This is a genomic window from Psychrobacter sp. AT9 (genome assembly GCF_047272965.1).
Taxonomy (GTDB): domain Bacteria; phylum Pseudomonadota; class Gammaproteobacteria; order Pseudomonadales; family Moraxellaceae; genus Psychrobacter; species Psychrobacter glaciei.
The window spans coordinates 2,710,018-2,825,360 of sequence record NZ_JBKOTW010000001.1; the positions used below are offsets into that span (position 1 = coordinate 2,710,018).

101 protein-coding genes and 1 pseudogene (2 of these 102 only partly in view) are annotated in these 115,343 nt (G+C 43.5%); 37 read left to right on the plus strand and 65 right to left on the minus strand.

The features are described 5' to 3' along the window. The 3 genes in view from ACMFL8_RS11330 to ACMFL8_RS11340 are tightly spaced (at most 2 nt apart) and all read right to left on the minus strand, a layout consistent with a single transcriptional unit that may run on beyond the window. A protein-coding gene (locus ACMFL8_RS11330) for a molybdopterin cofactor-binding domain-containing protein (protein ID WP_413191032.1) crosses the window boundary here: on the minus strand, window positions 1-2,356 show its 5' portion. It extends 83 nt beyond the left edge of the window; 2,356 of the gene's 2,439 nt are visible here — the first part of the coding sequence; the start codon lies at window positions 2,354-2,356; the stop codon falls past the left edge of the window. A 2-nt stretch (window positions 2,357-2,358) separates the two neighbouring features. Continuing rightward, complete coding sequence (locus ACMFL8_RS11335; RefSeq protein WP_413191033.1) at window positions 2,359-3,351, minus strand: FAD binding domain-containing protein; 993 nt, start codon at window positions 3,349-3,351, stop codon at window positions 2,359-2,361. After that, window positions 3,348-4,019 carry a 2Fe-2S iron-sulfur cluster-binding protein gene (locus ACMFL8_RS11340; RefSeq protein ID WP_413191034.1) on the minus strand — a complete coding sequence of 224 codons (672 nt, stop codon included), beginning with the start codon at window positions 4,017-4,019 and terminating at the stop codon, window positions 3,348-3,350. The genes ACMFL8_RS11335 and ACMFL8_RS11340 overlap by 4 nt, the downstream gene beginning before the upstream one ends. Window positions 4,020-4,580: 561 nt before the next feature. Here ACMFL8_RS11340 and ACMFL8_RS11345 point away from each other — a divergent pair. The 3 genes from ACMFL8_RS11345 (at window position 4,581) to ACMFL8_RS11355 (ending at window position 6,866) form a co-directional block, all read left to right on the plus strand. After that, window positions 4,581-5,135, plus strand: coding sequence for a carboxymuconolactone decarboxylase family protein (locus tag ACMFL8_RS11345; protein ID WP_413191035.1), 555 nt, complete (start codon window positions 4,581-4,583; stop codon window positions 5,133-5,135). 323 nt (window positions 5,136-5,458) lie between these two features. Then, complete coding sequence (locus ACMFL8_RS11350; RefSeq protein ID WP_010201018.1) at window positions 5,459-6,112, plus strand: DsbA family oxidoreductase; 654 nt, start codon at window positions 5,459-5,461, stop codon at window positions 6,110-6,112. A gap of 55 nt (window positions 6,113-6,167) precedes the next feature. After that, window positions 6,168-6,866: a haloacid dehalogenase type II gene (locus tag ACMFL8_RS11355; protein WP_413191036.1), complete on the plus strand. Its 699-nt coding sequence runs from the start codon at window positions 6,168-6,170 to the stop codon at window positions 6,864-6,866. A gap of 131 nt (window positions 6,867-6,997) precedes the next feature. Here ACMFL8_RS11355 and ACMFL8_RS11360 read toward each other — a convergent pair whose 3' ends face one another. Then, on the minus strand, window positions 6,998-8,122 hold the full coding sequence (locus ACMFL8_RS11360) for an S-(hydroxymethyl)glutathione dehydrogenase/class III alcohol dehydrogenase (RefSeq protein ID WP_227669865.1): 1,125 nt from the start codon (window positions 8,120-8,122) through the stop codon (window positions 6,998-7,000). 196 nt (window positions 8,123-8,318) lie between these two features. On the opposite strand from ACMFL8_RS11360, the gene ACMFL8_RS11365 reads away from it, so the two are divergent. Continuing rightward, entirely contained in the window at window positions 8,319-9,212 is an 894-nt protein-coding gene (locus ACMFL8_RS11365; RefSeq protein WP_413191037.1) for a LysR family transcriptional regulator, read from the plus strand. Between the two features lie 158 nt (window positions 9,213-9,370). After that, the gene (locus ACMFL8_RS11370) at window positions 9,371-9,889 is read left to right on the plus strand and encodes a DUF302 domain-containing protein (RefSeq protein WP_413191038.1); all 519 of its coding nucleotides are present in this window, start codon (window positions 9,371-9,373) and stop codon (window positions 9,887-9,889) included. An 83-nt stretch (window positions 9,890-9,972) separates the two neighbouring features. Here ACMFL8_RS11370 and ACMFL8_RS11375 read toward each other — a convergent pair whose 3' ends face one another. The 8 genes from ACMFL8_RS11375 to epmB form a co-directional block, all read right to left on the minus strand. Beyond that, window positions 9,973-10,260, minus strand: coding sequence for a DUF4031 domain-containing protein (locus ACMFL8_RS11375; protein WP_413191039.1), 288 nt, complete (start codon window positions 10,258-10,260; stop codon window positions 9,973-9,975). Window positions 10,261-10,326: 66 nt separating this feature from the next. Further along, a complete protein-coding gene (locus tag ACMFL8_RS11380) occupies window positions 10,327-12,588 on the minus strand; it encodes a transglutaminaseTgpA domain-containing protein (RefSeq protein WP_413191040.1) in 2,262 nt (753 codons plus the stop codon). Next, window positions 12,585-13,622, minus strand: coding sequence for a hypothetical protein (locus tag ACMFL8_RS11385; protein WP_413191041.1), 1,038 nt, complete (start codon window positions 13,620-13,622; stop codon window positions 12,585-12,587). Before ACMFL8_RS11385 ends, ACMFL8_RS11380 begins: the two co-directional genes overlap by 4 nt. Before the next feature lie 91 nt (window positions 13,623-13,713). Beyond that, window positions 13,714-14,721 carry an AAA family ATPase gene (locus ACMFL8_RS11390; protein ID WP_413191398.1) on the minus strand — a complete coding sequence of 336 codons (1,008 nt, stop codon included), beginning with the start codon at window positions 14,719-14,721 and terminating at the stop codon, window positions 13,714-13,716. Between the two features lie 66 nt (window positions 14,722-14,787). After that, the gene (locus ACMFL8_RS11395; protein WP_413191042.1) at window positions 14,788-15,249 is read right to left on the minus strand and encodes a c-type cytochrome; all 462 of its coding nucleotides are present in this window, start codon (window positions 15,247-15,249) and stop codon (window positions 14,788-14,790) included. Window positions 15,250-15,451: 202 nt separating this feature from the next. Further along, window positions 15,452-17,545, minus strand: a complete 2,094-nt coding sequence (locus tag ACMFL8_RS11400) for an EAL domain-containing protein (RefSeq protein ID WP_413191043.1) — start codon at window positions 17,543-17,545, stop codon at window positions 15,452-15,454. A gap of 360 nt (window positions 17,546-17,905) precedes the next feature. After that, window positions 17,906-19,648 (minus strand): hypothetical protein, encoded by a 1,743-nt coding sequence (locus tag ACMFL8_RS11405; protein WP_413191044.1) that lies wholly within the window; start codon window positions 19,646-19,648, stop codon window positions 17,906-17,908. 153 nt (window positions 19,649-19,801) lie between these two features. Continuing rightward, a complete protein-coding gene (epmB, locus tag ACMFL8_RS11410) occupies window positions 19,802-20,809 on the minus strand; it encodes an EF-P beta-lysylation protein EpmB (RefSeq protein ID WP_413191045.1) in 1,008 nt (335 codons plus the stop codon). 165 nt (window positions 20,810-20,974) lie between these two features. Here epmB and efp point away from each other — a divergent pair, with 165 nt between their 5' ends. Beyond that, entirely contained in the window at window positions 20,975-21,547 is a 573-nt protein-coding gene (gene efp, locus ACMFL8_RS11415; protein ID WP_189579898.1) for an elongation factor P, read from the plus strand. 475 nt (window positions 21,548-22,022) lie between these two features. Here the strand turns inward: efp and ACMFL8_RS11420 are convergent, their stop codons facing one another. From ACMFL8_RS11420 to ACMFL8_RS11480, 13 genes are all read right to left on the minus strand, one after another. Continuing rightward, a complete protein-coding gene (locus ACMFL8_RS11420) occupies window positions 22,023-23,825 on the minus strand; it encodes an ATP-binding protein (RefSeq protein ID WP_413191046.1) in 1,803 nt (600 codons plus the stop codon). Between the two features lie 21 nt (window positions 23,826-23,846). Continuing rightward, window positions 23,847-24,716, minus strand: coding sequence for a ThiF family adenylyltransferase (locus tag ACMFL8_RS11425; RefSeq protein WP_413191047.1), 870 nt, complete (start codon window positions 24,714-24,716; stop codon window positions 23,847-23,849). Between the two features lie 87 nt (window positions 24,717-24,803). Continuing rightward, on the minus strand, window positions 24,804-25,829 hold the full coding sequence (locus ACMFL8_RS11430; RefSeq protein ID WP_413191048.1) for a TatD family hydrolase: 1,026 nt from the start codon (window positions 25,827-25,829) through the stop codon (window positions 24,804-24,806). A 446-nt stretch (window positions 25,830-26,275) separates the two neighbouring features. Further along, entirely contained in the window at window positions 26,276-28,522 is a 2,247-nt protein-coding gene (gspD, locus tag ACMFL8_RS11435; RefSeq protein WP_413191049.1) for a type II secretion system secretin GspD, read from the minus strand. A gap of 140 nt (window positions 28,523-28,662) precedes the next feature. Continuing rightward, window positions 28,663-29,553 carry a type II secretion system protein N gene (locus tag ACMFL8_RS11440; protein ID WP_189579882.1) on the minus strand — a complete coding sequence of 297 codons (891 nt, stop codon included), beginning with the start codon at window positions 29,551-29,553 and terminating at the stop codon, window positions 28,663-28,665. Beyond that, complete coding sequence (gspN, locus tag ACMFL8_RS11445; protein ID WP_194619253.1) at window positions 29,554-30,369, minus strand: type II secretion system protein N; 816 nt, start codon at window positions 30,367-30,369, stop codon at window positions 29,554-29,556. It lies immediately after the preceding gene. A gap of 206 nt (window positions 30,370-30,575) precedes the next feature. Further along, entirely contained in the window at window positions 30,576-30,899 is a 324-nt protein-coding gene (locus ACMFL8_RS11450) for an H-NS family nucleoid-associated regulatory protein (RefSeq protein ID WP_189579877.1), read from the minus strand. A 696-nt stretch (window positions 30,900-31,595) separates the two neighbouring features. Continuing rightward, window positions 31,596-32,033 (minus strand): BLUF domain-containing protein, encoded by a 438-nt coding sequence (locus ACMFL8_RS11455; protein ID WP_189579874.1) that lies wholly within the window; start codon window positions 32,031-32,033, stop codon window positions 31,596-31,598. A 52-nt stretch (window positions 32,034-32,085) separates the two neighbouring features. After that, the gene (locus tag ACMFL8_RS11460) at window positions 32,086-32,604 is read right to left on the minus strand and encodes a BLUF domain-containing protein (protein WP_010201341.1); all 519 of its coding nucleotides are present in this window, start codon (window positions 32,602-32,604) and stop codon (window positions 32,086-32,088) included. 75 nt (window positions 32,605-32,679) lie between these two features. Continuing rightward, complete coding sequence (locus ACMFL8_RS11465) at window positions 32,680-33,363, minus strand: hypothetical protein (RefSeq protein WP_413191050.1); 684 nt, start codon at window positions 33,361-33,363, stop codon at window positions 32,680-32,682. Window positions 33,364-33,937: 574 nt separating this feature from the next. Continuing rightward, window positions 33,938-34,561 (minus strand): single-stranded DNA-binding protein, encoded by a 624-nt coding sequence (ssb, locus tag ACMFL8_RS11470; protein WP_010201344.1) that lies wholly within the window; start codon window positions 34,559-34,561, stop codon window positions 33,938-33,940. Window positions 34,562-34,873: 312 nt separating this feature from the next. Beyond that, window positions 34,874-35,476, minus strand: coding sequence for a DUF3833 domain-containing protein (locus ACMFL8_RS11475; protein WP_413191051.1), 603 nt, complete (start codon window positions 35,474-35,476; stop codon window positions 34,874-34,876). Between the two features lie 132 nt (window positions 35,477-35,608). Beyond that, on the minus strand, window positions 35,609-36,973 hold the full coding sequence (locus ACMFL8_RS11480) for an MFS transporter (protein WP_201592260.1): 1,365 nt from the start codon (window positions 36,971-36,973) through the stop codon (window positions 35,609-35,611). 645 nt (window positions 36,974-37,618) lie between these two features. Between ACMFL8_RS11480 and uvrA the strand changes: the two genes are divergently transcribed. Beyond that, a complete protein-coding gene (gene uvrA, locus ACMFL8_RS11485) occupies window positions 37,619-40,525 on the plus strand; it encodes an excinuclease ABC subunit UvrA (protein WP_194619261.1) in 2,907 nt (968 codons plus the stop codon). 187 nt (window positions 40,526-40,712) lie between these two features. Further along, a pseudogene (locus ACMFL8_RS11490) lies at window positions 40,713-40,904 on the plus strand (transposase); the annotation flags it as partial. Between the two features lie 114 nt (window positions 40,905-41,018). Here the strand turns inward: ACMFL8_RS11490 and ACMFL8_RS11495 are convergent. Continuing rightward, complete coding sequence (locus ACMFL8_RS11495; RefSeq protein ID WP_413191052.1) at window positions 41,019-41,345, minus strand: hypothetical protein; 327 nt, start codon at window positions 41,343-41,345, stop codon at window positions 41,019-41,021. 418 nt (window positions 41,346-41,763) lie between these two features. Between ACMFL8_RS11495 and ACMFL8_RS11500 the strand changes: the two genes are divergently transcribed. Then, on the plus strand, window positions 41,764-42,258 hold the full coding sequence (locus tag ACMFL8_RS11500; protein ID WP_413191053.1) for an REP-associated tyrosine transposase: 495 nt from the start codon (window positions 41,764-41,766) through the stop codon (window positions 42,256-42,258). 94 nt (window positions 42,259-42,352) lie between these two features. On the opposite strand, the gene ACMFL8_RS11505 is transcribed toward ACMFL8_RS11500, so the two are convergent. Beyond that, entirely contained in the window at window positions 42,353-42,634 is a 282-nt protein-coding gene (locus ACMFL8_RS11505; RefSeq protein WP_413191054.1) for a DUF503 domain-containing protein, read from the minus strand. Between the two features lie 139 nt (window positions 42,635-42,773). Between ACMFL8_RS11505 and ACMFL8_RS11510 the strand changes: the two genes are divergently transcribed. The 3 genes from ACMFL8_RS11510 to gorA all read left to right on the plus strand — a co-directional run bounded on the left by ACMFL8_RS11510 (window position 42,774) and on the right by gorA (window position 45,592). After that, window positions 42,774-43,589, plus strand: a complete 816-nt coding sequence (locus ACMFL8_RS11510) for a threonine/serine ThrE exporter family protein (RefSeq protein ID WP_189585326.1) — start codon at window positions 42,774-42,776, stop codon at window positions 43,587-43,589. A gap of 1 nt (window position 43,590) precedes the next feature. Beyond that, a complete protein-coding gene (locus tag ACMFL8_RS11515) occupies window positions 43,591-44,043 on the plus strand; it encodes a threonine/serine exporter family protein (RefSeq protein ID WP_413191055.1) in 453 nt (150 codons plus the stop codon). 193 nt (window positions 44,044-44,236) lie between these two features. Then, window positions 44,237-45,592, plus strand: coding sequence for a glutathione-disulfide reductase (gene gorA, locus ACMFL8_RS11520; RefSeq protein ID WP_413191056.1), 1,356 nt, complete (start codon window positions 44,237-44,239; stop codon window positions 45,590-45,592). Between the two features lie 73 nt (window positions 45,593-45,665). Here the strand turns inward: gorA and ACMFL8_RS11525 are convergent, their stop codons facing one another. Next, window positions 45,666-46,127: a DUF2846 domain-containing protein gene (locus ACMFL8_RS11525; protein WP_189585335.1), complete on the minus strand. Its 462-nt coding sequence runs from the start codon at window positions 46,125-46,127 to the stop codon at window positions 45,666-45,668. 501 nt (window positions 46,128-46,628) lie between these two features. Between ACMFL8_RS11525 and ACMFL8_RS11530 the strand changes: the two genes are divergently transcribed. After that, a complete protein-coding gene (locus tag ACMFL8_RS11530) occupies window positions 46,629-46,790 on the plus strand; it encodes a hypothetical protein (RefSeq protein WP_227676031.1) in 162 nt (53 codons plus the stop codon). 30 nt (window positions 46,791-46,820) lie between these two features. Here the strand turns inward: ACMFL8_RS11530 and ACMFL8_RS11535 are convergent, their stop codons facing one another. Further along, window positions 46,821-47,459 (minus strand): GNAT family N-acetyltransferase, encoded by a 639-nt coding sequence (locus tag ACMFL8_RS11535; RefSeq protein ID WP_413191057.1) that lies wholly within the window; start codon window positions 47,457-47,459, stop codon window positions 46,821-46,823. Window positions 47,460-47,548: 89 nt separating this feature from the next. Further along, complete coding sequence (locus tag ACMFL8_RS11540; protein WP_413191058.1) at window positions 47,549-49,186, minus strand: FAD-dependent oxidoreductase; 1,638 nt, start codon at window positions 49,184-49,186, stop codon at window positions 47,549-47,551. A 266-nt stretch (window positions 49,187-49,452) separates the two neighbouring features. On the opposite strand from ACMFL8_RS11540, the gene truD reads away from it, so the two are divergent. Further along, window positions 49,453-50,706, plus strand: a complete 1,254-nt coding sequence (gene truD, locus ACMFL8_RS11545) for a tRNA pseudouridine(13) synthase TruD (protein WP_413191059.1) — start codon at window positions 49,453-49,455, stop codon at window positions 50,704-50,706. Between the two features lie 32 nt (window positions 50,707-50,738). On the opposite strand, the gene ACMFL8_RS11550 is transcribed toward truD, so the two are convergent. Continuing rightward, window positions 50,739-52,193, minus strand: coding sequence for a diguanylate cyclase (locus ACMFL8_RS11550; protein ID WP_413191060.1), 1,455 nt, complete (start codon window positions 52,191-52,193; stop codon window positions 50,739-50,741). Between the two features lie 346 nt (window positions 52,194-52,539). Next, entirely contained in the window at window positions 52,540-53,421 is an 882-nt protein-coding gene (locus tag ACMFL8_RS11555; protein WP_413191061.1) for a PHP domain-containing protein, read from the minus strand. A 172-nt stretch (window positions 53,422-53,593) separates the two neighbouring features. On the opposite strand from ACMFL8_RS11555, the gene ispZ reads away from it, so the two are divergent. The 5 genes from ispZ (at window position 53,594) to ACMFL8_RS11580 (ending at window position 58,296) form a co-directional block, all read left to right on the plus strand. After that, on the plus strand, window positions 53,594-54,145 hold the full coding sequence (gene ispZ / locus ACMFL8_RS11560) for a septation protein IspZ (RefSeq protein WP_413191062.1): 552 nt from the start codon (window positions 53,594-53,596) through the stop codon (window positions 54,143-54,145). A gap of 165 nt (window positions 54,146-54,310) precedes the next feature. Then, window positions 54,311-54,640 (plus strand): YciI family protein, encoded by a 330-nt coding sequence (locus ACMFL8_RS11565; protein ID WP_194619284.1) that lies wholly within the window; start codon window positions 54,311-54,313, stop codon window positions 54,638-54,640. 14 nt (window positions 54,641-54,654) lie between these two features. After that, complete coding sequence (locus ACMFL8_RS11570; RefSeq protein ID WP_413191063.1) at window positions 54,655-55,074, plus strand: hypothetical protein; 420 nt, start codon at window positions 54,655-54,657, stop codon at window positions 55,072-55,074. A 252-nt stretch (window positions 55,075-55,326) separates the two neighbouring features. Then, window positions 55,327-57,423 carry a tRNA (5-methylaminomethyl-2-thiouridine)(34)-methyltransferase MnmD gene (gene mnmD / locus ACMFL8_RS11575; RefSeq protein ID WP_413191064.1) on the plus strand — a complete coding sequence of 699 codons (2,097 nt, stop codon included), beginning with the start codon at window positions 55,327-55,329 and terminating at the stop codon, window positions 57,421-57,423. 249 nt (window positions 57,424-57,672) lie between these two features. After that, window positions 57,673-58,296 (plus strand): hypothetical protein, encoded by a 624-nt coding sequence (locus tag ACMFL8_RS11580; RefSeq protein ID WP_413191065.1) that lies wholly within the window; start codon window positions 57,673-57,675, stop codon window positions 58,294-58,296. Between the two features lie 103 nt (window positions 58,297-58,399). Here ACMFL8_RS11580 and ACMFL8_RS11585 read toward each other — a convergent pair whose 3' ends face one another. The 6 genes from ACMFL8_RS11585 to ffh form a co-directional block, all read right to left on the minus strand. After that, on the minus strand, window positions 58,400-59,083 hold the full coding sequence (locus ACMFL8_RS11585) for a DUF4112 domain-containing protein (protein ID WP_413191066.1): 684 nt from the start codon (window positions 59,081-59,083) through the stop codon (window positions 58,400-58,402). Beyond that, window positions 59,076-60,014, minus strand: a complete 939-nt coding sequence (gene ubiA, locus ACMFL8_RS11590; protein WP_413191067.1) for a 4-hydroxybenzoate octaprenyltransferase — start codon at window positions 60,012-60,014, stop codon at window positions 59,076-59,078. Before ubiA ends, ACMFL8_RS11585 begins: the two co-directional genes overlap by 8 nt. A gap of 99 nt (window positions 60,015-60,113) precedes the next feature. Beyond that, on the minus strand, window positions 60,114-61,025 hold the full coding sequence (locus tag ACMFL8_RS11595) for a class I SAM-dependent methyltransferase (RefSeq protein ID WP_189585362.1): 912 nt from the start codon (window positions 61,023-61,025) through the stop codon (window positions 60,114-60,116). Window positions 61,026-61,076: 51 nt separating this feature from the next. Continuing rightward, a complete protein-coding gene (locus ACMFL8_RS11600; protein ID WP_189585365.1) occupies window positions 61,077-61,919 on the minus strand; it encodes an undecaprenyl-diphosphate phosphatase in 843 nt (280 codons plus the stop codon). Window positions 61,920-62,008: 89 nt separating this feature from the next. Continuing rightward, window positions 62,009-62,692 carry a tRNA (adenosine(37)-N6)-threonylcarbamoyltransferase complex dimerization subunit type 1 TsaB gene (gene tsaB / locus ACMFL8_RS11605; RefSeq protein ID WP_413191068.1) on the minus strand — a complete coding sequence of 228 codons (684 nt, stop codon included), beginning with the start codon at window positions 62,690-62,692 and terminating at the stop codon, window positions 62,009-62,011. A 189-nt stretch (window positions 62,693-62,881) separates the two neighbouring features. After that, window positions 62,882-64,432: a signal recognition particle protein gene (gene ffh, locus ACMFL8_RS11610; protein ID WP_189585371.1), complete on the minus strand. Its 1,551-nt coding sequence runs from the start codon at window positions 64,430-64,432 to the stop codon at window positions 62,882-62,884. A gap of 389 nt (window positions 64,433-64,821) precedes the next feature. Between ffh and ACMFL8_RS11615 the strand changes: the two genes are divergently transcribed. Continuing rightward, window positions 64,822-65,613 carry an inner membrane protein YpjD gene (locus tag ACMFL8_RS11615; RefSeq protein WP_010201396.1) on the plus strand — a complete coding sequence of 264 codons (792 nt, stop codon included), beginning with the start codon at window positions 64,822-64,824 and terminating at the stop codon, window positions 65,611-65,613. Between the two features lie 84 nt (window positions 65,614-65,697). Here the strand turns inward: ACMFL8_RS11615 and purU are convergent, their stop codons facing one another. Both purU and ACMFL8_RS11625 read right to left on the minus strand, forming a co-directional pair. Further along, window positions 65,698-66,621 (minus strand): formyltetrahydrofolate deformylase, encoded by a 924-nt coding sequence (gene purU, locus ACMFL8_RS11620; protein WP_413191069.1) that lies wholly within the window; start codon window positions 66,619-66,621, stop codon window positions 65,698-65,700. A gap of 191 nt (window positions 66,622-66,812) precedes the next feature. Continuing rightward, complete coding sequence (locus ACMFL8_RS11625) at window positions 66,813-69,125, minus strand: Ig-like domain-containing protein (protein WP_413191070.1); 2,313 nt, start codon at window positions 69,123-69,125, stop codon at window positions 66,813-66,815. Between the two features lie 485 nt (window positions 69,126-69,610). On the opposite strand from ACMFL8_RS11625, the gene rpmB reads away from it, so the two are divergent. Continuing rightward, a complete protein-coding gene (rpmB, locus tag ACMFL8_RS11630) occupies window positions 69,611-69,847 on the plus strand; it encodes a 50S ribosomal protein L28 (RefSeq protein ID WP_010201401.1) in 237 nt (78 codons plus the stop codon). Between the two features lie 134 nt (window positions 69,848-69,981). After that, window positions 69,982-70,137, plus strand: coding sequence for a 50S ribosomal protein L33 (gene rpmG / locus ACMFL8_RS11635; protein ID WP_010201403.1), 156 nt, complete (start codon window positions 69,982-69,984; stop codon window positions 70,135-70,137). A gap of 143 nt (window positions 70,138-70,280) precedes the next feature. Here rpmG and ACMFL8_RS11640 read toward each other — a convergent pair whose 3' ends face one another. The 11 genes from ACMFL8_RS11640 to ispH all read right to left on the minus strand — a co-directional run bounded on the left by ACMFL8_RS11640 (window position 70,281) and on the right by ispH (window position 80,594). Beyond that, entirely contained in the window at window positions 70,281-70,592 is a 312-nt protein-coding gene (locus ACMFL8_RS11640) for a hypothetical protein (protein ID WP_010201404.1), read from the minus strand. 193 nt (window positions 70,593-70,785) lie between these two features. Next, window positions 70,786-71,097, minus strand: coding sequence for a hypothetical protein (locus ACMFL8_RS11645; protein ID WP_413191071.1), 312 nt, complete (start codon window positions 71,095-71,097; stop codon window positions 70,786-70,788). 134 nt (window positions 71,098-71,231) lie between these two features. Beyond that, window positions 71,232-71,588: a hypothetical protein gene (locus ACMFL8_RS11650; protein ID WP_413191072.1), complete on the minus strand. Its 357-nt coding sequence runs from the start codon at window positions 71,586-71,588 to the stop codon at window positions 71,232-71,234. A 150-nt stretch (window positions 71,589-71,738) separates the two neighbouring features. Continuing rightward, window positions 71,739-72,428, minus strand: a complete 690-nt coding sequence (gene rpe / locus ACMFL8_RS11655) for a ribulose-phosphate 3-epimerase (RefSeq protein WP_413191073.1) — start codon at window positions 72,426-72,428, stop codon at window positions 71,739-71,741. A 95-nt stretch (window positions 72,429-72,523) separates the two neighbouring features. After that, window positions 72,524-73,006: a TIGR03643 family protein gene (locus ACMFL8_RS11660; RefSeq protein WP_413191074.1), complete on the minus strand. Its 483-nt coding sequence runs from the start codon at window positions 73,004-73,006 to the stop codon at window positions 72,524-72,526. 64 nt (window positions 73,007-73,070) lie between these two features. After that, on the minus strand, window positions 73,071-73,961 hold the full coding sequence (gene fghA / locus ACMFL8_RS11665) for an S-formylglutathione hydrolase (protein WP_413191075.1): 891 nt from the start codon (window positions 73,959-73,961) through the stop codon (window positions 73,071-73,073). A 102-nt stretch (window positions 73,962-74,063) separates the two neighbouring features. Next, on the minus strand, window positions 74,064-75,566 hold the full coding sequence (locus ACMFL8_RS11670) for a C13 family peptidase (RefSeq protein WP_413191076.1): 1,503 nt from the start codon (window positions 75,564-75,566) through the stop codon (window positions 74,064-74,066). Between the two features lie 319 nt (window positions 75,567-75,885). Further along, window positions 75,886-77,871: a molecular chaperone HtpG gene (gene htpG, locus ACMFL8_RS11675; RefSeq protein WP_413191077.1), complete on the minus strand. Its 1,986-nt coding sequence runs from the start codon at window positions 77,869-77,871 to the stop codon at window positions 75,886-75,888. Window positions 77,872-78,421: 550 nt separating this feature from the next. After that, a complete protein-coding gene (locus ACMFL8_RS11680; protein ID WP_352309547.1) occupies window positions 78,422-79,237 on the minus strand; it encodes a thioesterase family protein in 816 nt (271 codons plus the stop codon). A 153-nt stretch (window positions 79,238-79,390) separates the two neighbouring features. After that, window positions 79,391-79,636, minus strand: coding sequence for a hypothetical protein (locus tag ACMFL8_RS11685; RefSeq protein WP_413191078.1), 246 nt, complete (start codon window positions 79,634-79,636; stop codon window positions 79,391-79,393). 1 nt (window position 79,637) lies between these two features. Next, window positions 79,638-80,594 carry a 4-hydroxy-3-methylbut-2-enyl diphosphate reductase gene (gene ispH, locus ACMFL8_RS11690; protein WP_010201433.1) on the minus strand — a complete coding sequence of 319 codons (957 nt, stop codon included), beginning with the start codon at window positions 80,592-80,594 and terminating at the stop codon, window positions 79,638-79,640. Between the two features lie 336 nt (window positions 80,595-80,930). Between ispH and gmk the strand changes: the two genes are divergently transcribed. The 8 genes from gmk to ACMFL8_RS11730 all read left to right on the plus strand — a co-directional run bounded on the left by gmk (window position 80,931) and on the right by ACMFL8_RS11730 (window position 92,383). Continuing rightward, window positions 80,931-81,557, plus strand: coding sequence for a guanylate kinase (gene gmk, locus ACMFL8_RS11695; protein ID WP_189585402.1), 627 nt, complete (start codon window positions 80,931-80,933; stop codon window positions 81,555-81,557). 175 nt (window positions 81,558-81,732) lie between these two features. Continuing rightward, window positions 81,733-81,993 carry a DNA-directed RNA polymerase subunit omega gene (gene rpoZ / locus ACMFL8_RS11700; protein ID WP_010201435.1) on the plus strand — a complete coding sequence of 87 codons (261 nt, stop codon included), beginning with the start codon at window positions 81,733-81,735 and terminating at the stop codon, window positions 81,991-81,993. 477 nt (window positions 81,994-82,470) lie between these two features. Beyond that, complete coding sequence (locus ACMFL8_RS11705) at window positions 82,471-84,657, plus strand: RelA/SpoT family protein (protein WP_010201436.1); 2,187 nt, start codon at window positions 82,471-82,473, stop codon at window positions 84,655-84,657. A 133-nt stretch (window positions 84,658-84,790) separates the two neighbouring features. Continuing rightward, complete coding sequence (locus ACMFL8_RS11710; protein WP_010201437.1) at window positions 84,791-85,171, plus strand: RidA family protein; 381 nt, start codon at window positions 84,791-84,793, stop codon at window positions 85,169-85,171. Window positions 85,172-85,304: 133 nt separating this feature from the next. Further along, complete coding sequence (locus ACMFL8_RS11715) at window positions 85,305-87,602, plus strand: primosomal protein N' (RefSeq protein WP_413191079.1); 2,298 nt, start codon at window positions 85,305-85,307, stop codon at window positions 87,600-87,602. A gap of 389 nt (window positions 87,603-87,991) precedes the next feature. After that, window positions 87,992-89,152, plus strand: a complete 1,161-nt coding sequence (locus ACMFL8_RS11720) for a cation diffusion facilitator family transporter (protein WP_413191080.1) — start codon at window positions 87,992-87,994, stop codon at window positions 89,150-89,152. Between the two features lie 550 nt (window positions 89,153-89,702). Beyond that, window positions 89,703-90,407 (plus strand): hypothetical protein, encoded by a 705-nt coding sequence (locus ACMFL8_RS11725; protein WP_413191081.1) that lies wholly within the window; start codon window positions 89,703-89,705, stop codon window positions 90,405-90,407. An 89-nt stretch (window positions 90,408-90,496) separates the two neighbouring features. Continuing rightward, entirely contained in the window at window positions 90,497-92,383 is a 1,887-nt protein-coding gene (locus ACMFL8_RS11730) for a monovalent cation:proton antiporter-2 (CPA2) family protein (RefSeq protein ID WP_010201442.1), read from the plus strand. A gap of 9 nt (window positions 92,384-92,392) precedes the next feature. Here ACMFL8_RS11730 and ACMFL8_RS11735 read toward each other — a convergent pair whose 3' ends face one another. Continuing rightward, the gene (locus ACMFL8_RS11735) at window positions 92,393-93,322 is read right to left on the minus strand and encodes a DUF2628 domain-containing protein (RefSeq protein WP_413191082.1); all 930 of its coding nucleotides are present in this window, start codon (window positions 93,320-93,322) and stop codon (window positions 92,393-92,395) included. Between the two features lie 134 nt (window positions 93,323-93,456). Between ACMFL8_RS11735 and ACMFL8_RS11740 the strand changes: the two genes are divergently transcribed. The 4 genes from ACMFL8_RS11740 (at window position 93,457) to ACMFL8_RS11755 (ending at window position 98,339) form a co-directional block, all read left to right on the plus strand. Beyond that, window positions 93,457-93,951: a hypothetical protein gene (locus ACMFL8_RS11740; RefSeq protein WP_413191083.1), complete on the plus strand. Its 495-nt coding sequence runs from the start codon at window positions 93,457-93,459 to the stop codon at window positions 93,949-93,951. A 130-nt stretch (window positions 93,952-94,081) separates the two neighbouring features. After that, window positions 94,082-94,879, plus strand: coding sequence for a tRNA (guanosine(46)-N7)-methyltransferase TrmB (gene trmB / locus ACMFL8_RS11745; RefSeq protein WP_413191084.1), 798 nt, complete (start codon window positions 94,082-94,084; stop codon window positions 94,877-94,879). Between the two features lie 1,030 nt (window positions 94,880-95,909). Beyond that, complete coding sequence (recA, locus tag ACMFL8_RS11750) at window positions 95,910-96,986, plus strand: recombinase RecA (protein ID WP_413191085.1); 1,077 nt, start codon at window positions 95,910-95,912, stop codon at window positions 96,984-96,986. Between the two features lie 213 nt (window positions 96,987-97,199). After that, on the plus strand, window positions 97,200-98,339 hold the full coding sequence (locus ACMFL8_RS11755) for a regulatory protein RecX (RefSeq protein ID WP_413191086.1): 1,140 nt from the start codon (window positions 97,200-97,202) through the stop codon (window positions 98,337-98,339). A gap of 116 nt (window positions 98,340-98,455) precedes the next feature. Here ACMFL8_RS11755 and ACMFL8_RS11760 read toward each other — a convergent pair whose 3' ends face one another. The 6 genes from ACMFL8_RS11760 to ACMFL8_RS11785 form a co-directional block, all read right to left on the minus strand. Further along, window positions 98,456-99,166, minus strand: a complete 711-nt coding sequence (locus ACMFL8_RS11760) for a YidB family protein (protein WP_413191087.1) — start codon at window positions 99,164-99,166, stop codon at window positions 98,456-98,458. A 230-nt stretch (window positions 99,167-99,396) separates the two neighbouring features. Beyond that, window positions 99,397-99,855: a hypothetical protein gene (locus ACMFL8_RS11765; protein ID WP_413191088.1), complete on the minus strand. Its 459-nt coding sequence runs from the start codon at window positions 99,853-99,855 to the stop codon at window positions 99,397-99,399. A gap of 264 nt (window positions 99,856-100,119) precedes the next feature. Continuing rightward, window positions 100,120-100,398, minus strand: a complete 279-nt coding sequence (locus ACMFL8_RS11770; RefSeq protein WP_010201454.1) for a succinate dehydrogenase assembly factor 2 — start codon at window positions 100,396-100,398, stop codon at window positions 100,120-100,122. Window positions 100,399-100,530: 132 nt separating this feature from the next. After that, the gene (folP, locus tag ACMFL8_RS11775; RefSeq protein ID WP_413191089.1) at window positions 100,531-101,427 is read right to left on the minus strand and encodes a dihydropteroate synthase; all 897 of its coding nucleotides are present in this window, start codon (window positions 101,425-101,427) and stop codon (window positions 100,531-100,533) included. 166 nt (window positions 101,428-101,593) lie between these two features. Next, window positions 101,594-103,489, minus strand: coding sequence for an ATP-dependent zinc metalloprotease FtsH (gene ftsH, locus ACMFL8_RS11780; protein WP_308430273.1), 1,896 nt, complete (start codon window positions 103,487-103,489; stop codon window positions 101,594-101,596). Between the two features lie 381 nt (window positions 103,490-103,870). Further along, the gene (locus tag ACMFL8_RS11785) at window positions 103,871-104,503 is read right to left on the minus strand and encodes an RlmE family RNA methyltransferase (RefSeq protein ID WP_025652421.1); all 633 of its coding nucleotides are present in this window, start codon (window positions 104,501-104,503) and stop codon (window positions 103,871-103,873) included. 342 nt (window positions 104,504-104,845) lie between these two features. On the opposite strand from ACMFL8_RS11785, the gene ACMFL8_RS11790 reads away from it, so the two are divergent. Both ACMFL8_RS11790 and ACMFL8_RS11795 read left to right on the plus strand, forming a co-directional pair. After that, window positions 104,846-105,157, plus strand: a complete 312-nt coding sequence (locus ACMFL8_RS11790) for a YhbY family RNA-binding protein (RefSeq protein ID WP_010201459.1) — start codon at window positions 104,846-104,848, stop codon at window positions 105,155-105,157. Between the two features lie 117 nt (window positions 105,158-105,274). After that, entirely contained in the window at window positions 105,275-106,051 is a 777-nt protein-coding gene (locus tag ACMFL8_RS11795; RefSeq protein ID WP_413191090.1) for a hypothetical protein, read from the plus strand. A gap of 276 nt (window positions 106,052-106,327) precedes the next feature. On the opposite strand, the gene ACMFL8_RS11800 is transcribed toward ACMFL8_RS11795, so the two are convergent. Further along, complete coding sequence (locus ACMFL8_RS11800; RefSeq protein ID WP_010201465.1) at window positions 106,328-107,053, minus strand: CHAP domain-containing protein; 726 nt, start codon at window positions 107,051-107,053, stop codon at window positions 106,328-106,330. Between the two features lie 257 nt (window positions 107,054-107,310). Here ACMFL8_RS11800 and ACMFL8_RS11805 point away from each other — a divergent pair, with 257 nt between their 5' ends. After that, complete coding sequence (locus ACMFL8_RS11805) at window positions 107,311-107,826, plus strand: hypothetical protein (RefSeq protein ID WP_189585447.1); 516 nt, start codon at window positions 107,311-107,313, stop codon at window positions 107,824-107,826. Window positions 107,827-108,124: 298 nt separating this feature from the next. Here ACMFL8_RS11805 and lpxC read toward each other — a convergent pair whose 3' ends face one another. From lpxC to murC, 6 genes are all read right to left on the minus strand, one after another. Further along, the gene (lpxC, locus tag ACMFL8_RS11810) at window positions 108,125-109,042 is read right to left on the minus strand and encodes a UDP-3-O-acyl-N-acetylglucosamine deacetylase (protein WP_189585450.1); all 918 of its coding nucleotides are present in this window, start codon (window positions 109,040-109,042) and stop codon (window positions 108,125-108,127) included. 403 nt (window positions 109,043-109,445) lie between these two features. Beyond that, entirely contained in the window at window positions 109,446-110,645 is a 1,200-nt protein-coding gene (ftsZ, locus tag ACMFL8_RS11815) for a cell division protein FtsZ (RefSeq protein WP_010201472.1), read from the minus strand. A 314-nt stretch (window positions 110,646-110,959) separates the two neighbouring features. Beyond that, window positions 110,960-112,252 (minus strand): cell division protein FtsA, encoded by a 1,293-nt coding sequence (gene ftsA, locus ACMFL8_RS11820; RefSeq protein ID WP_201574509.1) that lies wholly within the window; start codon window positions 112,250-112,252, stop codon window positions 110,960-110,962. A 196-nt stretch (window positions 112,253-112,448) separates the two neighbouring features. Continuing rightward, entirely contained in the window at window positions 112,449-113,246 is a 798-nt protein-coding gene (locus ACMFL8_RS11825; RefSeq protein WP_189585455.1) for a cell division protein FtsQ/DivIB, read from the minus strand. A gap of 511 nt (window positions 113,247-113,757) precedes the next feature. Further along, window positions 113,758-114,726, minus strand: a complete 969-nt coding sequence (locus tag ACMFL8_RS11830) for a D-alanine--D-alanine ligase (RefSeq protein ID WP_413191399.1) — start codon at window positions 114,724-114,726, stop codon at window positions 113,758-113,760. A gap of 154 nt (window positions 114,727-114,880) precedes the next feature. Beyond that, window positions 114,881-115,343, minus strand: the final stretch of a protein-coding gene (murC, locus tag ACMFL8_RS11835) for a UDP-N-acetylmuramate--L-alanine ligase (RefSeq protein ID WP_210540425.1). It continues 974 nt past the right edge of the window; the window shows 463 of its 1,437 coding nt (coding positions 975-1,437); its start codon lies beyond the right edge, outside the window — the gene reads right to left on this strand; it ends in the stop codon at window positions 114,881-114,883.

Below are 115,343 nucleotides of genomic sequence, written 5' to 3' on the forward strand. Positions count from 1 at the left end.
TAGCAATCGCTGCGGCAGCACCTGCAATCGCAGTCTCACCAATACCTTTGATGTGCATTGGGTTGGTATAAGGATCATCTTCTTCTACCAATATCACATCCAACTGCGGGACATCTGCATTGACGGGAACGTGGTACTCAGCGAGGTCATGGTTACACAGGCGACCGTCACGTTTATCGTGAATAACCTCTTCCATCAACGCTGAACCAATACCAAATACCATGCCACCATAGCATTGCGAAGTCGCTGTTTTGTGATTAAGGATACGACCTGCGGCAAATGCGCCCGTCATACGTTTCACTCGAATTTCACCAGTGACTTTATGCACGGCTACTTCAGCGAAGTTCGCGCCAAAAGAGGACTGACGATACTTCTTACCATTTTTACCCGGCTTTATCTGTCCTTTGGCACTGATTCTTTGATCCTCATAGCTAGCGACTACATCTGCAAGCGTATAAGACTCTGTATTGTCAAAATTATATTTTTCTGATTCTGACTGTTCTTCTAATACATTCTCTGAAAATGAAACTCCGGTCGTTTCAGATATTTTATCAATAGTGCTATCAGCGAACGCTTGACTGTTCTCTTTGGCTGCCTCTATAGCTGTTAAATCGTGCTTGCCTACTTGCTTAATTTGACCATTATCTAGCTGAATCGTATCAGGGTATAGACCTACTTTTTCTGCTAACATCTCACGCAGTTGTTCACAAGCGAGGTAGACGCCACTACCTGCACTCGCCGCTCCCCAACTACCACCTGAACCTGCTGCGGGCGGAAATGCACTATCGCCCAGTTTCATCTCAATATGGTCAATGGGTAGTCCTAGTAAATCTGCGGCTACTTGAGAGAACACAGTATAAGACCCAGTACCGATATCCGTCATGTCTGTCTCGATAACTGCTTTGACACCGAGCGCTTTTGACTTGTCTACTTGTAGAGTTGCGCGTGCTTCAGAAGGCTGTAATTGATTCCCACGTGCTGCAGCTGCCATGCCCGTTCCTATCCACCAATCGCCTTCTAATTGACTGGCAGGTTTGGCATTTCGCTGATTCCAACCGAACTGTTCAGCACCTTGCTCCATACAAGCAATCAGCTGCCGTGACGAAAACGGAATGTCTTTACTAGGGTCTTTTTCGGGTTCATTGCGGCGACGCAGCTCGATAGGATCAATATCTAATTGTGAAGCCAACTCATCCATCGCACATTCAACGGCAATCATGCCAACCGCCTCACCAGGCGCACGCATCGAGCCTGATAGCACTTGGTTCATGTCTACCATTTCATAGTTTACACGGCGGTTTTTACCACTGTATAGATAGTGCGTAGACAAAGCAGTCGGCTCAAAGAATGCCTCTCCAGGCAAATTGCTAGAAATAGTATCATGAATCAACGTATCGATAACGCCGTCCTTGTCACAGCCAATCGCAATGCGCTGACGAGTGTTTGAGCGTCTGACTGTCGCTTCCATCACTTGTGGACGCGTCATGGTGATCAGTACTGGTCGACCCAAATCTTTTGCAGCGATCGCAGCGGCAATAGACTCAGGGGCGATACCCAGCTTGCTACCAAACCCACCGCCGACATAGTGCGCGATTAACTGAACTTGGTCTTTGTTTAAGTTTAAGGCGTCCATGACTTGCTGCTTACAAGACGCAAGCATTTGGTTGGCAGTATAAAGAATAAGTTTGTCGTCTTCCCAATGTGCCAATGTCACATGTGGCTCCATGGCAGAGCTGTTTTGACTCGGCGTATGGTAAAAGCGATCGAGCGTCACCTCGGAGTCAATCAGTCCTTGTTCTGGATCGCCTTGGACATAGTTTTTGTCAGAGCCTTTTTTTTCATCGACTGCATGGGCGTTAGACAGCTCTTTAGTAAAATTCAATGCTGCCTGATCAGTCTCATCTTTATAAGTGACTTTAAGCGCATTTGCTCCTTCTGTTGCTGCCTCAAAGGTTTCAGCGATTACCACAGCAATAGGCTGACCATGATAAAAAATCTCAGTCGCTCCCTGCTTTGGCGCTTTTTTTAATCCACCTTGCTGAGAGTTGCGCAAAAAATGCTTAGGATCTGTGACAACCTTAATAATATTAGGAATGCCGTCTAAAGAACTGCTATCAATGTTCTCGACTTGACCTTTGGCAATGGTCGCACCGACCAAAACACCGTAGGCTTTATTATCTAAGTGGATTTCCGCACTATAATGCGCTTGACCGCTAACCTTTAACGAGCCATCGATACGGTTGATTGGCTTACCGACCAGTTTGCTCGCCGTTTTGCTAAACAGAGACTCGACAGGCTCATCCATGGTCATTTTTTTGGTCGGTTCTGACTGAGTGATTGATTCAAATAATGACATGATTATGCTCCCTCGCCCGCTAGTGCGCGCTGAATGACTTGTTTTAGTAGGCGACGCGTCAACGGTATCTTAAAGTCGTTTTGACCATTACCTTTGGCATCATTCAATAACAGATCGGCGGCTTGCGTGATCACATCAGTATTGCCATTGGTATCCGTTAACAGTGCCTCAACCTCTTCATTACGCCATGGCTCAGTACCGATACCACCAAATGCCAATCGTACTGTTTTTAGATTACCGCTCTCATCAGCGTCTATCACTGCCGCACAAGATACTAGCGCAAACGCATATGAGGCGCGATCACGTACCTTGTCATAAGTGTGCATACCTTGAACAGGTGCAGGTAAGACAACATGAGTGATAAGCTCGCCTGCCTCTAATACGTTTTCGATATGCGGCGTATCTTTTGGCAAGCAATAAAAATCTTTTACATCGATAGCACGAGTCGAGCCATCCGCTTTGACTGTCTCTATTGTGGCATCCAGTAAGCGCATGGCCACTGCCATATCAGAGGGATGCTGAGCAATACAGGCGTCACTGGTTCCTACAATAGCCAACGTACGGTTCTCGCCGTTGATGGCAGGACAACCTGACCCCGGTTCACGCTTGTTGCAGGCACTATCCGTTTGATAAAAATAGTAACAACGAGTGCGCTGCAAGAAGTTGCCACCAGTGGTCGCTTTATTACGCAACTGACCCGTTGCTCCTGCCAAAATCGCTCGGGACAATACTGGGTAATTTGCAATAACGTCAGGATGCGCTGCCAAATCGCTATTGGTCACAAGCGTGCCAATACGTAGACCACCATCGGCAGTAGTCTCAATCTGTTCTAATTCTAGACGAGTAATATCGACCAATTTAACTGGCGTCTCGATCTCTAGCTTCATCAAGTCTAATAAATTGGTACCACCTGCGATGAAGAAAGCGTCTTTGCTACTAGCAGATAACGCGGCTTGCTCTGGTGCATCAGCACGGCTGTATTCAAAACGTCTCATGCGCGGCCTCCTGTCGTAGCAGTTGCTGTTTTATTATTTGCCATTTTATTATTTGCTGAAGCTTTACCAAGTTGCGCCTCGCTAGGCGGTGGTGACCAGATACCTGTTACGCTTGGATTTTGCGCAGTATTGTCCGTTGTTTGAATATTAGACTCTGACAATTGACTCTCAAGCACTTGCGAGATGGCTTTAATAATATTGGGATAAGCGGAACAGCGACATATATTACCGCTCATGCGCTCAGCGATTTCTTGTACAAGGAGACCGTCAGGATGTTGCAAGTCTGTGCTCACATGGCTTGGCCAATTTTGTTTGATCTCTTCTATTAGTGCCGTCGCTGAGCAAATCTGACCTGGGGTGCAATATCCGCACTGAAATGCGTCGTTGTCTTTAAAGGCTTGTTGCAATTCTGATAACGAATCCGGCATCCCGATGCCTTCAATCGTTGTGATGTCATCACCATCATGCATGACGGCAAGTGTCAGACAAGAATTAACCCGTCGTCCATTGATGAGCATAGTACAAGCCCCGCATTGACCGTGGTCACAGCCTTTTTTAGGTCCAGTAATTCGTAAGTGCTGACGACAGACGTCGAGCAGTGTCGTACGGGCGTCAAGATTATCGAGCTGATAATCTTGTTTATTGATTGTTAAGGTCAAAGTAGACATGCTGGCTTCTCGCTGGCAGATGAATATAATGGAATGGTAAAATACGCCTCAAAAGACGGCATCGATAAATTTATTATGACGTATGAAAAAAGTTGTTTTGTTTTTACTTTGTAGTTATTACAGTGTAGTTTTTAATCATAGGTAGTTTTTAATCATAGAGAGTGTCGAGACGTGAGTGATGCTGCTAACGGGTATCTTATTTATAATAATGACTCTTTTTTCCATTGGCCAGTCTTCTACATTCGTCAGTAGGCAATCAAACAAGTTTTAAATGTGTTCGGTAAAACCTTCAATATAGTCATTATCCTTTTATGAGTCATATTTTTGGTGGCCGTTACAAATTGGCTATATATCTTCACAATTCATTGTTGAGCAATCACTCAAATTTGTTTATAGTGGTTGCAGTTGATTCACTTAGAGAAGATCGACATGTTTAAATTGAGTATTCACTCAAATTGACTTGTCCTTTTTAAGAGATCTGATTTAAGGTATCTAATCTAAGAAATCTAAGCTACAACACTTTAAAAACAACCTAACAACTATTTATTTTAAGGATTTTGTATGACCGAATTTACATTACACGACAAAGAAAGCGCACCAGCAGAGAGCAAAGACTTGCTAGACGTTTCTATCAAAGCATTTGGCATGGTTCCAAACTTGCATGCTGTGATGGCTGAAGCGCCTGGGTTGCTTGAAGGCTATCAACGTCTACATCAGTTATTTTTGGACAGCAGTTTCGATGACGAAGAAGTCACCGTTGTCTGGCAAACCATCAACGTCGAACATGCTTGTCATTATTGCGTACCTGCACATACTGGTATCGCCAAAAGCATGAAAGTGGATGATGCTATTACCGAAGCATTGCGCAATGAAACTACACTACCGACTGAGAAATTAGAAGCGCTACGTGACTTTACACTCTCTGTAATCCGTGGTCGCGGTAACGTAGATGATGCTGCTGTACAAGCATTCTTGGATGCTGGCTTTACCAAACGCCAAATCCTAGAAGTGATCCTTGCTGCGGCGCAAAAGGTGATGAGTAATTACACCAACCATCTTGCCAACACGCCAATCGATAAGCCATTCCAAAAATTTGAATGGCACAAAGCAGACTAATTAAACCGCCAATTTGGGGTTGTAATGACCCCTCTGGTGTTTTTATACTGCTGTAAGAGAGACTGCTGTTCGAAAACAATCGAGCAGCAGTTTTTTCAGTTAAAGTCTTATTGAATAAGATGGTAGTTATAGTCAAAGTATCCTAAAAACGCTACGGTATTGCTGATATCAATTTTTTGTCGCCTCCGTTTGCACAGGCACAGTAAGCAAGAAAAATTGATGTCAGCAGTATGTAATGTATCGATATTACTTTTCACTGACTATAATTACCATCATAAATACCAAAATCATGAATAACAAACTTGTAAATAACGAGAGGTCATATGAAAAATATCGAGAAGCCCCTACGCATAGATATCGTATCAGATGTCGTTTGTCCTTGGTGCGTCGTTGGTTATAGACAGTTGGCTGAAGCACTCAAGCAAACCAATACCGAGTACGAAATTCATTGGCATCCGTTCGAGCTAAACCCTAATATGCCAAGCGAAGGTCAAAATTTTCGGGAGCATATTGCCGAAAAGTATGGCTCAACCAAGCAAGAGTCTGACGCTAGCCGAGCAAGAATGACGGAAGCTGGTAGTGAAGTTGGTTTTGAGTTCAACTTTAGTGATGACATGCGTATGCACAACACCTTTAACTTGCACCAGCTTTTACATTGGGCGCATCAGCAAGGTCGCATGCATGAGTTAAAGCAAGCATTGTTCACCGCCCACTTTACCAATGGCAGAAACATCTCTGATCATTCCGTGCTCGCGGATATTGCGTCGGAGACTGGACTTGATCGTAGCGAGGCGCTAGCAGTACTGGAAGACCAACGTTTTGCTAAAGAAGTACGTGCCGCTGAGCAACATTGGCAGCAGCAAGGTATCCAAAGCGTACCTGCGGTGATATTCAATGAGCGTCATTTGGTTAGCGGTGCTCAAGGAGTGGAGAACTTCACGAGTATCTTGCAGCAGTTGGCTGACATGCCAGACTAGGTTTTATTAGCTCTTACATTGACTCTTACATTGACTCTTAATAAAGGAATCTCTTATGTCTTCTGAGCATTCACCTTCGATTATCGTATTTGACGTCAATGAGACGCTACTCGATATTGATACCCTCGCGCCTTTATTTTCTCGCTTATTTGATAATGAAAAAATACTGAGAGAATGGTTTGCCCAATTGGTACTTTATTCTCAAACCATGACCTTATCCGGTCTTTATACACCCTTTGGTGAACTTGGCGTCGCTGCCTTACAGATGACGGCTGATATTCATAATGTCACGCTGACAAAAAGCGATATCGATGAGTTAAAAGAGCGTATGGGCAACATGCCAGCCCACCCTGATGCAGTGCCAGCATTAACCCAGCTAACTGAAGCAGGGTTTCGACTGGTGACGTTGACCAACTCAGCGAGCAGTCCATCTCCAACACCATTAGAAAAAGCAGGGCTAAGTCAGTTTTTTGAGCAGCACTTCAGCGTTGAGACTGTCGGCAAGTTTAAGCCTGCACCTGAAACCTATCAGATGGTAGCCAAAGAGTTGTCTGTTGAAGTGTCAGAGTTGTGTTTGGTCGCCTGTCACCTTTGGGATACTATCGGCGCGCAAGCGGCTGGTTGCCACGCTGCATTTCTCACGCGACCTTATAATGCGTTGCTATCAGCGTCGAATGTTCCCACACCTGATTTTATAGCATCAGATTTAGGTACGCTTACCGATCAGATTATTCTTAATAATCAGAGCAAATAACCCTTCTAATTTTTAGCAATCAAACTTTTTAGCAATAAAACAAAAAATGCCGCTTCTACTAATAGAAGCGGCATTTTTATCAATGCTATGACACGATATTCATTTTAAAACTACTACCTTAAGATTGACTCTTAAAAATGAATAACCGTACGAATACTTTCGCCTTTATGCATCAAGTCAAACGCTTCGTTGATGTCTTCTAATGGCATGGTATGGGTAATGAAGTCTTGTAGTGGGATTTCGCCCGCTAGGTAACGCTCAACATAGCCTGGTAATTCTGAACGGCCTTTTACGCCGCCAAATGCTGAACCTTTCCAGACTCGACCAGTCACTAACTGGAATGGACGGGTTGAGATTTCTTGCCCAGCACCAGCGACACCGATGATAACTGACTCGCCCCAGCCTTTATGGCAGCACTCAAGCGCGGAACGCATCACATCGACGTTACCGATACACTCAAATGAGTAATCAACCCCGCCATCAGTTAGCTCAACGATGACTTCTTGAATTGGTTTGTCATAATCTTTTGGATTGATGCAGTCAGTCGCGCCCAGTTTTTTGGCCAGCTCAAATTTGCTCTCGTTGATATCAACCGCAATGATACGACTGGCTTTTGCCATGGCAGCACCGATGACCGCTGACAGACCAATACCGCCCATGCCAAAGATAGCGACCGTAGCACCCTCTTCGACTTTTGCAGTGTTCATGACCGCGCCCATACCCGTAGTGACGCCACAACCTAGCAAGCAAACTTCTTCTAATGGTGCTTCTTTATTGACTTTAGCCAATGAAATCTCTGGCAAAACAGTATATTCAGAAAAAGTTGAGCAGCCCATGTAATGATAAATTGGCTCACCATCTTTATAAAAACGCGTGGTACCGTCTGGCATCAGACCTTTACCTTGGGTCTCGCGCACGGCTGAACACAAATTGGTTTTGCCTGAGGTACACATTTTACAGACGCCACATTCTGCGGTGTATAAAGGAATAACATGATCGCCAACTTGGACACTGGTCACGCCTTCGCCGATTTGCTCAACGATACCGCCACCCTCATGACCCAAAATCGCTGGGAATACGCCTTCTGGGTCTTCACCAGATAAGGTAAAGGCATCGGTATGACAAACGCCACTGGCGATGATCTTTACCAATACTTCGCCTTTACGTGGCAGCATGACATCCACTTCTTCGATAGATAGCGGCTGGTTTGGACCCCAAGCAATGGCGGCTTTCGATTTGATAAATTTATCTGACATAGTTGTCTCTCTTTTTAATTAATTTTATCGCTTATTCAGCGCAGACCTATTCAGCTTATAGTGCTTACCTAATAGAGGCAAGCTACAGTTGTAGCAGTCTGTAAAACATTTCATTCTATGTCGATAATTATAGTTGTTTCTGAGATGATAACAATATGCTATATTTGCAAATATCTTTTACACAGTGGTAACAATCATGCGCTGGGATGGTATTAGCGAATTCGTTTGTGTGGCAGAATATGAGAGCTTCACGCGCGCCGCAAAAGAATTGAGCCTCTCGACTGCGCAAGTCAGTCGGCAGATCAGCGCGTTAGAAAAGCGCTTGAATATAAAATTGCTATATCGAACCACGCGCAAGGTCTCACTCACCGAAGAAGGCCGCGTGTTTTATCAGCATTGCCGCGGTGTGCTTGATGGCTTGGATGCCGCTGAACAAGCAGTGAGCCACCTACAGTCAAAGCCACAAGGCAGGATTAAACTGACCGCTCCTGTCACTTATGGCGAGCAGCAATTATTACCACTGGTCAATGATTTTATGGTGCGATACAGCGATATCGAAGTAACGGCTTTTTTGAGCAATCAAAAAATGGACTTAATCGACGGTGGCTATGATTTGGCGATTCGTATTGGCAAGTTAAGCGATTCAACGATGATGGCAAAAAAACTCAGCCGTCGTACGAATTTTGTCTGTGCCGCACCAGCTTATCTTAAGAGACACGGTACACCGCACTCTTTGACTGAGCTAAGTCAACATAATTGTCTGCTAGGCACACGTGACTATTGGCACTTTATAGAAGATGGCAAAATAGATTCTGGAAAAAATACGGATAAAGAAAAAAATCTACGCGTTTCTGGCAGCGTTCAATATAACAGTGGTCATAGCCTAGTTGATGCTGCGCTAAAAGGTTTGGGTATCGTGCAGCTACCGGATTATTATGTGCAGCAGTATTTAGCATCAGGTGATCTGGTCAGCTTGTTGGATGACTATAGAGAGCCTGAAGAAAGTATCTGGGCTATCTATCCGCACAACCGTCATTTATCGCCAAAGATTCGATTACTGGTAGATTATCTATCGGAGCATTTAGCATGAACATACAAAGCCACTATTCGGTTTTACTTAAAATTCGGTTTTACTTAAAATGAATATTATCCACTATCATTAAGAAATATCTGTAATATTAGAAGAAGATCGCTTAACACAACCAAGCATCACTCACTAAATAAAAAACCATAATAAAAGGAATTTTTATGATTAAGATTGTCTCTATCGCTGCCTTAGCTTTGGCCATGTCCTCGTGTGCCAGCGTTGAAAATATTTTAAACGCGCCGGATAAAATGCCGTCAACACCAGAAACGATGACTGCTATCAATGCTGAAAAGGGTTTGGTTACGATGCAAAGTAATCATTCTGTCCAAGATACTGCTGATAAGCTGGCGGCGATTATCGAAAGCAAAGGTATGAAAGTATTTGCACGCGTCGATCATCAAAAAAATGCGCAAGGTGCCAATTTAACATTGAGACCGACGCAGGTAATTATGTTTGGTAACCCAAAAGCGGGTACGCCATTGATGAATTGCGAGCAAAGCGTCGCCATCGACTTACCACAAAAGATTCTCATCAGTGAAGATGCCGATAAAAAAGTCTGGCTGTCCTACAACAATCCTGAATATCTGAAAGACCGTCATAATATCAAAGGTTGTGATACTGAGATAGCTAACATCGCAAAAGCGCTTGATGGTGTCAGTAAGGCAGCTATTGCAAAGTAAGCTATAAATGGAAATATAAACACAAAAAAGGTGGGATGCAAAAGCATAACCCACCTTTTTTATATCTTTAAAAAATTAACTTATTAGCCATTCTTAGACTGTGCGATTTGCTCGTGTAGCTCTACTTTTAACTTCTTAGCACATTCGATAATCTTTTTTCGACCGGCAGGGATAGCGCCATATTCAATCGCTGTCGCACGCATTTGTACCGTAACATCATAATGCGGGTAACTGGCATGACGGTGGAATAAGCGCTGATCTACTTCTATCAATAAGGCAAATTCATGCAGCTCTTGCAGCGTATCAGCCAACATATGGCACCATTTATAGCCTTTAAATTCTATCTGCACAAAATCCACATATATTGCCATAGAGCCGCCTCCTTTATTACCCTTAACATCTTATCATGCGCTAAACCACGCTTTCACAAACAGCCATCAAAATAACTCACCGACATTTTTTTTGAGCTGTTTGAGCACTATTTGATATTCTTTATCACTGATTTCAAGTGCACTGAGACGTCCATAGCGTAGCTGACGATAGTCTTGTTGAATCTGCATGATTTTGGCTTGGACAATTTCTGAGTGACCACTGTCTGTTAAACGGCTATCAGTACCACCTTCGGCATTTGAATCAATAGCCAGTGCCACGCGCTCTAGCCATGCTAGTTGGCCTTCGCTGTCATCACGAGCCAGCGATTTATCCACCTTACCAATACGTCTTGATAGCTGTGCAAGCGGCAGATCTGCTAGATGCCAGCGTTTGCGGCGACGTTGCCAGATGACAAAGATTAAAATAGCCATGACAGTAATAGCACTCGCTGCCAACCAAATAATTTGCTGCATGACTGAGCGGATGTTGAACCACTTCAATAGCGAGTCAGCTTGTTTGTCCTGATCGTAACCGACGACGTCTTTTTGCCAATAGTAGCTTGCTTGATCTGACAGGCGGCGCAAGGTTTGTAGCATTTGATATTGCTGATAGCTGATTTGCGCACTAGCGCCATCACCGAACATCGCCGCTCCCTGCGACTGCGTCAGCGCATCCATCCCTTGCTCGACGCGCTCAGGCGCAACAAAAGCTGTCGGATCGACACGTACCCAGCCTTGACCCTCAAGCCAAACCTCCGTCCAAGCGTGCGCGTCTTTCTGCCGAACTTCCCAAACATTGCCGCCGCGGCTTAGCTCGCCACCTTGATAGCCTGCCACGACCCGTGCAGGTATACCAGCTGCCCGCATCATAAACGTAAAGCTTGAAGAGTAATGCTCACAAAATCCCGCTTTGGTCTCAAATAAAAACTCGTCAATACGGTTATTATTTAATCGTGGCGGCGATAACGTATAACGAAATTCTGTTTGATTAATCCAGCGTTCAATAGCTGCAATATAGCGCACTGGGTCTGAGCCAGATTGCGCAAATAATCGCTTTGCCAGTGCGCGTGCTTGTGGGTTGCCGTCAGCTGGCAGAGCAAGGTTCAGCCGCCGCAACGCTTCAGACAGAACAGGGTCAATGCGCATCGGCGCAAACTGTAATACGTCATAACGGAACTGCTGAGTAACTGGCTGGTCTTTTAATAAGGTAAAGTTTGAAGTAATACTGATGTCTTGGCGCTGGGCAAAAGGATAATCGAGGCCAAATAGCCAGTTTTGTTGTGTGGGTTCTAAAATAACCTCATAGCTGGTAGGCGCAACTTTCACTTCATCAGGGATAGTAGCAAAGGCGTTCTCAATCCAAACAGGCATTTGCGGTGCAGGCCGCCATTGTTGTTGCTGAGGGCTAGGACGCCATGTAACCCCATCAAAGTCGCTAAATACCAAACCACGCCAATATAACTGCTGTTGCGGTGGGCGCTTATCTGCAAACTCTACCCGAAAAGCCAGCTCAGTCGATTGTCCCAAATTGGCAAAATCCCCGGGCGACATACTATCGGAGACGCCAGTGGTTGCTTGCTGACCTGATAGCTGCACTGACCATAGCGGTGGTAAGCGCGGGAAGAATAAAAACAATACAACCAATAATGGCAGTGCCCCAAGACCTAATACACCCAAAGTGCGCAGACGACCATCACCGCGAGTATTACCATCGTCATTGAGTGCAATAAATGCCAATAAGATAATGACAGCACCGATGATTACTTCTAAAGTCGTAACAAGACCTTGATCCATCAAAAACAGCGCTGCAAGGACAAACAGTGATAAATTTAAGACCACATAAGCATCGCGCCGCTTATACAATTCCCACAGCTTACTGATGAGACATAGCACTAAAAATGCCACGCCCATATCCAGTCCAAACGCCGTATTGTAAGTCAGCCATAAACCGAAAAGACCCAGCAAGAAGCCGAGCATTTGCATGCCTTGATAGACGCGTTTTAAATGACGCAATTTTTTGAACTTAGCTTTGATGCGCGGTAGTTGGGCGGCGATACTAACCACAGCAAAGCCAATCAGCCACAAAGGCAGATGCGCGGCATGAGGTAAAATGACGATGATTTGGGCGATTAATACCCAATAATACGCTGGCAAGGCAAATAGCTTGCGAGTCCATTTAGTATCGCTAGCCTGCTCAGTATGAGAAGCGATATTTTGACCCAATGCCAACTGCTCAAAGCTTGCAGAATTTATAAAGTCTGATTTAGAAGAGCCAGTAAATACTTCTACCGGTTTTTTTGAGTCATCTATTTTAGAGATATTGGTCATGGCGTTTTTGCCAACCTTAGCAAGCACGCTTGCGCAAAACTATCACCTTCTCCCATCAGAGCAGCAGCAGAGACATCACTCGGCAAGCGCATCTTAAATGGCACACCCAGCTCACCCAACCTCATCGCCCCATACGTCATCTGAGCCAGCCTCTGCTCATGATGCGCCGCTGGCATATCAGCATAATCTAAGCTTTGTTCATGACCGACTGGATCAGCAAAATGCTTGGTAAACATACCTTGACCGCGCGCCACATGACCCCAAGAAACCCGTGCCAGCGACTCACCTTCGATATAATTATCCAGCCGCTCAAAGTCATCTTGACCTTGTCGATATTGCCCGCCTGTTGCTAAATCCTCCTGACTTGCGACCGAATACTGTGCCTGCCAGTCAAAGGCTTCAGGTTTTGGATAGACCCACGCCGTACGCGCAAAATAGACATAAGACCATGCCCGCATAATGCCCAAAGGATAAACGGTTTTTATTTTTAAGCGTGGTAATTCAAACTGCCCACGACTATGCGTCTGTACTGGCAAACGAATAATCTGCTCACCTTGTAGCCGTGTAACGAGCACAGAATTTTGATTATCTACGTTAGGTTTGATTTTCTTACTGGATTTTTTATCCGTCTCTTTATCAACCTGCTCAAAGCCAAATAACAACTGCCGTCTTGGTTGGCGGCTCTCACTGCGCAGCTGCAAAGTCACCCAAACAGGCGCACCCGCTTCTGCTATGGTCACTTCTATTAATTGTACTTTTAGACCTGAGATATGAGCAAAGGTCACATGAAAGCTGATCAGCCAGACACTGACCAAATAAAAACATAAGCCCAATACTAAGTTGTTGCCATAGTTGATGCCAGCAATAAAAGTAATGACCAATAAGACAGCAAATAGCATCCCTTCACGGCTAAAAAAGATATAGACATTGCGCAAATTGAGCGTAGCGCTATCACTTTTAGGCGCACGCGAGGCAAACCAACGGCTTAATGCTGAAGTAGCTGGTACGGTTAAGGCTTTTGGCAAAAAGCTCATGATTACCCTATCTTTACCATAAAATTAATACTCTCATTCACAATTGAATAGCAGTTTCGGACATAAACGTACGTTATGAAAAATCAAACGGTTAAACAATAACAGCCACGTCTGCCAATATGCGTTGGGCGATGGTTTGTGTCGCCTGCCCTCCCGTCACATACGCTGGCACAAAACGCTGACCGAGACGATGATCAGTGACCGCAGCGAACACCGCTTGAATATCTTCAGGCGTCATCTCCATATGCCCCGATACATAGGCATAAGCTTGTGCAGCACGCTGTAGTGACAGCACACCACGCGGTGATAAGCCATGATACTCTTGGCTTGCTCGTGTTTTTGCCACCAGTCTTTGTAGATAATCCAAAACCACATCCGCGACATGAACTTGCTTGACCCCTTGCTGGGCTAATAACACAGCGTCCGTATCTAGCACGGCATCCAACTCTTTTAATAGCTCGCGACGATCCTGACCTTTTAAGAGCTCACGCTCTGCCGCAGGTGATGGGTAACCGAGCGACAAACATAGTAAGAATCGATCTAGCTGCGATTCAGGGAGTGGATAGACACCTGCTTGCTGCAAAGGATTTTGGGTTGCAATCACAAAAAACGGCTGCGGCAAAGAATAGGTTTTTCCATCTTGGGTGACTTGCCGCTCTTCCATCGCTTCTAATAACGCGCTTTGTGTCTTGGGGCTGGAGCGATTGATTTCATCTGCCAGTAACAGCTGAGTAAAGATAGGCCCAGAGCGAAACTCAAACTGCTGTTTACTTTGGTCATAGATACTCATGCCTAAAATATCTGCTGGCAGCATGTCGTTAGTAAACTGCACGCGGCTAAAGCTCAAGCCCAATAACTGTGCCAATCCCTGCGCCAAGGTCGTCTTGCCCATACCCGGTATATCTTGCAGTAATAAATGACCACCTGCCAATATACCACTGAGCGCCAACTTAACGGCTTGAGGTTTGTCCAACACAATTTGGTTTAACTGTGCCATAAGCTGGGCGATTTTTTGCTGATTATGGCGATAGTCGCTAGCACTAGGCGCAGATTGACTGAGTATCTCTGACGTTGACTGGAGTGTAGAAGGAAGAGACATATCGATGGCTGTATGGGTCATAGTAATCATTGGCTCGTTTTTTGGATAATGAGTATAAATCAGGAATTACTTTGCCTCATCTTCCACTAGGGGCGCGGCGGCACGAAGCGTTGACAGATAAGCGATCACATCCGCACGCTCTTTAGCATCAGGCATAGGGTTTGATAGCATTTTTGAATCTAGCATGGCTTTTTCCGCATCCGCAATATAAGGATCGAGCGTTTTTGCATCCCATATCCAACCTGATTTTTTTAGCCCATCACTATAGGTGTAATCTTCTAGCTCTGCGGCGGGCGCACCATATATATTCATCAACTGCGGGCCTTTTTTATTGAGACCGGCATTGAGCTGATGACACTGACTACAAGCCTCTTTATAAATTAGGGCACCATTAGCAGCGTTACCTCCAGTATATAGTGGCAGCGTGACAGGCGCGCGATGATCAGGTGGTATACTCTTCCCGCAAGCGGTGAGCAGTAGAACAGCGGTAAAAATACCGCTCAATGATGACTTACTGATAATAGACATTTTTGACAATCTTTAGTTGAGGAGCACCAGCTATATAAGACGATATCGATAATAATGCAATGCAAAATCAGGCAAAATCGGTCGGCACGCATAGATAGCTGTTTAAAAATAGAGCGTTATTTATCGGCATCTAAACCAATAAATAACGCTTAAGAAACGTCTAGGGTTATACCTGTATGGTTGTACACAAGATTAGGTGCTCTTATGTACCACTAGCCACTTTTATTGTACTGCTTGGCTCTTCCAAATAATACCCTTGCAGATAGCGCGCACCCACACTCCAAGCGACAGACATGGTTGCCGCTTCTTCAATGTAAGGCATCAACACATCGATTTTAACCGCGTTGGTACGCACGATAAGAGACTTAACGGCTTCTAAATTATCCGCAGAATCGATATCTTGCACGTAACTACGAGCCAAACGTACGATATCTGGCTGAACAACGCTGGCAATTTCAACGGACTTAGTAGACGAGCCAAAGTTAGTAATACCAAGCTGACAGCCCACTTGGTCAAGTGCTTCAAATTGAGATTTGGCAACCGTTAAATGATCAGCGATATCTTGTTCATTAAATTGTAGCGTCAATGCTCCTGCAGCACCGCCAACGGCATTAATCAACTGGCTGGCAACGTTTGGCAGCTTTTTATCAACCAGCGAGGCACTGGTCAATTGTATCAATAGTCGCGCTTCAGGATGGATCTTACGGACGTCATTTATCTTTTTACAGGCATTAATCAGTACCCAACGATCTATTTTTTCTAGCAATTGATGCGCTTTAGCAACCGCCATAAATTGTTGAGGCGTCAACACGGTATTGTCAGCATCTGCCAATGGCAGCCGCAGATAGACTTCAAAAAAGTCACTACGGTCATTATTGATGTCATATATCGCCTGAAACGATAGCTCAAAGCGGTTATTGGCAATGGCATCGACTAAAGACTCAGCGAGCGCATGGTCATCACTATTGGCATGCTCACTCGGATCATATAAATGATAGGTGCCACCTTTATTAGAGGTCTCAGTCATAATCTGAGCAATAGCATCCATCGCTCGCTCTAATACAATCTTAGGCTCAGCGGTATTTCTTTCGATTTTGACAATACCAATACTAACGGTGGTGCTTGTCGTACGCTTATCGACTTCAATGAGCATCTCACTAATACGTGAGCCAATATGCTCGGCGAGCTGTTCGAGCTCTGCGGCTGTCTGATTCTCTACTAGTATCGTAAATGCTGTATCACTAAAGCGGCTTACATAACCCTCTGGCACCAGCTCGTCTAGGGTATAAGCTACCTGCTTGACTGTCGTATCGACACCTTGTAAACCCAAGCTACTTCTAATTTTACCAATGTTATCGAGCCGAACATACATTAGCCCTGCAGTCAGTACGCCATCGATTGCTTGCTGGTGTACCGTCATCAACTGCTCTTCAAAACCGTGGCGGTTGTTGATTCCTGTCAAGCTGTCCTTACGCTCAGCTTCTGCCAAGCGCTTAGCAACCTCAGCACTATTACTATTGTTTTGTTGAATAATAATTTGAGTAACTGGCTCACTATCCAAGGTGGCTGCTGCCAGCTGTAGTTTTGCCTCAAAGGTACTGCCATCCTTACGTAGGCTTTCGAATTTGAACTCGACCTCTTCACGGCTACCCTTATCAAACTGTCGCAAAAACTGCTTAAAGGCTTTGACGTTGTCGCCGCCTGCGATCAAATCAATAACGGGTACACCAATGATATCGTTCATTGATTCAAAACCAAATAGCTGAAGATAAGGGTCATTGGCAAAGATATGAATACCTTGGTCAAGATAGGCAACCGCACTTTTAGAGTTTTTGATTAAAATATTAGCGCGCTGCTCTGCCTCAGACAGTACATGATGCAGAGATTTTAGCTGGCGGCGGCTACGCAAATTATCATGCTGTAAGCAAATCGCCATCACTACTGCTGTCTCTTGGTCTGCCCTAAGCGCCTTAACCATCGTGCCATTCATCACAGAAGGCAAACCATCCTCATTATGAGCAGTCGGAGCTGTCTCTGCACTCATCAGACAGATCATCGGCAGATCAATACTCTGCTCTTGCACGATGCCCACCATGTCGGTAAAGCTCATATCATAGGCTTGGCCAAAAACTAAGACATCCCATGGCTGGCGGAGCGATTTGAGCAACTCTTCCTTGTCATCCAAAAAGCCTAGATTGATGCTGTCATAATAAGAATCTAGCAAATCCACCAGACGCTCAGCATAGAGCTGATCGGCATCGATAACTAGTAGATTTAAGACGGACTGAGTACGCATAGGAGGCCTTTTGAATCTTATGATCGTATTTATTTTTATCGCTTAATTTCAATACCTTGCTGCTTTTCCTAACATCAAAATAGCACGGCAAATAAGCAAGCACTACAAGTATTAGGCTCAGCGGGTATTGAAAATACTGGTTTATTGATGCGGTCTAGGATGACTGACTAGGTAGGTATTTCTAGACCATAAAAATGTAAGTCGAAGTCTCTCTCATTATAGACAATAATTTAACCGATTGCAGATTAACTTAACTTGGACATGCTGAAGTATGGCAAATAGTAGACTTAGAGAGGCTGCCACCGCAGCCGATTTATATAGGATTGACTATATCACTATCCAAATAAATACTTGCGCAAACTACAGTTGTACCACTTCATACTGGCTAAACTCATCGGTCACCAATAAGGGATGTAATAAACGTAACAATTTCTGTTTATTATGCAAGCGCATGATCACTCTATCATTGGTCTGAAAATGAAAGGTCGGCACTATTAAGCTGCAAGTCGTCTGTAGCTGATCATCGCCAGCGACAATGAAGGCTGGCACAAAATGCTGACTGCGTGACTTCCTATCCTCTAGACGCAGCCCGCAAGTGATTAACTTGTGACCAAGGACTTGCCACTCTACCTCTGGATTATGAGTATCAAGATTGAGCCAGCGTACAACCCCAATTGACCAGTCAGCGGTCGTCGTCTCAGAACGGCATAATAAAGAGAGACTCATTATTTGTAACGGTGGCGGAGTGGTAATGGGAGAACGAACGTCAACATCAACATCAACATCAACATCAACATCAACATCAACATCAACATCAACATCAACAGGATTTACCATCAGCTGCAACGTGCGAAAAGGCGAAAGGACATTTTTGCTGTCAAAAGTTTCAACGATTGATAAGTTACTGTTCACGGGTTTTTTTGGTACGGTATCATAGCGAGGTCGCTCCCCATCCGGCAGCTCTTTGGTGCCGATCAAGCTTATCAATCCTTGCGCATGACTAGCATGATAATGAATATCGTTAAATCCAAGCACCATTGTGGCATCTTGCTTAGCGCTATACTTATTCGGTACGGTTAATTGCGGCTGCATATAGCGATAGGTTATCGCCATTGCTATCTTATTCAGCAAACAGCACTCAACGCCTTCGCTACCCTCATTGATTAATGCTTGCTGGCGTGATTTTAGATGCTCTATCACTGATGCCAGCTCAATGAAGAGACAGTCGTACTGGCTCTCATAGGGATTGATGCTAGAGTGGGCGGTCAAATAAGTAGGTGGATTATCACTATGCAAATTGACAAAGACGCGTGTCTCAGTTTGCGGCTCTATGGTCGCAACGATTGGTTCAGCCCACTCCGGTAGCAAGCGATGGACTAGCAAGATGTTAGAACGACGCAATCCGCGCACATTGAGCAAGCTGTGCAAACATATTTGACAATACAATCGATGTATACTGTCCGCGCGGTTGGTAACGACATAAACACTTAAGTCAAGCGTTGCAGCATGGCGCTGACAGGCAAGATAATACAATCGATTGAGTGCAGCCCAGACATATGACGGTGGCTTTTGATAACAAATAGCCTCTTCCATCAATAGTTTTTGGTACGTTAACATCGTCTGGTAAATAACGATGGCTAACGTCATTGGCGCAGATTTTTCGCCCGTAAAACGGCGCTGCCAGCCGCTACTTGCTGGTGTTTTTTGATTATCTAACAACGATATTTCGCGGCGTATCACACCGTCGCAGACCAGAATAACCAGATAATATAAAGATCTTACTTGAGCAACACAGTCCAACTGAGCGTCACTCAGCGCTCCCGTCTCATGGACGTAAGACTGACGTAAAGCAGCAATCAGCCGATCGGCAGCATCAAGGACGATACGAATTAATTTGAAACGTTGCTGATCATCTACGTCAGCCACTCTCAACTCTGTGAGTACTTTTTCCAATTGCTCCGCTTGCTGCGCTTCTGTTTGCGATGGCAAAAGTGCCACCCACTTGCGCAAATGCTGCTCTTGACCGTTGGTCGAGTGGCTAGAAGCAGGCAGTAACGGCTCTGTCGAAGCCAGATGCTCTTGAAAATCCGATAAAGTTATCATTACTATCCTTAGTCATTACGCAGTGATAGCTGCACAAACTATTAGCAAGCGGGTAAGCGTTAGCTATCGATAGAAGGTCGTAATAACAGCTGCTTATGCACTTATTGGTCATTATTTGTCCATAAATAATATTGCCTCGTCATCATGCAACTTTTAAGCCCCATTGTAAATGTCAATCGGCACCTTAAACGGTCTATCTGGCAACTCCCTGACCAGCTTAGGTACCAGATAACCGGGTAGTGCTGCCAATAATGACCAATAAAGCGCGACTGCTGACCGCTCGTCGCTATCGAAATGCGCAGCTCCTGCCACTTTATCCAACACGTGCAGATAATAAGGCAATACGCCAGCGGCAAATAAGCGTTGGCTTAAAGCGATTTGAGCAGCAACGCTGTCATTAATACCTTTTAAAAGTACGGCCTGATTTAATAAAGTCATGCCAGCTGCTCGCGCCCGCTGCAAATACTCTGCTGTGAGCACATCAATCTCATTAGCATGATTACAATGAACGACCATGACGATATGACAGCGACTTTGTGCCAGCCTCTCTAATAATGGCGCATCCAAACGTGCTGGAATCACTATTGGCAAACGAGTATGTAGCCGAATGGTGGTCAGTTGTGGGATGGCTTCCAAGGTATCTAACCAAGCAAATAAACGCCTATTGGTCACGTTTAAAGGATCACCGCCACTCAAGATCACCTCATTGATCTCAGGATGGGCAGTAATATAGTCGATGATGCTTTGTTTGGCATCGGCAGTGGGCATATTGGCACTGTAATCAAAATGCTGACGGAAGCAGTAACGACAGTGAATCGCACAAGCACCTGTAATCGTTAACAGGACTCTTGATTGATATTTGTGCAACAAGCCTTTGGTCGGGTTATGGTCGTTTTCGGCTAAAGGATCTGCCACGTAGCCAGTCACTGTGGCTTGCTCTTGCTGGTCAGGTAGCACTTGCTTTAATAAAGGATCATTGCTATCGCCAACGGTCATTTTTGCGACAAAAGCACGCGGCACTCTTAGCTCAAAATGCTCAGGCACATAAACGTCAGCACGCAAGGATTCTAGTTTTAGGATACTAAGCAGCTCATCAATGCTGGTAATGCCTTCGGATAATTGCGTTTGCCAGTTTTTTTGTGTGATTAAATGGTTTATCATGACAACCTAGTACCTGTGCCTAAAAGGCGTCATTATACGCCCTTAGTGAGTACCCTATCAAAGCATACCAGTCATCCATGAATAGTTGGCGTGACGACAGCGCTTAGCACAGTTATCTCCACACCCAAATACTGATCATATATTCGCAACCTTTAGGAGTTTCTTGTGGCAAGTTTTTCTACTAATGAATTTAAAGCCGGTCTAAAAGTCATGCTCGATGGCAATCCTTGTGCCATTCTTGAAAACGAGTTTGTCAAACCTGGTAAAGGTCAAGCCTTTAACCGTGTCAAGTTGCGCAATCTTCGTAGTGGTAAAGTATTGGAGCAAACTTTCAAGTCAGGTGATAGCTTAGAGGCGGCTGATGTCATGGACACTGAAATGAACTATCTATACAACGATGGCGAGTTTTGGCATTTCATGCATCCTGAAAGCTTTGAGCAGATCCAAGCTGACAAAACAGCAATGGGCGACTCAGTACAATGGCTAAAAGAAAACAGCAATGCCGTATGTACCATCACTCTATTTAATGGAAGTCCGTTGTCTATAACGCCGCCCAACTTCGTTGAGTTACAAATCACGGAGACAGATCCTGGTGTACGTGGTGACACTTCAGGTGGTGGCGGCAAACCTGCTAAGTTAGAGACAGGCGCGGTTGTGCGTGTACCATTGTTTGTTCAGCAAGGTGAAGTCGTACGTGTCGATACCCGTACTGGTGACTACCAAACTCGCGTCAACTAATCGCTCGACTTGATTTAGGGGGTGTCCTCATTTCAAAAATGGCGATAAAAATGAGATAAATTGCCGTCAAACGAGGAAAATAGCGCAGATAATATCGAGATATTGATAAGCTATTTGACGATGTTTGGCAAAATTTAGCCATTTTTAGCACATTTAGAGAATGCTCGATTGAATTGAGGACACGCCCTAGTAACGCATAAAAAAAGCTTAACCATTATTAAATGGTTAAGCTTTTTTATTACTTGTCAGAAAGTCATCGAAAAAATATCATACACAAGCACTAAAACGGTTTTGACAATCAGCACAATAAAGAATGCATTTGTGAGATTTAATAGATCTATAGTCAAGGAATTTTAGAATCGCTACAAGGCGCCCAACCGCAAATAGTACACTGCGTACATCTAGGATGGGTAACACCGTAGCGGTTTAAAAGAGCTCTGACTATATCTTGGAAAATTAAGTCTGCCTTACTCTCTTAATCAGCTGACGATTGCTTATGCATCAGCCAATATTGTACCAAGGCGTTTAGCTGCTCTTGTTTAAAGGGCTTGGTGCAATAATCCTGCATGCCCACATTGAGATATTTTTCGCGCTCGCCATCCATGGCATTAGCAGTCAAAGCGATAATCGGTGGCAGCACTTGAGGATCATAAAGTTCGTGTAACTTAATAGTCGCCTGTACGCCATCCATAATCGGCATATGATGGTCCATCAAAATGAGGTCATAACGCTCAGGGTACAACGCAAAAGTCTCAATCGCTTGCTGCCCATCGGTGACATGCGTGACCGTATGACCACTATTATTCAGGGCTTTTTTGGCTATCGTCGCGTTGACACTGTCATCTTCAACTAACAATATATGACCAGAACGCTCCTGAGTGGGCACTATCATAGTAAAGTCATTTGAATCTTGCCAGATCTCGTACTGCTCCTCACCGATAGTAGGTAGCGGCAACAATACCGTGAAGGTAGTCCCGACACCGACCACACTATCTACATTAATGCACCCACCCATTAGATCCACCAGAGATTTACACACAGACAGTCCAAGACCTGTACCACCATACAGACGATGGGTCGATTTATCGGCTTGATTGTAAGCATCAAATATCGCGTCAACTGATTCAGGTTTGATACCGACGCCTGTATCGGTGACCTGAATATATAAGGTCATGTTTTCTTGGCTAGTGCTCTCTTCAATGATACTGTCACCACTAATGGTCTCATCAGTCAAAACATCATCAGATTCATCATTTTTAGACTTGTCATTGATATAGCAACAATTGGGCACGTGCTTAACATCGATACTCACTCGCCCACCTTCACGGGTGAATTTGATGGCATTATTGACAAGGTTGACCATGATTTGTTTGAGACGTACCGGATCCCCTTGCACATAAGGCGATAGCGATTCCATATAATGGTAGTCTAAAATCAAGCCGCGCTGTCGAGCTTTGATAGCAAAGAGACTGACTACTTCATTACATAAGGTGGACAAGTTCATCGGGATGGCATCAATGGTCATTTTGCCAGACTCAACTTTCGATAAATCCAAAATACCATTGATAATCGCTAGTAAATGCTCATTTGAGACTTTTATATTGTCCACATACTCTTGTTGTTCTTGGCTGAGCTTGGTCTCGCTAAGCATCTCTACCATGCCGATAATGCCATTCATCGGTGTCCGTATTTCATGGCTCATATTGGCCAAAAAGTCCGATTTCATCTCATTAGCATGCTTGGCGACACGTTGTTTATCTTGTAGTTGTAAAGCATCGGCAGCCATCATCGCGAACTGGGCCAATAATTTTTCTTGCTTAGCATCAAAGCCATGATAAGGCTCTGTATCCATCAGACAAAAAGAGCCTAGACGATACGTCTTATTGTCTTCATGCATGATAATGGGCGCACCCGCATAAAAGCGTAGATGCGTAGATTCTGTCACCAATGGATTCTGATCAAAGCGACTGTCTTTTGACAAATCTGCGACCACAAACACCCCATCCGACAGCAAGGTATAGTTACAGATAGCCACTTCACGCGCCGTCGTACATATATCAACAAGCCCATGCACAGATTTTAGATACTGAGTCTCTTCATCCATAAAGGTAATAGTGACAACTGGCATGTCAAAAAACAACTTAGCAAGTTCAGTCAGACGAGAAAAAGCAGGCTCATCATTATGGTTGAGCACCTGATATTTTTTGAGCTTGCTAATACGATCTACTTCATCTGCGGCGACTGGGTAGCTGCGCTTAGGTGAGTTGGGTATCGTCAAGGTGGACTCCATTCATTAGAATCAGACGTTCGTCTGCTTTATCAACAATTGTAACGCTTCACTCACCATCAGCATTGCCACGACCGATGTCACCACTACTGCTGAACCATAACCGCCGCAATGTAAACCGCCCGTTTGACAGCTTTTATCGACGCGCGGTGGTTCTGTAGAATAGACGCATTTGATGCCGAATTTTTCTTTTAGAGCGCTATTAATGCCTTTTTCGTGACGCAATTTATTGCGAAGCTTGGCCAGTAGTGGATCTTGATAGCTATCGCGCAAGTCACTTACCGTAATCTTACTAGGGTCTATCTTACCACCCGCACCGCCTGCACAGACCAATTTTAATTTATTGAAACGACAATGTAGGGCGATAGCAAGTTTGGCCTGCATATCATCGACACAATCTAGAATGACAATAGGATGACCTTGAGCAATGGCAGCCTTTGCTTCTTCACGGCTCGGCAGGAATGCGGCAACATTATCAACTGTCAGAAAATCATCAATTAAGTTGACGGTAGCCTTGGGGTTAATCTCACCAAGCCGTTGCCCCATCGCCGCAATTTTGCTTTGCCCAAAGGTACTGTCTAACGCTGGCAATTGCCGATTGACATTAGAAGCCACCAATACATCCAAATCAATCAGAGTAATAGTGCCAACTGCGGTACGAGCCAATGCCTCTGCTGCCCAAGAACCAACGCCCCCGACGCCAATCACATACACATGCGCTGCCGCAAAAGTATCAACGGCTGAGCGACCATAGAGAGTTTGTGTTCCTTGGAAACGCCGCTCATATTGCTCACTTGCGCTATCACTGTCGTCATGAGCGACAGAATGCTCAACGGTATTAGGCTCTACAAACGACGGGTCAAATAATTGTGCTTCACTCATAACAGATTAAACGCTCTTTTTAAAGGTGGTAACTCAAGTTGCTTTTATTTTATTCTCTATCACGTTACTTTTTACTGTTAGTAGCCACTACTCTTTTGACGGTATAGGATACTGCCAGTCAGTACGTAGGGCATCGCAACTGTTTTGCCATAGTTGCTCGGCAAGGCGATATGACGGTACATTGAGTAACTCACTCAGACTCAGCAGCACCCATGGCAAGTTGGCGGGAACGTTTATATTATGAGCAGAAGTATCATCCCTTCCATTGTCTGAATTTTGCCCAAGCGCTGACTGGCTATTGTTTGAATGCTGACACATAATGGGTGTCATATCCGGACAGTCAGTTTCAATCACCAAGCACTCAAGACCATAACTATCAACGGCTGCTTGAATCCCGCGACGCAGTTTTTTAGCATTTGGATTGGTGACTTGTCCAGTAATGCCGAGCTTAAATCCTAGTTTTACAAAGGCTTTTGCCTCTTGCTCACCACCACTAAAACTATGCGCGACCCCGCCCAAATTATGCGCATTATAATCATGTGCTTTCAATATGGCTAACGCTTCAGCATGGGCTTTACGGATATGCAGCATCACCGGCAGCTGATGGGTCACTGCCATATCCAATTGTGCCTTAAAAAAATACTCTTGCTTGGCTAAAACATCAGGCTGTTTCATCTCATCTGTAAAAGTATCTAAGCCAATCTCACCGATTGCTAATGGGCGTTCGTCAGCAAGCATCTTTGCCATACTATCCAGATGTGCTTCTGTATGCTGCTTGATATAAAAAGGATGCAAACCCAGCGCAATATGAGCATCTAGAGACGAGTTATACTGGTTGCCAGCCTTAATTATCGATGATTGCACTATAGCTGCTTGCGCTATAATCGATTGAAAATCTTCATTAATCAGGCGTTTAGTCTCATACAGACGATCGAAATACTCATACAAATAGCCCACCAACATAAGATGGCGCACCCCTTGCTCACACGCTTTTTCTACCTGTACCGCTCTATTATTATCAAATACTGGTGCGTCAAAATGTGTATGCGTGTCAATCAGTGGCAAAGCAGACGATGAATGCGGCGCGATATATGGTGAGTCAAGAGCAGTCATTAACAGGTTCCAAACTTAATCATTGTTCGTAAAAATATTCATAATAGGCAAAATCACCATGAAAAAAGTCCACGTTTAGCATCTGAATGATCATGATGCGTTTTGTTTTTTAATCTCGCTTTGTGGGTGACTGTCTGATTGTCGACTGTTACCTGTTTGGCGGCTGCTACGACGCGGTATTAGTAATAAAGCCGTACCAACTGCGCTTAACATAAGCCATTTTTTTTTGCTAATACGATGCGCCATCACCTCCACCCCTTTACAGCTTGTTTGTCTTTTAGAGTGCACTAAAACGTTATTTTATCAATATTCGGTATATCTAAATTACTTAGTATACTGGGATATAGTAATGGCTGTGTTTATCTGTGTTATGAATACGCAAGCTTATGTACGGTGTCATATTTTCAATAAAACCGCACGATACGATAGCTTGATTGAGCTTGCGTTTAACGCTTGAGAGGATAAGTCGTGATACCACTACTTGGACTATCTACTTTAGTAAAACCTTGTGACGTAGCTTTTGGTGTTTGATTGCGCCTCGGTACGAGCGGATTGAGTGGCATCAATTCGTAATCTGCATCGACATTGCCATCCCAGCCTTCTGTCCCACTTAAGGGCAACTGCTTAATCGTCCCGTTTTTGTCAATGACCAGCTGTAGGACACGCATTTGGTTGAACTTGCGTTCAGTCACACTCGCCACTGCACCGCCATCGCGTAGGATAGTCGGCTGTAGAAAGATGATTAAGTTGCTTTTTTGCGTGTTGTCATTGTCAGAACGAAACAATCGACCAATAAAGGGTACATTGCCCAAACCAGGCACTTTTTGTTGGCGCGTCGTGGTGTTATCGCGCATCAAACCGCCTAGAGCGATGGTCTGTTGATCATCGGCTAGAATAGTCGTGTTGATGAGGCTCTTATTGGTAATCAAACCACTGGCATTACCCGTACTACCTGGCACGACTGACGATACTTCTTGCGATACCTCCAAGCGTACTGTGCCATTATCACCAATATGCGGAATGACATTGAGATTAATACCAATATCTTGGCGATCAATCGTTTGAAATGGATTGTTTGAATTGTTGCCACTGGTGGTAAAAGAGCCAGTCACAAAAGGCACGTTTTGACCAACCAAAATACTCGCCTTCTCATTGTCCAATGTCAAAATTGACGGCATGGACAGTAGATTGGCACTGGTGGAAGAATCCAGTGCTTGTAAGATGGCACCATAAAACTCAGTATTACCCTGACTGTCTTTTCGACTGTCTCCAATCCCTATCAAAGCACCAGCGATAGAGCTGGCAGCAGCGCTGATACCTGCCGTACCAGTACCTGCTAAGGCGGCAGCCGCAAGGGTTGTCGCACTAGCACCAACATTGTTGAAGTTTACTACTCCATAACCACTGTTGGCATTACCCAGCGCCCACTGCACACCCAGCTGGGTCGCATCATCGCCCGATACTTCGACAATAGCGGCTTGAATCAATACTTGTGCACGGCGACTGTCTAATTGGCTAACCGCGTCTTCAATCTCAAACATCAGCTCGGGTGCGGCATTGACGATCACTGCATTTTGCGTTTCATCAGCGATGATGCTGAACGGCCGACCGCCCACCCCCGTACTTGTTCCACTTGCGCTGCTAGCAGGCACTACTGCTGTACTGCTATTACCAATGCTATCACTGGCTGCACCATTAATCGATGCACCTGTCGTACTTGCATTATTTAGCGAGGCGGCCTCTAATGTCGAGGTCGCGCCAGCGCTATTGATAGATTGATTGGCTAGCAAGCCACGTAGCATATCTGCAATATGACCAGCACTGGCATACTTCAATCTAAAAACCCGCAAACCACTCAGGCGTCTTGTAGGCGTGGTATCCAACTGATTGACCATTTCTTGGACTTTGGCAATCATTTCAGGGCTGCCTTTGACCAGCAGCCTATCACTGGACGTATCGGCAATGACTTTCAGCTGATTATTGCCCCCTTGTGCTTGCCCACTACCGGCACTCGCCACCAAAGCACTGATCAACTCCATCATTCGCTCTGCATCGACATGTCGAAGCGGTATCACTTGCAAACTGTCATTAACGTTGCTGTCCAAATCGCGGATGAGCGCGGTTAATTGATTCAAGCTATCAGCGCGATCTGACAATACCAACGCATTAACACCAGGCACAGCAGCAGCATGGGCAGACTGTGGCATGAGTGGTCGTATGACTCCCAACACCTCTGCCGCTTGAGTATTGGTCAAATAAATGACCCGAGTTGCCAGTGCTTCACCGACACTATCACCGCGCAAATCGACGGCCACACCAGACTGCTTGGCGACATTATCCGGCACCAGTTTAACAGTTGTACCTGAGTCAATCGCGGCAATACCATTGACTTGCATCACACTCAAAAACAGCTGATAAATCTCATCGCGAGACAAAGCTTTATTGGAGATGACCGTCACATTGCCATTGATACGTGGATCAAGGACAAAGTTTTGATCGGTAATGGTCGCCACTTCATTAATAAAGGCTTTAATATCAGCATCTTGCAAGTTGACTTTCCAACTCTCGGCACTAACAAGACCTGTACTGGCCGCCCATAACGGTATGGCTAGGCAAAGAGGACGGCATAGGCGCATCAAGCGCTGTAAGGTATGGTGCAAAGGCGTGACTGAAAATTTATGAGAACGTACCATATTGATAATTACCTACAGTGATGTCGCTTAGTATGTACTGAATATTGTCAGCTGGCGTGTTGCTACCATAGCCCCAACCAGATGGTCATTATTTACTTAAAACGGCCTAATAAGAAAGAGCTTACTAAAACATTGCTTGCCTAAAATTGCTGGCGAATCGTAATCACTTGCTCGCCACGTTTGACTTCTATTTGTGCTTCGCCTGCTTGCTGTACTTGTTGCAGGATACCAGCATCTTGGCTAGGATTATTGCCCACACTTTGACCATTAACGGTCAAGACCTGATCACCCGGCTCTAGTCCTAGACGATTGCGTAGTTTTGAAGGCATCGCCGCCGTTACCTGATAGTTTTCGCCTGATGCCATGACACCCATCCTGCTCAGATAACTGGCTGGATTTTCTTTCAGTGACGTGATGGCCTCATCGATAGCAGATTGCGGACTGCTCTCAGGAGTCGTCTCTGCTGTGGACTCAGTATTGTCTTGTGCTGGCATTGGAGCACTGGGCAATGCGTTACTGTTTGGCAAACGCTGATTGCTGACGGCACCTGCTAGCATATCGCTTTGGTCGAGTGCCATCGCCTCTGCCATTCTAATGACCGTTTGCTGATCACGGGCATCGGCGATGATAACGGCATTCCAGTCGACAGCGATCAGAGTATAGTCACTGTCTTTTAGACTGTCACCGATGCGATAGTTTTTGACCTCGCCATTGACATCTAATAAGGCGGACGACATGCTCTCTGGTACGGCTAGCAAAACCCCTTTTAAGCCAATATTAGGGGGTGGCTGTACCGCCGCGGCGACAGGATCAGGGTCAGCAAAAATGGCAAACAGACCACTGTAATCATCGCCAGATGTATTAGCGTTTTGTAGAGGAGCTAGCGGTAAAGCTGGTGCCAAAGGCGCAGCTAGCAACAACCACAATAGCCGTGCCGCCGTCCAGCACAGCCAAGCAATTGCTAATAGTAGCAGCCAACCAGCGCAGCGATTGAGAACATTGATGATGGGTTTTAAGGTAGCAGTAGACATCTAGCGCGTCCCCAAACCGGCTAGCAATGGCTGGCGCACACTGACAACGGGCGTATCTTGCGGGGCTTGTCCTTTGTATTCAGGCATATTTTCTAATAAACGCTGGGTCAAGCTAACATCTAGCATATTATCGCCATCGACATACAGATCCCCTAAGCGCTTATCTTGATTATTTAATAAATTGACGTGCAGCAGATTTTTATCATTTTTTTGTTCCGTACTAAGCTCGGCACGCATCGCTGGCATAGTGATATAAAAAACCTTACCACCACTCGGATAACCTACTTCACCGCCGACCCAAGTCAACTGACCATCGGCCTCACTGAAACCAGAAGACTTTTTATTGGAATCATTATCCGAACCGGTCTGCCGTTTTAACGATACCGCATTGACTTGAATCGGTGTGTTGGGCAGCTGCCAATCGACCACACTGGCCAATGTTTCCGGCGCAATCTTGCCGCTCATATCATCAATCTGCCATGCGCTGGTGCCCAGCTTTATTTGACCGTTTAATCTGGTCTGCTCTGTCGTGATATCGACTTCTGCACCCAACTTACCCAAAAATAATTGCCACGGCTGCCACGACCAATTCGCCGCACCTGTCAAGGGTGTTGCTGATAAAGGCAGTTGCCAAATCGCTGAGCCTTGCCATAAGTTGCCAGACACGTGCTGTACATAAGGATTATTAGGTGCATATTTTTCAAGTAGCCACGACGCAGGCATTTGCAATAAGGCAAATAGCGCAAATAATATAAACCCAAATAGCCACCACAGCTTACGGGGACGCTTATGAGACGACGCAGAGACTTGGGCCACGGTTACACAACTCTTATATAAGGTGAAAACGTCATTATCATAACAAACAATAGCATACAGATGACAGAAAAAAAGCCAGTATCTTTTTACCAAAATATTGGCAATAAAGATACTGACTTCTGTCTACTAATGCACTTTTGACTCAATCGTTATGAAAGTCATAAGGACAAAGTAATGCCTAGCATTGCTATTCGAATCTTGACAGATTAAATAGCGAAATCTTCAATGTCACGACCTGCTGCTAGTGCATCAACCAACCATAGTGGCTTGCGACCGCGACCCGTCCACGTCTCTTCATTATTATCGGTGTTGCGATACTTGATATTACGCTTTTTCTCTAACGTCTCACCAGCCTTTAAAATCTCTTCGATGGTGCTATTACTCTCTTCGGCAATTTTTTCAAACTGCATATAAGCATCATATAAACGCTGATGTTGCTTTTTGGCAATTAACTGTTGGGCGTTTTCAGTGATGGCACGTAGCTCATCGACGTTTAAGCTGTCTAAATCAAGGGCAGTATTGTTGTTCATAATAAATTCAACTTTTATATAAGGGATATAAACCTAATAAATATAATACTATTTATTAAGCGCTAAAGAGTGCCAATTCACAAATAATAAGTAGTAATACGAAATTTAATAGTCAATTTCATTTATTGCTTATCAAAACGTTATTATTAGTGACGTTGATAAGCTATTACCAGTGGCATTAATAAGTAGGAACAATATAAACAAAAACAGTATTCATAACAATAGGGAATTAATGAACTTTGTAGTCAATATGCAACAATATCAATACAATAAAACCAATCATAAGTTTTATGTCAACGCAGTCACCAAAATAACCATCGTAATAACTTTATAGTGATCGGACTATATCATACGAAATAGCCAATAATTAGCCTAATTTAATGCTATATCTTTTATCCACTTAAAAAACCTTTATTTGGACCAATTTAGGAATAAAGCCGGTAAGTAATAATATTATAAAAAGCAGTAATTAAACAACATTAGTCAATCCACTCAATACAGGTAAGCGTATTAATGCTATAAACAATAAACCTTCAGATAGTCGCTTCTGTTCAAATCGAGGGCACGACTTAGGAAGGCGAAAAAAATTTATATTAGCAAAACGCCATTTTTAATGTCCCTCTTTTATTTTGAACTGCTTAAGTGTCATATTACTTAAGTACCATACTGCTTATTATTCGATGTTAATTCAACAGACTAAGCCCGTTGTGCGCTAAGCTCAGTCATCAAATCAAGAGCGGATTCGGCACTTAATAAATACGGATTGAAATCAACTGTCGTAGAGTATTTTAGATAAATCGCGGCGTTAGATTCGGTTGGAGAAGCATAGTTCATTGACCATTTTGCCCATTTTCTATGCTTGAGCTCACGTGTTTCAATCACCTGTAAATCGTGATGACGCTGATCGGCAATGAGAGCGTACAATAAACGATTAATCTGTGCTCTAGGTCCTTCGACCGTTTGTAAAAAATAGTCTTTATTAAAGGTCAACATACCCGTGATGCCATTTGCCGCATTATTGGCTTGGGCTTGCTGCAAAATCTCATTAAAGTCTTTCGCTGATACGTCTGGGTTTGCACGGCTCACGTACGTCATACTCATTAAAATATGCGCATCTGAAGTTGATGATGTCATCTCTGGTCTCTTATGCAATGTGATAGGGTGTTGGCACCTTTATAAACGTCAATTAACTGATAGCAAACCAAGACTTCTTCTTGGTAGAAGCCTCTTTTTCTTCTTGCTCTTGAAGTTCTGACAATGTATCAATCAGCATCATGATTTGGTTGGCGCTCATCAGATAGGGATTGAACTGAGTGCTTGTCGAAAATTTAAGCGCCAGTCCTTTATTCTCATCACTTGGGATAAGATATTTCATCGACCACTTATTCCAGTGGCGCTGCTCAATCTCGCGACATTCAATAATCTGTAAGGAAAAATGCCGCTCGTCTTTTACAAGCTTGCGTAATAGCTCATTAATGACAGGTCTCGCTCCTTCAATGCTTTGAAGAAAGTAATTGTGATTGAATACCAATGCACCTGTAATGCCATTATGCTCATTATTCTGTTGCGCTTGCGCTAGGATACGCGTGACCTCCCCATTAGGGTTGTCTTTGTTATAACGGCTAATATAGGTCAAACGTGTAATAATATGCTCGCCATGTAGCATATTTGACTGGTTCTTTTCTGACAGCTCAGCGACGTCCATAACGCACTCCGATAAATTATTTAGATTTTCTTGTAAGTAATAGCCAAATGCATCGCTACGATGAGTGAGTAAAATTTAGAGTTTGATTCTTTTGGAAAACTCACCCACACCCTGCGATAAACCACCACTGGTAGAGCGCTGAATCTTTTGTATGAGAGCCAATAATTGCGGAGCATCAGTACACTGCTCCAGATTTAGCAGGTAGCCCCATACATCTTCAGATGGTGCATTTTTTTCGATATAAGTCGCCAATTCTGACTTTAATGTCTCAAAATTAACATCAGCGGCTTTGCGCTTAAAATAGCCAGTAAAGGAAGCTGCCTTTTTTGGCTTATCGTTAAAGGTAGCATCAAACTCAGCGGCACTATTGCTCTGCGATTGAATAGATTGAGACTGAAGTGCTTTGCTGTCTTCATTAGCTGGCGTCGTGGGCTGTATTTCAGCCACTTGCTGCTCAATGACAGTATGTGGTGCCGCTGGTTGCGGGGTTACATACGATTGACTTGCAACGCTGGCATTATCATCTGCTATCAACTCAATACACTGAAACTCTTGTAACAACTCAAACAGAGGTGCTATCCCGCCAAACTCAGCGAACATCTTACTGTTATCAAGCGAATCAAGATATTGTTGATAAGTCTTTTTGCCATCAATCATGATTAACAATGTTCTCGCCTCTCGCGGCAACACACCTAGACTTTGCGTCTTAATTTCTTCTCGACCCAAGTCGCTTTTTCGAAATACATCGCTATTATTCATCTGATAAACCTAACGCTGATACTTAAGCAAACACGACCACAATCCGGTGCTGCCTAAATAATTTTTGATACTTTGGGCTATAAATCAACCCTACCTTGAACTTTTATAAATTCTTTCAAAACCATTTTTTTTAAAAGATTTAAGGTGTAATTTTTGCTAAATCATTGGCGACTTTTTATTATATCAACACATTTAATGAATCGTTAGCATTAGCAAAATCTAATAGAATGAACGGTTGATATAGGATATAAGTGGTCATTTGAATAATTTTTAGCGAAAAAAATATAAAAATAACCATGAATAATTTCGTTTATAGATATGGTTGATATGATAAACAAGCAGATAAATAGCTAACAGAAATGAGGAGTTTTTCTTATTCTATCGTATTTCAAATTCACTTTTTTATGCTGTATAACATTATCGAGAGCAATAAAGTAATTGCAAAAATTATAAGTATTTTCTTCATTAACTATTTACGTTTACTTTATTTTCTCCATAAAAAAAGGGCCTATTTATATAGGCCCTATCTAACTTAATCAACATTCTTTATTTACGTATTCCTCTAAGGTATATCCTAGAATGGAATATCATCATCGACAGGACCATCTGGCATTGCTGTCGGCTTTGATTGTGCAGGCTTTTGAGCAGGTTGATTAAACTGATTCTGCTGAGCAGGTGCACCTTGATTATTGTTAAAGCTGTTTTGACCACCACTAGATTGGTTATAACCACCTTGCTGAGCAGGCTGATTGTTTGCTTGCTGACCAAAATTATTCTGGTTACTTTGACCGCCTTGGTTGCCGTAGCCTTGATTTTGGCCACCTTGGTTATTATTACTGAAGCCGCCATTATCCTGACCACCCGTTGCGCCATCCAGCATTTGCATTTGCTCAGCGCGAATCTCAGTAATATAGCGGTCTTGACCATTGGGATCTTGATATTTGCGGGTACGCAAACTGCCTTCGATATAGACCTTACTGCCTTTACGCAGATACTGCGCGGCGATTTCGCCTAGACGATTAAAGAGTGAAATGCGATGCCATTCGGTGGCTTCTTTCTTTTCACCGCTTTGCTTGTCTGTCCACTGCTCTGACGTCGCAACCGAGATATTGGTCACGCTACCGCCGTTACTAAATTGACGTGCCTCAGGGTCTGCTCCAAGGTTACCGATGATGATAACTTTATTAACTCCGCGCATAGTTCCGTCCTCTTACTTATGAATAATTTAATTACGAGCTTTAATCGAGTCTTTAATATAAACCATTAATTCTATCAGTAATATGGCTTTACTTTAACTATTTTCTTTTAAAATATCTAGTCACTGTATACAGCAAACGACATGCTACGTCGTGCAGTGTTGAGGCTTTGTCTTTATCACTATTAAAAATCAGCTTCCCTCTGTGCAATACTATCCATTATTTTGAAGTATCAACATCTTAGCGAGGATTATAAATAGAAAGGACTCCTTAGAGCCCTGAAAAACACCATAAAATATCAGTAACGCCAACGATTATTTATTATTACGATGCATACTGAGAGTGACGCTACCTAGCTCTACGCCAAACTTTTTCATGACTGAACGATTGAGCATGACATCGTCATTAATAAGATACATCCAATCATCAAAATTCACTTTGTAAGTCTTGTCCTCAACGGGCAACTCTAATACGTAATTCCAATGCAAGGTATTGCCAACCACTTCCCCTGTCGCCTCGCCAATGACGTCACCTGCCGTACCTTTCCAACTACCATCCATTTGCTTGGTCAGTCGCCATATACGCTGCGATTTTGTGCCATCTGCCCAGTCAAACTTCTCATCCAATACAATGACATTATCGCCTTCGTGAGTGGCATCAATATCGACGTAAAAGCGTTTTTTGACCTCGCCATTGCGACCTTGAAACATGCCCCAGCCATCAATCTGACCGGAGAAAAATTCATGCATATCAAGCGTTGGTGTGGTGTTTTGATAAGCCTGAATATTTTGGGTGGCGCAGCCAGAGGTCAAAAGCGTGGCTGATAGCCCAAAACCCATCGCCAGCTTGACCATTGCTCGGGGAGCAACGTCTTTGCCCAAAAAAGCACCATTCAACAGCATTTTAAACTGACTCATATTAATTCCTTTTAAACAGAGATGAATTTTTAGTTTTCACTTATTAGGGTCTGTCTACGCGGTTATTGTCTACTCAGTTTTGCCCATTTAGGCTTATTTCTATAACCTTTAGATTGTTGCATATTTAATCTATTAAAGATCTAATGGACTTTGCGCCAAGCTCGATAGCTGCTGCCGTGAATCCTCTGTCAACTGGGTCTTATCCAGCTTTAAATAAGCCACTTGTTCTTTTGCCATGACCACGAGTTCATCAACGCCGTCTACTGCTAGCACTTGCCGCGACCAATCTTGTATGTTGATGTTTTTGGGAATAGTAACGGTCGTACTTGATAAATACGGTGGATCAGCAATTGGGATAATAAGCAGCAACGAAATGCCCATAATGATAGCCAATATCCCCCACGCCAGCAGATTAGGCTGACTCAATAACAAGCCACCCATTGCACCACCCACAAATGCACCAAAGAACTGACTGGAAGAATTCAGCCCCATAGCCGTGGCTTTATTGGCAACTGGTGCGCGCTTGGATATCCAAGAAGGAATCGTTGCTTCAAGCAGGTTAAAGCCCATAAAGTACAGCAGCAACCCTAAAATAATACCGACGCCGACCTGACTACCCAATGCTAGCACTGCTAAGGCGACGGTCATCAAGGCAATCGCACCCAAGAATACTTGGCGCATTTTGCGTTTCTTTTCGGCAATGATAATAAAAGGAATCGCGACGGCAAAGCCGATAAATAATAACGGCAAATAAACCAAACCCTGCTGACGTACGGATAGACCCATCACCTCATTGAGCTGATGCGGCAATATGACAAATATCGCCGTCATGGTCAGATGAAGGGCAAAGATACCGATATGCAAGCGGTTTAAATCGCCGATTTTTAGTACCGTCGCCAACTGCTGACCAATCGATTTATTATCCAAATTATGCTTGAGCACTCGTAGCGGCGTCGGTACGAAAAAAAGCAGCAGCATCGCTAGAATAGCAAACCCTGAGGTCAACCAAAACAGACCAGAGATACCAAGCGAACCGACCAATAGCGGACCAAAAGCAAATGCCAACATGATAGAGGTCGCAATGGTCAAGCCCATCGTGGCCATCGCTTTGGTGCGCATTTCTTCGCGCGTCACATCAGCGAGTAGCGCCATCAATACCGCAGAGACCGCGCCACTGCCTGCAAGCGCCCGACCGATAATAACTTCATAAATATCCGTGGCATTGGCAGCGATGATACCACCGAGAGCAAATAGCACCAGACCCAAAAAGATAATCGGCTTACGTGGAAACTTATCAGCAGCAAGACTCATCGGTATCTGAAATATTGCCTGCCCTAGTCCATAAATACCGACCGCTAAGCCAATTAGAAACGGTGTCGCATGCGCATAATTGTCGCCATACACAGAAAATACGGGCACAATCATAAACAAACCAATCATCCGCAAGGCAAATATACCACCGACCCCGAGAATTGCCCGTTTTTCTACGCTATTCATACTTGCCTCACTGGTTCGTCATTGCTGATTTGTCACTACTGCGCTGCTTATACTATTGTGACTCTATCAAGGCTTTAGCTATAAATTAAGCCCACTAGTATAAGACATTCGCCATCAGGTTGCCGAGACTTTTGTCTTTTTACGCTTCCTTTGACCATTCCTGCACTTACCTGTAGGAGTGACACCATAATTTTGTTACCAAGTGCATCTAATGGGTCACCATACCTTGAATAATCCTTCCATAATGACAATAAAGCAAGGCAGCGCAGACATTGTTGCCTAAACAGCATTTATGACGCATGTCCTTATAAAAAGGCATATCCTAAAGTGACACAGCTTGAACTGATACAGCTTGGATAAATTTATAACAAACCCTCCCTATTAGTTAACACTGATTTGATTTAGATTTGCTTATTAAAGTCAAAACAAAGCACAAAATAAAAACAGTCATTCATATTGTTCGATACAACGCTTAACTGTTATCAAACGATATGCATTTGAGAACTATCCACGCTTTTGTTTAACCCATGAACTCACCCTAAGTTACCCATATTCATTAGTTACTCATATTAGTTACCTATATTATTATTGAACGACGACCATCTTTTTTAAATACCATTTTAGCAAATAGGAAACCTATCACCGATGGCACATGACCATATCGCAATACGCGGCGCACGTACTCATAATTTAAAAAATGTCGACTTAGACATTCCACGAGATAAATTCGTGGTCATTACCGGCTTATCAGGTTCTGGTAAATCTTCATTGGCATTCGATACCTTGTATGCCGAAGGGCAACGTCGTTATGTCGAGAGCTTGTCGGCGTATGCGCGTCAGTTCCTCTCGCAAATGGAGAAGCCTGACGTCGATAGTATCGAGGGTCTATCTCCTGCGATTGCTATCGAGCAGAAATCAACCAACCATAACCCGCGCTCTACGGTCGGTACGATTACCGAAATTTATGACTATCTGCGCCTGCTATATGCGCGTATTGGTACGCCGTTTTGTCCTGAGCATGGCGAGCCAATGGTCGCGCAGTCAGTGACTGAGATGGTCGATCAAGTCATGGCACTACCAGATGACACCAAAATCATGATTTTGGCACCCGTCATTCGTGAGCGTAAAGGCGAGCATACGGTATTGCTTGAGCAGTTGATCGGTCAAGGCTTTGTCCGTGTGCGCGTCGACGGCGATGTCTACGATACCGATGAGCTACCAACGCTAGACAAAAAGAAAAAACATACCATCGAAGTGGTGGTCGACCGCTTTAAAGTCCGTGATGATTTGGGCAACCGCGTCGCTGAAAGTTTGGAGACTGCTCTACGCTTAGGTCAAGGTTTGGTGACGCTACACTTTATGGATGGCAATCCAAAAGAAGGCGGCGATGAAAACCAAGTCATGTCAGCCAAGCATTCTTGCCCTGTTTGTGATCGTGCCGTCTCTGAGCTTGAGCCGCGCATGTTCAGTTTTAACAATCCGTATGGTGCTTGCCCAAGCTGTGATGGTCTCGGTAAACGTCAGTATTTCTCTGCTGAGAAACTGATTACCCATCATGAAAAATCGCTTAATCAAGGTGCCATCAATGGTTGGGATAAGCGTCACGCTTATTACTTTGGTTTGCTCTCTACTGTCTGCAAGCACTTTAAAATTGACATGGATGCCCCGTGGCAAGATCTGCCAAACGCTCAGCAAGACCTTATTATGAATGGCTCTGGTAAAGAAAAGCTGACCTTTAACTTTACCGATGAGCGCGGTCGTAAGACTAACAAGACCGTACCATTTGAAGGTGTACTGCCTTATCTGGAGCGTCGTTATGCTAAAACGCAAAGCAATCTCGTCCGTGACGAGCTAGCCAAATATTTGGCTGATACCACTTGTAACGTCTGTGATGGTGCGCGTCTCAATGAGATTTCACGCAATGTCCGTGTCGATGAGCACACCATTGCTGAAATCGTCAAAATGTCTATCGGTGATGCGGCTGACTATTATAAAACGCTAAAAATTGGCGGTCATAAAGGTGAAGTCGCGGAAAAAATCTTTAAAGAGATTAATGAGCGTCTAAACTTCCTCGTCAGTGTCGGACTTGATTATTTATCGCTTGCCCGCTCTGCTGAAACGCTATCGGGCGGTGAAGCACAACGTATTCGTCTTGCTAGCCAAATTGGCGCGGGTCTAATGGGCGTCATGTATGTACTTGATGAGCCATCAATCGGTCTGCATCAACGCGATAATGATCGTCTATTAAAAACCTTAACGCGCTTGCGTGATCTGGGCAATACGGTATTGGTCGTTGAGCACGATGAAGACGCCATTCGCCAAGCGGATCACGTTATCGATATCGGTGTTGGCGCGGGTGTCCATGGCGGTCATATCATCGCTCAAGGTACGGTCGATGACATCATGGCCAATAAAGAATCACTGACTGGACAATATATGTCTGGTAAGAAAAGAATCGAGATTCCAGCGATTCGTCATAAAGCCAAAACGATAGAGGTTGAGGAAAAAGGTAAAGCCAAACCGAAAAAAGTACCGATGACCATTGAGCTAAAAGGTGCGTCTGGTAACAACTTACACGATGTTGATTTGTCTTTACCAATCGGTATCATGACCTGTATCACGGGTGTTTCAGGTTCTGGTAAATCGACCTTGATTAACCGTACTTTAATGCCACTTGCCGCGACTCAGTTAAACAATGCTTCGACGCTCATCGCGGATAAGCATGACAGCATCAGCGGTCTTGAGCATTTGGATAAAATGGTCGATATCGATCAAAGCCCGATTGGTCGTACACCGCGATCAAACCCAGCAACGTATACGGGCGTGTTTACCCCAGTACGTGAAATGTTTGCACAAACCCAAGAAGCACGTGCCCGTGGTTATAAAGCCGGTCGCTTTAGCTTCAACGTAAAAGGCGGACGCTGTGAGATGTGTCAAGGTGATGGTCTCATTAAAGTTGAGATGCATTTCTTACCGGATATGTATGTGCCGTGTGATACCTGTGAAGGCAAGCGCTATAACCGCGAGACTTTAGAGATTCACTATAAAGGCAAAACCATCGCCGACGTGCTTGATATGACGGTTGAAGATGCCACTGAGTTCTTCTCAGCCATTCCAGCGATTTATCGTCGCCTGCAAGCATTGATGGATGTTGGTCTAAGCTATATTCGCTTGGGTCAGTCTGCACCGACGCTATCTGGCGGTGAAGCGCAGCGTGTTAAGTTAGCGCGTGAGCTGGCCAAACGCGATACGGGACAGACGCTGTATATCTTGGATGAGCCAACCACTGGTTTACATTTCCATGATATCGATAAGCTGCTCAATATCCTGCATGCCCTACGCGACAAAGGTAATACTATCGTGGTCATCGAACACAATCTTGACGTCATTAAAACGGCGGATTGGGTGATTGATCTTGGTCCTGAAGGCGGTAAAGGTGGCGGACTGATCATCGCTGAAGGTACGCCTGAAGAAGTAGCGGAAGTCAAAGAGTCCTACACGGGTATATTCTTGAAGCCGATGCTTGAGCAAGGTATGAAAGAAGTGAGCTAATACCGTTAGTCATGATTGATAAAAGGCTACTCTTTAGGGGGTGGCCTTTTTTGTTGGGTGTGCTAGGGCGTGTCATCAATTAGAACAGTGATTTTAGAATAAGCTATACTAATTATATATATAGCAAACTGAGCTCAACCCTCATGACAAGACGACATGACCAATGGGAAAGAATTAAAGCAATGCAATTATACCATCTAAGTGTCATCGGCTGCAGCCAAGAGACTTCGATAAAGAGCTATATAAAGCACGGCATCAGATCGAGAATTTCTTTGCCAAGATTAAGCAATACCGTGCGATTACTACTCGCTATGACAAGTTGGCTTGTCATTTCTTGAGTGCGATTCATCTGGTTTCCTGTGTCATTTGGCTTAATTAATGACACGCCCTAGTTAAATATGTACTTATGATGCATTTTTATTCGATTTGAATCAAAGTTAAGCACCTTGTATTAACCGTTATTACAGTATTATCTTAATATAAAACGATTCAATCATCTCTGCATTAAATTTACATCAGCCTTGGAATTTTGTTCTTTTTTATCATGTTTTTCTAACGAGGAATCCATTTTGTTCATCGGTATTGCTTCAAAGGCTATAGTGTCACTTTTTACCAATGGAGTATCAACTATATTTGCTACACCCATGGTTGCATCAGGATAACAAGTGCCAGGGCGTGCACCTACAGTACATTTACTTACATTCACACAACTTCCTCTTGTATTGCAATATACAGCTGCGTTAGCATTACTACTTATTAAGATTAAACTCGAAGGGAAAAGAGAAGCAGCGATAGTAATAATTAATAATCTAGTATTCATAATTTGCTCCATGCATTGATTATTTTGTTTGAGCCCACGTTAGTAATTAACTTATCAAGAATAGAATTAGCTTCAATAACTTAATCCATTTAAGTTAATGTGAACACAGTTACCAGACTATAAAAACTTACGGTATAAAGATTGTTAACATACTATCTATAGCCTTACTATAATATTAGTTTATATTTTCTTAATTAGCAATTAAATATAATTATTCTATAAATCACTATAGTCAGCTATTGAATAACTGCTCTAGTTCACTTGAAAATGATAAAATTCGTAGGTTGGGTTAACGAAGGAAGCTCAACAATCCAATATTAAGCTAGGTTAACATTAAATCCGTCGTAGGTTGGGTGGAGCTTGCGACACCCAACAAAATTAAGTAATATCAGCTATTAGTTATAATTTGCAGAATAGCATGCAATATCGAAGGCACTATCAAAAAGGAGCAACCTACTTTTTCACTATCAACCTAGCTGATAGATCTAGCGATTTACTAATCAAAGAAGTTGAAACGCTTCGACATGCTTTTCAAACGGTCAAACAAAAACATCCCTTTCATATTGATGCCATTGTTATCTTGCCAGACCATTTGCATATGTTATGTACTATGCCAAACAATGATGCAGACTTCTCTAAACGTATCAAACTAATCAAATATTACTTTTCTTATCATATTGCTAAAACAGAATCTATCTCAAATAGCAGACTTAAAAAAAGCGAGCGTGGTATTTGGCAACGTCGATTTTGGGAGCATTGCATTCGCGATGAATCAGACTATCGAGCACATATTGATTATATTCATATGAACCCTATTAAACATGGGTATGTTAAACAGGCTAAAGACTGGCAATATTCTTCATTTCATCGATTTGTGACGGATGGTTTGCTTCCTATCAATTGGGGCGGATGAGTATATTCTTTTTTAAAGTAAATGTTGGGTGTCGCAAGCTCCACCCAACCTACAAGTTAAACATTTTTCAGACTTGAGATAATTACCAATTAACCTAAACAAACTCCCTCTCAATATTCATCACTCTTGCATCCACCGTACGTTCTAACTTCTCCTCGATTTGACTGCATTGCGACTCGACCTCACGTTTAGACAGTCCAACGATCACAAACGTCCACTCACTGGCATCATGCCGATCTCGCTCACCACTCTCACATATCGCGACACTTGGCGTATTGCCAAAGCGTGCGTGCAAGCCGCCCATACGTTGGCGTTTTTCTTTTAACGAGCTGCATCCGGGTAGCGCAAAAGTCAGGGTTAAGATAGCGATATGCATTTTATTCTCCTTGCGACAGTGGTTTACGCTTTATAATAGTAGCAAATAAGCAGAGCAAGTTATGCTATCGTTACCTTACCGTATTGATCCCCCATAACCATTCACAAATATCACAATAGCCAACATGCGTATCTAATCAATGACCTCTATCAGCTACGTACAGCAACAGCACATTACTCGATTATGCGTGCGCTGCGGATTACTCCTTATGCAGTATGGCGCTGAGTCTGCCGTGGTGGTGGACTTATGCAAACGCTTGGGGCTTGCGTTGGGTATGAACAGCGTAGAATGTTCGCTGAATTTTAATGCCATTACCCTGACCACCATCTGTGATGAGCGCTGTATCACCACCACTAGAGACACGATTAATCAAAGCATCAACGTCAATTTATTGGTACAAATCCAGCAAATTATAAATAAAACCGAAGCCGACACAAATAGCGACAAGCCAGATAACAATCAGCTGAAATCTGAGCTGACTGACCGCACCACTCTTGCCTTCGATGAGCTGGATAAAACCGTGTATCCAACGTGGCTAGTAGGCATATTTGTTGGCGCGTCTTGTGCGGCGTTTGCTTACCTGAATGGTGGCAGTTGGTCGATTACCGCAGTGACATTTATCGCTGGTATGGTAGCGATGTTCACCCGTATTTACCTGTCCAAGCAGCATTTCAATCCTTTTATCACCGTCATTGTGACGGCATTTATCGCTTCCTTAATTGGGGCGACGACTTATTATTTTGATATTGGGAATAATGCCGATATTGCGGTTGCCTCTAGTGTGCTCTTACTAGTACCAAGCTTTCCTTTGATCAATTCTTTCTCAGATATCTTAAAAGGCTATGTCAATATTGGGATTGGACGTGCGGTTTTTACTTATATGCTGACCCTATCAGCGTGCGTTGGCATCGTGATGGCACTGGTTTTACTTCGCATACAGCACTGGGGGTTTTAAGATGTGGTTCATTAAGACCATTGCGCTGTCGTGTATTATTACTCTTGGTTGGACACTGATGTTTAGCGTACCCAAACGCTATATCCTGCCTTGCTTGCTGATGACTGCGTTTGGCTTTGGATTAAAGACGGCTCTTGTTTATCAACATGTGCATCTCGTGGTTGCTAGCTTTTTTGGGGCGATGCTTGCCAGTTTTTTAGGTGTATATTTTTCCAAGAAATACACCCTACCGCCCAAAGCATTAATTTCGCCCAGTGTCATTTGTATGATGCCCGGTATCGCTGCATATAAGGCGATGGTGAGCATGGTACAGATTGGCTATTTCGGTTTTTCAGATGAATTATTTAGCCAAATGATGGTGTATTTGTTTGAGGCTTTATTTGTGACTTCAGGATTGGTGCTCGGCTTGTCCATTCCGGGACTGCTATTTTATAGACGTCGTGCCATTGTTTAAGTAGGTTTAGGCGGGTTTAAGTAGGTTTAGGCAGATATAGACATTTAAATGTTAGGCTGTTTCTAGCGAAAAACTAACCACATCGAAGCGACTTAACATACCCTAACCACAAAAAACTTGTAAGATGGATGATAAGACCCATTACGGTAGAGTCCAAGATAGCACCAATAACAACTTAATAAAGAGATTGATTATGACCAAACATTATGACTATATCGCCATAGGCGGCGGTAGCGGTGGCATTGCTTCAATCAACCGTGCGGCTAGCTATGGCAAAAAATGCGCTATCATCGAAGCCAACCAATTGGGCGGTACTTGTGTGAACTTGGGCTGTGTACCCAAAAAGGTAATGTGGTATGGCGCGCAAGTTGCCGAAGCCATCCATAAATATGCGCCAGACTATGGGTTCGATGTGGATGTTAAAGGTTTTGATTTCCAAAAACTGGTGCAGAGCCGTCAACAATATATCGAAAACATTCACCGCTCTTATGACAATAATTTGGCCAAAAACGGCGTAGAAGTCATCAAAGGCTTTGCCAAATTCGTCGATACCAATACCGTAGAAGTGAATGGCGAGTTGATTACCGCTGACCATATTTTGATTGCCACGGGCGGTCACCCGATTCAGCCAGATATTAAAGGCGCAGAATACGGTATCGATTCTGACGGCTTTTTTGCGTTGAACCATTTGCCAAAACGTGTGGCGATTGTGGGCGCAGGCTATATCGCTGTTGAAATCGCAGGCGTGTTAAACAGTTTGGGCGCTGAGGTGCATTTATACGTACGCCAGCACTCGCCGCTGCGCTCATTTGATCACAGTGTGGTAGAGGCATTGCTCATAGAGATGGAGCAAGATGGCATTCAATTGCACACCAATACCACGCTCACGGAAGTCAATAAAAATGAAGATGGCAGCCTGACTTTATGTACCAAAGATGGCAGTCTAGACACGACAGATTGCTTGATTTGGGCGATTGGTCGTGCGCCATCGACAGACAACATCAATCTGCAAGTAACTGGTGTTGAAACGAACGAGATTGGCAAAATCAAAGTCGATAAGTTCCAGAACACCAATGTTGCAAATATCTATGCGGTCGGCGATATTATCGAAGATAGTGTGGATTTGACCCCAGTGGCGATTGCCGCAGGTCGCCGCTTGTCAGAGCGCCTATTTAACAACAAGCCTAATGAGCATTTAGACTATACGTTGATACCGACGGTTATCTTTACCCACCCTGCTATCGGTACCATTGGCTTGTCTGAAATCGACGCGGTTGAGCGCTATGGTAAAGACAATATCAAATGCTATAACTCAACATTTACCTCGATGTATAGCGCGGTAACCCAGCATCGTCAGAAATGTATGATGAAACTGGTGTGCTTGGGCGATGATGAAAAAGTCATTGGTCTACACGGTCTTGGCTTTGGTGTCGATGAGATGATTCAAGGCTTTGCGGTCGCCATCAAAATGGGCGCGACTAAAGCGGACTTTGACAATACAGTTGCCATTCATCCAACTGGCTCAGAAGAGTTTGTGACGATGCGTTAGTCATTATTGTATGACTTAAAATGAAAAGGCCACTCTGAATCGAGTGGCCTTTCTTTATGGATAGTGACTTGCACTACTTGCTACAAGTCCCTTTTATGCCGAGCTTGAGGTCAGCGATTGCTTCCCTGCCTTCACTTTCAGGTACCAACTTAACACCCGCACCACCAACAATTAAACCTGGCTTAATATATTGTTTTACAAAGTAGTTATTACCCGCTGTAGTATCAATCATTAAATCGTTAGGAGAAAACTCAGATTCGGTAGAAACTTTGTGCTGCATATTGCCTAGTACTTCATGATAGAAGAAAGTGCCGCGCGCAGTTTCACCAATACATTCATCATCTACCCACACATCTTTCTTTAAAGCCCCACCCACCACACTATTGCTACGATAAATATATAGACCAGCATTGTTGGCACTAGGTGCTTTCACTTGCTTGAGTACGTTAGATACTTCAACATTTTCAGTGGGTACAGAAGCACAACCGGCAAATAGTATTGATGTAATCGTTAGAAAAGCGATTTTTTTTAGCATGTTATCTCTCTAAGAATAAGGGTGGCTTTATTTAATATATTTCAATGACTTTATTATGAATAACTTATAGGAACATGGCTCAGTTTCAATAGTCGAAACCAACTCATCACTCGCTCGATAAACCTTAAAACTGATTTTGTAAGTTCATCAATTACCAATAATTGTCATGTGATATCTATATGACTATTACTGATAATTGAGATTTTCGTTGATTATTTATCACTAATCCCCTCGTTCTTAATGTATCTATAAAGTTACTCGAACTATATAGAATTATATCTCAGAATCCAACTTAATTTCTCGATATTTGCCTATTTTTATTCAATATATCTTTTCTGTACTTGAATCACCTCTATTTTAATAGCTCTGGGAAATTTAAGTGAAGTCACGTTCATACAGACAGCACAATCCCGATACTGCTATGATGCAATTAATACTGACCGTTGAGAGATGACTGTGTGGCAGGTGTATTTTTTTATATTACCGATTGGTCTGGGAATTATGACCTTAGCAGCGAGCTTATTGTTTTTGTTTGCTTATCTGATGTCTGATGACAATGCCACGCGCTTGCCCGCTTTTAACTGGTTTAAGCGCTTAATTATTGTGGCATTTATCCTGCTAAGTGTTGGGCTGTTTATGACCTTTGGTCATTTTTGGGGTTAATAAAATCAGCCTTTAAACATTCAATATTCTTTAATGAACCATTTTTTCTAACTCCAATAATTCTAAATCCTCACGTTTTGGCTCGCCATTATTGCCATCATTTGGAAACGGCATTTTATTACCATTTAACTGATAGCCGCGGCGCTGATAGTAAGCCAACAGCTCAGGACGATGGCTCAAGATAGACATGGTCAAACGCGCAGGGTTTTTATCAGCTGCTTGCCCATTTGACGATAAATGACGAGTAGCGAAAGTTTCTGCTGCTTGCAAAATCACGTTGCCAACGCCCTGCCCTTGTAGCACAGGATGTACTGCAAACATACCAATGTAGGCTTTTTTGTTTGAGTCAGCATTGGTTTTGATATCGACAGCGATACAGCCGAGTAGCTCACCCGTTTCTTCTGCCTCACGTTCACCACTGGTAGTTTTTGGATACACAAACAGATAGTGTTTGGGATTTGCGATGGTATTAGCCAGCTCATCTGGCGTGATACGAATACCACCAATCAAATCAGCCTCATTGGTCCAGCCTGCCGTTTCCCGATAACAGCAATTTAACAATTGCTCTAGTGCACCAATATCATTTGCTTCCGCCTGACGTAAAAATACGGACTCTTTATCAAAATGGTCTGTTTGTATATTGCTTTGATTTATATTATTTTCATTCATATTATAATTTTTCCTTTTTATTCATGTATAAAAAAACTGGCTTAGATCCCTAAGCCAGTTTAAATACTAATACTTATCCGTCTATAGTGCTAGCGCGATAATTCCTGCGATTGCTCAATCATGTCAAAACCTGCATTGAGCTGCGCGCGCGTCGGTGCATGACCACGGCGAAGTAGCTCAGAAAAAGCGACCAATTCTTTATCACGCCCTAAAGTGCTAGCCGCACTAGCACGTGTGTCTTCCCCATCATCATCAAAGTAATATTCGATATAATCTAACGTATCTGGTGAACCAAACAATATACTGTTATCAGGTGTCGCGGCATGACCACTATAGCGTAGGCTCTTACCATACTGCATCGTCCAAAAGAAAGGAATGCGCTCTGCTAGTGAGTTGACATTAGGGTCGTTTAAGATAGTGGCAGCAGTGACCAAACCATGCTGCAAGGCCACCCGCCAATGTTCGATACGCATGCGTCCCATTTGTCCAGAAGCTTTAGCTATATCGCCCAATGCATAAACCCCATCGCGTAGCTGCAAATGGTCATCCACTTGCACGCCATCTGGCGCGTTTACTTCTTCGAACAGTTCTGTACGTGGTGCTACACCAGTCCCTAAAATCACGATGTCTGCATCAACTTGCTCACCATTTGCTAATTTAATACCGCCAACTTGCGAAAAATTGCTGTCGCTAGTCTCATCTGCTTTTTCGACCTCAACGATTTCGGTCACACTGGCATCAAAGACAAACTGAATACCTTTTTCCTCATGCAGCTTAATCAGCGCATTACTCACCGTTTCGGAGACAATATTTCCCATCACCCGATGATCTTGTCCGATGACCGTAATAGAAGCCGTCGTGCCTGCTTGCGCCAATGCGGAAGCGACCTCCATACCAATAAAGCCAGTACCGACAATCACCACACGCTGATCGTGACTGGCCGCTTTAATCAATTTGGCATCATCCATACTGCGCAGTGTATAAACGCCATCAAGCTCAGTACCTTTAAAAGGCGGAATATTTGGCTCAGCGCCTGTTGCGACCACTAAGAAATCAGCGGTTTGTCTGTCGCTATGACCATTTTTATCTTTGATGACAATCGTACGTTCATTGGGTAATATTTCGCTGACGGTTTGATTTAAGCTCAAATTAATATCGTGTTTGCTCGCCCAATCTGCACCGCCCAGTAGTAGCTTTTCTTCAGGCATATTGCCCGCTAAAAATGCTTTGGACAATAATGGACGGTTATAAGGGGCTTTCTCATCAGCACTAATCAAGGTGATTTTGCCGCCATAGCCAGTGTTACGCAGTTGATGCGCTGTCATAAAACCAGCAGCGCCACCGCCCACGATGAGGGTATGTGTATCCGTCAGTTTGTCATTTGCAATCTGTTTATCTATCTTAGCTGAGGTATTCACCGTCAAGCTGTCACCGTTATCGGTCACTTCATATTGAGTCAAGCCTTCTGTCGCTACTGGCTCTAGCAGTGTGCCATCGCGGCTATCAAACGTCGCATGATGCCAAGGACAGACCACGCGATTGCCACAACGCAAACCTGTGCCTAAATCTGCGCCTGCATGCGGGCATTTGCCATCGAACGCCTGAAACTCATCGTCGTCGCGGGTAATTAAGATGATACTATCATCATCTTGCTTGTACGATTTCATGCCGCCACTGGCAATATCGGCCTTATTAATAGTCACTGTGTGAATCGTTGCATTGGTCATAAGTCTTCCTTAACAGTTATAATGGTTTCCTGAATCAAACATGTTGAAAATAACCCTATCGCATCAGTCAGTCTCAACGAAAAACATTGTTTTCTCTCTGTTTTTTAAATGCTGTTTTAAAACGCTATGCATTGATAGTAGCAAGACCCTTTCGCACACGCTGTTTTTTTGTATGTTTACTGCGTTGCAAAACGTAATCTTTAACCTTTAATCCCTATCTTTAACGCTTCTTGTTAAAATTTATCCTCAAAATAAAAGACGATTTTATGACTTCTTCTAATGCCATCACAGATATTAATACTAGCCCTCAATCCGCTCTTGAAAGCACTCAAGATAATGAGCAGTTTGATATAGCAAGCATCGATATTACCGCAGCGACGGATACTGCGCAGTTACCCCAGCCTATTCAATCACCTGTACAGCAAGCAACCTATAAAGCCAACGCAACTGATTTCATCGTTAATGAGCTATTGCCGCTCGAATTCACCGGTGAAGGTGAGCACCTATGGCTGCATATCCAAAAATCAGGGATGAACACCGCATATCTGGCAAAACTGCTGTCAGAGTGGGCAGAGATCCCTCTGCGCGATGTTGGCTATTCAGGTCTGAAAGATCGCCATGCATTGACAACGCAGTGGTTCAGCTTACGGATACCTAAAAAGCAGTTGCCAACTGTTGAGTTTGCACCGATAGATATCGGAGCCAATGAATCGGTCACTATCCTTGATCAGCAATGGCACAATAAAAAGCTCAATCGCGGCACGCATCGTGCCAACCAATTCATCATTACCTTGCGTGATATCCAATTTTCTGATTATGATACGATATCGCCAACACCTGAGCAATTAGCATTGGCAAAGCAAGGTGTCGAGCAGCATTTAGCAAACATCGGCACAACTGGCGTGCCCAACTATTTCGGTCCTCAACGCTTCGGACGTAATGGCAATAATATTAGAGAAGCATTATCGCTGTTCGCGCGTCCACCGCAACAAAGCAGACCACAATCCAAAAAGAGCAAAAGTAAGCGCTTACCACGAGAGCAAAACAGCATGGAGTTGTCTGCTGCACGTAGTTTGATTTTCAACGAGATATTGGCAGCACGAGTGCGTGATGGCAGCTGGAATACTGGATTGGCAGGCGAAGTGTTTAACTTAGATGGTTCAGGGTCAATATTTGCTAGCGAGGAGATAGACGATACGTTGCGTACACGCCTTGAGACGGGTGATATCCATCCCACTGCTGTGCTATGGGGTGCAGGCAATGATAAAGTCAGCGGTGTGGCGGCAGATATCGAGAATGACCTGATTCAGCAAAATCCGCTATTAGGTCGCTTGGCAAATGGCTTAGAGCAGCGCGAGGTAAAAGCACAACGACGCGCGCTACGCCTACCTATTGAAGCACTATCTTGGGAATGGCAGGATAAAGGTGAGACACAAACCTTGGTACTAAATTTTACTTTAACGACAGGCAGCTTTGCCACCAGTGTTTTGGCAAGCTTAGTAAAGCAATTGATACACTAAAGCGTATGCGACTCTTTGACTATGGCAGCTAGCTATGTGCCATACAGCGCCTCAATATTATTATTTTTTGCTGCCAACATCTCGTTGGCACTCACCACTTGATCACGACCACAGCCTTTGGCTTCATACAAAGCCTTATCTGCCATACAAATTAAGCGCTGGCAAATATCGTGAGGTAGCTGTACTGTGGGAATTTGACGACTCACGCGTTTGCTACTATACGAGTGGCTTCTCTGCGGTTTAGCAAGCGACTGCGATGCATTCTTTTTATTCAGAATTTCGCAGGCTTGTTTTATACAACTACGCTCATCATTGGTCAGTGTATATAGACCCAAGCTGGCAGTCACACTAAAGGCTGTATTGTCATCGAGAATAATGGTTCGCTTGGCAATGCTTAGCCGTAGTTGTTCAGCAATGATCATAGCCGTATCGTGATTCGTATCTGGCAATACAATCAAAAACTCTTCCCCGCCATAGCGACTAATGATGGTTTCATCAGTTAAAGACTGCAAGAGCGTCTGTGCGACCTCCACTAAAACTCGGTCTCCTATCTCATGACCGTAATTGTCATTGACCTCTTTGAACCAATCCAAATCCAATAAAATAACGCTGATATCTTGATGGTCTTCTACTGACTTCAGCACCTGTTTCATTTGCGTCAAACCATAACGGCGGTTTTTCAGCTTGGTCAATTCGTCTTGATTGGCATGTAGCAGCACTTCTTTTTTGCTGTCATCCAATATCAATAGCAAGGTGCGAAACATATAAACGATAAAAATAGCTTTGGGCAGTGCCAAAAACACATGGGTTAATCGCCAAAAAAATGTTGAAGAGAGCTGTAATTCACTCATGCTGTCCCAGTCCAATGTCGCGCTTTCAAAAGCGGAGGCGGCAACGGCATTTTCGATAGCCATGACTTCGTTGTAATTCAAATAACTTGGATTATCAAGCATGGGATAAATCACCGTTAGCTGACGCAAGCTAGGCAAATCAATACCAAAATAAGGCGATACGATAGCCAACAAAATCAGAAAAACTTGCAGCAAAAATACTCGCCAAGCATAACGACGCTTGATCAACACCATTCCTAGCATCGCACCACCAACCAGCGATACCCCTGCAAACAAACTGCTGTAGCCTATCATCACGATGATCACGGCAATATAAATGGTATAAGGCACAATGAACATTATTTGCCATTTATCCAAATCTTTACCGTTGTCTCCGCTACGAGATAAGCAGCCAATCAGCCACCAAATAAACAATCCTGTTACCGTCACCCCTAACCATAGTGGATATAACAGTTGAATATTGACATAATCATTGAGCGTATCTCGACACCACCAGACCATCAAGCACCATAGCCAATGCGAAAACACTTCTATCAACACAAATAAGGCCAGCAGCGACGCCCTATCGGCCGCCTGCCATTCAAAAATAACTCGGGAGAGTTTTTTATAGCCTAAATGAGATATCTTTACAGCCATAATTGGGCTACCGCAGATAATAAAAGTGATTGAGCTAAGACCAAACAAGAAAATAAAGGGGCTAACTTATATTAAACCCAAATTGTCGCATTTAGTGTGGCAATCTTTCCTTTAACTATCAATCTGTTTAAGTGATTTATACGTCAATATCTGGCATCTTGTTTTATGGCGTGGCTTTGCGTCATGGCGTTACTTGATAATTGCGAGTCAAATTTTAACGATTATTATCGTTCATGACTTAATATAATCAAGAGTGGCCCTTTGAAAATATTAAATAACATTTAAGTATTATTAAATAAAGGTAGTTTAGCTTATCTATTGGGTGTGAGTGATAGCTTATTTTGGACTAAGCCAATGCCGTAAAAGACTGCCAAATGCCTTGTTGTTCTGGCTGCAATGTCGGTACATCCCCTATCCGTCGCCACGGCATATTACTACCATGAAAGTCGCTCCCTATCGAGGTAACGAGCTCGTGCTCGGCTATGCTGCGATCGACCATTCTACGAGTGCTAATCGGCTCACTATTCGCAGGCAGCTCACAAGCGTCACCGCCCAGCTGAGCAAACTCTTCGATAAGCTTACGCACTCGCGTCGCTGAGAGCTGATAGCGTGTTGGATGCGCCAGTACTGCTTTGCCGCCGCACGCGTGAATCAGCTCAATGCCGTCAGCCATGCTCAGTGCATCAATTGCCACATAAGCGGGTTTATTGTCTGCTAAGTATTTATCAAAGGCTTTTTGTACCGTTTTCACTTCGCCACGCTCAAACAACACTTGACCGATATGTGCACGCCCAACCGCTTGTGGATTACCGCTCGCTTTGTCCAGTACGGCTTGCCACAGCTCATCATAGTTGATATCTAATAGCTCGCTGAGCTTTTCAGTGATTCGTTGACCACGCGTGGCGCGGCTATCCTGTAATTGCTGCAGCGTTGCATGCATTTTTTCGCGGTCAGTGAAATCCAGTCCCAGCACATGAATGATCTTGTTGGTGGATTTATTTTTACCGTAACCACCATTCAGCGTATGTTCACAACTGATTTCAACACCATTGATAAGCGTCATGCCACAGGCAGTGGCAGTGGCTCTCGCGTCATCGATACCCAATAATGTATCGTGGTCTGTCAATGCCAATACATCGACGCCAGCCGCATGGGCGCGTTGCACCACTTCCGCTGGCGCATAAGTGCCATCTGAGCAGGTACTGTGACAATGTAAGTCGATTTTCATATAAAGTGGCCTTAAGGTTTTGAATGTGATAACGCTTATGAGTATGGTATCAATAAAATGCCAAAAAATGGCTAAGGGATGTCATATAAAACGATTATCGTGTTGATTGCTTTTTTTTGGCGCAGTAGACGTGTAAACTACCCCATACGTTTCGTTGGACATGCCACACGCTATGAAAGCCCTATTAGACTTTGTTCCCTTGATCGCTTTTTTTATTGTCGCCCGTACCCAAGGTATTTTGGCGGCAGCAGGCGCTTTACTGATTGCCACTATTGTTGTCTACGCCATTCATTTTATCCGCCAAAAAGGCAAATTTGATAAGCAGCAATGGGTGGTTTTATTATTGACCATCGTATTTTGTGGCGGTACGCTTTTGCTACGCGATGACATTTACTTGCGTTGGAAATCACCAATTATTAATGGCATTTTTGCTTTGACACTGCTTGTCAGTGCCGCTATCAATAAGCCGTTGATGCAGCTAGCGATGAAAGAAGTCTTTACCTTGACGCTTAGCGGTTGGAAAAAACTAACCGTCGCTTGGGCGCTGTTTTTTGCCATTATGGGTGTACTGCATTATATCACGGCATTTACCATGTCGGATGAGGCTTGGATCAACTTCAAAACTTATGGCTGGATTCCTATTATGTTGGTGTTCGTAGTCGCTCAGTTTGCGCTGCTAAAAAAACATATCAATCCAGCGCTGACCGATAAAACGGCTAAATAAGTGCTAAATAATTAGCCGCTAAATAATTAGCCGCTAGAATGATTTCCCATTCGGTATGCAAGTTTACTGTCTTATAATAACTTATTACTGCAAAATCTTAATATTGATAATGATTACTCATTAATGATGATACGATTTATTATTACTATTTATTAAGGAATTATTATGTCTTTATTTGCCATTATTGGTCATGACGTTGCTAATAGTAGCGCACAACGGCAGACTACCCGTGCAGAGCACGTCGAGCGCCTGCAAGCATTAGATCGCGAACAACGGTTAATTATCGCCGGTCCGACACCTATTGAACATGGTAAAAGCGAGATGTCAGGCAGCTTAATCATTGCTGACTTTGACTCTCTTGAAGCAGCACAGACATGGGCGAACGCTGAGCCTTACTTGCGTGACGGTGTGTACAGTCATGTCGATATCAGACCCTTTATCCATACCTTACCCAAGCCCGATGACAGCGTATCAGACAAAGTAGCACAGTCGTGAATCAGTGCGCATCCTTGTCAAAAAGTCGCCACTATCAATGTAGTCTTGCTGCCGTCATGCTAATCGCGGCTATGTCAGCGCACGCTGCCCCCACCGTTACCAATACGAGTGTGAATACAGGTACGACTGATCCGTTAACGGAACAAGCGGCTACCGCGCCAGTAACGACCCCAAATTCAAGCCTTGATATTAACAATACCTTGGCGGCACAGCTGCAACCCTCCAACAAGGCGCTAAATACCGCCAATCAAGAGTTACTCAGTCGTAATGCCCAACTCCAACGACAGGTCAATGACTTGCAAACCCAAGCCAATGTCTTGGTCTATGAGAGTAAAGGTCAGCTGTTTTTATATGGCGCATTTACGGTGTTAATCAGCTTATTGGTGGGTATTTTTGTGTCTTGGTTGGTGTTTGTACGCCGCGAACGTTGGTAATATCTGTTTTTATTGATTAAAATTATTTGATTGCCTATCTATGCTTAACGGCACTTGACTTAACGGTACTTGGCTTAACGGTACTTGATGGAATTCAATTTTTCTGACTCTTCACATATATAGTCAACCTAAAATAACATCTACAACAAAAACCGAGTGTAAGCCATACATGAGTATGGTCAGCGAGGTTGACGCTGTAGTGATTTTATTTTAGGTCAGGCTGTAGCTAGCAACGCTCCTAAGAACTTCGCCATGTCTAACGCTCAACTAAATAACGCTGAACAGCCAAACGTCATTACCCCTGCCAAGATTCACTGGCAGATGGATGATACGGGTAATAAAGTGCCTGTATCAGGCGAGTTTGGTGATGTTTACTTTTCAAATGCTGATGGTTTAGCAGAGTCACGTCATGTGTTTTTAGCGCACAATCAACTGCCAGAGCGACTAGCAAACCTTGCAGAAAAGCAGTGCTTTACGATCGCTGAACTGGGTTTTGGTACTGGGTTAAACCTCTTAGCAACTTGGCAGCTATGGCGACAGCTGCGGAATATATACCCTCAATTAGCGACTGCTCGCCTGCATTTTATAACGACTGAAAAACATCCCATCCCGCTTGCAGATTTAATGCAGATCCTTGCCCTATGGGGACAGCGTGCACCTGAGCTTGCTGAATTCATTGAGCCACTACTAACAGCATACCCACCTCTCATCGCTGGCTGTCATCGTCTAAACCTCTTTGAGGACAATCTGACCGTCGATATATGGTTGGGTGATGCTGCTGAAAGCTTAGCTAAACTGGCAAATAACGCTGCTAGCTTTTATGCACCTTATGTTGATGCTTGGTTTTTAGATGGTTTTGCACCTTCCTGCAATAGTACCTTATGGACAGATAGTATTTTTGCACAAATGCAGCGTTTATCACGACCAACGACCACCGCTGCCACATATAGCTGTGCCGGTATCGTAAAACGTGGGCTACAAAACTGTGGCTTTCAGATTAAAAAAGTGAAAGGCTTTGGTCGTAAGAATGAGATGCTAACGGCAATCATGCTGGATACTATAAACTTAAACGATGATAATAGTAAAGATATACCCTTTTACAATCATGCTAGCACTGCAGCGCCCGCCACAGACAATAATAGCGAATCTGCCAAACCCACTAGCAACCTGCCCGCCCATACCATCGTTATTGGTGCTGGTGTCTCTGGGCTATTAATGGCTTGGTCGCTGGCCAATCGCGGTATTCAAGTCACCCTGCTAGATAAATCAGCCCCCTTAGCAGGCGCTTCAGGTAACCCGCGTGCCTTGCTCGCTCCCAAGATGACGCCCATTCATCATGTCGACGAACATCTGCATACCATAGGTTACCTTTATAGCAGCAGATTATATCGCTTGATGAATGCAAAAGCTGAGCAAGAAAGCAGAGCACCGATACTAGAGCCAACTGGCGCGCTCGATTTGTTAATCAAGGCCAATATCGGTACAAAGCAAATTGCTGATTATCCCGACAACATGGCAACCACACTATCCTGCGAACAGGCGCAAGATGCGAGCGGCCTCAAAGCGCAAGATTTATCAGAGAATTTGTACTTACCACAGTCTGGATTGGTCAATCCACAAGCATTGAAAGACATCATACTAGCGCACCCACTCATTCGCTTTCAGCAGTTAGACGTTAAGAGTATTAGCGAAACAGAAGAAAGTGTCTGTATCGAAGGCAATAATCAGGATAAACAGACGATATCCATTAGCGCTGAGAATGTGGTGATTTGCGCTGCTTTTGAGAGTCATGAGCTGGACAAGCGTATTTTTGATTGTCGTAAAATTCGCGGTCAGCTTTCTTGGTTTACGCCCACAGTCGCACAGCTCACAAGCCTACCCAAAATTCCGCTTAAATATAGTGGCTACTGTGCGTTATTTACTGCTAAAACTGGCGATGAAACTTTGAATAATGTGGTAGTGAGTGCGCCCTATTTATTACTAGGCGCGAGCTTTATACGTAATGATACAGCCACGGATATTCGCCAAGAAGAGCATCAGATTAGCCGCGATAAACTAGTGACTGCCATTCCTGAGATGGACTCGATCATTCCAACAGACCTCAGTTTGTGGCAAGGACGGGCGGGTATTCGCACTCAAACGCCTGACTACCATCCAATCGTTGGCGTACTAACAAACAGCAAACGAATTTGGGTCATGAGTGCGATGGGGGCTAAAGGGTATGCCATTGCACCAATATGTGCTGAAGCGCTGACAGATATGATGTTAGGATCATTTACCCCCTTATCAATAGCGATGCTTGCGCGCCTGTCACCAAATCGCACACGCTTGCAGACACCGCTGACTTGAAAAATCCAAACGATCTGCCAGCTCATTAAAGCATTCTGTTTGGAGTTATTTTGACTGTACTGCTGGTAAATAGAGCGCTAAGACTAGGAACGTAGCAAAGCATTTATTTATGTGAGCATCGAGACTATCTTTAAAAATATAATGGCAATAGAAAAGTCATTATTACTGTGAATACTCAATAAATGGTAGATTGTTCCTTGCCATTTACTGTGCTTAAATAAAGCTCTCTTTACGGATATTCCTCTCCTTATGAAAACCCTTACATTTAACCCAACTAAACCTACCCTCTATTTTCAGGCTGTTTCTGCTATTTTTTTGAGTATCTCACTATTGAGTGCCTGTCAAAAAACACCAGAGCCTGAGACAGATAACGAGACAATCTCTGAGGTAGCAGTACAAACCACACCCGTGACTACCAATATTAATGTTGATACGGCCGCTGATAATGGTGAGGATACCGCAAAGCCTGAAGTAAATTCAGAACAAGATGTGAGCTTAACTGAGCTAGAAAACGACCTTGGTGCAACTGAGCCGTCAGTGAATAATGCTGGCATAGCGCCCAGTCCTGAACAAGCCATTAAAGGCGCGCAAATCACTGATGTCCGTTATAAAAATGCGGCTGGCGAATCACTCTCTGTGGTTTTTGAGACCTCGGCAGCGGGCGTGCTCAACGCTATCGTCACCTTACCGAACAAACCGAAAATGACTTTAAGCGCGCCTGAAGGTCAAGGCAATAACCCAACTTATCGATCAAGCGATGGCAGTATTCAGCTGGTCAGTCATGCGGGTGGCGGCACTATTGATCTTATTCGGAATAATAAAGTCACCAGCTTTGATGCAGTCAGTGCTGAAGCAGAGGTCATCACTGAGTAATATCTGAGACTGAATACTTATAAAAATTTGTCATAAAAAAGGCGGCGTACGTTAATATTAGATAATAACGTACGCCGCCTTTTTTGGTCTTGTTTACTTTCCTTTAGCCAAAACCAGTGGTCTTACCAAACAGACTTACGAGCCAGCTAATCATTGCCCACAGTCCCCAGCCAATCACCACAATGACCATTACGCCGAGCATATCAGGGATATGTAAATACAACCAAGCAACGACTGGATTGCGCCAAAAAAAACCAAAGCGACTGCGCTGTTGCTTGTCTTCTAGTGATTGATGCAAAAACGGCCGATCCAGATGCATGGTTTCAGTGATGCCGTATTCGTCTTGTAGATGCTCATGCACGATACCTAAGGTTTTGCGACTGGGACGAATAAAGATATCGAGTAACGTCCCAATACCAGGCACGATGCCAACCACCATATCAATGAGTGCCAATCTGACAGCTGGCGTCATTTTGTGCGCAGGCACACCCAGTTGACGACCCAATATAAAGGCATAGCTGGTTAACGCCAATCCTGCCAAATCTCCTGCCAGCGGAATGGTCGAAAGCGCCGCATCGGCACCCATTCCTTGTTTGGTAAAAGGCACACGTACGAGCGAATCCATCGTATTAGCAAACTTGGCCAATTTACGCTCAGTCGCGATGACTTGCTCACGTGTCAACCCATGCTCGGCCAGCTTTGCCTGATAATCGATGACAGGTGCATTAGTATTGCTATCAGATGATTTTTTCGTTTTTAATCTCGAAAATTTATTGAACTTATCCATTAAAAGTCGTCCATATACAAGCGATTGCTATGAGAGCAAAGACGTAACGTCCCACCCATATATTGGCTAAAAATGCCTGAAAGCAAGCCAAAGCATTGCGACTGGCACAAGCGCTGTTTTGTTTGGAAAACATCATCGCCACTAATGCGAGCCCAAATACTGGTGTTATGCCTAACGTTGTCGGTGCAAAATAATGCCACATGACCGCGCCCATAATCAGTAAAAAAAGCATTTGGAGTATTGAGATGATAATCACATCATAACGACCAAATAATATGGCCGTTGATTTGACCCCAATCTGCAAATCATCCTCGCGGTCAGCCATGGCGTACTGAGTATCATAGGCCACTGTCCAGCACATATAGGCGGTAAACAGTAACCAGCACCAAATATCAGGAGCACCTTGTACTGCTACGTAAGCCATTGGTATCGCCCAGCCAAAAGCCGCTGCCAAAAACACTTGTGGCAAATGGGTAAAACGCTTCATAAATGGGTAAATGAATGCCAGTATGATCGCACCAAGCGACCAATAGAACACTTCAACGGGCAGGAAAAACAGCAGACTGGCACTGAGTAACACCAATACTAAAAAAGCAGCGATTGCTTCTTTAGCAGACAGACGCCCATCAGCGAGCGGGCGTCCCTTGGTGCGGGTCACATGACCATCCACCTTACGATCGGCAAAATCATTAATCGCACAACCTGCCGCCCGCATAAAAATCGCGCCGAGGGCAAAAAGCAAAAATATTTTAAGACTTGGCAGACCTGCCGTCGCTCCGTTCTGCTGCGCCTGACCCATGGCGGCCAGTAGCACACCCCATAGCGTCGGCCACAGTAACAGCTCAATACCCACAGGCTTATCAAAGCGCGTCAGCTGCATATAGGCATATAGCTTTTCTTTAAAACTCAAAGCGGAGTGAGTGTTAGTCATTGCAGTGTCATCTCTAAATATTCAGTATCTGAGCGTAATATCTCTACGCGTGTCCATTAAGCTTATTAAATAAGTAGACTTGTCATCGTCAAAAACCCATCAAACAAAATAGCCATCAAAACGTACGGCTTCATTATGCCAGCTTTCACTTGCTGGCTGATGCGCAAGTTGTGGTGCAAGTTGTGGACGCTTAACAACCACACGGCCCTGTACTTGTGTGTTTCGCCCATTCTGATGGACGACGGCTTGCGCACTTTGTAGCAATTGCAGCTCTTCGTCTGCTGTGGGCGGGAGCGCTAATTGGTGTAGTGCTTGCATATGCTTGCCTACTTTAGCGCCTTTACCTGTCTTGCTATCTTGATAGCTATTCTCTGGAAACATAGGATCCAAATAAACCACATCGATCAGCTTACTTTGGTCAGCTGCCGATACATTATTCAAGCTGTCAAAATAACTGAGCGCATCGTTATTGATAATCTGCAAACGGCTCATCAGCTTTTGCCAATTTGCTAGCCCACTCATACGCTGCTGTTCTACTAACAATAACAATGCCATCAAGGGCTGCTGCTCTAGCATAATGACCTGTGCACCCGTGCTGGCCAATATCAAGCTGTCATGACCAAAACCAGCCGTCGCATCAATGACTATACTATCCGATGTGACTTTGGCCGCTTGCAATAATAGCTCAGACTTACGCCCCGCACTCACTACACGGCGTTGTAATTTATCCCATTCTGGCGCAACGCTCAATCCATCACTCAGCCATGAAAGCTTGTTTTTCTCATCTAACAAGAGAATAGGTTGAATTGATGTCTGGCTTAATTGCTGGCGACGTTTCTGATTGAGCTTATCAGTAAACAGCTCAATATCTAGAATAATTGACAGTTGATGTACAGCGATCAGCGCTTGTATGCGCTCGACTTGGGCTTGCTGAGACTCGCTAACGTAGAGAAGTTGGCAATGCATCATAAAGGTACTAGCTTTTTTAGACTCTTGCTGTAAAACGGTCATAACTGCTCCACCCTATTTACTGCTTCTAAGGCTAAAAAATATAGTGAAAATCTAGCCAGCCATTTGATAGCCAAAACCCCAAGCAGCGACCAAAACGATGACGCCAGTGATGATACGTAGCCATGCAAATATTTTGAAATCACGACGACTGACCCAAGCGACTAGCAGGCGAATGCAAAGTAAAGCCACCACAAATGATACGATCGTACCTATGCCTAAAACCAGCCAGTCTGCACTATTAGTCAACACATCGTGGTGCTTGAGCAAATCCAATAATGCCGCACCGACGATGACCGGAATACCCAAAAAGAAGGAAAACTCAGCGGAAGCTTTACGAGAGACACCCAACCATAACGCACCAATAATCGTCGCACCTGAACGTGATGTCCCCGGTATCAATGCCAGACATTGCAGCAGACCTATCATCAACGCTGTTTTTAGACTAACGTCTTCTGCTTCTTGCGCAATAATCACTTTAGGACGATTTTCTACATAGAATATCAGTAGACCACCGATAATCAGCATAATCGCCACGACGATAGGATTAAACAAATAGGCTTTGATTTCGTCAGCGAAGGTAAAACCAACGATCATCACCGGAATAGTCGCAACAATTAAGCTCAATCCAAGCTGTCTTGGATTACTCATACCTTCAGCTTTACCAGTCAGTAGACCCATAAGCGCTTGCCATAGTCTACCCCAGTAATCATAAATGACCGCTAAGATAGCACCAAGCTGCACCACTACCACAAACAAATCGACTTTCTCTTTGGTCCAAAAGCCCATCAAATCCGCTGATAAAATCAAGTAGCCAGTACTAGAGATGGGTAAAAATTCAGTGATACCTTCAACGATACCCATGATGACAGCTTGAATTAATAAAATGATATCCACGATGGCTTTCCTAGATACAGACCTATTGGTTAGTACAGTTTTTAGTGTGTTGTTATATTTTACATAGCGTTAAAAATAATAGGGATTGACTACGCTTTACCTTGCTCTTTAAGGGTTTTCCACGCTTGGTTACGTAAGTACTTTGGTAAAGCTTGCGAGGCTTCTGTGCCACCTGTCGCCATAAACTGAGCAATACCAAGCTGCCCTATCACAGTAGCGTCAGGGTGAATATCTGCCTGAATTATCTGACCGTCATGTAATGTTAATAGCGGTGCACCATTACCAGCAATAGGAATATTAAGCACTGTCTGGCTGTCATAATCGAGCAGCTGCTCGGTATCTTCACCATTTTCTTGATTAACCGCCTGCATCAGATTATCTGTTGCAACATATTGCCCAAAATAAACTTGCTGCATACGGGCGTCAAGGGCGCTATACACGTCGGTCACACCATATTTCTGATACGCCGCTTGCGCAATCGCTTGTAGGCTTGAGACACCCACACAAGGAATATCATGAGCAACAGACAATGCTTGTACCACTGCCGTATTAATCCGTATACCGCTAAAGGCACCAGGGCCACGGTTAAATATCAAGGCTTGCAAATCAGCAAGGTTCAGCTTAGCCTCGGACAAAGCGGCATCAATCATCGGCAGAATTTGTTGGGTTTGCTGGCGTTTACCCGTCTCCGTATGACTCGATAGCACTTGACCATTGGCATCTAAAATCGCGATCGAACACTGATCAAACACGGTATCCATTGCTAAAAACATCTTCACCTCAGCCTATTCGCTTAGCATTATAAAACAGCGCCTATCATAGCATTTAGGATAAGCAAATTTTATGACTTTCTGCGTTTTTCATACTTAATCCATCAGAATGTAGTAGACATAAAAAACCCCAAGGCTATTTTTGCCATGGGGCTGTCACTAAAACGGCTTATTGATCTAAGCAGATATTAATTAAAAACGCTTTTTAAAATCCTTCGGTGCTTGATGTTGCATTTCTTGCATTTGCTTTTGCATCTCTTCAGTGCTTGGCATGTTGTTTGGATCCAGACCCATCTGTTTGGCCATTTGTTGTGGGTTGACGTCTTTAGCGCCGCCTTGCTGACCACCGCCACCAAATAAAGGACCGCCACCGCCGCCACCAGCACCGCCGCCGCCCATCAATCCTTGCATAGATTTCATCATTTTACTGATGCCTTCAGGCTTGGAGATCATTTTCATCATTTTTGCCATTTGCTTGTGCTGCTTGAGCAAACGGTTGACGTCTTGAATCTCGCGACCAGAACCAGCAGCGATACGGCGCTTACGGCTCGGATTAATCTTATCAGGGTTTTTACGCTCAAATGGTGTCATCGAATTAATCAACGCTTCCATTTCACGTACTTTTTCTTCTGGCTTGGCATCTTCAACGGCTTTTTGCATGTCTGAGCCGCCCATACCTGGCATCTTATCTAAGAAACCTGCCATGCCGCCCATACTTTTCATTTGTTGAAACTGGGTCAAAAGATCCTCAAGGTCGAAATCACCGCCCTTTTGCATCTTTTTCGCCATTTTTTCGGCTTTATCACGGTCGATTTTTTGCTCGACTTCTTCAACCAAACTCAGTACGTCACCCATACCAAGGATACGCTGGGCAATACGTTCAGGATGGAACAGCTCTAACGCGTCTAATTTTTCACCACGACCTAAGAACTTAATCGGCTTACCAGTAATGGCGCGTACAGAAAGCGCCGCACCGCCGCGAGCATCGCCGTCCGTCTTGGTTAAGATAACACCTGTCAATGGCAACGCATCGTTAAAGGCTTTGGCAGTATTGGCGGCATCTTGACCCGTCATCGCATCGACGACGAATAAGGTCTCAGATGGATTGACCGCTGCCGTTAACGCCTTAATCTCATCCATCATGTTGTCGTCAATATGCAAACGACCAGCAGTATCAATAATTAGAATATCTTGATACTGAATCTTGGCTTCTTCGATAGCGCGTAGTGCGATATCAATGGGGTTTTCATCGGTACTTGAATTCACAAACTTAGCATTCACTTGACCAGCCACTTGCTCAAGCTGGGCAATCGCTGCCGGACGGTAAACGTCAGCCGAGACTAGCATCACCTTTTTCTTATGACGCTCTTGTAAAAATTTGGCCAATTTACCAGCGGTTGTGGTTTTACCCGCCCCTTGCAAACCGGCTAGTAAATAAACCACTGGTGGCTTACCTGTCATTTCAAGCTGCTGATTGGCGCTGCCCATCATTTCCGTCAGTTCATCGTGGACGATTTTGACAAAGGCTTGCCCCGGTGCCAACTCTTTGAGCACTTCTGCACCAAGCGCTTGCTCTTTGACGCGCTTTACAAAGTCACGGGTGACTGGTAGCGCCACGTCGGCTTCTAGCAGCGCCATGCGCACTTCACGCAGCGTGTCTTTGATATTGTCTTCAGTCAGTTGCCCAGTCCCTACGATATTGCGTAGGCTCGACGATAAGCGTTCTGTTAAGGTATCAAACATAAATAACTCTCAGTTAAAATAATTCGCAATTAAAATAATTGTCAGGTAAACCATGCCAATGGCTTATAAATAATATTAGGGTGTATTTTTACGTTAATGGTCACATTTTAAGCAAATAAAACATCATATTATCAATACTATAGCATTAAGGTGATTAAAAACTCATAGACGTTTTGCAAAATAGTTGCTGGGTAAACTCATCAGTTACCGATACAAAATCTTATTTATCATGTCATCGCTCAGCATTTATGAGGAATAAATAAGATGACACTCAATTGGTTGCCATTTTATGATAAATTGGACGATTATTCTAATCATTCTGACACGATCACTTTAGCATTATATTGAGCGGCTATCTTACGCTCATAAAGAGATGAGGCTTTTTACCTGTGCACCTTGCATTCTTACTTGCTAGTATGGCTTATATCATCGTCAGCTTCCACATCGGCTGGGCGCTTATTCAGGATAAACCTATCCATAAAAGCATCAGTTTGGGCTTGCTATTGGTCGGCATGCTCGCACACGCGACGCTACTCTATCCGTACGTCGTTACCTTATATGGGCTAAATTTCAATTTATTTAATGTGTTTAGCCTGACCAGTCTGTTTTTCTTATTCTTTTATGTGCTGTTCTGTCTTTATCGCCCCATTCTTAGCCTCGGCATTTTGGCAGCACCGACTGCCCTGATAGGCATGACGATCGGCTATATCGGCCGCGCTCCTTATCAACCGCTCACGGATATTAGCGTTGGTCTTGAGGCGCATATCTTATTATCACTGGCCGCCTATTGTGTGCTGCTGATGGCAGCGCTGCAAGCGCTATTTTTGCGGCTACAAATCCGTGAACTTAAGCATCAAACTATCCATCGCTTTTGGGTCAATAAACTGCCATCACTGCAAAGTATGGAGAGTCTATTGTTCGATATGCTGTTGGTAGGATTCGTCCTATTAAGTATTGCTCTGGGCATCGGATTTATTTATGTAGAAGACTTGATGGCACAGCATATTGTGCATAAAACCGTGTTTAGCCTGCTGTCTTGGTTATTATTTGGCGCGCTACTGTTCGGTAATTGGCGCGCTGGCTGGCGTGGTAAACGTGCGGCCAACATCACCATTTATGCCTTTATACTACTGGCTATTGGCTTTGTCGGCAGCAAATTTGTGTTAGAGATGCTTTTATAAAGTCGGCAAAGGCATCACGGTCGACAGAAATAGTTATTACTGCCGACCGCCATCACATTACATGATTTCTCTACTCGCTTTATCTTAGTTAAAAACCACTGTTTTATTACCTGCCACAATGACGCGATTTTGCACATGCCAGTTGACGGCACGTGCCAACACATTGCGCTCGATATCACGCCCAATAGCCCGCAACTCTATCACACCTTGACGATGCGTCACACGGTGCACATCTTGCTCAATGATAGGCCCTTGATCCAATTCTGCAGTGACATAATGCGCAGTCGCACCGATAAGCTTGACGCCTTTATCATAAGCTTGACGATACGGGTCAGCACCGACGAAGGCTGGCAAGAACGAATGATGGATATTGATAATTTGCATCGGCCAACGCTTCACAAAATCAGACGACAATATCTGCATATAGCGCGCCAATACTAGCAAGTCATTGCCTGCCATTAGCTCATGAATCTGCTCTTCTGCCTCTGCCTTATTGTCCTTGGTCACTGGCACATAATGAAAGGGTATACCAAAGTTTTCTACCGCTTGGCGTAAATCTTCATGGTTGCTAACGACAGAGGTTATCTCGCAATCGAGCAATCCACGCTGATGGCGCCATAATAAATCCAGTAAAGCATGATCAAACTTGGAGACCAAAATACCGACTTTGGTTTGAATAGCATTATCGTGTAAGCGCCAAGTCATATTGTGACGCTTGGCAACCGTATGCCCAAAGCTGGCTTCAAAATTATCAATGATGTCGCTTAACCCTGATAGCGCAAACTCTAAGCGCATAAAGTACTGTCCGCCTTCATGAGCGGTTGAATACTGATCGAGAGTGATAATGTTGCCGCCATAGCGATGGATAAACTCGGATACCGCTTGCACGATACCGGCTTGATCTTTACATTTAATCAAAAGAGTAGCGGTATCAATGGCAAGGTTAGCAGAAGCATTGTTAGAAGATGAAGCTGTTATTGTGGTATCTGATGTCTTATTACTTAACATAGTGCGCCCAATCTAAAAAATAAATCAAAATTTACTACTGGTTTTAGAATCTATTCGTAGTATAAGAAAACAGCTATTTTAGTCGCTTTTACGATATTTTGCTGACTGAGTTGGTTTTTTTTAGTTATTAAGATTCATAACGTAAAAACCCCCAACGCGAGGTTAGGGGTTCGTTCTAAAGCCTAAAGCAACTATCCAATAGTATAAGTATAGCTAGTTACATTGCCATTTGGTGAAGTGGCAGTAATCTTAACCTCATCCGTTGCCTGACAGTTTTTCAGCTTAAAGGTTGTAAAAGTACCCAAGTTATCACCCGGCATACCAGTTGCTAAGTTAGCAGGTACTTTAGTAACACCTGATAGGGTAGCCTCACAAGTATTGTTTTTGCTTTCTACACTAATGTCGCCTACAGGTGGATTTACAAACCTTGAAGAAACACCTTGACCTCTACTGTTTGTGGTTATCGTATACTCTATTTCTCCAACTTTTACGATTACCGTTGATCTCGGGTTAGCATCTGCTACTTCAATCACATATCCATTTTCTACCGCAACAATTTTAGCTGTTGGATCTGCTGAAGTTTGATCAATGCCTGCACCAGTTATCGTTGTACCAGAAGGCATAGGATTTAAGTCGTAAAAACCACCGCTATTCACTCTGAATGATATTAATGTGTCACTACTAAAAATAGCTTGAGGTGTTCGAACTGTAAAATTACCACCTTGATCTAAACTTCCCACAGTGAAACGCGTATCGTTACCGTTAGACAGCAAAGTAACAGCTTGATAACGTACTACCGTATCTAAATCAGTGTTACAGCTATTCACTTTGTTAGGTGAAACAAACTCATTGATATACCTAGATTCGTACTGACGCTTTTTCAAATCAGACAATGATGGAAATTTTAAATTGATGTACTTATCAATATTATTTTCACATGCATTGCTTGCCCCAGTTGTCAGTGGATAAGTAAACTCACCAACCTGAAAATCTCCGCTTTCATTATCGTCACGGAATGTATCACCGATATTATGAACTAATATATCAACACCTTCATCCCAAGCATTGTTTTCGTTCATATCGATATAGTCTTTTTCACCTTCAGCAACTGCTAATATACTTACTCGCCCATCACCTGGACGCGGGTTTTGCGTTGTAAAGGTGACATCACAGTTGCCATCAACTGTGGCACAGCTAGATGTAATCTTGCCACCTTCTGCAGTGAAATTAATGACTGTACCATCTGGCACAGCATTACCGTTACGATCTACCATTCTTGCATTAATTTGAGCACTATCACCATCATAAGACCAGTCTAAAACGTTCTTTTCCCATGAGAGACTGAGGCCTGTCTGAGTAACTCGTGAGCTTGCAATAGAGATGCCTTTTGATAAAGCATTGATCCGAGGATCGCTAGCCAATATGGCTTCAATCTCCACTGGACCAGGCGTCGTGCCAGGATAAATATGAACCGATACCTTACCATTACTATCTGTTCTAGCAGGAATATCAGATGTATTATCCAATGTTCCAAATGATAGACCTAAAGGTGATTTTTTTAGTGAAAGAATAACGTCAGTGTTAGCTACAGGAATATTATTTGAGTACACTGTAAACTCTACTTCGCCTGTTCTTGAAGAACCACTATTTTGGATACCAAGTGTCAAATCATTAGATGTATAAACAATGGAGTTTGCTTGAGGTGCTTCAATCATAATATTAGTAGATCGAGTTGAGTTACCTGTACTTGCAGATATGCTAGCTGGACCGCTACATAGTGTAGAGTCTGAATTAATAGCTTTAAAAACTGCTTCAACCATTCCTTCACTATCAGATGTAACTTGTTCTGGTATTTGACCACAGCTGCTATTAAGGTTTACTAAGACACCACTCAAAACACTCCCCGCCTGATCAGTTACTTTCAAGCTAATAGGCGTTTGACCTCCTGAAGCCAAACTATTGGATCCAACTGTTATTGCTGATAAAGAGACGTTCGTCGCTTGAACTGAAAACGTGGTATTGGCTGTGGCAGATTGCTGCTCATAAGTCGCATTTGCTGATATAGTATATGCGCCCGAAACTTCTGCACTACTAGGTTTCAAGAATATTTGCGCTATGCCTTCTGCATCTGTAAGAACTGAGCCTGATGTCGTTTGAGAAAGCTCTATACCCTCTGCATCAATATCAAAAGCAACTTTTGCATTTATAATAGGGTTTTGAGTATCATCAATTACCTTTATCTTATAGTATGCGCCTTCTAAACTAACTGAATTTATGACATTGCCATCAGCGTTAAAGAGTGCACCTTCAACAATATTGATGTCTCCAATAGCTTGTTCCCCACCGTCAGTACCACTACCCGTCCCAGGTTGCGTCACACCTAAATCAGGTTCTGGTGCAACCGTATCAGTACCACCGCCGCCACAGCCTGCTAGAGTTAAAGCCAATGTTAGCGCTGTAAATTGAAATAGTTTAGAGCTAAGTGGTAATGAGCTATATGACATGTTTTGAACTCCGCATCGGCAGTAATTTTTTCGAGCAAATAAGTAAAATAACATTACACAGAATCATGATAGATTGGCAATGATACATAGATTTACATTAAAGCCAGTTGTATTAACAGATTGTATTAATTTTATAACAGCAACTTTACTGACTTTTGTTATAACTTACAACTAAAAATTAACCTTTACCGTTAAATAATCAATCACATAGTTCGCTCAATTCAGGTATAATAGCTCGCGTTGAAGCAGACAATTATCATAAAAATATTTGAGTATTCATTACTTTTATGGTATAAATGTCGGCTTTAAAATTTTCTGAATTGGTTAGCCTGTTATTTGCCTTTAGATGACAGTCATATCAGCTCAACCTTCATATAGTTTTGTTTGGTGCAAAGCTGCCGCTTGCTGTGTCCATGCCGCAAATACGTGCAACTTGCCCAGACTGGTATGAGAAAAACTCATACCTCATAGATTAGGAGTTCGCCATGTCTAGAGTTTGCCAAGTGACTGGAAAGCGCCCTATGGTGGGTAATAATGTTTCGCACGCAAACAACAAAACCCGTCGTCGCTTTCTACCAAACCTTCATAACCATCGTTTTTGGGTAGAGTCTGAAAATCGTTTTGTACGTCTACGTGTGTCTACCAAAGGTATGCGCACCATTGACAAACTTGGTATCGATAAAGTGTTAGCAGATATGCGCGCACAAGGTCAAAAAGTATAAGTGACGACTGGTAGCTTAAGGACATCGATTATCTTTGTTACTTAAGCTGCTATTCTGCTATATTTATTGTAGCCACTTAATTCTTTAGATCCGTACCTATCGTTTGAAGACCCCTCATTTACAGGAAAGCTATCATGAGAGATAAAATTAAGTTAGTATCAACCGCTGGTACTGGGTATTACTACACCACTACCAAAAACAAGCGCACTATGCCTGGCAAAATGGAAATCAAAAAGTTTGATCCAAAAGTACGCCAGCATGTGATCTTTAAAGAAGCTAAAATCAAATAATTGCTATTATTTGAACAAAAAAAGGGTATATCAATTGATATACCCTTTTTTATTGCTGGCGTTTTGACTATTTGTGCTTAACTTGCCTTACTAACTTACTCGCTATTATTAATAGCTATACAGAAACAGCTATGCAGATTAGATTAACTATAGTGTGTTGGCTCTTTATCATAGACGTGCGCATGCCATTGGCTCATCTGCTTTTGCATAATGACCTGAATCGCTGCATGAATCATGTGCTGACCTATCGCTTGCGTATCACTACCAAGCAACTCTTTGAGTTTTTCAGAAAAATCAATGGTCATCAGCGGCGCTTCATCTTGTTCAGCGTCACGCAATAACAATCGACCATCATCCGCCTCTACTAGCTCGAGTGTGGTCTCTTTGGCAAATCCTGCAAATTGATCGGTACTTTCGTTGTCTACTTCTATTTCATTATCAATGTCGTATGGCATTCACGTTATCCTTATTATCCCGTTTATCGCTGCAAAGAAACCCTAATAATTCATTTAATAAAGCTAGCATTTGACAGTAACGCGGGTAAAACTATCTTACTCATACAATGGACGCTTTGAGCTTAGAATTCAAGGGCTGTCACGCAAGTCTTACATATCAATGCAACTTTCGCCTGCTGACGCTGCAAACCAGTTAACGCCAATAGCGTAGTTTTGCGATGGTGAATAAGAAGGCCACAAACATGCCGAGGTAATACATGAGCTTTAACTCGAGCGTCGGATCTCGATATTTAAACGGCAAGGCAACGGTGGCAGTAGCAGTCGGAAATATCAACAGCATAAGCAGCCAGTTTTCGATGACATTTAGCCAACCTTGTAAATCTGTACCATGACGCAGTGATGCCAGCCCTAACAGCAGACATGCGATAATTAAGCTGGTAAATAAACCATTTGGTAAGTCTTTTGGATAAATAATATTAGCAATCTTGGTCGGTATGATTCGCATGTAAAATTCCAGTCATGCTTATAGAGCATGACTTAATGATGAAAAAGTGTGTAAAAACTGCTTATAAAAAATATTGCCACGTTATATTCATAAGGTTATACCTATTCAACAACCTCATCTTAGCGACTAAAAAATTAACTATAAGTGCCCATCAACCATAGTATCGATATACAAGAGGTTAAATAGCCCAAGCTAATTGCATTCCAGCCTTCTATATGTGTGCCTTTGATCTTGTTAAATATGCGTGACCCTATCCAGAACAACAGCGGAATGCCCAGCATAAATGCAGGCACGATGACCGCAGCGTGGCGTAATACTTCGCCAGTATCATCACCTACCATGAGACGAAAGCCGTAACCTGCCAAGCTTAAGACAAGCGCAAACATAGCCAAGCCAATGGTAATACCTTTGGGTACTAAGCTGCGTTGCTGCGCTGTGCTTGCCACTGTTTCATGTGACGCTGACGAGTTGATTGAATTTTTTGTGTCCATATTTCACCTACCTTTACGGAACTTGCTGTTAGGCATCATTATAAATTATACAGCACATGTTAATACTTTTTTGCCCCAGTGGTATTGGGTCAATTTCGCTATCACGTCATACGGCAGTTATTAGCAGTTATTAATAATCATTAGACGTCATTAGCTATTATTGGCCAAGGCAAGCTCTACACGCATGGCATCGATAGCAGCCTTATAGTCTTCTTGGTTAAATATCGCAGAACCTGCAACGAACATATCAGCGCCTGCCTCAGCTATCGCACGAATATTACTGGCTTTGACACCACCATCAACTTCTAATCTGATATCTCGGCCACTGGTAATAATACGCTGACGAACTTGGCGCACTTTGTCCAGAGTTCCCTCAATAAACGACTGGCCACCATAGCCAGGATTGACACTCATCAGTAGAATCTGATCCACTTTATCCATGACATAGTCTAAATAATGTAATGGCGTCGCTGGGTTCAATACTAAGCCACATTCAGCACCGCCATCTTTGATGATCTGCAACGAACGATCAATGTGTCCACTGGCTTCTGGATGAAACGTAATAATGCTCGCACCCGCTTCCAAAAACTGCTCAATCATACTATCAACAGGTGACACCATGAGATGTACATCGATAGGTGCATCAATGCCATAGTCACGCAGCGCCTTACAAATCATACTACCAAACGTCAAATTGGGTACGTAATGATTGTCCATCACATCAAAATGAATCACATCGGCACCCGACTCTAATACCTTTTCAACTTCTTCGCCTAAACGTGCAAAATCAGCTGAGAGTATCGACGGTGCAATAAGATATGGTTTAGAAGGACTGATCATAATTGAGCTACCTAATTTTGTTGGAATAAAAGAATACTAAGAACTGACTTAAAAAACTTAAGCCTTTAAAGCAATAATCTTAAGGAATCAAACCACTAGCGCTGTTTATATTGGGTTTTACAATAAGCACGACCAACGCCAAAATCTCGTTTCGCCTGATGTTTGGTAGCACGGTTGCTCACGCGCTGACGCCATAATCGAAAAGACGACGGCTTTAGCTCTTGGCGCATGAGCTTAATCACGCCAGCTTCATTAAGACCGTAGCTATGCGCGATCGCGCCAAATGGTGTTCTGTCTTCCCATGCCATCTCTATCACTCGCGAGACTTGGGTCTCATCAAGCACTCTATCACCAGCGTCATTGATATTTTTTGCGATGAACTCATCTGAGTTAGCTTTAGAGACTTGATCACTATTGCTATGCTGCTTATTTTTTAGAGCGGCATCCATTTCGGCTTGCATAGTCGCAAGTGCTGATTGCGCATTTTTAGACTCTGAATGGGTGTCACTTATTGAATGGGTATCACGTATTGAGTTCGCATCGGAATTAGATGCTGTTAAATCTTGATAACTTGCCATAATTTTACCTTTTAAACATTAGCGCGTGTTGAGCGGCTTAGTGAAAAGAGTTCGATATCGACGCTTAGCTAAGTTGTGCCATGCGCCAATGATGTTCGATATGGTCGTTGATAACGCTCTGAATAAAATAATAACTATGGTCATGACCTGCCTGATAACGCAATGTTAAAGGCTGCTTGGCTTTTGTACAAGCGTCTTGAAGTTTGCCTGTTTGCAACTGACCTTCTGCTAAAAAATTATCCGCAGCGCCTTGGTCAATCAAGATGCTGGCATACTGCTGACCGACCTTTTCGATCATCTTCGATGCATCTGCTTGCGACCATAGTGATTGGTCATCGCCGAAATACTCAGTATAGGCGGCTTGCCCCCATGCCGACTCACTGGCAGCACAGACGGGCGATAAGGCGGAGACACTGACAAACTTACTTGGGAATTTAAAACCTAACAGTAACGCCCCGTGACCGCCCATGGAGTGTCCAGTGATACCCATGCTATGGATGGGAAATTCTGAGCGCAGCAAATCGTATAGCTCATCGACGATGTAGCTTTGCATATTAAAATGCTCTGCCCACGGCTGCTGTGTCGCATCCACATAGTAGCTTGCGCCCTGACCGACAAAATAGCGCTCATCGTTCGGCACTTCACTGCCTTCACTAGTTCTAGGAGAGGTATCTGGAGCGATAAATATCATACCAAGCTCGCTACATTTTTGTTGAAAATGCGCTTTATGGGTGACGTTATCAGCATTACAGGTCAGACCCGATAGATATAAAACTGCAGGACATAACCGCCCTGCGAGCGCTTCATCAGGCAGATAAATACTGAACGTCATCGGCGTTTTCGTCGCTGTCGATTGATGAATATAGTAATGCTGCTCGCCATCAAAGCAACGGCTCACACTTTTTTGCGTAAGCTGGCTGTTAGCAGACAAGCTTTTATTATAAGTATTGTTCATGAGTAACTTCCTCTTTATCCAAGGTAAAATAAACGATGACCTATAAAAAACGCTTTATAAGGCAAAAAGCACATTGATAACAAGTCAAATAGCGCTCAAATTCTAATCAATATCACTGGTAGCATCCACTGGCAAGTTAAAGGTACTGTTGGAGGCGGTGTTTGCAGTATTATTAGGTAAAATATTAACGGTGGTAGAACCCGCATTATTCGTAATGCTAGCGACTGGCGGACGGGTTTTATCAAACAATACTTGCTCAAACGCAGGTAGCGCCGTCTCCATTAGGCTACCAATCACCATCTGTGGCTCTGATGGCTCAAAACCCATCACACTCTCGCGCTCAGTCACTCGTAAGCGGGCGTCCTTAAATGCGGATTCAAAGCTGGTATTTTCGCGCAGGCTTTCAGCAAAGAACGCTTGCCCAAAATAAGTCATTTCTGCCGTGTTGGTGCAGCCAAACGAAGCTTTATCAGCCGCTGAGGCAGTAATCACCACTGTGGTCGGTGAGGCCAATTCATCGATAAACGAGCCTGAGTAACACGCTGACACGACGATGACACGCCAGCGAATACCTGAAGCATCCAAAGATTCACGCAACCAGGTAGCATCTAAATTATCTATCGCAAGTGGTGGATTCGCCAATTGCACGATATCTTCAGTGCCGTGTGAGGATAGCGTGAGAAACAGCACATCTTCATCGGCATTCATCTGCCGACCAATTCTTTTTAAGCCGCGCAAAATACTGGTCTTAGTCGCAATTGGTTCATCGAGCCAGCTGTACTGATTATTAATGAGTGAGAGCGAATGACCGCTGGTGCCAAAGCGCACATCGAACAGCTCATGTACTTTATTAATCTCGGAGCGAAAAACATTTTGATCAGAGAACCCAGCCACACCCATAAAGTACCAGTCAGTCTTGCCATCGATACTTGGATCAATGCCATCAAGCGCTTGTTGCAACAGACGTGGTTGCTCGTACAATGCGGCCTCTTCTAACACCGGTTCTACAGGAATTTGCTTAAATATAGGTTGATCAGCGACATTACGCTGCCAGATAGTCAATAGCGCCACTGCGCCTACCAGCACAATAATACGCTCCCACCATGGTGTGCGCATGCGACGAGAAAAAATCCATAATAAGGCAAGCGTCTGCCATAAGAACAGCACTAAAAACAGAATGGGTAAAAATGAATAACTCCAGTCCGGCAGCCAACCATAACTGCCAGAAAACTGCACCAGACTTTGTAACAATGCCGACAAGGTGTCAGCAACCAACCATAGCACCACAGGCACAAAAACCAGCGCTTGATTGCCCGCTCGCCGTGCCAAAATAATACCACTCAATAAAATAATCATCGGCCAGATGAGATAGCTGACCAATCCTTGCTCATTAAAAATACTGCCGCCTTCAGCAGCCAGCCATGAGAAAAGCACGTTGCTACCAAGTGCCAATAGCGCGAAGACCGCAAACTGAATAAAGGTGGGCTTAACCCAAGAAAACGCGCGCGTTGACCCCACTAGCATCCATAAAGTTGCGATAATATTGGCAGCGAAATTGAGTGAAAAGCGCTGAAGCGATACGGTTTTTAGCGACGTAAGTGACAAAGACTTAGACCTCTAGCCAGTCGAAAGAAATAAAGTGAATCAATGATAAGTATTTTGATGCAGCAGCCGTTCAATGTTATTTATTTACATTTTTTGCGCGGCTTACACACAGCGACGTTATGTTTGATTCACTATAGAATAAGCAAAAAAACGAATAGCATGAGTCAATAGTATGGCTCGCCAATCTAACGCGATTGTAACGGATTGTCGGTCAAGAGGATAAGGCTGATTTGTAAAAAATCGCTCAAATCTGACCGAAAATCAATTAAAAAAAGGAGGCCTTGAATACAAGACCTCCTTCTGTATCAACGACTCAACACTATCTCATCAATAACTCATTCACGCGTTTTAGGTAAGCTGCTGGATCATCTAATTGACCGCCATCCGCTAGCAATGCTTGATCAAAGATGACTTGCGCCAGCTTATCAAAATCGACGTCAGATTGCTCGCTACCCTCAAGCTTCTTAATCAATGGATGATCAGGGTTAACTTCAAGCGTTGGCTTACTCGCTGGCACATCTTGACCCATTTGCTGGAGCATCTGAATCATTTGCGGCGACAACTCACCTTCACCAACGACCAAACAGGCTGGGCTATCAACCAAGCGCGTAGACACTTTCACGTCTTTCGCACGCTCGCCTAACGCTGCTTTTAGCTTATCAACCACTGGCTTCATGGTTTCTTCGGCTTTTTCGGCTTCGGCTTTTTCGGCTTCGTCTTGCAAATCACCCAAATCAACCGCGCCTTTGGCGATATTTTGTAGCGGTGTCTCATCAAATGAGGTTAAGAAGTTCATCGCCCATTCATCGACACGGCTGGTCATCAAGATAACTTCGATGCCTTTCTTCTTGAACAACTCAAGCTGTGGACTGTTCTTTGCCGCTGCCAAATTATCAGCCGTTATGTAATAGATGGCCTTTTGACCGTCTTTCATACGCGCTTTATAGTCTTCAAAGCTGGTCGTCACACTGTCTTGCGTGCTGGTCGCATAACGTAGCAATTTGGCAATACGTTCTTGATTGCCCATATCCTCGCCCACACCTTCTTTGATGACATCACCAAACTCGGCGTAGAACTGCGCGAACTTCTCTTGCTTATCACTGTCTTCGCTATTGGCCAAACTTGCCAGCAAAGTCAAAATACGACGCGCATTACCATCACGGATAGACTTCACATCACGCGATTCTTGCAATAGCTCGCGACTGACGTTCAATGGCAAGTCGGCTGAATCGATAACCCCTTTGACAAAGCGTAGATACATCGGTAGCAACTGCTCAGCCTCGTCCATAATAAAGACGCGCTTGACGTAAAGCTTGAGACCATGCTGCTGCTCACGAGTATATAAATCTGCAGGCGCTTTTTTAGGAATGTATAGCAGCTGCGTATACTGAACACGGCCTTCGACACGGTTATGCGTCCACGTCAGCGGTGCATCCATGTCATAGGAGATGTTTTTATAAAAATCGACATATTCCTCGTCTTCAATCTCAGAGCTTGAGCGAGTCCACAGAGCACTGGCCTTGTTAATAGTTTCCCATTCGTCAGTCAGTACCATTTCGCCGCCAGCAGAGGCTTGTCCATCAGCGCTGTCAGTTTCGTCATCGGCTACGTCTTCTTGCCAAACTTCTTTGCGCATTTGAATCGGTAGGCTGATATGGTCAGAGTATTTATTCACCAAACGCTTAACTTTGGCGCGGTCTAGATAGCTGTCTTCGCCTTCAACGTACTCTTCTTTTAGATGCAACGTGATGGCAGTACCGCGCGCGTCTTTGGTAATAGGCTCAACGGTAAAGCTACCAGTGCCATCAGATACCCAACGTACACCTTTATCTGCAGGCTCGCCCGCTTTGCGTGATTCTACGCTAATCGTATCTGCCACGATAAAGCCTGAATAGAAACCAACACCGAACTGTCCGATTAATTGACCTTCTTGCTTTTGCGACTCAGACAATTTGTCTAAAAATGCTTTGGTGCCAGACTTAGCAATCGTACCTAAGTTTTCGATGGCATCCGCTTCATTCATACCAATACCATTATCGGTAAAGGTAATCGTTTTAGCATCTTCATCGATAGCAATACGAATTTTTAACTCACCATCGTTTTCATAAAGACTGTCATCATTAGTGCCTTCAAAACGCAGTTTATCGCAGGCATCAGAGGCATTAGATACTAATTCACGGACAAAGATATCGGCATTAGAATAGAGCGAATGCGTCACCAAATGTAGCAATTGCGCCACTTCTGCTTCAAACGTATGTTTTTTTAATTCTGGATTCAGACCTTTAGCTTGAGTTGCTTCACTCATAAAACACTCCTTTGAATTCTATTAAGTACTTATTATAAAATAACGATGAACCTGCCAAGACCGCTTTAATAGCATTATCAAAGCTAGCCTGTTGGATACCGTTAAGCTGTTTATACTAATAGGGGCATAGAAGAAAATTTCAAGCGCAAAAGGGTTATTCAATAAAAAACACCGTCTTAGTTTGCTAAGGCGGTGTTTTTTGTGAGCCATATACTCACATAATCATTTAAAAAGGCATATAGTCAAGTCTATATGAATCCGCTACATCGTCATCCTCGCTAAGCATACTAATGTATAACTTGCACTCGGTTTCCTTGTATCGAAATTATATTGAACTGACTATATTAAACTTTATTCTGAGTAAGCTTCTATCAATAAATCCCAAATAGTCGTTAGCTTATTTGAAAAGTGAATATATGTTTTCATAGTAACCTTCAGTGCAGTAATATTGTCTTGATAGACACCATTACAACCGATTACTATAATTCTGTAAAATATATTAAATATATATTTTCGTTTTGTTTTTTAAAACAATAAAATTACTCAACATTTAACGTGGCATCGGGCGAATCGTTAAAATCTGCTCGCTGCGACCAAACGGGCCATATATATCGTGCAACACTGCGCTGGTCACCCCAATCCCATCAGCGCCATACTGTTGTACCGCGTCAATGCCGAGCCAACGTCCTTGCGGCGCGCGATGCATATGAATCTGCAAATCAGTATTGGGAAACATCCACTCCAACGTTGATAGTCCGAGACCAAGCCGTGGCACGACGCCATTAGCAGTATCGACCATGCCCAATAAATGCACCAAATCATCCGTCGGTTCGCCCTCGACCATCTCAACATCATTGGTGATCCAAACCATACCACGCCCAGCGCGACGATCAGCATCAGTGACTAAGCGCACTGTTTTAATAAAACCACCTGGCCAACCTTTCATACCATCCCAGACTGCCAAGTCTTCAGGTTGGTACTGTGCTTTTTGATCCTCCAGCCCTGCAATCTCACTGGTATCTTGAGTCATCAGTCGCCATGCACGAGCAATAATAGCATCACGGCCACGACTGCTCAGCACCGACTCAACCAGCTCAATGGTCCTACCCGGACGAATACAACGGGTAGTCACAGTAAACTCATCGAGCGGTATGAGCCCCAAAATGTCGAGACTAATACGGGCAATTCTCATATTCTCTTGTGGAGCAAATCTACTAAGCTCAGCGGTCAGTAATCCTGTCGCTGGTGCCATATGCTGCTCGTGCTCATTCCAAGCGCCTTGGGCATTCTTGGTGGGCTGATAATGTGCGATCATCACACCATCGTCTTGCTGTTCACGTTTGATAAAGTTGTAATAAGCTGACATTAACCATCCTTAATGTTGTCTCAAATCTTGCTCATTCATCCAGTATTTTTTAACTGTTGTGAGAAGTGGTTATGGTTGTATAAAAAAGTTATGCGTTACCAGAGCCTGTTAATCACTTCCTAGTAATTTTCAGGCGTGGCTTACCTTTATTGTTTATTTAGTAAGCTCTTGCTTTTTCATATTGAGCAACGTGCGACTCTTAGCCATTATAAAGAGGAAAAAAGCCATGATGGCAATGAGGGCACCATATAAGACACTATAATCTTTCGTAAATTGTGCCGTATTAAGCATAAGCATCAATACCAAAATAACAATCACAAACATATTAATTTTCAATTGCTTATTAATGTCATCGACTGTGGCTTCGGCCAATACGAACTTTTTTTTGTGCTTTTTCATGTTACTTACCTACTTGCGTGACCGGAATACGTAAGGCTTTGGGCAGACTAAATATGACATTCTCTTCGATACCTGATAGCTCACTTGGCAAGTCACCGCCCCAATCTTGCAACTGCTGTAGCACCTCTTGAATCAATACTTCTGGCGCTGAAGCCCCTGCGGTGACACCCACATTCTCTACGCCATCAAACCAGCTACTGTCCATTTCGCTGGCGTTGTCTATCAAGTAAGCACGGCAATTCATCCGCTCTGCCAATTCACGCAAACGATTTGAGTTTGAGGAGTTTGGTGAGCCTACCACCAATACTATCTCGCAGCGACTGGCCAAATCTTTGACCGCATCTTGGCGGTTTTGGGTGGCGTAACAGATGTCATCTTTACGCGGTCCTTCGATACTAGGGAATTTGTCGCGCAGTGCATCGATGACGCGTGCCGTATCGTCCATCGACAAAGTCGTTTGGGTAACGAATGCCAAACGCTCACCATCCTGCACAGTCAGCTTTTCGACATCGGCTTCATTTTCGACCAAATGAATCTCTCCACCATGACGACGGTTAAATCGCCCCATTGTGCCCTCAACTTCAGGATGTCCAGCATGACCAATCAATACCGCATCCATACCATCTTGCGCAAATTTAGCGACTTCGATATGTACCTTAGTGACTAGCGGACAAGTGGCATCAAATACTGTTAGATCACGGCGCGTCGCCTCATCTTCGACCGCTTTTGAAACCCCATGCGCAGAGAAAATAACGATTGCGCCATCGGGTACTTCGTGAAGCTCTTCGACAAATACCGCACCGCGATTGGCCAAATCCGAGACCACAAATTTATTGTGTACCACCTCATGACGGACATAAATAGGGGGCTCAAAGCGGGTCAATGCTTCGTTGACTATCGCAATCGCGCGATCGACACCAGCGCAAAACCCACGTGGATTGGCAAGATAAATTTGCATAAGATGGCCTATCATTAGATAATTTGTATTTATCGCTTAACGTCAAAAGCTTAACGTCAAAAGTTGGGATGCATTCAATACGCTACTTTAGCATAATTTGCTTTTATTGCCTTTTAAAATACCACCGTCCCAGTCGCTATAGACGCAGTCGGTCTTTAAAAAAACAAAAGTGTCAAAAGCAGTTTATAATTAGGCAGTAGTTATGGTTCCTCTAACTTTACATGATGGCATTTTATATTTTTACCAGCCTTTGATGCTTTGGCGTTTCACTATCACATCTTTTCGTCTTTTATTAGCGCACACTTTATTAGGGCACACCCCATTAGGACACTTTGTATGACAGGTTCATTATTTATTATTACCGCTGCCTCTGGTACGGGCAAGACCTCACTGGTGAAGCAGCTACTTGCCACCACCAATGACTTGACCGTCAGTGTCTCCCATACGACTCGCGTCCCGCGTCCGGGTGAAATTGATGGTCATCATTATCATTTTACCGATGTCGATAAATTTGTGACTGCCATCGGCGACAATAAATTTTTGGAGCACGCTGAAGTGTTTGGTAATTATTATGGCACCTCAGAACAAAGCGTACGTGCGCAATTAGAGGCCGGTGTCGATGTGATTTTGGAGATTGATTGGCAGGGGGCGCTACAAGTCAAAAAAATATTTACTGACGCGACGATGGTTTTTATTCTACCACCAAGCATTGCCACGTTACGCCAGCGCTTGTCGACTCGCGCGCAAGACACGATAGAAGTCATAGAGCAGCGTTTAGCAGGCGCAGTGACTGAGATGGCGCAATATGTGAATTTTGACTTTGTCATCATTAATGACAATTTCGAAGTCGCCTTGACTGAGCTAAAAGCCATTATCGTCGCTGATAGACAGACGCTAAAACGCCAACAGCAGCGTTATCATCGTACGATTAGCAACTTGCTAAGCAATAAAGTACAAGAGTAGGGTTATTACTGCCTGTCAGTAGGGTTTAATTTGGCGAGCAGACATAAAAAGCAACCACCTACCTAGGCAAAAAATGCTACAATGTCTAGCTATTCCCCTTTATATTTTTGATATTATTTTTATTTGAGTGACGGACCATGTCTGTGACTAATAAAAACAACCGAGGTAGCTATTTATGGCACGAGTGACGATTGAAGATTGTTTGGATAATGTTGATAATCGCTTTGAGCTGGTTTTGGTCGCAAGCAAGCGCGCCCGTCAGCTGGCCAAAGGTATCGCTGAGCCGTTGGTTGAAGTCGATAACGACAAGCCTACGGTATTGGCTCTACGTGAAATTGCCGCGGGCAAAATCACTCGCGATATTCTAAATCAGCCAGAGCATAACTTTGCTACTAGCTCAATGGATTTAGCACTGTCAGGCGATCATAGCTTCTAGTAAAAGCTGTTTGACATGCAAATGCATATTGATGATAAAAACCACAGCTTATGCTGTGGTTTTTCGTTTACAACTGTATGCTTTTGGCTATTATGAAAGCCATTTACGCCCAAAATCATACCACTGGGTATAAATTTATAAGTTTTTTTCTGGCACCAGCGCTTAGCAGTTGACATTGAATACGATTTACGATTAATTAGAGAGTGGTCTCGCCTTTCTACTGCTCTCTATTATAATTATTGCTCTTTTTTACAATGATCGTTTTCTTTTATAATATGGTCGCTGCAATTTAAAAGCGTGACAGCATCAACCTTGTAAACGATACGCTGGTACAGCTTGCATACGGTTGCTTTTTTATCCATATATCCATACATCGATATTATATTGCTTTAACGATAGATTAGTATTCATTCAGTCACCATTTACCTTAACAGGGCTTAATCAATTATAGGTAATGGAAAATAGGATCGTCACTTTATGAGTCAAACCCTTCCCAAACTCAGTCATCATCTAGTCGATGATGCTCAATATAATTTGCTCCGTTCAGTTGGCTATCTGACTGCTGCCGAACGCCGTGATATTGTTGATGCCTGTGAGTTCGGTGATATTGCGCATATTAAAGACAAGCGTAAATCAGGGGAACCTTATATCACTCATCCGATTGCGGTCGCTGAAATATTGGCAGGTTTTCGTTTAGATCGAGATACGATTATTGCAGCGATTTTACATGATACCGTCGAAGATACCGACGTTAGCGATGAGCAAATCGAGCAACGTTATGGCAAAGTGGTTGCTAGACTGGTTGATGGCGTCACCAAATTAAAATCTTCGACCCACAATAAGCAACAAAATAAAGCGGCGACTTTTCATAAAATCCTGACGGCTACCCTTGCTGATCCACGGGTGTTAATCATTAAGCTTGCCGACCGCTTACACAATATGTCGACGCTGGATGCGGTACGTCCTGAAAAACAGCGCACGACGGCGCAAGAGACGTTAGATTTTTATGTGCCATTTGCTCGTCTGATGGGTCTCAATGACATCGCTGATTATATTGAAGTACTGTGTTACCGCAATCTTGATTCTGGTATGTATAACAAGATTTCAGATAAGCTGCTGCAACACGGATTGGGACGTAATTTTCAAAGAGAGGCTATTCATAGCTATCTGACTATTGTCTTAAACAATTTAGGGCTCAATGGCCTCGTCAAAGTATTAGACAATCGCGTGGTGATATATCGACAGTTTTTCCGCAATCGCGGTGAGATTAATGCGCTGCTTCGTCACTATGCTTTTGAGATTGTGCTCGACAATATTGAAGCTTGCGACAAACTGGCTTATTACCTTATCAAAAAATATCAAATCGATGATACCCATATCGCTGACAATATTCGTCGCCCACTACCGGGTGGCAATCAATCCCTGACCCTTATTTATGAGCGGGATAATGATTTTGTAAAAGTCACTATTTTGACCAAGCAAATGCAAAATGCGGCAAGGCTTGGCGTTATCGGGGCAGAACACGCCTCCGATGTCAGTCAATCAGTCATTCAGGCGTCACTACGCAATATGAAAGACTTGGTCGATGAAGACAGCTTAAATCAAAACAGTCCTGACTTTACTGCTGCTGTCTCGACGATTAGCGAGCTGATGGATTACCTGCATTCAAGCAAGATTATTTGTTATAGTCCCAAAGGTCGCGCTTATGAGCTATCACAAGGAGCCACAGCGCTTGATTTTGCTTATGCTGTTGGACCTATGGTTGGTAATGTGGCCGTCGGTGCCAATATCGATGGCAACAAAGCCAAGTTGGGCACGGTGGTCAAAAACGGGCAATTGGTCGAGATTGAAGTAAATAGCCACTCAGAGCCAAAGGCAGAATGGCTCGGGTTTGTCGTGACCAATAAAGCCCGTGAAGAGATTTTACGCTGGTTTAAGGATTTATCTGCTGCTGATAAACAGCATCATGGTCAACAAGCATTGGATCGCGCGCTAAAAACCTATCAAAAAAGCCTCGATGATTTAACGGACAGCGATTGGAAAAACTTGACAGAATGGCGTGGTCTGACAGAAAAAAATGCGCTATTTGAACAGATTAGCTCGGGCACGCTACTGCCACAACTGGTGGTCACTCGCTTATTTAGCGACGAAGTCAGTGACTTGCAGGCTAAAGAACAAAATGATGATGATGCCCAACCGCAACAATTGATTGTCAATGCCTCAGGGGTAGAGCTTGATTTTGCCAATTGCTGCCATCCGATCTATGGCGACCCTATCGTTGGTCATTTATCCCGTCACGGCTTGGTGGTACATCGCCATAAATGCTTCTCGCTCGATGATATTCGCAAAGACAACCCTTATCAAGTGATACAGCTGCGCTGGCGCAATGATAAGGCCATCAAACAAAATGAATCCGGCGAGCACGCTAGCAAAGTCCGTTTTTCGGCTTATCTGAAGCTGTCTCTTGCCCTCAGCGACGAACAAATTAGTGAGGTTATCTACCATCTGCGCCAGTTAAATATGGGGGTGGAAACGGTCGATGTGCGCCATACTGACACTATCATTCATATTGTGGTGCGTAGTCGCAATCACTTAGCACAAGGTATTCGCGAACTGCGCTCGCTGCTGGGCTTTCCCAATATCATGCGACTCTATCAGCTGTAGATAGAAGTGTTAAATACCCTTACTTTTAATCTCGAATTTTCAGAATAACCCAAAACAATGATAAACTTTGCTACTTCGTTTTTAGTCAGTAAATCCAATCAATCAAACGAAAAAAATACCTTAAGGATATAATATGACTCGTCAAACCATTCAAACTGATAAAGCCCCTGCCGCTGTTGGCACTTACTCACAAGCCGTCAAAGTCGGTAACACCGTTTATATCTCAGGACAGTTAGGTTTCGACCCTGAAACCATGGAGTTGAGAGAAGGTTTTAAAGCACAGGCTGAGCAAGTGTTCGAAAACATCAAAGCTATCTGTGAAGCAGCTGGCGGCAGTCTAAATGACGTGGTTAAATTCAATGTATCTTTGACAGACTTAAGTGATTTTGCCGTTTTAAATGAAGTGTTCGTGGCCAACCTATCCGAGCCATACCCTGCCCGCGCAGCCGTACAAGTCGCTGCTCTACCAAAAGGCGGTGTGGTCGAAATTGAGTCTATTCTATATATTGAATAATCTTGAGCCTCATCATACTCAATTCTTAAGTAATTGAGTCAAAATAACGGTTGTTAGCGTAAGCCCAAATATCACTATTTGGGCTTACTATTATTCTCATTATTTAAATACCCAAACAATAGAGATGTATTTTATGTTGGTACAAGTTGCTCTGCCCGTGCCCCTTTATCGGGTATTTGACTATAGCTTACCGGCAGATATGAATGCTTTGCCAGATAATAATTCACCATGGATACCGCCAATTGGTAGCCGCGTCGAGGTGTCCTTTGGTCGTCAAACCTTAATCGGTATCGTGGTCGCTCATATCGCTGAAACGGATAGCAGCGTACCGATGAAAAAACTCAAACCTATTAATAAGTGCTTAGATGTTGAGCCTATTTTGGATGCCAGCATGTTAAAGCTGGCGTATTGGCTGGCAAGCTATTACCACTATCCGCTTGGTGATGTGTTAGCTGTCATCTTGCCCAGTCTCGTTCGTCAAGGCAAGCCACTAGACTTGCTGATTACGCACTGGCGAATTTTGCCGCATATAGCTGATGGCGATTTTCGTGCCAATGCCAAAAAGCAGAAGCAACAATTTGATATGCTTAAGCTACACGGTGAGCGCGGTGCGAGTGAAGATGTACTGCTGTTAGAAGGCATGCAGCGCAGTTTTTTAAAAACGCTGGAAGATAAAGGCCTGATCGAGCGCTATATTGAGCCAAAACAAGCACCATCGAATGTTAAATTAGCAAAAATGCCACTCGATCTCAATGATGAGCAAGCGCTTGCTGTCGACGCTATCATTGCGGTGCACGAAGCTGAGCGCTACACGGGGATTTTACTGAACGGCATTACTGGTAGTGGCAAGACCGAAGTTTATCTGCAAGCGATGCAAGCCGTATTAGAAGCGGGCAAGCAGGTTTTGATTTTAGTACCGGAGATTGGTTTGACCCCGCAGACGCGCGCGCGCTTTGCCAGTCGTTTTGCCGCCCATATTGTCTTGCTACACTCCGGCATGACCAACACCCATCGTCTACAAGGCTGGCAAGATTGCCGCACGGGTCATGCTCAAATCATTATCGGGACGCGCTCAGCAGTGCTATATCCCTTTGCTGATTTAGGACTTATCGTCGTCGACGAAGCACATGATGGTTCTTATAAACAACAAGATACCCTACGTTATCATGCCGCTGACGTCGCGCTTTATCGCGGCCTGCAATGCAACATTCCCGTCGTACTTGGTACCGCGACCCCGTCTCTTGAGCATTTAAAACTGGTCGATGACGGCAAATTAGTAGAATGCCAACTGCAGACTCGCCCTGGCAATGCAAAGCCTGCAACCATGCAGCTGATTGATGCGCGCCTGCAAAGCACCCATCAACAGACTCAAGATGATGGCGCACGCTATGATACGGGGCTGACAGATGCATTAATTGGTGCGATACGGCAAACGCTCGAAGCGGGCGATCAAGTATTGATATTTTTAAACCGTCGTGGCTATGCACCAGTTTTGCTATGCGAGGCTTGTGGTTGGCAGGCAGATTGTCCGCGCTGTGACGCGCATTTAACCGTTCATTACAATAGTCAATCGCAATCTAATTCCTATTCAAGCAGCTCGTACTTAAAATGCCATCATTGCGATTGGCAAGCCTATATTCCCACCGTTTGCCCCGATTGTGGCAGTCAAAACCTAGATGCCAAAGGGATGGGTACCACAAGACTCAGCGAAAACCTGCACGCGATTTTTGCCAATCCGCAAACCAGTAAAGAGTTGTATCCCATTATCCAAATCGATCGTGATACGACCAGACGTAAAGACAGCTGGGAGAATATCTATCAGCGTATTAATGAAGGTAAGCCTGCTATCTTAGTAGGCACGCAAATGGTCGCCAAAGGCCATCATTTTCCCAATGTTACCTTGGTCTGTTTGCCCAATGCTGATCGTGGCTTTTTATCCGCCGACTTTCGCTCGCCAGAACATACTGCACAGCTGATGATTCAGGTGGCTGGTCGTGCTGGACGCGGTGATAAGTCTGGTCGTGTATTGATTCAAACCTTGCAGCCAGATAATGAGCTGTTATTAAAGCTGGTAAAAGATGGTTATCTGTCCTTTGCTCTCGAGCTATTGCAAGAGCGTAAAATGATGGGGTTACCGCCGCATAGCCATGCTGCCCTGATACGCTGCGAAGGCAAAACGCTTGCTGCCACTATGCAAGCATTGAAAGATGCGATTGCCAGTCTACCTAATGGCCATAATCTTGCTGTGCTTGGTCCTATCGACGCACCGATGAGCAAGAAGAACAGCCGCTACCATGCACAATTGCTACTGCTAGCCAAAGATCGACGACAGTTACATCAAGTATTAAATCAATGGTGGCAACCGGTACTCACCTTGCCAAGTGCCAAATATCTGAAGATAACCTTGGATGTCGATCCTGTGGGTTGGTGACGCCCAATTCCTAATCGTGATCCTTTAACTACAATCATCACACTATAGCTCGCCATTACTAAAGAACGCTATTCAAAATCGGTCATTCATCGTTTACCGCCTAGGGCGTGTCATCAATTAGATTGTGAGGCCTAAAATGAGAAAAATTGCAGATAAACAAGGAAGAAATAGCCGCTAATATGAACATATTGGCAAAATTTCTGACGATGTTTAGCAAAATTTAGCCATTTTAAGACCACTAAATATATAAATGTGCTAATTGATGATACGCCCTAGATACAGCAAGCATTTATTAAATGTGCTAAATTCTGTATATCTGTCTGGTTTATGCACAGCAAACCCAGCTTTATAAACCATCCATTTTACCTTCTATCATCCTGAGTGTTGTTATGAGTCAAAATAATTCAAACCCTGAGCGAAGTAACCATTCTCATCAGAGCGATACTGATATACCTGAACCTCTGCTTCAAGATAATGAGAGCAATTACACTCATGACAAGCAAGACACTCACGACCACGATGAACACTTAGAACAGACCACGGCACCGCGTGATACCAAAGGCTATCAGCGCACTCTACTGTTTAGCTTTATTATAATCACTGGCTACATGTTTATCGAAGCGATCGGTGGCTGGCTCACCGGTAGTTTGGCACTATTATCCGATGCCGGTCATATGCTCAGCGATGCCGTGGCCCTTGGCGCGACGTTAATGGCGTTCAAAATTGGTGAAAAAGCAGCGACCCATCAAAAGACCTTTGGTTATAAGCGCTTTGAGATTTTGGTGGCTGGGGTAAATGGTGCTACTTTGGTCATTATCGCGCTGATGATTTTTTACGAAGCGATTAAACGATTTAATTCACCGCCTGACATTGCTACCCAAGGGATGCTTATCATTGCGACCATTGGCATGCTGATTAATATTTTAGTCGCTTGGTTGATGCACCGAGGTAGCCACGCTGAAAATGAGCATAGCCACGGCGCCAGTACAGACAAAGCATCTGATAGCAAAGCACCAGTGAATCTGAATATGCAAAGTGCTTATTTGCATGTCTTGAGCGACTTGATGGGTTCTGTTGCGGCTATTATTGCCGCGTTACTAATGATAGGTTTTGGTTGGTTGTGGGCAGATGCGGCGGCGTCAGTCATCGTTGCCATCCTGATTTTAATCAGTGGTTACCGCGTCGTACGCGATTCAGTCCACATCTTGATGGAAGGCACGCCAGCAGGTATATCGCTAGTCAATGTGGAGCAAAAACTGATTGCCCATCCTCAAGTACACAAAGTACACGACCTGCACGTTTGGAGTATCACCAGCGGCTTAAATGCACTGTCTTGTCACGTTGTCGTCGATGGAGAAATGAGTATTCACGAATCGAGTCTGCTGATTGAGGATCTGGAAAAAAGCTTATTAACACTTGGCATTCATCATGCGACTATTCAGGTCGAAAGCTCATCGCATCTGCAAACAGCTACCCATAGCGATGCGTTAGTCTGTGACATCTCCGAGCGAGCCGTTGATAATGGGAGTCATATTGGTCACAATCATTGAGCAGCTATATTAGAGTCCGTCAATAACGCTACTCAGCAAAATATGTATGCTGTATTAAGATTAGGGTCTGTTGAACATTCAAATGTGGCACTGGCGGTGGCTATTTTTTAGACAATACGCAGTGAAATTTTTGACGCCTAGTCATTCTAGGTTAGACAATTTCGCCATGTATTGGCAAAAAATAGTCCCGCCCCGAAGGGCTGATGCTAAAATCGCACCAAACGTTGTTATAAACCTAGCTAAGGTCTCGACATTATCATCAGTTTACGCCTAGTTTGGTGCGATTTGAGCGATCAGCAGTCCTAATATTTGAATGTTCAACAGACCCTAAGCGATGCTAATTTAATACTAAGCCAACTCTTCATATGGCTGCTATATTGGCAACTCCCATTAAAATTTGCTCAATCACTTTAAAAAAATAAAGTGCCAGTAAGTTTATATGGTTATAATAACTATCAATTAATGATAAATGATCAATTCAAACCCTATTGAACATTGGCAAACATACTTATTAGTATCTTTTTAATTTATTCATTGATGATATACCACTATGTCTAGACGCTCAGCACCTTTTGTCGCCCCAGACTATATCGACGACCCTACCTCAAAAGATGGCAAAAAACACGCCAAGGTTTTGCTATCAACCCTGCAAGAAGACATCGCCAGCTTTCGTGATGCGCAATTTCCACCTGATATTTTGCGACAAGTTCGCGACATGCCTATCTATGAAGGCAATTTAGCCGAAGTCAAAGCCTATCAACAGCGTTGGCAAGCTCTGCTCGAACGCGCGATGGCCTTTTATCCTGCGGCCAATCTACCACCCGATTATCTGCCGCTACCAGCCAGCCTCGAAATACCGCAGTTTATTTATCATGTGCAACGACTGCATCTAACCAAAACTCACGCTAAAGAATCTAAAAGTTTTGGCTCAGTCGGTGCACTTACGGATAAATGCGGGGATTACAGCGCTGATGAGATTGCGCGTATGGCAGCCGTATTTGATAACGATGATGGGGCACGTTTGGTCGCTCATCGTGAATTTATTGATTTGCGTGCGTACGTCTTTTGTCGCGATAATAAAGGTGAGATGTTAGAGCCTGAGCGCGTGCGATTTTATCGTACTGGACTCATTGTCCACGCTTTGCCCAATTTTAAAATGATAGACAGTCGGCAGACACCGCGTAAGCGTCGTAATGATGCTTATAACAATCCGCTTGCCGATAATGGCGTGTGGAAGATTTATCGCAAAAAATAACGTATGCTCGCGTTATTTATTATTGTCCTTCTTGTTTTATATTGACTGTTTTACATTGCTTATTTTATTGCCAATTTTGAGGATTCCAGATGTTCGCTGCCGCCGCCGGCTCACCAAATTTAATGTTACAAGCTACAATTTTCTTGGGAGCCGCGCTGCTCTTTGTACCCCTTGGCAAACGCTTTGGTATTGCGACCGTCCTTGGTTATTTGATCACCGGACTGATATTAGGGCCTAGTGCGCTAGATGTAGCAGGCGACGCTGAGAGCTTATTACATTTTTCTGAATTTGGCGTGGTGATGCTACTCTTCATCATTGGTCTTGAGCTCCAGCCTTCACGGCTTTGGGCGCTGCGCCGCTCAATATTCGTCCTTGGCGGCTTGCAAGTCGGTCTGTCCGGCACCTTATTGATGGGTATCCTATATCAATTTTTCTCCTTACAACTCGATACTGCTTTTATTGTCGGCTTCGGCTTGGCGCTCTCTTCCACCGCTTTTGTGCTACAAATACTGACTGAAAAACAGCAGCTGTCTAGTACCCATGGTCGTGAAGCGTTTACCATCTTATTATTCCAAGATATTGCCGTGATTCCTTTATTAGCGGTCATTCCGTTTTTGTCAGGGGTGCGCGAGCAGAGCTATGACTTAATCTATTTTGGCAAGGTTTTCGCCGTTTTCGCTGGACTGATTTTTGCCAGCCGCTATGTGGTTCGACCTTTCTTTAAATTTGTCGCCTCTAGTGGTGCGACAGAATTACTGACTGCGGTCGCGCTATTTATCGTCATGGGTGTCTCTATCTTGATGGGTCAAATTGGTCTATCGATGGCGCTTGGCGCATTTTTGACTGGCGTATTGCTGGCAGATTCGGAGTACCGTCACGAGTTAGAAGCCAGTATCGAACCCTTTAAAGGATTGCTATTAGGGCTATTCTTTATGTCAGTCGGTATGTTGACTGATGTCAAACTCATTTTGGCCAAGCCCATCTTTATTATCGGCTGTGCGATGGCATTGATGTTTATCAAATTCGGTGTGGTCACCGCTATCGCAAAAATATCTGGCAATCGATGGCCAACCAGTATCAGATTGGGGGTGACTCTCGCTCAAGGGGGTGAATTTGCGTTTGTCTTGTTCAGTGTGGCCACCGCCCAAAACGTTCTGCGACCTGAGCTAGCAAACACCCTAAATCTCATTGTGACCATCTCTATGGCGCTGACGCCATTGGCATTCTTACTATTAGAAAAAATAGGAGAGCCATTATTTGCCAAAAGCAAACCCAGCCGTGAGTACGACACCATTCCCGATCATGAGCATCAGGTCATTATCGCGGGCTTTGGCCGTGTCGGTCAGATTATCGGTCGTGTATTACGCATGCATAATATCGAATTCACAGCCATCGAACGCTCTGCCAATCGGGTGGATTTTGTCCGTCGCTTTGGTAACCAAGTCTATTATGGTGATCCAAAAAACCCTGAAATATTACGTGCCGCTGGTATCAAAAAAGCACGTGTGTTTATTCTTGCCATTGACGACTTAGAGCGCTCTATTACCACCGCTCAATACTTGCGTAAGAACTACCCTGATTTAATCGTCTTGGCACGAGCGCGCGATCGTCAGCATTATTATCGCCTACGTGAAGTTGGGGTGCGTCATATTTGGCGTGAGACTTATTTATCGTCGTTAGATATGTCGCGTGAGTCCTTGCAGCTGCTCGGCATCTCTCCAGAAAAAGCGCGCGAAACCGTACAAACTTTCCGTGATTATGATGACGACTTGATTGAACGTCAGCAAGCCATCTATGATGATGAAGCTAGCCTGATTGAATCAGTACAATCATCAATGGCAGAGCTTGAAAGCTTGTTTGATGAGGATATTGGCAAGGCGCGTAAGATGGATTTGAGTGAGTTTTCTGACGCCCTAAAAAACCAAGCGACGCCCGTTGATGAAAAAGACGATATCGTTCCTGATCCTAAAGCCTAACTACCTTTTTTAATCCGTTGAGCAGTTTGGCGGCGCCAGTTTTTCGTTTAGCGAGCTGGTGCATTGCCAACTATCGCCATCTTCCACATGATAGAAAGCCACTGTTTGCTCATTGAGATAACGCAGTGGGAATTTAACATCATGAATCGTTCCTATGACAGCACAATCTGTTTTAGGAACGCCCGGCACTTGAGTGTCAATACGCACCAGCACTTGCGGGTCGTCTATGTTAAATGGCAAATCAATGGGACACTGCCCAGTCTGTTGGTAAATGACAGCCACACGATTCTGCGTCGTTTTGGTGAGGTCATAAGCATTGAATAATATTTCATTGGCTTTTGGCTTCGCGATAATAGGTAAAAACTGCACCTTAATCACCAGTAAGGCGAAAGCAAAAAGCCCAAAACCCAATCCCAAACCAAATAAGCTGACCCCACCCTCTCGGCGCAGATGTGCCTGCTGCGCGTTGTCGTCTCGTGGATGGTCATCAACGGCGTCAGCGATTTCGCGCCGTGCCATACGGTAATAATAAGCGTCTGTCCAACGCGCCACCATACACGCCCAATACAGCCAAATCATCGCTGCAATACCTAGCCGCGTTGCCATTTGATACGCATCAGGAATATAAGACATCGCCACAAATTCAAAGACAACCAACACAATCGCAATATTAAGCTGAATAAAGGACCAACCTGCCACGCTATAGACGATCGCATCCATATAGCGCTTGCGATATAGCAGCCAAGGAAAAGTAATAAAAAACGCGGCCCAATGCCATTTTGGTGATAAATAGCCTTGCTTATCAAACTGTGCAAAGCGCTTGAGATAATAGCGTTGGGTACGATGACCGATAAACCATTTATCTAACTGCTCACGCTTGGCAGCAGTCAGCTGTTCTTGGTAAAAAGGTGGCGGTGAATCCGTCTCGATAAATAACATAGCAGTAGGCTCTCGATAAAAAGCGTATCAATAATCACTGTAAGATACTTTTTTCAGCGAATAATTAGATTAAATACACTCTTTATATTCTTCATTAATATTTCATATTTATAGAATATCTTTAGTATAAACTGATGCAAAAGCCAATCATAGAGCGACTAAGCTCTTGTCCTTATTTGATTCGTGAGCATCTCATGTCTACACTCAAGCGCAATATAATCATAACCATTATGATTATTACCGTTCTAATCGCTACTGCTATAACCCTTATCATCGTTAACGTCAGTGCCATATCTGACCCTTATAAAAATGAGCTAGGTTTTGATCAAAGCACCTTTGTAGGTCAATGGCCATTTACTGCCGAGAGTGTAGTAATAAGATGCGATGAAATTAATGACAAATCAATTGTTTCTATAATAACTCTCAGTGGAGAGCGTTATATTCTCAATGCTGATTCAAATACAGACATCGATAAGCCGCCAATGAAAACACTCAGTGCAAAAGATACAATCTGGCGCGATACTGAGACAGATACTGAGACAGATAAAAACTATTTATCACCTGCTGACGCCAAAGTTTCTACGGACGATATCATCGATGCAGGTTTAAAATTATGTACGAAAGCTTAGAAAATGTTTGAAAGGAGGTTGAAAGCGGTTTACGCCATCAGCAACTGCCTGATAATTGAACGTTCACACTTGCTCATATTTAACCTATAATACGCTCATATTCGCAACTTTATAAAGTCTTAGTAACCCTATGAACCAATCCTCTAATCCCGATAACTCAAATGATATAAATCAAGTGGCTGAGCCTAATACTGCCATTGAGACCGTTTCGCAAAATGATAAACATATTCGTATTGTGAATACTTTTATGAAACGGCGCACGCACATGAATAAGAACGCCGAGCTGGCTCTCACTGATCCAGAGTTTGCTGACTACTTGGTTAATAACAGCTTCGGTGACGGCAATCTTGATGGTATCGATGACTTGCGCGTACTATTCGCCGATACGCCCAACGGTATTGATGCGCCGCTTACTGTAGAGATTGGTTTTGGACTGGGTGACTCATTCATTGAGATGGCAGCTGCCGAGCCGACGCGTAACTTTGTGGGTGTTGAAGTACACGAGCCAGGTATCGGTAAATGTGCTTATATGGCAGGTACAAAGGGTTTAAGTAACATCAAAATCATTAACGGCGACGCCATCCAATTGCTCAAGCAGCTTCCAGAAAATCATATCGACCGTATTCAGCTCTACTTCCCTGATCCATGGCAAAAAAAGCGCCATTATAAGCGTCGTTTTGTCAGCCCTGAGCGTATGGCGATTGTCACGCGCAGTTTAAAACAAGGTGGCTGGTTCCATACAGCAACCGACTGGGAGCATTATGCCTTTTGGATGGTTGAGGTTTTAGACGGTTTTTCAGGACTCACCAATCAAGCGGGTGCAGGCAACTTTACTGACCGCCCTGACTTTCGTCCAATGACCAAGTTTGAGCGCCGCGGTTTAGAGCGCGGGCATGGTGTCTGGGATTTAATCTATATTAAAGAGTAAGCCTTATCGCGTTACCCTTAATGATTTTTGACAAAGCGGCTAAGACATTTAGCCGCTTTTTTATGCAGCTGGTATTACCCATCCTCATTTTATCTAAATAGATTCAGCATTTAATCAGCCAAACCCTCTATTTGAGACGCTTTGAAGAATTTTATTTATTAAATTTACAGAGCAGCAATATGTGAAACATAGCAATTTTGACGAAATTGCCAGATGAAAAAATAGTTGCATGATGGCACAAAACATATAATTGAATGATTCGCTGACACTATACATTCATGCAAACATTGGCACTATAAGGGCTGCACGAGTTCTCCCCATAAGCTGTGGATAACCCTGTGTATAAGTCGCTACTTGACAAGAATTTTCCTAGGTAGCTTAAAGGGTTAGGTAAAATCGTTCATTTTTTGTACAATTTAAAAGCCTATATTATTCAACAACTTATATGGAAATTTAAATCATAATAAATTATTTTTAATATTTTAAAATATTATTTTAATATTAGCGATGTTTCACATAAGGTAAATAAACGCTATTTATTTGTTGTGGACAACTTATAAATCTATTGACAAACTACCCCATTATCCCGTCTGAAATAATACATAAGTTCCAGCATAGTCTATATAAAATTTCAGTCGTTTATCATGCGACATATAGTGTCGTTTAACATCATCGAACCCGCTATATGATCCGTGGTTTTTGTTATAATTGCCCTACCTAAGTAATAGTGGCACAAAGAAGCGCTTCATAATTAACGAGCTTAATACAGCTTAGAAGTTACCCCTGTAGCCATTAATTACGGACTTAATTTTACTTTTATCATTATTTGATTTTACTGTATAGTAAGGTGATATATCCAATATTACTATCTATCTCATCGATATGACAACCTATATAATCTAGCTGAACGCTGGTTACTATGTAGATAATTATCAGCACTATTAAGCCATTAACTGTCATGGTACGAATATTTTCTTTATAACACCAAATTTATAGTCTTACACCAATGATTGAAGATAAGGAATCCAGTATGGACGACAATAAAGCCAAAGCACTCAAAGCGGCACTAGGTCAAATTGAAAAGCAATTTGGTAAAAATACCATTATGCATTTAGGCGATAACTCTGCTGCGCTTGATGTCGACGTAGTATCCACAGGCTCGCTTGGTCTAGATATTGCCCTTGGTATCGGTGGCTTACCAAAAGGGCGTATCGTTGAGATCTACGGCCCAGAAAGCTCAGGTAAAACCACCATGACTTTGCAGGCGATTGCAGAATGCCAAAAGCAAGGTGGCGTATGTGCCTTTATCGATGCAGAGCATGCTCTAGATCCTGTCTATGCGCGTAAACTTGGGGTACAGACCGATGACTTGCTAGTCTCGCAGCCTGATAATGGCGAGCAAGCGCTTGAGATTACCGACATGTTAGTACGTTCGGGTGCTGTCGACATGATCGTCATTGACTCAGTCGCAGCCTTGACACCACGTGCAGAAATTGAAGGCGAAATGGGTGACTCACATATGGGTCTGCAAGCACGGCTAATGAGCCAAGCGCTACGTAAAATTACCGGTAATGCCAAACGCTCAAACTGTATGGTGGTCTTTATTAACCAAATCCGTATGAAAATTGGTGTGATGTTTGGTAGCCCTGAAACCACGACCGGTGGTAATGCGCTGAAATTCTACGCCTCAGTCCGTATGGATATTCGTCGTATCGGTGCGGTCAAAAATGGTGATGAAATCATCGGTAACCAAACTCGTGTGAAAGTTATTAAAAATAAAATGGCACCGCCATTCCGTCAAGCCGAGTTTGAAATCACTTATGGCGAAGGTACCAACCACTTAGCCGAAGTGATTGATTTGGGTGTCGAAATTGGCGCAGTCGGTAAAGCAGGTTCTTGGTACAGCTATGGCGATGAAAAAATCGGTCAAGGTAAAGCCAACTCAGTGTTATTCCTCAAAGAAAACCCTGTCATTGCTGAAGAAATTGAAGCCAAAATCCGTGCTGAAAAGCTAGGTGTTGCCGATGATAGTAGTGCTGCCGACGATAGTAAAGCACCAGAGGTAGCCAAAGCTAATAAAGAAACAGCGGCAAGTCCAGTACAATAATCGTTACCTGACTATTTTTACTGATTAGCTGACTAGGGCCTGTCCTCATTTTAAAAATGGCGATAAAAATGAGATAAGTTGCCCCCAAACAAGGAAAATAGCGTAGATAATATCGAGATATTAGTCAGCTATTTGATGCTGTTTGGCAGGATTTAACCACTTTTGACCCATTCAGATGACCATCGATTGAATTGAGGACACGCTCCAATAGTTATGAAGATTAAAACATTAGCCGAAATTCTAGCTGAGTCGGAAGCCGATTCAGCTAGTACTCCTGTCTCTAAACAAAAAACAGCCACTCAAAAGTATCTCTCTAAAAAATCTGCTAAGCGACAACAGCCTGTAGTTAAATCAAAACATCCAAAGTCTAGTCCCGTGCGCTCAACTTCTGAGGACGATGAAACATCTCAAACCGTTGATCACTTCGACAACGACACTAGCTCATTTTTTACTCCTGAACGTTCATCCAAATCCTCTAAAACCAAGTCTAAAAAGCGTAAGAAACGCTTCCATCCGGCTGCTAACTTCGAGCCAGAGCCCAATAACGTACCTACCTATCAATCGCCTGAACCGCAAAGTATCAAAGAGATGCTAGCGGAAGTTAAACGTGACATTCATGATAACTCGCTAGATGGCAAGTCCAATATAAAGGAAAACTCAGATACAGATAACGTCATCGACGACACCACATTTGGTTCCACCGATGAGCATTTATCAGAGCCAGAAAAAGACACTGCTGCAGTTAATCAAATGGACAATTTGCCATCAGCATTAAAAGCCTATCTACGTACCCCTGAACAACGACAGGCCGATGTTGATGCCATTAAAGCGGAAAGCCGCTTACGTTGGTTGGCGTTTTATTATTTATCGCGCCGTGAGCATGGCAAAGCTGAATTAAAACAAAAGCTGCTCGATAAAGAGCAGAATCCTGCCAAAATCGATGCACTACTCGAAGAGTTTGAGCAGAAAGGCTATCAAAGTGACTATCGCACTACCCTCATGCTTATTCGTGAAAATATTCGTAAAGGTCGGGGACGTGGACGTATCAAGCAGGAGTTTTATCGTAAAAAGATGGCCATGCCTGATAATATCGACGAGCTAATCGATATGGCGAATGCAGAGTCAGATGAATTTAGCGAATTTGTAGATGACAGCGCCGACAACCTCGTCGAAGGGATTGATTGGCTGAAATTAGCGGTTGCCGCCCGCACCAAAAAATATGGTGACGACATCCCCACTGAGCAAAAAGCCAAAGCTCGCCAACTACGATTTTTACAATATAGAGGTTTCAAGAGTGATATTTGCTTTGCTGCGCTCAACTATACGCTAGACACATTAGATGAGCGCTTTTAGACTAATGACTCATAACGATTGATTAGTCGTAAAAAAAGAGTACGTGATTAGACATACTCTTTTTTATTGCATTTTTATCAATACTGGTTTGTTAAAAAGCAGCTATTTTAGCGTGGTTATTTTAACGTAGCCAGTCGACTAGATAATTGGCCAATGATCTGAGCGATCTCTTGATTGGCCTCAGCTTCATTGTCTAGGTTGCCGTTTGGCGTCAACTGGTTCATCACTTCTGGCAGTAATTCCGCTAAACCTTGACGCACTTCAGTCTCATTAGCACCAGTCTGTGCAGCTACTTGCTGAATCTCGTTTTCGTCAAATAATTGGTTGATTTCATTAGGATCCAAATTATCATTGACCTCATTGCTACTCATCCAAGAACGTACTTGATTGTCGTGACCCATACCTGTAATTTTTGAGAGAGCAGCGCCTAAGCCGCCATTACGCTGAATCCAGCTCAATACCATGGGCATGAGAGCGGCAACCAGCATGCCTTTACCACCGCTACTACTTCTATTACTTTGACCACCCAGTACGCTACCTAGGATGTCGCCCAAACCACCCGCACCAGTGCTCATACCGCCGCGTTGACTGCTGCCAGTGAGACTACCTATAATGTCGTCCAGACCAAATCCATTATCCGTCTGACGATCATACTGCTGTGGGTTATAACCGCCGGTTTGGCCACCGCCCAATACCCCACCTAAAATATCACCCAGCCCGCCAGTGCGGCGTGATGTCGTACGCTGATTGACAGGATTGCGCTGTGCATCATCTGGAGCCATCGCACTACGTGCTACTTGACTGACTAAATTCCCTAATAAGCTCATAATTTCTTCCTTTTTGTTCATTTTATTTGTTGTTCTCAGCCGCTATGCCATCTGACCAGACCGTTATAAAATCAATAAATGGCATAAAAGCTGAATATTTTTTCGTATTTCAATATAACAAATCTATCTTACTATCGAGATAGGTGTTTTGTTATTCACCATATTGGCCTATTAAAATCATTACAAACCTAGGGTCTGTTGAACATTCAGGAGAAACCTCGTGTGTCCAATCAAGTTGTTGTTGCAGCAGTCACATTCGCCAGAATATTTAGCTCTCGCCATTGCTCAAGGCCCACTTGATCGCGAAATACAGTCACCGACAAGGGGCGCTGATAAGGCTCTGTAATAATAAAATCAAAGCTCATCGTCCAATAATCATGTTGAACAGTCCTCAATTGTGCTTGCCATAGCCCATCACCTTGACTCGTGCGTATCAAAAGTTGCCACTGTTGATCGACACGATGGTCGAGCGGTGGCTGCGTTAAATGCAATAAAATAGGACGCGACAATGCCAGATAGCTAACGACGGCTGCCGTGATCGTTAGTATCAGTACATATTGCCATAACGCCAATGCAGCAAGCCATGCCAATCCAAGCATGACTGACGCCAAACCAAGATACAGTAACGTACGCAAATGGCTAGCGGTCTTGATAGCAGTATCAATCCGTGGTGAGGTAATCATTGTCATATATACAAAACTGCCATATGGGAAAAACCGTCATATTTATCAGATTGTCTCAGTCATCAATACAAATTTAACAACATAAAAGGAAACTCAAAATCATGGATAGCTTATCAATTAAGCTATCCAGCTATAATATGGTCAGTTCGGAATAAAATCGATACATTACTCGTTAGGTACGACTGTTATAAATTTTGCTTGCTTACTGCTATCACAGAGGCTACGAAAAATTCATCCCAATCGCACCGTATCTGTTTCAAAGTAAATCGACTATATATCCTTAGTATGACGCCATGTTTTAATCTTATTCACTAGCGCCCATATGCTTTCATCATCTGGACGATTTTGATTGGTAAAATAATCCAATAAATCTGGATCTTCATGAGTCAGCATTTGGGCAAAGCTTTCCTGCTCAGCGGGGTCTGCTGTTAAATAAAGCTCTTTCACATATAGGTCAATATAAAAGTCCAATTCCTTTAAGCCACGACGGGCTTGATAGATGACACGCCGCTGTTCATTGGTTGGCTCTGGCTGGGTCGTAGTGGTCATAGCATTACTCTCATTATTTTAGTAGGTGTTCAGATTAATATTAAATGTTAATTATTAGCGCTAACTATTAGGGTCTGTTGAACATTCAAATGTGGTACTGGCAGTGATTAGAGCCATACTAACGCTAACTTCTTAGTGTTGATTGTAGGCAGACAATTGATGCCATAACGCCACTGCTTGCTGCATCATCGCGACATTATGGGTACGTATAATACTAGCGCCTTGTTGCAGGGCAAATATACCAGCAGCAACACCGACCGTATCTCGTTCTACCGCCTCAGTTGTAGCCACCGCTTCGACGCCACTTTTGGTCAATACTTCTGCTAAAAAACGCTTGCGGGAGATACCAAACATCATGGGCAAGCCAAGACTTTGTAACTCTCCTAGCTTAGACAATAGTGCGCAATGATGTTCATAGTTTTTGGCAAAACCAAAACCTGGGTCGATCATTATTTTCTCACGCTTAACACCAACGCTCGTGACTTCATCGATACGAGCGCTTAGCTCCGCTTTGACGTCAGCGATCACATCGTCATAACGCGCCAGATTATTCATCGTCGTCGGCTCACCACGCATATGCATCAACATAACTGGTATATCAAGCTCCGCCGCTAACGCTGCTGCACCCTCGCGTTTGAGCGCTCGTACATCATTCCAAATATCAGCGCCTGCCTCAAAAGCTGCCTGCATAACAGTAGGATTACTGGTATCGATAGACAACCAAACGGCATTACCAAGTTGCTGTCTAATTGCTTTAACGATCGGCACAACTCGTTTCATTTCTTCAGCGGTAGCAACGGCGTCAGCATTTGGACGGGTAGATTCACCGCCAATATCAATAATGGTCGCACCCGCCTCTATCATCTCTTTGGCATGAGCAAGCGCGCTGTCGATAGCATTAAACTGGCCGCCGTCTGAAAATGAATCGGGTGTGACGTTGAGGATGCCCATAATGTGTGGTTGCGATAAATCTAAAGTTTTTTCGCGACTAGAGACGGTATAAATAGGTAAAGGTTGAAATAATAACATAGCCAATCCGTTGTAGATTAAATGTATAAAAACTGGGCTAGCGCTCTATTTTTCTCTTATGATATCAGTAAACCTGCTGTCTTTCTAAATCCTTCATAAAATGATGACAATAAAAAAGCCCTCTATTAAAAAGGGCTTTTTATGTTTGCTACTCATGAGCGGTAAACTACATCGCTGGTAATGGCGGCGGAGTCGAGCCCGTCGTTTTCACATCGTTTTTGGCTAAGTTTACTTCATTATGCTGGTACACTCTAGGTGGACGTGGATCTTCACCCGCTATGATGTCTTGCAGTTGATCACTATTAATGGTCTCCCACTTCATCAGCGCATCAACCATCGCATGCATTTTTTCTTGATTGCCTTCAATCAGTTCTCGAGCGATATCATACTGCTCTTCTAGCATGCGGCGAACTTCGTCATCAACTTTTTGCTGAGTTGCTTCAGAAATCGTACGACCACCGCCACCAAAGTAACCTTGTGAGTTGTCATCATCTTCATAGACCATGATACCTAGGGCATCTGACATACCGTACTTAGTTACCATCGCTCGTGCCATTTTGGTTGCACGTTCAAAGTCGTTTGAGGCACCCGTCGACATCTGATTGATAAAGACTTCTTCAGCGATACGGCCACCGAATAGAATTGCAATGTCGCTGAGCATTTTTGACTTATACATACTGGTTTGATCATGCTCAGGCAGCTGCCAAGTTACCCCAAGGGCAAAACCACGCGGCATAATCGTGACTTTATGCACTGGGTCGGTACCCGGTAGTAGCTCAGCCACTAGCGCGTGACCTGCTTCATGATAAGCAGTGGCACGGCGTTCCTCTTCACGGATGACCATTGATTTACGCTCAGGACCCATGTACAGCTTATCCTTGGCATCTTCAAAGTCATTCATATCAACGCTACGCTTGTTACGACGCGCAGCAAACAAAGCGGCTTCGTTCACAAGGTTGGCTAACTGTGCCCCGCTAAATCCTGGTGTACCACGAGCCAAAGAGTTGGCATCAACACTAACGGTATTCGGCAACTTTCTTAAATGCACTTTTAATATTTGCTCGCGGCCTTTGATATCTGGCAAGCCAACTTGTACCTGACGGTCAAAACGACCCGGACGTAATAGCGCTTTATCAAGAACGTCAGCACGGTTAGTGGCGGCAATGACGATAACGCCTTCATTGCCTTCAAAACCATCCATCTCAACCAATAATTGGTTTAGCGTTTGCTCACGCTCATCGTTACCGCCGCCCATACCTGAGCCACGATGACGACCGACTGCATCAATCTCATCGATAAAGATGATACAAGGGGCACTTTTCTTCGCTTGCTCAAACATATCACGGACACGCGAGGCACCGACACCAACGAACATCTCAACGAAATCAGAACCTGAAATTGAGAAGAATGGTACTTTCGCTTCACCAGCAATCGCTCTTGCTAGCAACGTTTTACCTGTCCCTGGAGGGCCTACCATCAAGATACCACGTGGAATGGTTGCACCAAGTTTGGTAAATTTATCAGGATCACGCAGGAACTCGACCACTTCGACCACTTCTTCTTTGGCTTCTTCACAACCCGCCACGTCTTCGAAGTTGACCTTGATTTGGTCTTCAGTCAGCATCTTAGCTTTTGATTTACCAAAGCTCATTGGGCCGCCGCCTTTACCGCCTGCACCGCCCTGCATATTACGCATAAAGAATAAGAACAGACCAATAATCAATAGGATTGGGAAACTGGCTATCAGTAACTGCATCAACACGCTTTGACGTTTCGGTGCTGTGCCCTGAACCTCAACTTGGTTCTCGCGCAATAATGGCATTAGTTGCTCATCAGCCACGGCTGGTCTAATGGTCTCAAAAGATGAGCCATTTTTCTTTTCGCCGGTGATCTGCTCGCCATCAATTTCAACACTGGCTACCTGACTTTCTGACACAGCGGTCACAAATTCAGAGTAGTTAAGGCTATCCGGCTCAGACGATTGGTCAAAGCCGCTAAACACCAGCACCAAAACGCCGATTACCACCAGCCACAATAAGGTATTTTTTACCATGTCGCTCACTAGTTATTCCCATCCCTTACTTATTGGTGTGTTTACTAAACACGTGACGTCTATAAACGCATTGCTCATTGCTTGAATAACTGCCCAGACACTTAACACTGTACTTGCATTGCAGCGACTAAAAAGACGCATTAACAAGTACTCGCTATCATTGACCTATCGTAAATGAGCTGATAAAGCGCTTATTTTCAGACGACTTTGCTTAAAACATATGCTCGAAACAAAGTTAATATACCATGATATGTGGTGTTGTCCTGCATAATTCAAGCAGGTTTCACTTTTATTCAGTTAACGATTGTAGCGGTTTTTATAGTGCGATAATGATACTTTATGGTGACTCATCATCTCGCTTACAATAGCAACAACTCATTGATGTTAAAACTATTTAATCGCTATCCAAAACATCTCTTTTGAGCGTGGTCGTGATGCACCTGGCTTGATACTACGAATCTTACTAAAATCGAGCTGCATCTGCTTGCGTAATTCTTGTGTACCCTCGCCCTGAAACACTTTCATAATAAGCGCGCCACCTTCTGGTAAGGTTGCAAGTGCAAAGTCCACTGCCAGCTCGCACAAGTACATCATACGCGGCTGATCAATTGCGCTATTGCCAGCAGTATTGGGAGCCATGTCAGACAATACTACGTCAACCTGCCTGTCACCGACTTCTGCCATAATGGCGTCAAAAACCTCAGCTTCACGGAAATCACCTTGAATAAAGGTAACATCAGGCAAGGTATCCATCGCTAAAATATCAGAGGCAATCAAGATACCTTGTTCACCTACCAATTGGCCAGCAACTTGTGACCAACTGCCCGGTGCACTACCCAAATCAACGACCGTCATGCCTTTTTTGATAAGGTTGGTCTTTTCATTTATTTCTAATAGCTTATAAGCAGCACGGGCACGATAGCCATCTTTTTGCGCCTTTTGGACATAATGATCGTCAATATGCTCTTTCATCCAAGCACTGCTGCTCTTTGACAGTTTTTTGTTCTCAATACGCGTGGCCAAAATACCTGCTCCTATTACCTTACAAAACCTGAATACAATTTTTTGAATCGCTTTATCACTTACAAACTAAATTTAATAAAGCGTCGATTACTCTAGATGTGTCATCAATCAGGCTATTTATTCGTTGATGGTCGCAAACTGACCAAATTCTATTGGTTAAAACACTGCTTTATAAGGCAGTAGCGTTTATAATGTGACCAAACATTCAGTTTAACATTTTCGTCACGTAAAATCGTGCAAAATCCTGCTGATCTCATGCAAGATGGGCACAGATTATCTATAATGATCAATCACTGTTTTTTGACAGTACCATTTTTATTTTTACCAACACCTAGGAATTCTATGCAACTCGATAACGCTACTATCAAACGCCTAAAAGGCATCGGTCACGAGCTAAAACCTGTCGTTATGATTGGCAATAAAGGTATTACACCGACCATTACTGAAGAGATTGATCGTGCTTTATCAGATCATGAGCTCATCAAAGTGAAATTGCCTGCTGGCACAAAAGAAGAACGCGATGTCATCGGTGCTGAGCTTGCCGCAGCAGCAAAGGCCTCTTTGGTACATTCAATTGGCCGTATGGCCTTGTTACTACGTAAAAATCCAAACGCCAACCCTAAGCTATCAAACCTTGCTCGTCACACGCAGTAGTGTGTCATGCTCAGCTTGATTTGAGTGTTTTGATACAACCTAAAAGCCGCGATGCAATCTGCTCGCGGCTTTTATTTTTTTGTGAACTTATTATAACTACTTGAGTCATACCAAATTATGAGCCAGACTTTTAACCTTTGCATCGCCACTGAAAAGATAGCAGATGATGCCCAGCAGCTTGGCGTTAGTATAGACACGCTAAGAGCTATCCAAGTCGTTGTGCATGCGACTATCATGCAGCAGCCACAATTGCATTTACAGCTAACCTATCAAATCATCTTGCCCACACAATCTTTGGTGGGTCAATTAGACTGGCCTACTTGGAAAGAAGTAAACGTCGGCTTTACTGACTATTTGTGGGAAGAGAGCTGTCTTGAATGCTTTATAACAGGTAACTCAATAAATAATCACGATATGGCTGACATTAGCAGTAATTCGAATTATATTGAAGTTAACGCCAGCCCAGATGGTCGTTATGCGCTTTATCAGTTTGACAGCTATCGAAACCCTGCCACTCTGCCACCACCCCGCTTGTTATTAGCAAATGGGCGTACACCCGCAAAGATTAGCTGGACTGACCACGCAAATACGCAAATACCATCAATAAATGCCAATGCCTCGAACAAATTATCGAAAACGCATACACCTCATAGCTGCGAGCGAACCTTGGGTGTGCCATTAGACAAACTGTCTAGCCAAAATTTTGCTATCAGTAATATGACTATTGAGCACATACATCCTTGCGTCATTTTATGGTTCGGTGAAACCGCTTTATATTTCGCACCTACACATGCCTCTCCGCCTGACTTTCACGACCGTCGCTACTGGTCTAGGTTTGATCCTGAAACTGCCTTACTTAACCAGCTAGCGTCATCGATAGCAACTGAACGATAACGCGTATCTAGGGCGTGTCTTCAATTCACTCGATAGTCATCTAAATGGGCTAAAAATGGCTAAATCTTGCCAAACATCGTCAAATAGCTGGTTAATATCCCGATATTATCTGCGCTATTTTTCTTGTTTGACGGCAATTTATCTCATTTTTATCACCATTTTTAAAATGAAGACACGCCCTAATATTATTAAACAAAAAAAACCAGCAATGTCATTAAGAGCATTACTGGATTCGGAGAAAACGGTTTACTTAAAATACGATGTACTTGACGCTTATTAGTCAGCCATTGCAAGGTAAATACCACGGTCTGATGCATCATCAACGTACTGCGAGTCACGCCATGTAGTATAGCTATAAGTGCCACTGTATGGGCTAATGCTATTTTGACGGAAGTCTGATACCCAATCATTGCCATCAAAGATCTGGATATGACCATGTGGACGACTTGACGTGCGATTGTAGACTACAACATCACCAACTTGTGGCGACATATCGTTACTGATTTTGCTAAAGCCTGCTTGAGCAAGCGTACCACGAGAGGCGTACTGATAAGCTGAAGGATTTGGCGTAAATTCATAACCTGCTGATTGTAGCGCTTTGCGTACATAGCGAGCACAGTAACCAGAGCTTCTAGATAGCGCTACTCGTGACGCGCTTGCTGCTGCCATGGCAGGAGCAGAGTTGCGATCAGGCACACGGCTGGCTTGCTGCTGACGCTGCTCATACGATAAACGACTGGTTAGCGAGGCAAGCTGATATTCTTTTTGCTTGGCATGTGCGCTTAAGTTGTCAATCGCTTGACTGATTTCGTCGTTGCTATATACATGAGCACCACTATTAGTGCTATAGATGTTACGACTAGAACCGTAGTTCGCAGAAGTAGAGATATTGGTGATGGTATGACTCAAGGTATTATTTGGTTGAAAGGTGGTCTCGGCAGCACCACTCGTTTGTGCTATGCCCATTCCCAGTACTGACAAAATTAATAAAGCTTGTTTCATAAATTTACTACCTATTTGTTAATACAAGACTGCTCGTCATCCGTGACAAAGCATCAATTAGTTTAGAGGACATAATCATCAAATAAACATGATAAAATCCTTAGTACAACAGCTCACTCTTTTTTCTACAGTAACTAACGCTGGTGTTATTGGCAGCGCGGTCTTCTGCTTCATAAATCGTTTGCTATCCATCCCATATATATTGAGCTTATTTGTTATGAATATCGATTTTGTCACCTATTAGATGAGTCATTACGATGTCAAAAAAACAGCCTAATCGGCTTGCCCAACTTATTGATCATCAAGCCTTTGCTGGTAGCGCGCTACCCCAAACCCTTGCTGACAATATGCGTCTATATATTGAAGCAACCACTGAGATAAAAGAGCTTCTAATAGACTGTCTACCGGAAGAAATTCTTAGTACCTGCTGGGTCGTTGGCTTAACCTCTGAGCAATTAACACTCAGTGTGGGCTCAATGACCGCTGCTAACCATATTCGCTATTTACAGAACGCTTATTTGCAGATATTAACAGAGCAGTCGATTACATTTAAACAACTCAAGCAAATTCGCGTCGTTGTAGCTAAAATATCTGCGCATAGTCTTTCATCTAAAAAACCATTAGCGCTATCAGCAACTTTATCAAAGTCTCACAAAGCCAATGAAAATCAGGCTCTTAGCCAAAACACAAAGCGGACTATATCACAGGCCGCAGAGCATGTCACCACTGATGAAAAGCTCAAAAAAGCACTTTTGCGCTTAGCAAATCATTAAAAATCCCGACTTCAACATGTAAAGTTATGTAACAATTTCCAAAAAACATGGCCATTTACGCTAGGTTTTTGTAATGACGTAAACAAAAAAAATCATCTGTTAGTCAGCTTCACAATGTGAATACGACTAACAGATGATTTTTTGATTACCTACAGCGTCGGTATTATCTACGCTAACGTTGTATTGTTTAAAAATACTTACTTATATATCTATGTATGAGAATATAAATTAACGGTTCTTATAACCATTTTATGTAATATTGCGTAAATGTTTCGATACTTCGTGTGTATTCCTGTATTCATCCTTCAACTGCTACCCCTTTTAGGGGCAAATATTCGATAGGACAGGTTACATTGTCATCAAAAGTTACAATTTCAAAGCTATCAGGATTAGACAATATCTCACGTACCAACAAATTATTTAATGCATGACCAGACTTATAAGCGTTAAAACGACCCAAAATTGGATAGCCAATCAGATATAAATCGCCTAGAGCATCCAAAATTTTATGGCGCACGAATTCATCATTAAAACGTAAGCCTTCTTCATTAAGGATATTAGCCTCGTCGATGACAATCGCGTTTTCCATACTACCGCCTAAAGCCAAGTTATTCTGACGTAGGGCTTCGATGTCTCGTAAAAAACCAAAAGTACGCGCTGAACTCAGCTCTTCTATAAAGTTTTGCGTAGAAAACTGTAGCTGTGCATGCTGAAAGTTTTTATCAATAGCAGGATGATCAAAGTCAATCTCAAAATTTAATTCAAAGCCTTCATAAGGGCGTAGCTCTGCCCATTTATCGTCTACTTTTACTTTTATTGGTCTTACAATCTTAATGAACTTCTTTGAAGCTTCTTGCTCACAAAAACCAGCTTGCATCAGTAACGCGACAAACGGTGCAGCACTACCATCCATGATAGGTATTTCTGATGCGGAAACACGAATCAATAGGTTATCAACACCCAGTCCAGCAATTGCACTTAATAAGTGTTCTACAGTACCTACACGTGCGCCACCGAATACGAGATTGGATGACATCATAGTATCTTGTACTAAAAAAGCACTGGCTGGAATTGGCTGACTGCCTTCAATATCTGAGCGCTCGAAAACAATACCAGTATCAACTGGCTGTGGATGAAACTCTAAATCAACAGGCTGACCACTATGGAGACCGGTACCTGTAACAGCTATTGCTGCTTTTATGGTTCGTTGGTTCATGGCTGTTTTCCCACATATTTTGTTACAATTGACCTAGTGTACCATTATCCACACCTCATTCGCCATAGTTAAAAAGCGTTAATTTTCTTATCTCTTTGATTGATAACACTTATCGTGATTTTTTTATTCGAATGAATTAGATTTTACCGACCTATAAATTACCTTAATAAACAGATATTTAGGAATAAATATAATGATTACATCATATATCGCACGGTATATGGCTAAGGCGTGTTTGATCCTTTAATCATGCACTGACAGAGACTATATGTGATAGTTCAGCACGCTCTAACAATGGCTTTCTAAAAAATAATGTTTCAAAACAAATCATTTCTTATGGATGAGCACAAAAAAGCCAGCGACATAGCGCTGGCTTTTTCTGACCAATAATATTGCAAAACACTTATTTATTTTGTTGACGCTTTAAATAGTCTTGAATGCTGTTGGTCTTGGTTTTGGGCTGCTCTTGCGTCGGATTTGCACGCGCTAAACTATCTTGATGCAGCTGCGCTTGTGACTGCTTTTGGCTGTTTAGCGCACTGGTATGCAAGTTAGGATCAACAGGCTGTGTGCTATTCACAGAAGGCACAGGCTGCTCCACTACTTCTGGCTCTTGGCCTGCATTTTCATCCAACGTCAAACCCGTTGCAATAACGGTCACATGTAGATCTTCACCCATTTTTTCATCGATGACAGAACCATAGAAGATATGGGCATCATCGATATCGGTAATTTCTTCGACGATTGCGCTGATTTTGCTCATCTCATCTAATGATAATGACTCAGAAGAGATAACGTTAACCAGTAGACCTTTGGCGTTTTCTAAACGTAAATCATCAAGCAATGGTGATCTAATGGCTTTTTCAGTGGCTTGACGCGCACGATCATCACCGCTGGCACGACCAATACCCATCATGGCGTGACCTTTAGCAGTCATCGCCGTACGGATATCGTTAAAGTCAATATTGATCATACCTTCGCTTGCGATGGTTTCAGCAATACCTTGCACGGCGTGTAATAACACATCGTCCGCTTTTTTGAACGCATCTTGCATAGAGATATTGCCGTAGACGCTCATCAGCTTGTCATTTGGAATGGTAATGATAGAGTCAACGAAGTTAGTCAGTTGCTCAATACCAGCCTTAGCTGCTTTGATACGTTTCCCGCCTTCGAATTTGAAAGGTGTGGTCACAACAGCGACCGTCAATACTTCCATCTCTTTGGCAATACGAGCCACGACTGGCGCTGCACCCGTACCAGTGCCGCCGCCCATTCCAGCGGTAATAAAGACCATGTCTGAATGTTCGAGTAATGCGCGGATGGCTTCTTCTTCGCTTTCTGCTGCTTCACGTCCGACTTCTGGATTGGCACCAGCGCCTAGACCGCGGTTAGTTTTTGCGCCAAGTTGTAACTTATGCGGCGCTGTCAGACGATCAAGTGCTTGTTTATCCGTATTAGCACAGACGAACGTCACACCTCTAATTCCTTGTTGTACCATATGTTCAACCGCATTACCGCCACCACCACCCACACCGAATACTGTGAAGCTTGCTTGGCCGTTATTTTGAAGCTGGTTATCATCTGGCATGGTGTATTTTGACATAAAAAAGATTCTCCAGTTGCAGATAGCGTGATGGTCGATACATGGTAACGCACTCATATGACGCGCTATCGACTTACTATATATAAATGTATTTAAATAAAACAGGGCTATATCTTAAACCGTTAAGCTTGGACGAAAATATGTCATCATTGCTCAGGGTATTAACTTCAATGTTACTTTCAATATTGCTTTCAATGTTACTTTTGATATTACGTTATACGCTTAATTGTGGTACATCTTTCAAAACAACAACGCTTATTGTATAAGCATTCTTTTATATAAATATGTTTATACCAACGTCATTAGCAACGGAGTTATAGTATCTTTTTGAGCACACTAGCAAAACGTTGCCCTGCACTTTGAAAGACGCCTGTTACTCTGTTTTTTTGAATCGCTTCCGGTTCGCTTTTTTCACTGTGGCGAAACTGCTCGCTTTGGCTATATAGTAGTGTACCAAATGCCGTTTGATAAGCGCGATCATTGACTTGGATATTTAGCTGTTTAAATGATTCGTCATTATCAAAGTGATTATAAGCGCTGATTGCTGGGTGGGTATTGGTCAAAACGACTGGCATTTTAAGCAGCTTTTTGGCAAAGGGTATCATGCCTTTGATCACACTACCGCCGCCTGTCAGCACGATGCCTTTATCAATATAGCTGATCAAATCTGCCTCATGCAATTGACGCGCCACTTCAGTAAAGATTTGCACATAACGCGCTTCAATAATACGGGCTAAATTATAAATACCAATATTAATCTCGTCGCTGGTCCCTTGCGGTTTAAAGATAAAGAATGAGCTAGGATCGACGCTATTGACATCGACCGTACCATGCGATTTTTTAAGTTTTTCAGCTTCTATCATCGATATCCCGACATCTGCTGAAATATCCATCGTCACTTCATGGCTGCCAGTCGCGATACAATGCGTAAAAATCAACTTGTTTTCTTTGTAGACACAGATGCTAGTCGTGCTCGCTCCGATATCAACCAGACAGACACCCTGCTGGCGCTCATCACTCATCAAGCTATATTCTGCACTGGTCACCGCATCGAAGACAATGTGATCGATGCCGACATCACAACTCTGCAATAGTTTTTGGATGTTCTGACGACTGGCGACCGGCATCATCATCATGTGATACATCACGCTGATATTGTGCGCCACCGTCTCAATCGCATCGTCGACCATAAAGTCTTGTTCATCGACATAGATACCTTGCTGGCAACAATGCATCAAATAATAGTCTGATGACAAGTCGCGTGATTTGGCGTTGGCCAACGCCTGTACCATATCTTTGGCACGTACGACTTCATCCTCTACTAGTACTTCGCCCGCACTGTTCTTGCTCAGGAGCTCAGGCGTTGCCAAGGTCAACCACACACTATGCACACGGCAATTGGCAGTATCTTCTGCTTCTTGAATGGCTTGCCTGATAGCACCTTGCAAGCGTTCGCGATGTTTTATTTGACCTTGATAAAAGTCACTATTTTTAACTTGCCCTACACCCATAATACGAATGTCTTTTGCAGAGACAACGCTGCCAATAACGACATAAACTGCCGTGGCACTTAGATGGACAACAACCAGATTTTCAGTATTTTTCATGGTACCAGACAAATTATCGCTAAACAGGAAACCAAATGACGTCTCCATTAAATCATTAAAAAATCATTATCTTTACGCCGTTATATCCTACCGCACCTACAATCTCTATGCTAAATAAACAAAGTGTCATGAATTACTGGTGGTTTATCAACTACTTTTGCTTACTGTTTTTACTACTCACTATTTTTTGTGACAGTCAGATTTTTGGTGCTTCGATTTCTGGTTGTGCCATATTCCAAGCGATGGTAAAGCCATTTTTATAACGTAAATCTACAGACTGTATCTCATTTCGGCGATTACTTAATTGATTACCTAGTAATTGACTAAGATTCAGCAGCTTTTGCGCGGTATTTTCATTATCAACAATGACTCGCTGACCGTTATCAAAACGAATGAGCCATGTCATTCTTGGCGACAGGATAATATCTGCAACTTGCATATCGAGTGGTGCATACCAATCGTTAATTTGTTGCATCTGTTGCATGATGACCGGCGCTTGCGTTATCTCACCTTGCAAAGTGGCAAATTGGGCTTGGGTCAAATCCTTACTATCAGCAGGGACAAAAACAATCCCCTTTGCATCGACTAAACGTTCAGTACCAAAATTTGCAACTGCCTGCTTGGGCAACGCTGTGACCACAATGCCACGTTGCCAGTCACGAGTCACACTCACTTGATCCACCCAAGCAAGACCCGTAGTAATATCTCTTAATGCTTGTAAATCAGAAGTAAAAAAACTGCTCACTTTCTGTTGATTCATGACTTGCTGTAGCTTTTGGTACTGAGCAACAGTGAGTCCTTGATTGCTGACATGAATGGCAGCTGGAGGCGCATCACGTAAGGCTTTACCACCCATAATCAATATAAGCACTAGCAAACCTAACACCAATACCATAAAAAAATATCTGACCGAATTCGGTACTTGGAAGTTAGATGTTGGACGACGGGCTTTATCACTCATCAAGTCAGTTACGTCGTTGACAGTTTGAGCCATAATGACCTTTGTCCCTGTTTTTGCATAAAGCTATTTGCATGAAGCCAATAGTGCTTTTGTTAAAGGTGAGTCTGCTTATATTTTGCAGCGACATATTAAACGAATATACTATCAAAAATTTTATCTAAAAACGTCTTTGAGACGCTATCATTCTCGATTAAGCGTCTATTTCTCTCGATTTACAACGCAAGGTCATAAATCATTCATAAATATCACTAAAACGATTCAATAATTACAATATTAACGTATTTTGCGGTCAAACAATAGCCTAACCCCTACTACGGACAACGAATTTACACAAGTTTACATGAAGCTGTGGTATAGCAGGGCTAGCGATACATTCAATTATGCTTATGTTTGCCAACAACCAACAGTATCAGTGCTATTCGAACGATTATTTTTACTCATTAATAGCCGTTTTTTAAACATCTATACTATCAATAATTCTGCCATAAACTGCATCATTCATATCAACCTAGATAAAAACATCTGAGCTAAGGTTATCAATTGTTTATAACGTTTGCGCAAGGATATGCCAGCACAGTGTATCAAAATCCATACCGCGAGCTTTGGCTGCCATCGGTACCAGACTATGACTGGTCATACCCGGTACGGTGTTGATTTCAAGTAACCAAAAATTGCCCGCCTCATCTTGCATGGCATCGATACGCCCCCAGCCTTTTGCGTCTACTGCGCGAAATGCCGCAAGGCTCAAGTCTTGCAAATGCTTTTCATCAGCATCATTCAAGCCGCACGGAATATAGTAGCTGGTATCGTTACGATTGTATTTGGCTTCAAAATCGTAGAAGTTGGTGATATCAGCAGGTTCAAGACGGATGACCGGATAGGCTTCGTCATCGATAATGACAATCGTAAACTCGCGACCAGTAATCCAGCGCTCAGCCATGACCGCATCACCGCACTGTACCGCTGTTGCATAAGCCGCTGGCAACTCGTCCAAGTTATTAACCTTGGTCATGCCAATACTGGATCCTTCATGAACTGGCTTGATAATAAGTGGTAAACCTAGCATGTTAACCACTTGCTGCCAGTCGGTATCGGCCGTCAATAATGAAAATGGTGCCGTCGCTAAACCACAACCTTGCCACAATTGCTTGGTACGAACTTTGTCCATGCCTAGCGCTGATGCCAGAATACCTGAACCCGTCTGCGGAATATCAAACCATTGCAACACACCTTGTAGCAAGCCATCTTCGCCACCGCGACCATGCAACACGTTAAACACGCGATCATAGTCACGAAGCTCAGTAATGTCTTGATGCTTAGGATCAAAATGAGTGGCATCAACGCCTTGGTTTTGTAGCGCCTGCAATACAGCGGCACCACTATCTAACGATACGCTGCGCTCATTGCTGCTGCCACCATAAATGACAGCTACTTTACCAAATTGTCCAGCATCTTTTACTTCGTTGGCATCAGCGTTCAATGGTTTATCTTGGTTCGACTGGTTGTTTTCCATATCATTTTTTTCTGCTTGTGCAGCAGCGGCTAGAGCGGACTCTGGATTGATAATGGCTGTTTTATCCTCAGCAGCATCAATAGCATCATTATTGTTTATACTTTCTTGATTATCGTTCGTTGTCATAAGGACAGTTCCTAAAATTTTTAGCTTACTAAATGTAAAGGTTATTGGCAGCCAAGTCGACAGCAATCTGTCCCACATTACCTGCACCCTGAGTAATGAGCATGTCATTGGCTTTTAGTAAACGTTGCATGACAGGGGCTAAATTATCTTTATCAATAATCGTCGGCTCAACCTCACCACGCAAGCGAATACTGCGTGCTAATGATTTGGTATCAGCGCCTGTAATTGGTGTTTCACCTGCTGAATAGACGTCTAATAATAATAGCTCATCTACGCTTGAGAGCACTTCGACAAAGTCATCAAAGCAATCCCGGGTACGGCTGTAACGATGCGGTTGAAATAGCATTACCAAACGACGATCAGGGAAACTTTGACGAGCGGCCTTAATGGTGGCGTCGACTTCTTTTGGGTGATGACCATAGTCGTCGATCAATAAGACATTACCATCATCGATATCGACAGAGGCATGCTGCTCAAATCGACGACCAACG

Excerpts from the sequence above, each read along its gene's own strand:
- ACMFL8_RS11335 (WP_413191033.1), bottom strand. The coding sequence starts at position 3,351 with ATGAGACGTTTTGAATACAGCCGTGCTGATGCACCAGAGCAAGCCGCG.
- ACMFL8_RS11340 (WP_413191034.1), bottom strand. The coding sequence starts at position 4,019 with ATGTCTACTTTGACCTTAACAATCAATAAACAAGATTATCAGCTCGAT.
- ACMFL8_RS11345 (WP_413191035.1), top strand. The coding sequence starts at position 4,581 with ATGACCGAATTTACATTACACGACAAAGAAAGCGCACCAGCAGAGAGC.
- ACMFL8_RS11350 (WP_010201018.1), top strand. The coding sequence starts at position 5,459 with ATGAAAAATATCGAGAAGCCCCTACGCATAGATATCGTATCAGATGTC.
- ACMFL8_RS11355 (WP_413191036.1), top strand. The coding sequence starts at position 6,168 with ATGTCTTCTGAGCATTCACCTTCGATTATCGTATTTGACGTCAATGAG.
- ACMFL8_RS11360 (WP_227669865.1), bottom strand. The coding sequence starts at position 8,122 with ATGTCAGATAAATTTATCAAATCGAAAGCCGCCATTGCTTGGGGTCCA.
- ACMFL8_RS11365 (WP_413191037.1), top strand. The coding sequence starts at position 8,319 with ATGCGCTGGGATGGTATTAGCGAATTCGTTTGTGTGGCAGAATATGAG.
- ACMFL8_RS11370 (WP_413191038.1), top strand. The coding sequence starts at position 9,371 with ATGATTAAGATTGTCTCTATCGCTGCCTTAGCTTTGGCCATGTCCTCG.
- ACMFL8_RS11375 (WP_413191039.1), bottom strand. The coding sequence starts at position 10,260 with ATGGCAATATATGTGGATTTTGTGCAGATAGAATTTAAAGGCTATAAA.
- ACMFL8_RS11380 (WP_413191040.1), bottom strand. The coding sequence starts at position 12,588 with ATGACCAATATCTCTAAAATAGATGACTCAAAAAAACCGGTAGAAGTA.
- ACMFL8_RS11385 (WP_413191041.1), bottom strand. The coding sequence starts at position 13,622 with ATGAGCTTTTTGCCAAAAGCCTTAACCGTACCAGCTACTTCAGCATTA.
- ACMFL8_RS11390 (WP_413191398.1), bottom strand. The coding sequence starts at position 14,721 with ATGTCTCTTCCTTCTACACTCCAGTCAACGTCAGAGATACTCAGTCAA.
- ACMFL8_RS11395 (WP_413191042.1), bottom strand. The coding sequence starts at position 15,249 with ATGTCTATTATCAGTAAGTCATCATTGAGCGGTATTTTTACCGCTGTT.
- ACMFL8_RS11400 (WP_413191043.1), bottom strand. The coding sequence starts at position 17,545 with ATGCGTACTCAGTCCGTCTTAAATCTACTAGTTATCGATGCCGATCAG.
- ACMFL8_RS11405 (WP_413191044.1), bottom strand. The coding sequence starts at position 19,648 with ATGATAACTTTATCGGATTTTCAAGAGCATCTGGCTTCGACAGAGCCG.
- epmB (WP_413191045.1), bottom strand. The coding sequence starts at position 20,809 with ATGATAAACCATTTAATCACACAAAAAAACTGGCAAACGCAATTATCC.
- ACMFL8_RS11425 (WP_413191047.1), bottom strand. The coding sequence starts at position 24,716 with ATGAGTGAAGCACAATTATTTGACCCGTCGTTTGTAGAGCCTAATACC.
- ACMFL8_RS11430 (WP_413191048.1), bottom strand. The coding sequence starts at position 25,829 with ATGACTGCTCTTGACTCACCATATATCGCGCCGCATTCATCGTCTGCT.
- gspD (WP_413191049.1), bottom strand. The coding sequence starts at position 28,522 with ATGGTACGTTCTCATAAATTTTCAGTCACGCCTTTGCACCATACCTTA.
- ACMFL8_RS11440 (WP_189579882.1), bottom strand. The coding sequence starts at position 29,553 with ATGTCTACTGCTACCTTAAAACCCATCATCAATGTTCTCAATCGCTGC.
- ACMFL8_RS11450 (WP_189579877.1), bottom strand. The coding sequence starts at position 30,899 with ATGAACAACAATACTGCCCTTGATTTAGACAGCTTAAACGTCGATGAG.
- ACMFL8_RS11455 (WP_189579874.1), bottom strand. The coding sequence starts at position 32,033 with ATGACATCATCAACTTCAGATGCGCATATTTTAATGAGTATGACGTAC.
- ACMFL8_RS11460 (WP_010201341.1), bottom strand. The coding sequence starts at position 32,604 with ATGGACGTCGCTGAGCTGTCAGAAAAGAACCAGTCAAATATGCTACAT.
- ACMFL8_RS11465 (WP_413191050.1), bottom strand. The coding sequence starts at position 33,363 with ATGAATAATAGCGATGTATTTCGAAAAAGCGACTTGGGTCGAGAAGAA.
- ssb (WP_010201344.1), bottom strand. The coding sequence starts at position 34,561 with ATGCGCGGAGTTAATAAAGTTATCATCATCGGTAACCTTGGAGCAGAC.
- ACMFL8_RS11475 (WP_413191051.1), bottom strand. The coding sequence starts at position 35,476 with ATGAGTCAGTTTAAAATGCTGTTGAATGGTGCTTTTTTGGGCAAAGAC.
- ACMFL8_RS11480 (WP_201592260.1), bottom strand. The coding sequence starts at position 36,973 with ATGAATAGCGTAGAAAAACGGGCAATTCTCGGGGTCGGTGGTATATTT.
- uvrA (WP_194619261.1), top strand. The coding sequence starts at position 37,619 with ATGGCACATGACCATATCGCAATACGCGGCGCACGTACTCATAATTTA.
- ACMFL8_RS11495 (WP_413191052.1), bottom strand. The coding sequence starts at position 41,345 with ATGAATACTAGATTATTAATTATTACTATCGCTGCTTCTCTTTTCCCT.
- ACMFL8_RS11500 (WP_413191053.1), top strand. The coding sequence starts at position 41,764 with ATGCAATATCGAAGGCACTATCAAAAAGGAGCAACCTACTTTTTCACT.
- ACMFL8_RS11505 (WP_413191054.1), bottom strand. The coding sequence starts at position 42,634 with ATGCATATCGCTATCTTAACCCTGACTTTTGCGCTACCCGGATGCAGC.
- ACMFL8_RS11510 (WP_189585326.1), top strand. The coding sequence starts at position 42,774 with ATGACCTCTATCAGCTACGTACAGCAACAGCACATTACTCGATTATGC.
- ACMFL8_RS11515 (WP_413191055.1), top strand. The coding sequence starts at position 43,591 with ATGTGGTTCATTAAGACCATTGCGCTGTCGTGTATTATTACTCTTGGT.
- gorA (WP_413191056.1), top strand. The coding sequence starts at position 44,237 with ATGACCAAACATTATGACTATATCGCCATAGGCGGCGGTAGCGGTGGC.
- ACMFL8_RS11525 (WP_189585335.1), bottom strand. The coding sequence starts at position 46,127 with ATGCTAAAAAAAATCGCTTTTCTAACGATTACATCAATACTATTTGCC.
- ACMFL8_RS11530 (WP_227676031.1), top strand. The coding sequence starts at position 46,629 with ATGACCTTAGCAGCGAGCTTATTGTTTTTGTTTGCTTATCTGATGTCT.
- ACMFL8_RS11535 (WP_413191057.1), bottom strand. The coding sequence starts at position 47,459 with ATGAATGAAAATAATATAAATCAAAGCAATATACAAACAGACCATTTT.
- ACMFL8_RS11540 (WP_413191058.1), bottom strand. The coding sequence starts at position 49,186 with ATGACCAATGCAACGATTCACACAGTGACTATTAATAAGGCCGATATT.
- truD (WP_413191059.1), top strand. The coding sequence starts at position 49,453 with ATGACTTCTTCTAATGCCATCACAGATATTAATACTAGCCCTCAATCC.
- ACMFL8_RS11550 (WP_413191060.1), bottom strand. The coding sequence starts at position 52,193 with ATGGCTGTAAAGATATCTCATTTAGGCTATAAAAAACTCTCCCGAGTT.
- ACMFL8_RS11555 (WP_413191061.1), bottom strand. The coding sequence starts at position 53,421 with ATGAAAATCGACTTACATTGTCACAGTACCTGCTCAGATGGCACTTAT.
- ispZ (WP_413191062.1), top strand. The coding sequence starts at position 53,594 with ATGAAAGCCCTATTAGACTTTGTTCCCTTGATCGCTTTTTTTATTGTC.
- ACMFL8_RS11565 (WP_194619284.1), top strand. The coding sequence starts at position 54,311 with ATGTCTTTATTTGCCATTATTGGTCATGACGTTGCTAATAGTAGCGCA.
- mnmD (WP_413191064.1), top strand. The coding sequence starts at position 55,327 with ATGTCTAACGCTCAACTAAATAACGCTGAACAGCCAAACGTCATTACC.
- ACMFL8_RS11580 (WP_413191065.1), top strand. The coding sequence starts at position 57,673 with ATGAAAACCCTTACATTTAACCCAACTAAACCTACCCTCTATTTTCAG.
- ACMFL8_RS11585 (WP_413191066.1), bottom strand. The coding sequence starts at position 59,083 with ATGGATAAGTTCAATAAATTTTCGAGATTAAAAACGAAAAAATCATCT.
- ubiA (WP_413191067.1), bottom strand. The coding sequence starts at position 60,014 with ATGACTAACACTCACTCCGCTTTGAGTTTTAAAGAAAAGCTATATGCC.
- ACMFL8_RS11595 (WP_189585362.1), bottom strand. The coding sequence starts at position 61,025 with ATGACCGTTTTACAGCAAGAGTCTAAAAAAGCTAGTACCTTTATGATG.
- tsaB (WP_413191068.1), bottom strand. The coding sequence starts at position 62,692 with ATGTTTTTAGCAATGGATACCGTGTTTGATCAGTGTTCGATCGCGATT.
- ffh (WP_189585371.1), bottom strand. The coding sequence starts at position 64,432 with ATGTTTGATACCTTAACAGAACGCTTATCGTCGAGCCTACGCAATATC.
- purU (WP_413191069.1), bottom strand. The coding sequence starts at position 66,621 with ATGTTAAGTAATAAGACATCAGATACCACAATAACAGCTTCATCTTCT.
- ACMFL8_RS11625 (WP_413191070.1), bottom strand. The coding sequence starts at position 69,125 with ATGTCATATAGCTCATTACCACTTAGCTCTAAACTATTTCAATTTACA.
- rpmB (WP_010201401.1), top strand. The coding sequence starts at position 69,611 with ATGTCTAGAGTTTGCCAAGTGACTGGAAAGCGCCCTATGGTGGGTAAT.
- rpmG (WP_010201403.1), top strand. The coding sequence starts at position 69,982 with ATGAGAGATAAAATTAAGTTAGTATCAACCGCTGGTACTGGGTATTAC.
- ACMFL8_RS11640 (WP_010201404.1), bottom strand. The coding sequence starts at position 70,592 with ATGCCATACGACATTGATAATGAAATAGAAGTAGACAACGAAAGTACC.
- ACMFL8_RS11645 (WP_413191071.1), bottom strand. The coding sequence starts at position 71,097 with ATGCGAATCATACCGACCAAGATTGCTAATATTATTTATCCAAAAGAC.
- ACMFL8_RS11650 (WP_413191072.1), bottom strand. The coding sequence starts at position 71,588 with ATGGACACAAAAAATTCAATCAACTCGTCAGCGTCACATGAAACAGTG.
- rpe (WP_413191073.1), bottom strand. The coding sequence starts at position 72,428 with ATGATCAGTCCTTCTAAACCATATCTTATTGCACCGTCGATACTCTCA.
- ACMFL8_RS11660 (WP_413191074.1), bottom strand. The coding sequence starts at position 73,006 with ATGGCAAGTTATCAAGATTTAACAGCATCTAATTCCGATGCGAACTCA.
- fghA (WP_413191075.1), bottom strand. The coding sequence starts at position 73,961 with ATGAACAATACTTATAATAAAAGCTTGTCTGCTAACAGCCAGCTTACG.
- htpG (WP_413191077.1), bottom strand. The coding sequence starts at position 77,871 with ATGAGTGAAGCAACTCAAGCTAAAGGTCTGAATCCAGAATTAAAAAAA.
- ACMFL8_RS11680 (WP_352309547.1), bottom strand. The coding sequence starts at position 79,237 with ATGTCAGCTTATTACAACTTTATCAAACGTGAACAGCAAGACGATGGT.
- ACMFL8_RS11685 (WP_413191078.1), bottom strand. The coding sequence starts at position 79,636 with ATGAAAAAGCACAAAAAAAAGTTCGTATTGGCCGAAGCCACAGTCGAT.
- ispH (WP_010201433.1), bottom strand. The coding sequence starts at position 80,594 with ATGCAAATTTATCTTGCCAATCCACGTGGGTTTTGCGCTGGTGTCGAT.
- gmk (WP_189585402.1), top strand. The coding sequence starts at position 80,931 with ATGACAGGTTCATTATTTATTATTACCGCTGCCTCTGGTACGGGCAAG.
- rpoZ (WP_010201435.1), top strand. The coding sequence starts at position 81,733 with ATGGCACGAGTGACGATTGAAGATTGTTTGGATAATGTTGATAATCGC.
- ACMFL8_RS11705 (WP_010201436.1), top strand. The coding sequence starts at position 82,471 with ATGAGTCAAACCCTTCCCAAACTCAGTCATCATCTAGTCGATGATGCT.
- ACMFL8_RS11710 (WP_010201437.1), top strand. The coding sequence starts at position 84,791 with ATGACTCGTCAAACCATTCAAACTGATAAAGCCCCTGCCGCTGTTGGC.
- ACMFL8_RS11715 (WP_413191079.1), top strand. The coding sequence starts at position 85,305 with ATGTTGGTACAAGTTGCTCTGCCCGTGCCCCTTTATCGGGTATTTGAC.
- ACMFL8_RS11720 (WP_413191080.1), top strand. The coding sequence starts at position 87,992 with ATGAGTCAAAATAATTCAAACCCTGAGCGAAGTAACCATTCTCATCAG.
- ACMFL8_RS11725 (WP_413191081.1), top strand. The coding sequence starts at position 89,703 with ATGTCTAGACGCTCAGCACCTTTTGTCGCCCCAGACTATATCGACGAC.
- ACMFL8_RS11730 (WP_010201442.1), top strand. The coding sequence starts at position 90,497 with ATGTTCGCTGCCGCCGCCGGCTCACCAAATTTAATGTTACAAGCTACA.
- ACMFL8_RS11735 (WP_413191082.1), bottom strand. The coding sequence starts at position 93,322 with ATGTTATTTATCGAGACGGATTCACCGCCACCTTTTTACCAAGAACAG.
- ACMFL8_RS11740 (WP_413191083.1), top strand. The coding sequence starts at position 93,457 with ATGCAAAAGCCAATCATAGAGCGACTAAGCTCTTGTCCTTATTTGATT.
- trmB (WP_413191084.1), top strand. The coding sequence starts at position 94,082 with ATGAACCAATCCTCTAATCCCGATAACTCAAATGATATAAATCAAGTG.
- recA (WP_413191085.1), top strand. The coding sequence starts at position 95,910 with ATGGACGACAATAAAGCCAAAGCACTCAAAGCGGCACTAGGTCAAATT.
- ACMFL8_RS11755 (WP_413191086.1), top strand. The coding sequence starts at position 97,200 with ATGAAGATTAAAACATTAGCCGAAATTCTAGCTGAGTCGGAAGCCGAT.
- ACMFL8_RS11760 (WP_413191087.1), bottom strand. The coding sequence starts at position 99,166 with ATGAGCTTATTAGGGAATTTAGTCAGTCAAGTAGCACGTAGTGCGATG.
- ACMFL8_RS11765 (WP_413191088.1), bottom strand. The coding sequence starts at position 99,855 with ATGACAATGATTACCTCACCACGGATTGATACTGCTATCAAGACCGCT.
- ACMFL8_RS11770 (WP_010201454.1), bottom strand. The coding sequence starts at position 100,398 with ATGACCACTACGACCCAGCCAGAGCCAACCAATGAACAGCGGCGTGTC.
- folP (WP_413191089.1), bottom strand. The coding sequence starts at position 101,427 with ATGTTATTATTTCAACCTTTACCTATTTATACCGTCTCTAGTCGCGAA.
- ACMFL8_RS11790 (WP_010201459.1), top strand. The coding sequence starts at position 104,846 with ATGCAACTCGATAACGCTACTATCAAACGCCTAAAAGGCATCGGTCAC.
- ACMFL8_RS11795 (WP_413191090.1), top strand. The coding sequence starts at position 105,275 with ATGAGCCAGACTTTTAACCTTTGCATCGCCACTGAAAAGATAGCAGAT.
- ACMFL8_RS11800 (WP_010201465.1), bottom strand. The coding sequence starts at position 107,053 with ATGAAACAAGCTTTATTAATTTTGTCAGTACTGGGAATGGGCATAGCA.
- ACMFL8_RS11805 (WP_189585447.1), top strand. The coding sequence starts at position 107,311 with ATGTCAAAAAAACAGCCTAATCGGCTTGCCCAACTTATTGATCATCAA.
- lpxC (WP_189585450.1), bottom strand. The coding sequence starts at position 109,042 with ATGAACCAACGAACCATAAAAGCAGCAATAGCTGTTACAGGTACCGGT.
- ftsZ (WP_010201472.1), bottom strand. The coding sequence starts at position 110,645 with ATGTCAAAATACACCATGCCAGATGATAACCAGCTTCAAAATAACGGC.
- ftsA (WP_201574509.1), bottom strand. The coding sequence starts at position 112,252 with ATGAAAAATACTGAAAATCTGGTTGTTGTCCATCTAAGTGCCACGGCA.
- ACMFL8_RS11825 (WP_189585455.1), bottom strand. The coding sequence starts at position 113,246 with ATGGCTCAAACTGTCAACGACGTAACTGACTTGATGAGTGATAAAGCC.
- ACMFL8_RS11830 (WP_413191399.1), bottom strand. The coding sequence starts at position 114,726 with ATGGAAAACAACCAGTCGAACCAAGATAAACCATTGAACGCTGATGCC.